This is a genomic window from Actinopolymorpha sp. NPDC004070 (genome assembly GCF_040610475.1).
Lineage (GTDB): Bacteria > Actinomycetota > Actinomycetes > Propionibacteriales > Actinopolymorphaceae > Actinopolymorpha.
Genome location: NZ_JBEXMJ010000002.1, coordinates 1 through 114888, shown reverse-complemented (window position 1 = coordinate 114888; position 114888 = coordinate 1). Strand labels below are relative to the sequence as shown.

Below are 114888 nucleotides of genomic sequence, written 5' to 3'. Positions count from 1 at the left end.
CGCATCTTGTTCTCGCGCAGGAGGGGGTGGCTCAACTGCAGCGGGAAGTCGTCGGCGACCCCCGATTCCGGCGAGGTGTCTCCCCAGAGCAGGAGCTCGCCGTCGGCGGTGTTCTGCGCGTAGTAGGTCAGGTGCGGATAGCGCTCCCAGGCGTGACGCGCGATGCCCGCGACGTCGCCGACCGTGATGGCGTCGGGCGAGAGGTTGACCGCGATCCGTGAACCCGGGTCGACCTCGGTGGCCCGGATCTCGGGGAACGTGTCGCCGTACATGAACATCGACGGGCAGCCGATGATGTCCACGTCGGCGAAGCCGAGCCCCTTCAGGTACCGCGCGGTCAGCTCACCGCGTACCCCGATGGAGGCGGAGCGGTCCAGAACCGCCGAGACGAACCGCCGTACGGACTCGTTCATCGGGGTGAGCGAGTCGGTCTCGTAGTCCTCCCCGACCTGGGCCCCGACGCCCACCACGACCACCGGGATGGTGAGTTGTTCGATGAGCCTGGTCAGCCGGTCGAGCGAGGTGTGGAAGGTCGGACGGAAGGCGTTGGCGAGGGGGACGACGAAGACGTCGTAGCGCTCGTTGATCTGCTCGGCCCGCTCGGGGGAAATGTCGGTACGGATGCCGTTGGACGTCACCGTGGTGTCCGGCAGCGACAGCATCTTGTGAACCGAATCGCTGAACAACAGATTGCCGGTGTTCGTGCCGATCAGGTCCTGGTGCAGGAACTCGGCCGGGGTGGCGACGCGATGGGGGCTCTTGCCCGAGCGGATGAGGATCTGCTTCACGACGGTTCCTGGGGCGTGAGGTGGACAGTGCGTGTCCGGCCGACGACGGTCTGGATCACGGCTTTCGCCGAGTGGCCTATGGTGCCGTCTCCGCGACGACAGGTCCAGAAGCCCGCTCACCCGGGTAGGAGGCAGCCAGGACACCGTGACCCAGACCGGGTCAGACCGAGGCAGGGGAGTATGGGCAGCAGCTTTCTGCGAACAGCCGCGATCACCGCGGTTCCCGCCCTTGGCCGGCTCGTTCGGCACCGGGACGTGTTGCTCGGGCAGAACCAGCGGCTGCGTACGGACATCGACCGGCTGCGTACGGACATCGACCGGCTGCAGCTGCAGCTGGACGCGCTTCGGGGAGGCTCCGCTGCCGCGGAGAGTCCGGACGACCGGGCCGAGCTGCGGTACCTCTTCGTCGTGACGTACGGGCGTTCGGGGTCGACCCTGCTCATGTCCCTGCTCGACGGAACCCCCGGGTACTGCATCCGCGGGGAGAACGGCGGGGGCCTGCACCGGCTGTTCGAGTACCACTCCGCCGCCCTGGACGCCCGCGTGCGGTGGGCCGGCGACGAACCGCTCACGCCACAAAACCCGTGGTACGGCATCGACGAGTACCCTCCCGCGCTCGCCGTCGCGCGGATGCGCCAGCTGGTGACGGAGACATTGCTCCGCCCGGAGCCGGGGACCCGCGTGGCGGGCTTCAAGGAGATTCGCTGGTGGCAGTCCCCTCCGGACGACTACCTCGCGTTCGTCGAGACGCTCTTCCCGGGCGCGCGGTTCATCCTGAACACCAGGAACCTCGCCGACGTCGCGCGCAGCAGGTGGAACAACCACACGCCGAACGCCCTGGCCGATCTGGCCATGCTCGAGGGGCGCCTGCGCGAGGCGGTGGACAAGCGTGCCGAGCGCGGCTACCACGTTCACTTCGACGACTACGTCAAGGACCCGTCGGCGCTGCGGGGGCTGTTCGACTGGCTGGGTGAGGGGTACAACGAGGAGCGGGTGGCGCGCACGCTCGCCGTTCGGCACTCCTTCTGACGGTTCTGACGGCAGGGAGGCTCGGCATGGCAGACGATTCGGGAACGTCGCGACGGAAGTTCCTCACGCTGGCCGCGGGAACGGCCCTCGCCTCGGGTGCGACGCCGGTGGTGGCGGCGCTCGCCGGGACGCCCACGTCCTCCACCTCACTCGCCGACCGCGGTGGGCCGACGGTGGTCAACCCCTACAGCCGTTGGGCGAACGGCCCCTGCCCCCGGCCCAATCCGGGGTACTTCCCGATCGGGGTGTGGCTGCAGGAACCGTCACTGGCTCCGCAGTACCAACAAGCGGGCATCAACCTCTACGTCGGGCTGTGGCAGGGGCCGACCGAGGAGCAGCTGACGACGCTCGCACAACACGGCATGTCGGTGCTCGCCGACCAGAACGACGTCGCCCTGCGCCGTGGCGGCCGGCCCCCGGTCGTCGGCTGGACCCAGATGGACGAGCCGGACAACGCGCAGCCGCTGCCGGGCGGAGGCTACGGTCCGCCGGTCGACCCGGCGGTGATCGTGGCGAGGTACCGCCAGATGGTGAGCGCGGACCGCACTCGGCCGGTGTTCCTCAACCTCGGCCGCGGGGTGGCCGACGACGACTGGATCGGCCGTGGCCCGGACGCGTCCCTCGACGACTATCCGAAGTACGTCAGGGGCGCCGACATCGTGAGCTTCGACGTCTATCCGGTCGCCGACGGTCTCCCGCTGTACCTGGTGGCGAAGGGCGTCGACCGGCTGCGGACGTGGGCCGGCCGGCGCAAGATCGTCTGGAACTTCGTCGAGACCACCAACATCTCCGGAAACAACCAGGTCACCCCGCACCAGTTCCGTGCCGAGGTCTGGATGTCACTGATCCACGGCTCCCGCGGGATCCTCTACTTCGTCCACCGGTTCGCGCCGGAGTTCGACGCGGCGAGGTTGCTGCACGACCCGGTGATGCTGGCGGCGGTGACGAGGGAGAACGCACTGATCCACCGGTTGGCCCCGGTGCTCAACCGGCCGTCGGTGGCCGGGGCCGTCGCGGTGACCAGCTCGAACTCCGCGGTGCCGATCGACACGATGGTGAAGCGGCAGGCCGGGGTGACGTACGTGTTCGCCGTGGCCATGCGGCCCGCGTCCACCGTGGGCCGCTTCGTCCTCAGCGGCTCGGCGGCCGGCGCCTCCCGGGTCGAGGTCGTCGACGAGGACCGTACGCTCGCGGTGTCGCAGGGACGGTTCAGCGACTCCTTCGACGGTTACGGCGTCCATATCTATCGGATCGTGAACCCGCGCTGAGCCCGACCGGGGCTGAGCTTCATGTTGGCCTCCCGTGCCCGCGGGCTGGGCACCGTCTGGACCACCGCGCAGGGCGCACTCGAACGCCGCGTGAGACGTAAACCCGAGGCGCCGCCCACGAGCCGGTCGCGGTGGGCACCGAGACACCTGCCGTCGGCGGACCGTATGGTCTGCATCCGTGGGTGGAGCCCTCCCGGTCAGCAGGGGAGCCTTCCGCCGGACACGGAACGTGGCAACCGGTCGACGCTGCGGTGACAATGCCGCGCGGGTCAGGTTGACTCGACGGTAACTCGCCGGATCTGAAAGCCTGTGCCGTGGTGGCGGGGGTCTGTCGGGGGTCGGCGCCGTGAAGCGCAGGTGGAGTGTGGGAGGCCGGTCGGTGTTCAGGCGGATCGCAGTGGTGAACCGCGGCGAGGCCGCGATGCGGCTGATCAACGCCGTACGCGAGCTCAACGCGGAGGGCGGCGAGCCGATCGAGACGGTCGCTCTCTACACCGACGTCGAGCGCACGGCGACGTTCGTACGACAGGCCGACCTCGCCTACTCACTGGGCCCGGCGTCCGCCCGGCCCTACGTCGACCACGCGGTCCTCGAACGCGCCCTCCGGGACACCGGGGCCGACGCCGCCTGGGTCGGCTGGGGCTTCGTCGCGGAGGATCCGGCGTTCGCCGAACTCTGCGAACGCCTCGGCGTCACCTTCATCGGCCCGACGCCGGAGGCGATGCGCAGGCTCGGCGACAAGATCGCCTCCAAGCTGGTGGCAGAGGAGGTCGGCGTCCCGGTCTCGCGGTGGAGCGGCGGTCCGGTCGAGACGCTGGACGCCGCACTCGACGCGGCGGACCGGATCGGCTACCCGCTGATGCTGAAGGCGGCAGCGGGCGGCGGCGGCCGGGGCATCCGGGTGATCATGTCCGCCGAGGACCTCAAGCAGGCGTACGACCGGACCCGTGACGAGGCCGAGCGGTCGTTCGGTAGCGGCGTGGTCTACCTCGAGCAGCTGGTGACCGGCGCGCGGCACGTCGAGGTGCAGGTGATCGCCGACGGCCAGGGCGCCGCCTGGGCTCTCGGGGTACGCGACTGCTCGGTGCAGCGCCGCAACCAGAAGGTGATCGAGGAGTCCGCCTCACCGGTGCTGTCCGCGGAGCAGGCCGACCAGATCAAGGGCGCGGCCGAGCGGCTCGCGCTCGCGGTCGGCTACCGTGGCGCCGGGACGGTCGAGTTCCTCTACCGCCCGCAGGACGATCTGCTGTCGTTCCTCGAGGTCAACACCCGCCTGCAGGTCGAGCACCCGGTCACCGAACTGACCACCGGCATGGACCTGGTGAAGGCCCAGGTCCGGATCGCCGCCGGCGGCCGGCTGGAAGGCGAGCGGCCGGTCGAGTCCGGGCACGCGATCGAGGCCCGGCTGAACGCCGAGGACCCCGACCGTGACTTCGCCCCATCGCCGGGCCGGATCGCGCTGCTGGACCTGCCGGCCGGGCCCGGCGTACGCGTGGACACCGGTGTCAGCGCCGGCGACACCATCCCGGCCGAGTTCGACTCGATGATCGCCAAGATCATCGCCTACGGCCGCGACCGGGACGAGGCGCTGGCCCGGCTGCGCCGCGCGGTGGGCGCGACCACGGTGATCATCGAGGGCGGCGTCAGCAACAAGGGCTTCATCCTCGCGCTGCTCGACCAGCCCGAGGTGATCGACGGCAGCGCGGACACCGCCTGGATCGACCGCGTACGCGGGCAGGGCCGGCTGGTCTCGCACCGCCACTCCGGCGTCGGGCTGGTCGCGGCCGCGATCGAGGGGTACGAGGAGGCCAAGCAGGTCGAGCTCCGGCGGCTGCTGGAGACCGCGCACGGCGGCCGTCCGCAGGTGCAGCACGAGGTCGGCCGGGCGATCGACCTGGAGCTGCGCGGCGTCGCCTACCGCGTCACCGTCGCGCAGATCGGCCCGCACAGGTTCCGGGTCGGCGTCGGCAACGGCGACGAGCAGCACGTCGTCTACGGCGAGCTGGAGCGGTCCGGCACCTACGGCGCCCGACTGACCGTGGACGGGCGGACGTTCCGGCTGGTCACCGCCACCCACGGTCCGGTGCACACGGTCGAGGTCAACGGCGTCACCCACCGGGTGAGCCGGGGCGAGGGCGGGGTGCTGCGCTCGCCGGCGCCGGCCCTGGTCGTCGCGACGCCGGTGGCGGTGGGCGCCGAGGTCGAGGCGGGCGCCCCGGTACTGGTGCTGGAGAGCATGAAGATGGAGACGGTGCTCTACGCGCCGTTCCGGGCGACCGTGCGGGAGCTGCTGGTCTCCGCCGGGAGCCAGGTCGAGACGAGTGCGCCGCTGCTCCGGCTGGAGCCGGTCGCCGACGCCGCGTCGGCGGGGGCCGAGAGTGCGCCGGCGGGCCTGCCGGGCGCCGCGGTGCCGGCCGTCGACCTGGACCTGCCCACCGAGACCGTACGCAAGTCCGCCGAGGAACGCGCCGAGCGCGGCCTGGCCGACCTGCGCAGCATGCTGCTCGGCTACGACGTGGACGCCCGGGACGAGGGCCAGATGCTGGCCGGTTACCTGACCGCCCGGGCTGAGCTCGCGGCGGCCGGGCAGGCGCCGATGTCGGCAGAGATCGAGCTGCTGCAGGTGTTCGCCGACTTCGCCGAGCTGAGCCGCAACCGGCCGGTGGGCGAGGAGGTCAGCACCGAACACCGGGTACACAGCCCGCGCGAGCACTTCCACACGTACCTCCAGAGTCTCGACCCCGAGCGCGGCGGCCTGCCGGAGGAGTTCCGCGCCCGGCTGGCCCGCGTACTCGGGCACTACGGCGTCACCGACCTGGAGCGCAGCCCCGAGCTGGACGAGGCGGTGTTCCGCATCTTCCTCGCCCAGCAGCGGTCGAGGCTGGACGTCCTGCTGGTCACCGCGCTGCTGCAGGCGTGGAGCACCGAGCCGCTGCCGGCGGCGCCGCTGGACGGCCGCGTGCACGACGTACTGGAGCGGCTCGTGCTCGCCACCCAGCTACGTTTCCCGGTCGTCGGCGACCTGGCCCGCAGCGTCCGCTTCCGCTGGTTCGACCAGCCGCTGGTGGACGAGGCGCGGGCGGAGGTGGTGGCCGGGGTGGGCGCCGCGGTCGACTCGCTCGCGGCCAATCCGGACGCGCCCGACCGGCAGCAGCGGATCGAGGCGCTGGCGGCCATCCCCGAGCAGATCGTCGGGTTCCTCACCCGGCGGCTCGAGCACGGCTGGGCCGAGTGGGAGCCGATGCTCGAGGTGCTGATCCGCCGGCACTACCGCGAGTACGAGCTGCACGGCCTGAGTGAGCTGGCCGTCGACGGGAGACCGTTCGCGACCGCCGACTACTCGCTGGACGACCGGCCCACCCACCTGGTCAGCACGGTCGGCACGGTGGCCGAGCTCGCCGACTCCGACGGTGCTCTGGCCCGGGCACTCACCGCCCAGGTCGTCGCCCGGCCAGCTGGGCACGAGGCGGTGGTCGACCTCTACCTGTACGGGCCGGACACGCCGGAGGTGCCGCAGGAGTCGGCGGACGCGTTGCGCGAACTGGTCGCCGCGCTGCCCCTGGGCCGTGGCGTACGCCGGATCACCCTCGCCGTCGCCCGTGGCGGCGACAAGGCGGTGGAGTACTTCACCTATCGTCCGGTTGGCGCCTCCGTCGTCGAGGACGACAACGTACGCGGCGTCCACCCCATGGTGGGCCGGCGGCTGAACCTCTGGCGGCTGCGTGACTTCCGGATAAACCGCCTGGAAGCGCCCGAGGGTGTGCTGCTCTACCACTGCGTGGCGCGGGACAACGACGCCGACCAGCGGCTGGTCGCGCTGGCCCAGGTGCGGCAGTTCGCCGTCGTACGCGACGAGGACGGGCAGGTGACGTCCCTGCCGCACGTGGAGCGGGCCATCTCGAACTGCCTGGAGGCGATCCGCCGGGCCCGCAGCGCACGCGGCACGGCCGGCGCCCGCCTGGACATGAACCACGTCTGGGTGCACATCTGGCCGGTCGTCGACGTACAGGTCGAGGAACTGACGGCGCTGCAGCGCAACATCGCGCCGCTGACCGTCGGTGCGGGCATCGAGGAGGTGCTCGCCCAGGGCCGGGTCGCACGGCCGGACGGCACGGTCGCCCCGGTGACGGCACGCTTCTTCTACCAGCCGGGGTCCGGGGTGGTCACGTCCGTGGAGGAGCGGACCACCGAACGCCTCAAGCCGCTCGACGACTACGCCCAGAAGGTCCTGCGTTCGCGCCGCCGCAACACCGTCTACCCGTACGAGCTGACCGACATGGTGGCCGGGCCCGGCGGGACGGGAGTGGAGTACGACCTGGACGACTCCGGCATCCTCATGCCGGTGGACCGGCCGCGCGGCCTGAACAAGGCGGCGATCATCGTCGGGGTGATCAGCACGCCGACTGCGCGCTGCCCGGAAGGCATCACCCGGGTGGTGCTCAGCGGCGACCCGACCAAGGCGCTCGGTGCCCTGGCCGAGGCCGAGTGCGCGCGGATCATCGCAGCACTCGACCTGGCCGAGCGGATGCGCATACCGGTCGAGTGGTACGCACTGTCGGCCGGCGCGCGCATCTCGATGGACTCCGGCACCGAGAACATGGACTGGATCGCCGCGGCGCTCAAGCGGATCGTCGAGTTCACCCAGGCCGGCGGCGAGATCAACGTCGTCGTGGCCGGCATCAACGTCGGGGCGCAGCCGTACTGGAACGCCGAGGCGACGATGCTGATGCACACCAAGGGCATCCTGGTGATGACGCCGGACAGCGCGATGGTGCTCACCGGCAAGCAGTCGCTGGACTTCTCCGGCGGTGTGTCCGCGGAGGACAACTACGGCATCGGTGGCTACGACCGGGTGATGGGCCCGAACGGCCAGGCGCAGTACTGGGCGCCGGACCTCAAGAGCGCCCGCGACGTGCTGATGTCGCACTACGACCACACCTACGTCGTGCCGGGTGAGTCCGGGCCGCGGCGGTCGGACACGACGGACCCGGTGGACCGCGACGTCACGACGTATCCGCACGACGCGCCGGGCAGCGACTTCCGTACGGTCGGCGACATCTTCTCGCCGGAGACGAACCCCGGCCGTAAGAAGCCGTTCGACATCCGTACGGTGATGCGCGCGGTGGCCGACCTGGACCACCCGGTGCTCGAGCGCTGGGCCGGGATGGCCGACGCCGACACCGCCGTGGTGCAGGACGCACGGCTCGGCGGCTACCCGGTCTGCCTGCTCGGGATCGAGTCGAAGTCCGTTCCCCGGCGGGGATTCCCGCCCACCGACGGCCCGGACACCTACACCTCCGGCACGCTGTTCCCGCGTTCGTCGAAGAAGGTGGCGCGGGCGATCAACGCGGCCAGCGGAAACCGGCCCCTGGTGGTGCTGGCGAACCTGTCCGGGTTCGACGGGTCGCCGGACTCGATGCGCAACCTGCAGCTGGAGTACGGCGCGGAGATCGGCCGCGCGGTCGTCAACTTCGACGGACCGATCGTGTTCGCGGTGATCTCGCGGTATCACGGCGGGGCGTTCGTGGTGTTCTCCAAGGCGCTGAACCCGAACCTCACCGTGCTGGCGGTGGAGGGCTCCTTCGCGTCGGTGCTCGGTGGCGCGCCCGCGGCCGCGGTGGTGTTCGCGGCGGAGGTCGACGCTCGTACGGCGGCCGACCCCAGGGTGTCGGAGCTGACGGCGCGAGTGTCCGCCGCGGTTGGTGCCGAACGCGCCGCGCTGGCGACGGAGCTTGCGGAGGTACGCACCGCGGTGCGGGCCGAGAAGCTGGGCGAGGTCGCGGCCGGATTCGACCGGGTCCACAGCATCCAGCGAGCCGTCGAGGTCGGTTCGGTGGACAGGGTGATCGGTGCGGCCGAACTCCGCCCCCGGCTGATCGAGGCCATCGAACGCGGCCTCGGCGTCTCGGGCTGACCCGCCCGAAATTCTTCCGCGGAAGAATTTCGGACGACCTCAGGTGCTGGCTGTCTGGCCGCGGTTGGCGATGACGCCGCCGATGTCCTGGTGGTTCAGGTAGACGACGACGCTCCAGCCGTCGTCTGTGCGGCGAAGCAGGTAGGTGGCGTGCAGCGTGAGCGGTTCGGCGTTCTCGTCGGCGAAGTCCACGTCCCAATGCGTCTCCACGAGGGCGTGGAGTTCGTCGAGCGGGCGGGCGTCGAGATCGCGGAGGCGGGTGCCGGTCGCCCCGACCGAGCCGAACATCTGGGCGCGCCGGGGAAGCACGGCTCGCAGCTGGTCGCGGGTCACGACGGCGGCCCTGGCCGGGTCGAGACTGAGGAACTGTTCGTGGAAGACGTCGGCACCGCTGGTGTCGAACCGCTCGAAGAACTGTCGAAACTCCTCTTCCAGGGCAGGCATTGTCACTGATCCTCCGCGTGAACGAGTCTGGGTGCGCTGGCTGCCGTACGATAACAGCCGCGACAGTAACTGTCACGACAATTAACAGGAGCATCATGCCCAGCCCCGCGGTCCAGGCCACGAGCCTCATCGTCCGGCTCGCCCGCGAACTGCGGACCGCGCTGGACCAGCGCTTCGCCCCATTCGGCCTGACGTCGCAACAGGCCGGCCTCCTCGTCCACGTCTTCACCGGGCAGTCCAGTCCACGCCGGCTGGCCGACCTGCTCGGTACGGACACCGCCGGCATCACCCGGTTGGTCGACCGCTTGGCTGCGAAGGAACTCGTCCGGCGTGCGCCCGACCCGGCCGACCGCCGCGCCGTGGTCGTCGAGCTCACCGCCGCCGGGCGTTCGCTGATCCCCGAGCTGCCACCGGTCTTCGAGGCTGTCGCCGCCGACCTGACCCGAGGCGTCGACCCGGGCGACGCGGCCGCCCTCCTCCAGACAATGCTCGGGAATCTCAAGCCGGCCGAGAACACCGACTGAATCCCGGCGGTCCTGGTGGATGTTCGGGGATGTCGATCCGGGTGCTCGTCGTTCGAAGAAGGGGCAGAACGCCAATGAGTTCGGACCGCGTGCGCGGTCAGACTGGGCGTACACCCTCGCTACGGCCTCATGATCAAGGAGTAGTTCGATGCGGAAGCTCACCGCTGGTCTGTTCATTTCGCTGGACGGGGTCATCGACAACCCGCAGGACTGGCATTTCCCGTACTTCAACGACGAGATGGGTGCCGCTGTCGACGCCCAGCTCGGCGCCGCCGACACGCTTCTGCTCGGCCGGGTGACCTACGACAGCTTCGCGGGTGCGTGGCCGGACCGCGAGACGGCCGGCGGGGAGGATGCTCCGTTCGCCAAGAAGCTGGGTGACGCCCGCAAGATCGTCGTCTCCCGGCAGGACCTCGAGTTCACCTGGCGTAACTCCGAGGTGCTGAAGGGCGATCTGGTCGAGGCCGTGACCGCTCTGAAGAACGAGCCGGGAGACCAGATCGGGATGAGCGGTTCGGTGTCGGTCGTACGCCAACTGCTGGCTGCCGGGCTCGTCGACGAACTGCACCTGCTGGTCCACCCGATCGCGGTGCGCAAGGGGGCGCGGCTGTTCGAGGACGCGGACACCTCGATCCCGCTGCGGCTGCTGTCGTCGAAGGCGTTCAGCACGGGCGTACTCCACCTCGTCTACACCACCGACGAGTCCGCTCCCGACGGGACGTACGAGGAAGCGAAGGCGCACCTGCCCCAGGAGGACAGCTGACCAGAACGCAGGTCCACGCGGACGTGACCGGCCGGGACGCACGGGTTCCCGGCCGGTCACTGCGTGTGCTCCGCAGCGCGGTCCAGGCCGAAAGTCCTCAATCGCCAGGCCAATACTTGATTGATTCAAGAAAATCCGCCAGACTCGGTGGCGTGCCAACCTCCGCAGACTTCGAGCGCATGCTCCGCGACGCCGCCCTCCGGGTGACGCGCCCGCGGGTGGCGGTGCTGTCCGCGGTGCACGACCTTCCCCACGCCGACACCGACTCGATCATCGGTGCCGTACGCAGCAATCTCGGCGTCGTCTCCCACCAGGCCGTCTACGACGTACTCCACGCGCTCACCGCGGCGGGTCTGGTGCGCCGCATCCAGCCGCTCGGCTCGGTGGCGAGGTACGAGGCCCGGGTCGGCGACAACCACCATCACGTGGTCTGCCGCTCGTGCGGTGCCATCGCCGACGTCGACTGCGCGGTGGGCGAGACGCCCTGCCTGACGGCGGCCGACGACTCGGGTTTCGAAATCGACGAGGCCGAGGTCATCTACTGGGGCAGATGTCCTGACTGTGTGGCGAGCAGCGACCAGCAAGCAGCCAGCACCAAGTAACAGCGAGACGGGAGAAGGACAGACGTGTCTGACCATGCCAGCGAGAGCGAGAACCCAGCAATCCCCTCCCCGACTCCGAAGACGGACCGGCCGAGGACGATCCAGGACTGGTGGCCCGACGCACTGGACCTGAAGGTCCTCGCGCCGAACTCCGACCGGACCAACCCGATGGGCCCGGACTTCGACTACGCGGAGGAGTTCAAGAAGCTCGACCTCGACGAGCTCAAGCGCGACGTCGTCGAGGTGATGACGACCTCGCAGGACTGGTGGCCCGCGGACTACGGCCACTACGGCCCGCTGTTCATCCGGATGAGCTGGCACTCCGCCGGCACCTACCGCATCGCCGACGGTCGGGGTGGTGGTGGCGCCGGTGCACAGCGGTTCGCTCCCCTCAACAGTTGGCCCGACAACGCCAGCCTGGACAAGGCTCGCCGGCTGCTGTGGCCGGTGAAGCAGAAGTACGGCCGCAAGATCTCCTGGGCCGACCTGCTGGTCTTCGCGGGCAACTGCGCCCTGGAGTCGATGGGCTTCAAGACGTTCGGCTTCGGCTTCGGACGCGAGGACATCTACGCGCCCGAGGAGATCTTCTGGGGTCCTGAGGACACCTGGCTGGGCGACGAGCGCTACAGCGGCGACCGGGAGCTGTCCGGTCCGCTGGGTGCGGTGCAGATGGGCCTGATCTACGTCAACCCGGAGGGCCCGAACGGAAATCCCGACCCGATCGCAGCCGCCCGGGACATCCGCGAGACGTTCGCCCGGATGGCGATGAACGACGAGGAGACCGTCGCGCTGATCGCCGGCGGCCACTCGTTCGGCAAGACCCACGGCGCGGGCCCCGCGGACAGCGTCGGCCCCGAGCCGGAGGCGGCGCCCATCGAGCAGCAGGGCCTGGGGTGGAAGAGCACCTACGGCACCGGCAAGGGCGGGGACGCGATCACCAGCGGTCTCGAGGTGGTCTGGACCAGCACGCCCACCAAGTGGAGCATGGGGTTCTTCAAGAACCTCTTCGAGTTCGAGTGGGAGCTTTCGCAGAGCCCGGCCGGTGCGAACCAGTGGGTCGCGAAGGACTCCGAGGCGACGATCCCGGACCCGCACGACCCCACCAAGAAGCGTCGCCCGACGATGCTGACGACGGACCTGGCCCTGCGGTTCGACCCGGTGTACGAGCGGATCTCCCGCCGGTTCCTGGAGAACCCGGAGGAGTTCGCGCTGGCGTTCGCCAAGGCCTGGTACAAGCTGCTGCACCGTGACATGGGCCCGGTCTCGCGGTACCTCGGGCCGTGGGTCGCCGAGCCGCAGCTGTGGCAGGACCCGGTGCCCGCGGTCGACCACGAGCTGGTCGACGCCGACGACATCGCCGCCCTCAAGGCCAAGCTCCTCGACTCCGGCCTGTCCACCTCCCAGCTGGTCTCCACCGCGTGGTCGGCGGCGGCGAGCTTCCGTGGCACGGACAAGCGTGGTGGCGCCAACGGCGGCCGGCTTCGTCTCGCGCCGCAGAAGGACTGGGAGGTCAACAGTCCCGCCGAGCTGTCCAAGGTGTTGCTGGTTCTCGAACAGCTCCAGCAGGATTTCAACAGCTCGCAGTCGGGCGGGAAGAAGATCTCGCTGGCCGACCTGATCGTCCTGGGCGGTTGCGCGGCCGTGGAGCAGGCGGCGAAGAACGCCGGCCACGACATCACGGTGCCGTTCGCACCCGGCCGTACGGACGCCTCGCAGGAGGAGACCGACGTGGAGTCGTTCTCCGTACTGGAGCCGAAGGCCGACGGGTTCCGCAACTACCTGCGTGAGGGCGAGAAGCTGTCGCCGGAGACGCTGCTGCTCGAGCGGGCGTACATGCTGAACCTCACCCCGCCGGAGATGGCCGTCCTGGTCGGTGGCATGCGGGCACTGAACGCCAACCACGGGCAGTCCCGGCACGGCGTTCTCACCGACCAGCCAGGTGTGCTGACGAACGACTTCTTCGCCAACCTGCTCACCATGGCCAACGAGTGGAAGCCGTCGGAGTCCACGGAGAACGTCTACGAGGGCAGGGACCGCGCCACCGGTGAGGTCAGGTGGACGGCCACCGCCGTCGACCTGATCTTCGGTGCCAACGCCCAGCTGCGTGGCATCTCCGAGGTCTACGCGGCCGACGACGCGAAGGAGAAGTTCGCTCGCGACTTCGTGGCGGCCTGGGACAAGGTCATGAACCTCGACCGGTTCGAGCTGCGCTGATCGCGAGGTAGGCATCGCTTCGGCAGTACGGCATTGCAGAGGTCCAGGTCGGCCGGATCATCGGCCGACCTGGACCTTTGTTCTGGGCTCTTCAGCGCGCTCCGATCCCGTCGTCTCCTGCGGCCCACACTGCTCGGGCGGCGGGGACGCTGCTGGCGACGAGGAGTCCGATGGCCACCGCGCCGACCGCGACCGAATTGCCGGGGAGAACGAACATCGCCATCGTCAGCGGGCTGCTGGCGACCATCGCCCAGGCCGCCCAGGCAGGAACGATCCTGGCCCGCCGGAGCGCGATCCCCAGCAGCACGTACGCCGCCAGGTGGCCGACGATGTAGACGATCAGGAACGCGTTCATCGACGGCCCGTACGCGAACGCGTCGTACAACCCTCCGTACGAAGGACCGCCGGGCATCCGGGCCATGGCGACCGCGGACGCGTCCAGGGCGGTCAGGGCGGCGAGCGGAATCCAGCCGACCACCCCCGCGAACCCGCCGATGGTGGACAGCCACGGCGCACGGGCCCAGGAGAGCCGGGCAAGGCCGACGACGCTCACCGGAAGCAGGAAGCTGGCAAGGAAGAACGCGATCAGGTGCGCGGTGTTGGTGGCCGGGTTGGCGGCTGCGTTGGCCGCGACGGTCTGCGCGCCGTCGGTGTGCATTGCCGGGGGCGAGAGCAGACCGCCGAGCCAGAAGCACAGTGGACCTCCCACGACCGACACCGCAGCGAGCCGGTTGAGCAGTTGCTCCGGGCGGGAGGACGTTGCGGTAGCGGTGATGGCGACGGACACGAACGGACCTCCCGGGAGGCTGACTTCGACGCGCCACATCCTACGAACGCCTGACGACAGGTTCAGGCCGGTGCGGGTCGAGGGGTGGACGCGTGTGGTGACAGTTTCAGCCACCGCGGCAAAGCCTTGCGTGCGCTCGGATCTCCGCGTACGTCGAGATCGCCGGACCGCAGCGCCGCGGTCCAGGTGAGGTCGCCGCGCCACACCTGCGTGAGGGTACGCAGCCTGGTCTCCACGGAGACGAGTACGTCGAAGCCGGGGTCGTGGTCGCAGACGTCCACGCCGTCGGTGGTGATGACCAGCCACCAGTCCCGGGGCGCGTCGGTGACGTCGGGGAAGCTGAACTTCAGCACCGTCCGCGAGTCCGGAACCGCCTCGTAGGCGAGGTTGCGGTGTACGTCCCACATCAGCAGGTGCGGATCGAGGTCGGCGTCACCGAGTTCGGGGATCCAGCGGATCCCCCACCGGCCGAGCGCGTCGATGACGGGTTCGAGCTCCCTGCCCGCCGGGGTCAGCTCGTAGGTGATCCGGTTGCCGGCCTGCCGGCGTTCGACGACGCCGGCCCGGACCAGGGTGTTCAGCCGCTTGGACAGCAGCGCCGGAGACATTCGGGGCACGCCGCGCCGCAACGCGTTGAAGTGCCGGCTGCCGGCCACGAGTTCACGGACGACCAGCAGCGTCCAGCGTTCGTCCAGCAGCTCCATCGCCTTGGCGACCGGGCAGAACTGCCCGTAGCTGGTCGGCATGGCCGTACTCCTTCCGCCGGGCCGATGCCGTCGAGGGTAGGCGTTCGGGGGCCGCCCTCGGGAGCGCAATGCCGGTACAGAAGTTGTACTGCCCCGGTACAGATCGAGTACTGGGGACGGGACGGCGACGGACCGGACGATCGTGTCGACGGCGTACCGACGTACGAAAGGCACGATCATGAGCATCCAGACCGTCCAGACGACCCCTCAGCCCACTCTCGCCGAGCAGGTACCGGTGCTGTTGTCCAGGATCGCCGGATATGTCGCGCACCGCACGGTGGTGATCGGCCTGCGGGCCGGACTGCTGCGCGGCGTTGCCGACAGGCCCGGCATCAGCGCGGACGGGCTCGCCGGCCACCTGGGCCTCGACCCGTTCTACGTCTCGGTGTGGTGCCGGAGCGCGTTCGCGGCCGGGATCCTCGCCCGCCGCGGCGACGGCAACGACGGCGACGGCGACGGATTCGTGCTCGAACCCCACCTGGAGACCCTGCTCCTCGACACCTCCTCATCCGCGTACATCGGCGACGTGTTCCTCGTCTGCGCGGCGCCGGAGATGTTCGACAGGTTCGAGGAGAACCTCGCCAGCGGCCGGCGGATGTGGTGGGACGACACGACGCCCGACTGGATCAGCGGGGTCGCCGGTGCCGGCACGCCGTTCTACACCCGGCTGATACCGGCGGGGCTGGCGCACGTACCCGGCTTGGCCGACCGGCTCGCCGAAGGCTGCCGCATCGTCGACACGGCGTGCGGGTCGGGCGTGGGCCTGGTCCGGCTGGCGACCACGTACCCGAACTGCACGATCGTCGGCGTCGACGGCGACCGGCACTCCGTCGAGGTCGCGCGCGAGCGGATCCGCGCAGTGGGCGTGGAGGACCGCGTCCGCTTGGTGTGCACTCCGCTGGAGGACATGGCACTGGAGGAGCCGGCCGGGCTGGTGGTCAACAACATTTCCATGCACGAGTGCCGGGACGCCGACCTGGTCACTCGCAACGTCGCTGCGGCGCTCGAGCCCGGCGGCTGGTTCGTGATCTCGGACTTCCCGTTCCCCGACTCCGACGCCGGGCTGCGGACGCCTCCCGGTCAGGTGATGTGCGGCATCCAGTTCTTCGAGGCGCAGATCGACGACCAGCTCGTACCCCGGTCGACGTACGACGATCTCCTTGCCCGGCACGGATTCACCGACGTCGGTTCGGTGCAGCTGACGCCGATGCACGCGCTCACCTACGGGCAGGTACCCCCGGCTGGTTCCGGCGGGTGAGCTGTCGCGCGGCTCCGGCCAGGACCTGGTAGGACGTCCACACGTTGGCGGGTGTCGCGTCCTGGTCGGCGGCCACGTCGTAGTGCTCGCCGTTGTCCGGCGCGAACTCCGTCGGCGGGTCGTTCTCCGCCTCGGGAAAGGCCCGGGTCGGCGCCGGCGTGACGCGTCCGACGAGCCGCCAGTACAACCAGCCCGCGCAGGACTCGTCCGCGGCGATCGCCTCCACCCACGAGCGCAGCGCCTCGGGCTGGTCCTCGTGCAGCGCGCTGTAGGAGAACTCCTGCAGGACAACGGGTTTTCCGGCCTGGCGCGCCGTCTCACCGTGGCGGTGGATCAGGTCGACGACCTGGGCGGGGGTGATGCCGTGGTAGTCGGGATAGGTGTGCCAGGTGCCGAAGTCGATGGTCGGAATCGCGAGCTCGCGGCCGGGATCGACGAAGCTGGACCGGTCGTAGAAGCCCTCGCCGCCCACGCACACCAGGTGGTTGGCGTCGATCGACTTCACGTACGCCGACATCTGCGAGATCCAGTCCTCCGACAGCGGCCGGCCCTCGGAGGTGGTTCGGGTGTTGTCGGCCTCCGGCTCGTTCATCAGGTCCCAGGCGAAGATCGCCGGCTCGTCCTTGTAGGCCCGGCCGGTCAGGGTGTTGCGCCGGTTGAGCACGTGCGCGACCCAGTCCCGGTAGAAGGACCGCGTCCGCTCGTCGGCGAAGAAGAACGAGTACCTGCGCGGGTCGTTCGACACGTTGTAGTCGGGCAGGAACCACCTGCAGACCTGCTGGATCCCGCCGGCCCACTGCCAGAAGTCGATCAGCGCGACGTCGAGCTTCAGGCCCAGCTGCTCGGCCTTCCAGATCACGTAGTCCCAGCGGCCGAGGCCGTTCACCGCGCTGTCGTTGAACGCCCAGGTGGCCCGAGCCGCGTCCCACGACAGCAGGTAGGTGCCGTGCATGCCCATGTTGGAGGCGTCGGCGGTGCTCTGCCAGTTCCACGTGGACGGCACCGACCCGTCGGGGGACCCGATGACCGAGTGCAGGATCGTCCGTACGACACTCGCACCGGACCGCTTGGCGGTCTCCAGTACGTCGTCCACCTCGGCCCGGGTGCCCCAGCCGAGGTAGTGGTTGTTGAAGCCGGCGACGGTGAAAGGCCTGCCCCGGTAGGTGAAACCGGTTCCGTCCGTGCCGACGAACGGGCTCCGCTGGGCGGCGTACGCCGGTGGCGCGCTGCCCAGCAGTCCGGCTGCGGGGACGGCGGCGGAGGCTTTCAACAGGGTGCGTCGGCGTGGCAGGAAGCCCGACGGGTCACGGTGCGCTGAAGACACAGTCCCACACCGTCCGGTCCGTGCGCGGGTCCCGTCAAGAGCCGGGGCCGTACGTCGGCCGAAGGCGGCCGATCCGCACCGGCCGCGCCGAGGTCGCTCGACAACCGGCCGATCGTTCCGGTAGGTGGTGCGACATGAGAACGAGCAGCGACGCGGCGACCGACGACTCGACTGCCGACCTTGCCGAGCTGGCCCGCCGGCTTCGGGACGGGACGACCACGTCGGTGAAGCTCACGGCGGCAGCCCTGGAACGCGTCGAGGCCGCCAACCCGCGCCTGAACGCCGTCGTCACCCTCCTGACCGACAGCGCCGTGCGGGACGCCGAGGCCGCCGACACCGAACTGCGGGCCGGCCACTGGCGGGGTCCGCTGCACGGGATCCCGTTCGGTGTGAAGGACATCTTCGACACCGCCGGGATCCGGACCACGGTCGGCTCGGCGTTCTTCCGCGACCGGGTGCCGGACGAGGATGCCGAGGTCGTACGCCGGATCCGCGACGCCGGCGCGGTGGTGATCGGGAAGTTGCACACCCACGAGTTCGCGTTCGGGCCCACCGGGGACGCCTCCTGCTTCGGACCCGTACGCAACCCGCACGACCCCGAGCGGATGGCCGGCGGGTCCAGCGGCGGCTCGGCCGTCGCGGTGGCCACCGGTATGTGTACCGCCGCGCTCGGCAGCGACTCCGGTGGCTCGGTCCGCATCCCCGCGGCGCTGTGCGGCGTGGTGGGCATGAAGCCGACGTTCGGCCGGATCAGCCGGCACGGGGCGTTCCCCCTGTCGTGGACCCTGGACCACATCGGCCCGCTCACCCGGACCGTCGCCGACAACGCCCGCGTGCTCGCGGTGCTGTGCGGGTACGACGACCTGGACACCGGCTCCATCCGGCGCGAGGCCGAGGACTTCACCCGCGAACTGGACCTCGGCGTCCGCGGACTCACCATCGGCGTCCCCGACGGCTACTACTTCGACCACCTAGAGCCCGACGTCGACGCCCGGGTCCGGGACGCGATCGGCACGCTCGCCGACCTCGGCGCCACCGTCCGTCCGGTCGGCGTCCCCGGCCTCGGCGACCTCGCCGCGCTCCGGGACGCGCACCGGGCCGTCATCAGCGTCGAGGCGTACACGGTGCACCGGGAGCGGCTGGAAGCCGCCGACTTCCAGGAGCTGTTCGACCCGACCGTGCGGCAGCGGCTGGTCGACGGGAGCACGATCACCGGCTGGGAGTACGCCGAGGCGCTGCGGCTGCTGGGCGAGTCCCGGCGCACCTTCACCCGGCTCCTCGACGGCGTGGACGCGCTCGCCACGCCGAGCGTCGCCGTCACCGCCCCGCCGCTGGGCCAGGTCGACACCGACGTGGCGGGCATCGAGGAGACGGTGCGCTGGGCGCTCACCCGGCTCGCCGTACCGACGAACGTGACCGGAACCCCCAGCCTGTCCGTACCCTGCGGCCTCTCCCGCGTCGGCCTGCCGGTCGGCCTGCAGATCAGCGGCCCGGCGTGGAGCGAGGCCCGCCTCTACCGGATCGGCCGTGCCGTGGAGACCGCGTTCGACCGGTGACGCACCACGCGGGACAACCGCGACCGCCGTCGTGAAGCCGTCAGGATCGCGCGGCGGTGAGGTCATCGATGAGCAGCTCCAGCGCCGACTCCTCCTGGACACCCACACCGAGAGCGGTCATCGCCGGGGTGAGTTCGGGGTCCCACCGGGCGGTCACCGCGACCCCGCCGAGGGGAAGGAGCGGGGTTCCGCGGGCGCGAGCCGCCGCGACGTGTTCCTCGTAGTCGGTGGCCCCCATCCGCCACGGTCGTGCGTCGTACCGGGCTATCACCCGGTTGGCGATGGCGATGCCGGCCCAGTCGAAGTCCCCTCGGTACGCCAGGCGAGCTCCTGCGGCGACCAGCGCGTCGAGCAGGTGGAGGACCACGGTGCGGGGATTTCCGGATGTGCACACCACCGGAGTGGTGCAACCCGCTTGCGCTGCCGCCTCGAGAACCCGGGGGTTCTCGCAGACGAAGACCTCGGTGTGTGGCGCCAGGCGCCAGGAGATCCTGCGCAGGTCGGAGATGGTGAGGTGGGCTTCCACGCGGGCCTCGGAACGTTCGCGGAGCATGCGGGCCGGCCATTTGTCGCCGGCGGGCCGGAGCCCGTAGGTGAGCGCCGTGGAGGAGACCGCGTCCACGGACACCCCCGCCGACTCCCAGAGATCGCGCCGGCCCTGGCTGTCGGCGGGGACGGTGGTGCTCGCTGCGCGAGCCAGACCGCGCAGAACGATCCGGCTGAGTACCGTGCCGTCGTCGAGCCCGTGGGTGGTTCCCGTGACGCGTTCGGCGAGCTCACCGCGCGACAGTCGTTCTCCGCGAACGACGACCCGGGCAAGAACGTCGACGGCGTGGCCGATCGACCGGGCCGCCTCGGCCGGGCCCAGGCGGCCGACCAGTCCGGAGCGCCTGACCTCGGCCAGCCAGTCCGCGGACCAGGCCGCCTGCCCGAGACCGGACGACTCGAGGGCCGCGTCCGCAGCCCTCCAGGTCTCCTCGTACGCCGCGCGTCTGTCCCGTCGAGCCGCGGGACGGTCGACCGGTGGGCCGCGCAGAACCGACACCGCATCCACCAACCCGCAGCCGGCTGCGCTTTGCTCCAGACGCGCATCAAGGTCTGCCAGCGGCACGGTGAGGGACACAGCGGTCGCCGGGTACGTCCGTCCGGTCAGCAGGCTGATGGCGTCCCGCTCGCCGTCGGTCGGTGCGACGAGGCGGACGCGACCGCGAACGGAAACGCCGTTGTGCTGGAGCCGGTGGTGGACGAGATCCCAGAACCGGGAAAGTTCTGGCCGGTCGAGCCAGGCGCGGGTCTCCGGTGTCATACGCTGACCAGCCGCTTGCTCTTGCCGTCCCAGGTGAAGTGGACGGTGGCGACGCCGCGTTGCTGTGGGTCGCGCAGGCATTCGTAGATGTGCAGGCTGGGCACCGTGGGAAAGCAGCCCCACAACCGTTCGCTGGTGATCACGAAGTCGAGGTCGAGCGCGACCAGAAGGCCGAGGAGCCGGCCGTGAGTCGGCTCGTCGACCTTGGCGAACGCGTCGTCGAGCAGGATCAGCCGCGGAGCGGTCGGAGCCGACCGGCCGACCGAGGCGAAGTGCGCGGCGGCCGCCGCGAACAGGACGAGATAGGAGACCACGCGCTGCTCGCCCTGGCTCAGTGCGGTCCGGTGACTCAGCCGTCTCCTGACCGACGGGTTGGCCGAGTCGGTGACCATCACCGTGAACACGAACCAGGTGCGGTAGTCCAGTGCGACGCGCAGATGACGTGCGTAGCCGGCACCAGGGTCTGCCTGCCGTGCCTCCTCGATCCGTTGGCGTAGCACCTCGCGCAACTGCGCGGACTGGTCACGGGTGCGCATCGCCGAAACGTTGTCGAGAAGTCCGACCGCCGCTGCCAGGTCGGCGCCGGCCTCCTTCGGAAGCTCCCACTGCAGTCGTGCACCGATGCCGTGCGAGGATCGGACGTCTTCCAGCGTGTCGTTCATCTGCCGGACGAGACTGCGCGCCGACAACAGCTGCTGGGTCAGGTGATCGCCGAGCTCGCCGAGCAGGTAGCGCTCGAAGACCTCCTGCTCGCGGGTCGACAGCCGCTGTCTGGCGTCACTTGCGGCAGCGCGGATGCGTTCACCCACGACCGCGACGTCGTGCGCGCCCGCGTCGTCGTGCAGCGCGAAGCGCTTGATCCCGTCGACCTCGCTCACTTCGGCGTCATAGCCGCCGGACAACCCTTCCCGCATGCGGTCGCCGGCGCCGAGGATCGCGGTGTCGCCGACGTCGCGGCCCGTCGGCCCGAGCCTCGACTCGATCTCGGCGGCCAGAGCCGTGAGGGCCCGGATCCTGGCTCGGACATCCTCGTCCTGGCTCCTGTCGTAGGACGAGACGACCTCGGTGAGGTCGCCCAGATCGGCGGCCGCGGGGAGTCCTGGCATCCCGAGCGGGCGGCGGAGCTGGCCGCTCCCGGCGACCACCCGCGACTCCAGCGCGGCGCGGTCGGCCAGCGCGGTGTCGCGCGCGGCGCCGGCCAGGATCCGCTCGTCGTGCAGACGGTCGCGCGTGCCCACCGCCTCCGGAAGCGCCGTGAGCGCTGTGGTGAGTCGTTGCTCGGCAGCGTTCTCCTGCGCCAGGATCTCGGCCTCGTCCGCTCCGACGGCAGCCTCCAGTGCGTGGAGTTCGCCGACGGCCTCGTCCATTGTCGAGCGGGCGGTGTCGTACTCGGACTCGGCGGTCTCTCGCCGTGCACGTGCGTCCTGCCACGTGGTGCGGCTGAGGGCGTGCGCGTCCAGAGTGTCCAGGATTCGACTGGTCGTGCGTTCGAAGCGCTGGAGGTCGTTCAGGACCTGCTCCACGTCGGCGACGATCCGGGTCACACCGTCCAGGTCGAACGGGAGTCCCTCGGCGGTGGCCTTTGTCTGTACTCTGGCGCGCAGCTGAACCGCCCCGGCCCAGGCCTGTTCGGCGGCGCGGGTGGCAGCGGCCAGCACGCCTCTACGGCGGGTCGTCTCCTCGACCGCGCTTTCGTAGGTGGACCACGCGCCCGTCAGGTCACGGCCCGGAGGGACGGCCTCGAGGACACGGCGGAGCCGGTCTCGGTCCTGCTCGACCTCCGCCCGGGTGCCGCGGTGTGCGGCCAGTGCCGCCTCGAGGGTGCCGACCTGGCTGCGCAGCTCGGCGATTCGGCGTTCTCTGGTGGCGGCGCGGACGCTGGCACCGATGTACTCCGAGCGGTTCTTGGTGTGCGCTCCGCCCAGCGCACCCAGCCGCCACCGTCCGTCGACGGAGATCCAGCTGTGCGCGTCCGACGGGCCGAAACCCACGGCTTCCAGCACGCGGGTGAGTACGGCTTCGCTCACGCCGTGGCCCGGGACCGGTCGTAGAACGCTGGTCAGATCAGCGCCCCCGGCCGGGAGGTCCGTGCGGACGACGACGTCGTTGGTGTCCGGGGCGAGCACGCGGCCGTCGGCGGCCACCCAGGCGCTGAGCAGACCGCTCGCCTCCAGTGCGGCCTCGATGCCCGCCTGGTCCCTCTCCGGCACCGTGCTGTCGTGGTCCACGAGGAGAAAAAGCGGAGCGCCTGTGGCCGGGTCGCGCTCCGCCGTCGAGTAGCGGGAGCGCGGCGGCTCCGGGTCTTCGGTGCGTTCCCAGTGCCGTAACTCCTCGCGCGCACTCGCCAGGGAGTTCCCGATCTCGCGTTCGAGGGACAACAGTTCGTCGCGGCGTTCCTCGTGGGCTCGCAGGACGGGCTCGGAGCTTGTCCGGGCGGCGACCGCGATCGTCTCGGGTGTTGCCGGCGGTAGTGCGCGGTCCTCGACCGGCAGGTCGGAGTCGTCAGGCGTGCCGACCAACCTGGTGACGGGTTCGGGGTCGGGCAGCCCGCGTGCCCAGGCTCGGACAGCATCGGCGTAGGCACCGGAGACCTCGAGGAGCTCGTTCTGGCGTGCCTGCCGGCGTTCATCGGCGGCGACGACCTCGGCCTCCATCCGCCCGGCCTGCTCGCGGAGCCCGTCGGCTTTTCGCTCGGCCGCTGTCACCTGGTCGAGGTCGCCTCGAAGTTCCCGCGCGGCGCGACGACGGGCCTTCGCCACCGTCGTGGCCTCGCCGAGCCCATGTCGCCACTCCTCGAGCTGGCCCGGGAGCAGGCCCACGGCACGGACCGTCGAGCGGCTCACCTCCAGCAGGCGGCCCGTCTCGTCGGTGAGGACTCCCGTCACCGCGGGTGCGAGGACTGTCGTACCGGCGGCCGGGGATTCCGGCACCAGCGCCTCGTCGAGGCCGCTGCTTCGCACCAGCCCGCGGAGATGTCGTACGTCGCCGCGCAGGTCTGTCAGCCCACGACCGATGTCGTCGGTCTCCTGACCGAGTCGCTGGACGGCGCTCTCCTCCGCCGTCCTGGCGATCGCGGACGCGTTCCACGCCGCGCGGACGGCCTGACGATGTGCTGTGACGCGTTCGCGGCGTTCGCGAAGGTCGGTGAGCGCCTGGTAGGCCGCGCTGTCGCGGAGGGCTCGCAGCTGTGCTTCGGCATCCCGCCGCGCGCGGTCGAGATCCTCCACCGCCTTCGCCGCGGCCGTCTCCTGCTCGGTCAGAGACGCCAGCCGGCGTTCGGCCGCTCCGGTCTCGCGGCGAGCTTCTCTCAGCTCGGCGAGAGACTTCTGGACCAGGCCGGTGCGGTGACGAAGCACGCCACGGAGGTAACCGCGATAGCTGGCCAGGAAGGTGGTCAACGCGGCGTCTGTGCGTTCCAGTCGTCCGAGCTCGTCGCGGACCGCATCCAGGTCGTCGAAGTTGTGGGCCACCCGGTCGAGGAGGTCGTCGTCGAGCGGTGGCAGCGCGTCGCGCAGGACGTTGACGAGTTCACCCGACTCGATCCGGTCACCGATCGTGGGCCGCCGCAGACCGTAGAGAAGGTGCACCAGGTTGCGGTAGCGGGCCAGGTCGGTGAGCCCGAAGAGTTCCCGGGCCACTCGCGCACGGTATTCTCCGGCGCGCTCGTAGCAGTTCTCGGGTCCGACGAGCTCGCGCAGTTGGTCGACCGAGGGGCGCCGGCTCGGATCTCGCAGATGGAGTCCTTCGACCACGCGGGTGGTGACGAAGTAAGTTGCCTTCGCCTCGTTGGTCGAGGTGGACGCCTTGATCGCGGCGCCCAGGGTGAGCGTCTCGGACTCGCCGTCCTCGACCCGTGCGAACTCCAGCCATACGAACCCGAGGCGGTTCGTGCCACCGCTCCAGCCGCCGAGCATCAACCACCTGAGCGTCGTCTTTCCGCCGCCTGCGGCGTCCAACCGCCGGGTGTCACCGTCGAGCAGGAACGGCAACAGAATCTCCAGCGCCTTGGACTTGCCCGCGCCGTTCTTCCCGCGCAGCAGCAGCCGTCCGTCGCCGAAGCGGAACTCCTCGTCGTACTGCCAGACCTGGTGGATCCCGGCACGGCTGAGCCGGAAGCGATGCGGGTCGGCCGGCTGGTCGGGCTGGGCGGCGTGGGTCACAGGTGCACCTTCGGGGCGTAGCGGGCGGCCGCGGCGGACAACAGCCAACCATTCTCCCGCCGGTCGACGAGGCGAAAAGCCTGCAGTCGTTCCAGGACGCTCTCCCGTAGCTGGCCGCGGTCCTCGAGCAGGTCCTTGGCGAACGCCCGGCCGTGCCGCTCGACGAGTTCGGCGATCAGGCCGTCGACCAGGCTGTCGGGGATCGGCACCGAGATGGTCGGCTCGTCCGGCCGGAGTTCGGTCACCAGCCGTTCGAGGAGGAGCAGGGCGAGCCACGAGAGCGTGCCGGTGGCCGGGAAGGACAGGTCGGTGAGCTCCTCCTCGGGGTCGAAGAGGCCGACGCCCTCCGCCCGGATCTCGGCGTCCAGGCCGAGGGCCTCCTCGAGGACCCGCTGCTCGCGGCGCTGGTTGCGCCGTAGCCAGTCACGCTCCTCGTCGCTGAGGTCGTCGAGGTAGACGACCGGCGTCTCGACCAGCCGGCGTCGCACGCTGTGCCGCGGACCCAGGTCGGATCCGGCCGACCGGTCGATGAGCTCCTCCCAGCCACCGGCCGAGCCGATCGGCCCGCTGACCGTACGCCGGGCGATCTCCCGGTCGATGGTGAGCAGCGCCTCCGCGCGCTCGTCACCGACGTATGCCTCCACCGACCCGTCGTCCTCGGTGAGGATCTGCCAGTTGTTCAGCTGCCGGAGTGCGGCTACCAGCGCGCGCTTCTCCGTCCCGCGGTTGGGATCGCCGAGGTCGATTCCTGCCTCTGCCGCCGCCACGCGGATGCGGGCGAGGAGTTCGGAGAACAGCAGTTGCTCGGGTGCGGTGGTGAGCACCGAGAGAGTGAGCGCGAGGTAGGCGTAGGTGCGAGGCGTGAACGGTGCGCCGGACGACCGGGTGAGCCGCCGCCCGCTTCCACGCCCGAGACCTGCCTTGTGAAGACGGGCGAAGTTCGACTCCACCACCAGGCGATAGCCCAGCAACTGCTGGAACTGCGACGCGAGTTCGACCGCGTGCCGCCTGATCAGCCGAAACTCCTCCGGGTGGCTCCGCCCGGTCACCAGCGGACTGCGCAGCAAGGTCCGCGCCGCGTGGCGGCGCTCGTCGGCCGCTCGCGAGGCAAGATCGGTCATCCCGCCTCCAACCGCTGGGAAGGGCTGTCCACGACGAGAGTGAGGTCGTCGAGTATCAGGTCGCCGTCGAAACCCCGGACCACCGTGGCCGTCCCCGGTGAGCGGCGCAGCCGCACCCGCACCTCCAGGTCGGCGTCGGCCGAGGCCGCGATGTCGAAGGTGGGCGGAGCCGTGGCGAGGCAGCGGGCCAACAGGTCGAGGAGTAGGCGGGTGGCACTCCCCGACAGTCGTACGTCGGACCACCGTCCGCCCGCGCCGCGCAACTCGGCAGCCGCGGCGTGCCGGCGCTCCGCCTCCGCTTGGGCTTCCTGGCGGAGCCAGTCCCGCTGGGCGGTGTAGTCCTCGGCGGCGGCCGTGCGACCACGCGGTGCGCGTGAACCGCGCTCACGCAGGGCCAGCGGCACGGGCACCGTCGGCCCCGACCACCAGCTTGTCGTCGCGGGTACGTCGAGGTCGTGGTCCGGAGCGATGCCGAGGTGGCGGGCGCCGTAGATGCCGAACGCGGCGACGTAGAGGTCGTGCGCGGTGGCGTCGTCGGCGGTGTCGAACCACCGCGCGAGCTTGAGTAGGTCCTTGCGACGGGAGAGTTCGCCTGTGGATGTACGGATCAGGCGTTTGGCGTTGGCCAGCAGCGCCTGCAGCGCACGCATCGTGGCCTCCCGCAACTGGTCGACCTGACTCCCCTCGCCGTCGTCGAAGAACCACGCGCGCAGGCCTTCCCAGTCGGCAAGCTCCCTGCCCCGGCTGCGCTGGACCTCCACCCCGACGCGGGACAGGCCCTGCAGCCCCTGATCGAAGTCGTCGACCCGTTTGAGGACGTCGGGAAGGTGTGGCGCCAGGAGGTCCAGGCTGCGGCGGATCTGGGGCGCGTAATGTGCGACGTCCTCCGTGATCGTCTCGGCATAGTCGAGCAGCAGCTCCTTGAAGCCCGCGAACTCGACCGAGTCGAGGTCGTACCGGAAGATCACCTGGCCGAGGTAGGCGTAGAAGTCGCGTACGGAGTCGGCGAACTCGCCGAACTGCGTGAAGACCGCCGATATCCGTTCCAACGCATCCCGCGGGTCGAGCTGGGGGTGATTCTCGGTCTCGGTCGCCAAGCCGGCCAGCCCGCGAGCCACGAGGGCGAGCAACTCGCGGCTGACCTCGCGTACGGCGTCGGCGGCGGCGAGGATCTCCTCCGCCTGCCGCTGGACGTGCTCGCCCAGTGGTGAGAGCTGGAACCGGGAGCGCACCCGGTGGTAGTCGCGGATGCTGGACGCCTTGACCGGGCGGGAGCTGGGGAGAAGGTTGCCCCACTCCTTGAGTTGCTCCAGCCGGGCGGCGACGTTGTCGACCGAGCCGTTCGGCGTACCCGGTTGCTCGGACCTGCCGAGGCGCTCGGCGACCTCGTGGGCGGAAAGGTCCGCGAGCAGGGTGGAGGTGAAGATGCGCATGATCTGGAAGTACGACGCGCGGCTGGCGGGATCGGAGACCGTGAGGTAGCTGTACGCCGTGAACCGCTCGAGGTCGGTCGGCGTCGCCGCCCGAGTGTCTTCGGATTCCACGGTTCAACACCGTACGCGGTATCACCGACACGACGTCGCGGCCCGGTTGACCCGGGGTGCCCGGGGTGACACTGTCCCCATGGCGACCCCCTCGGCGACCATCCAGCCGGACCCGTCGTACCAGCATCCTGCGTTCGAGGGCTGGGGCACCAGCCTGGTCTGGTTCGCCAACGCCACCGGAGACTACCCCGACCAGCTCCGGGAGACGCTGGTCCGGCTGGTCTTCGGGGAGGACGGGCTCCGCCTCAACATCGCCCGCTACAACATCGGCGGCGGCAACGCTCCGGACGTCCGCGACTACCTCCGCTCCGGTGGCGCCGTGCCGGGCTGGTGGCAGGCGCGGGAAGGCACCACCCGCAGGGACGTCGGCTGGTGGTCGGCGGACGACCCGGCCGACTGGAACGCCGACGCCGACCGCACGCAGCGCTGGTGGGTGGACCGGATCAGGCCGTACGTCACGAGGTGGGAGACGTTCAGCAACTCACCGCCGTGGTTCATGACCCGGTCCGGCTACGTCTCCGGCGGGTTCCTCCCGTGGACCGACCAGCTGAAGTCCACGAGTGTCCGGGACTTCGCGAGGTACGTCGTCGGAGTCACCGAACGCCTGGAGGCCGCGCACGGCATCCGCGTGGACAGCATCGACCCGTTCAACGAGCCGAACACCAACCACTGGGTCACGGTTCTCGGCTTCGGCCGCCGGCCGGTCGGCGGCCGCCAGGAGGGCGCCCACATCGGCCCCGAGCTCCAGCAGCGAGTCGTCCGCGCCCTTGCCGAAGCTTTGGAGGACTCGGCCACCGACGCCCGGATCGCGGCGATGGACGAGACCAACCCGTCGCTCTTCGTACGCAACTGGACGAGCTATCCCGCCGACGTGAAGGCGGCCGTGGGCAGGCTGAACGTGCACACCTACGCCACCGCCCGGCGCACCGCGGTCCGCGACCTGGCCAAGTCCGACGGCAAGCCGCTGTGGATGTCGGAGGTCGAGGGCGACTGGGGCCACGGCCAGGACTTCGAGGACATCGAGCCCGGACTGGGCCTGGCCCAGCACATCACCGACGACCTGCGGGAGCTCGAGCCCTCGGCGTGGGTGTTCTGGCAGCCGATCGAGGACTACGACAACATGACGCCCGGCGGCCAGGGAGACCTCGGCGGCAACTGGGGCGAGATCCAGGTGCCGTTCGACTGCACCGCGCGGGACACGCCGGAGACCTGTCCGGTGCGTACCAACCAGAAGTTCAACACCGCCCGCAACTTCACCCACCACATCCGGCCGGGCGACCACCTGGTGAAGGTCGACGACGCCAACACGGTCGCGGCGATCCGCCCCGGTGCGCGGACGGTCACCCTCGTCCACACCAACCCGACCCCGGACCCTCGCGACCTGCGCGTCGACCTGTCGAAGTTCGACCACGTCGGTCCGGGCGGCGCGGTCACCGCGATCGTCACCGACAGGTCCGGAGCACTACGGGAGCACCCGCCGGTCCCGGTCGACGGGGCGGAGGCGAGCATACGGGTGCCGCCGCGGTCGGTCACCACAATGGTGGTGACCGACGTGGCGGGGATCGCCGAGGACGCGGCCACCTTCCGGGACGGGCACACGTACCGGTTCGTCGGCGTGCAGAGCGGCAGGTCGCTGGCCGCCGATCCGTCCGAGCCGTCCGGGCGGAACGCCCTGGTCGTCCGGACCACCGACGCGGCGAACGCCGGCCAGTTGTGGACCGTGGCCCGGCTGACCGGCGGCTGGACCAACCGCGAACACCACCACCTGCGCGCGCACGACGGCCGTCAGGTGGCGGTGCGGTCCGGGGCGCTCGTCCTCGAGCCGGCGCAGGCGTCACCGGACGAGGCGGCGCGGTGGTATCTCTCCACGACCGGCGACGGCACCTACACGATGGCGAACGTCGCCGGGCCGGGCAACCTCGAGGTCACCGGGCAGGCGACGGCCGACGGCTCGGTCGTCGGAGTCTGGCAGCCCAACGCCGGACCCAACCAGCGGTGGCGGGTGATCGACGAGACCGTTCCGGACGGATAGCGCGCTCCCGGGTATGCTGATGGCCCGGTTGAGGATCCAGCCGATCTGCAGGCATTCAATGCCCAGACGGAGGCTGGACCGCGCATGGCTCGCTCAACCGAAACACCCACGACCAGTGTCGTGCGGCTCCTGAAGGTCGCCTTCGAGGAGCTGTGGGCCGAAACCCCGCCGGCCGACGGAACGCCATACCCTCAGGCCGTCGCCGAGGTCGCCGTACGCCAGATCCCCGGCGCCAGGTGGGTCAGCATCACCCGCGCGAGCGAGGACCGGTTCTGGACCGAGGTGGCCACGCACGAGACGGCCCGCCGGGCCGACGAGGTGCAGTACGCCTTCGCGTCGGGTCCGTGCGTGGACGCCATCCGCGACGACGCGACGCACCGGCTCGCCGACGTCCGTCACGTCGACACCGCGCAGCAGTGGGCCGACTTCGCCCAGCGCGCCGGAACCGATCTCGGCGTCGGCAGTGTGGCCAGCTGCTCCATGGTCGTCCTGTCCGTCGAAGAGGACCACGCGCCCGCCAGCCTGAACGTCTACTCCGACCAGCCGAAGGCGTTCGACGACGAGGCGGTGCTGTACGTCGAGACGCTGGCGAGGTACGGGGAGTTCCTGGCGCTGGTCACCGACGACCGCTACCGGATCCACCACCTCCGGCAGGCACTGGCCACCAACCGGGAGATCGGCATCGCCATCGGCATGTTGATGGCCAGGCACCGGGTCAACCGGGAGCAGGCGTTCAGTCTCCTGCGGATCGCGAGCCAGCACAGCAACCGCAAGTTGCGGGACATCGCCGCCCACGTCGCCGAGACCGGCGGACTTCCCTGACGGGTGGCGCCGGCACCCGCGAGTGCCGGTGCCGGTCACGGGACCGCCGGTAGCGGCCAGCGGGGAGGATTCCCTTCCGCCACATCGTGAATACGGTCGGTGCATGGCTGATGCGAACGAGTGGAACCTCACCGCGGAGCAGGTCGCCCGCTACCACGAGCAGGGGTTCCTCGCCCTGGAGTCGTTCATCTCCGCCGACGAGGTGGCGCGGATGCGGGCCATCTACGACCGGCTGTTCGCCGACCGGGCGGGGCGAACGGCCGGTGACCAGTTCGACCTCGCCGGGGCGGACGAGGACGACGGTGAGGCACGGCTGCCGCAGATCCTGAAGCCGTCGCAGTACGCACCGGAGCTTCTGCGCAGCGAGACCGTCGCGCGGGTGCGCACCGTGCTCACCGCACTCCTCGGGCCGACCGCCACGATGGGCGGCGACCACGCCATCAACAAGCCGCCGCGCCATGGTGCGGAGACGCCGTGGCACCAGGACGAGGCGTACTGGGATCCGGCGTACACCTATCGCTCGCTCAGCATCTGGATCCCCTTGCAGGAAGCCACTGTCGACAACGGCTGCATGCAGTTCATTCCGGGCTCCCACCGTGGTGAGGTGCTGCCGCACCGCCAGATCGGCGGCGACTCACGCGTGCACGGCCTGGAAGTGGTGCCCGGAACGATCGACGTGTCGGCCGCCGTCGCCTGCCCCCTTCCACCCGGCGGCGCGACGATCCACACCAACCGGACCGTGCACTACGCCTCGGCAAACCACTCCGACGACCACCGGCGCGCATACATCGTCGGGGGCGGCGCGCCGCGGGAGCCGGTGGCGGTGCCGCGGGAGTACCCATGGCGCGCCGGGCAGCAGACGACCGCCCGGGCGCAACGTGCCCGGAGCGCGACGCGGACGGAGGGCTGACGATGGGGAGTCTGACCCGGCGGCGGCTGCTGGAACTCGTCGGCCTCGGGGCCGTGGGTACGGCGGCAGCGGCCACGACGACGGCCTGCGCCGCCGAGGGCGGCGGGAAGGGCGGTGACGGGAAGTCCGGGAAGGCGCGGGAGTTCCACGGTGCCTGGCCCTACCAGGTCCCGCCGAAGGGCCACTTCAACCTGATGTCGGGCGTCACCGACTCGATCGGGCTGGGCATGTACCTCGACCTGATCTTCCTTCCGGGCGGGATGTGGTACTGGAAGGAACAGAAGTGGGAACCCCTGCTGGGCAAGAAGTGGGGCTTCGACGAGAAGACCAGCACCTTCTCGTACACGATCAAGGACGGGCTCACCTGGAGCGACGGCTCGCCGATCACCGGCCAGGACGTGCTGACGACGTTCCTGTGCCGGCGGGTGATGCGCCAGACCGAGTGGCAGTTCGTGAACAAGGCGGAGATCGGCGACGACGAGCACACCGTGGTGTTCACCATGACCAACCCGTCGACGGTGATCGAGCGATACGTCGTGCGGGCGGCGGTGTTCCCGCACGCGATGTACGGAGGTTTCGCCAAGCGGGCAACGGAACTCTTCGACTCCGGTGGCAGCCTGGACGACGCGGACGGCAAGAAGCTGAACGAGGATCTGCAGGCGTACCGCCCGAAGAATCCCGACAAGGACGTGCTCACCAGCGGACCCTTCCGCTACGACTTCGGCAGCATCACCAACGCCCAGCTCACCCTGCGCAAGAACGACAAGGGATGGGGTGCGGACCGGATCAGGTTCGACACCATCACGGTGTTCAACGGTGAGACGACCGACGTGACGCCGGTGGTGCTGGCGAAGAACGTCGACTACGCGACGCACGGCTTCCCGACCGCCACCGAGAAGGAACTGACCAGCAAGGGATTCCGCATCATCCGGCCGCCGACCTACGCCGGGGGCGGGTTGTTCCTCAACCTGGACAAGCTTCCGGAGTTCAGGGACGTCCGGGCCCGGCAGGGACTCGCACACGCGATCGACCGCCGGCTCGCCGCCGAGGTGGGCGGTGACTCCTACAAGCCCGTCCAGCTGATGGCCGGGTTCTCCGACATCCTGGTGCCCCAGTGGCTGTCGGACGCTGACCAGGCGCGGCTGAACCACTACGAGCACGACCAGGACAAGGCGGCGTCGATCCTGACCGCCGCGGGGTGGACGAGGCGCAACGGCCGGTGGTTCACGCCGCAGGGAAAGCCGGCCACCTACGAGATCAACTATCCGGCGGAGTACTTCGACTACGTGGCCGCGGCGCAGAGCATCACCCGGCAGCTCAAGAAGTTCGGGATCCAGCTCAACATGCGGGGTGTGACGTTCACCCAGCAGCCGATCGACCTGGACAAGGGGCGGTTCGAGTTCGCCATGCAGGGCTGGGGGGCGTCGAGTGCGCCGCACCCGCACTTCTCCTTCGTGGCGGCGTTCTTCACCCACAACATCCCGATCGCCGCCAACCAGGGCGGCAAGGGAATCGCGTTCCCGCTGACGCAGAACACCAAGGCGTTCGGGAAGGTCGACCTGGAGAAGGTCGTCAACGAGGCCGGCGCCGGACTGGACGAGCAGAAGCAGCGACGAAACGTCGCGATCGCGGCCCGTGCGTTCAACGAGCTGCTCCCGATCATCCCGATCGAGGAACGCTACGGCAACAACCCTGCTCTGCAAGGCGCACGCGTCAAGGAGTGGCCACCGGACAGCGATCCGATCATGCTGAACGCGCCGTACGCCGACAACTTCACCACGCTGTTGATGTTCAAGGGCAAGCTCCAGCCCGCCTGAGCGTTCGGGCCTCTCTCTCATTCTGCACCCGCTCGCGCTCGGAACGGCCACACCAACTCGGCGTACGCGAAGAGGGTGGGGAAGCCGGGGCGTGAAGTGCAGCGCGCAGCAGAAGGGTGTCGCCTGAGCCATTCGCTGATAGGAGGCGGGTGCTCGCACGGGGGAGCACCCGCCCTCCAGACCTCACTGCGGCTGCGGCGACTCCTTCGGAGTTCGGTCAGGGGGTCCAGGGAGGCCCGAGCGGGGGAATGCCCTCGTAGGCCGGGTCGAGGACCTCGGTGATCGGCGGTGTTGCTGCGCCGGGGAACGGGAGGAGGTCGCGGTAGGCGGGCTCCAGGCCCGCCGTCCTCGCGATGCGGTCTGCCGCACGGGGAATCGCGCCGCGGATCATCACCACGTTGTCGGCCACCACGTTGTCGGTCCCGTTGTTCCAGACCGCATCCTCCCGGTCCACGTAGTTGCCCACGGCCCGGTTGTTGCGGATGGACTCGGTCCAGATCTTCAGCCACCACTTCGGTGTGCTGCACAGAACGTTGTTCTCGACCGTGAACCCCTCGCTCGCCTCGTCCAGGTAGACGAGTGTGTCGTCGTAGTGGTTGATCAGCTGGTGGTGGATGTAGTTGTCGCGGATCTGCGAACCCGGCTGCAGGGACAACGTGTAGATGCCGCCGCCGTCGATCAGGTTGCGGGTGAAGTGGTGGACGTGGTTGGCGTTGATCCGGTTGTCTCGCGCGATCGTCGGATCGTGTGACCAGCCCCACCCGACCGAGATCGCGGTGTACGGGACATCCGCAACGACGTTGTGCTCGATGGTGGTGGCGGCGGCGTAGCCGACGAAAATCCCGATGCAGCCGTGGTACTCGCTCGCAATGTCTGTCACGTAGTTGTTCGCGACAAGATTGTCCGACACGATCAGCCGGGTGTCGGCCGGGTCCTTGTGCACGTCCTCGATTCCGCTCACCTGGACCGCGTTGCCCGAGACGTCGGTGAAGACGTTCCCGACCACGGTGTTGCCCTGGCTTCCGCTCTCCAACTCGATTCCGGAACCGCCGAGATGCTCGAAGCGGCAACGGTGCACACGTACGCCCCGCGCATGGGACATCGTCACCTGCGCGGGCAGCTTGTCCAGCCCGCCCGACGCGTTGAAGTGGTAGCCGCCCTGAAGTGCCGCAAAACCCAGGCTAGTGTTCGGATCGAGCCAGGTGCCGTGCCGGAAGTGCAGACCGTGCAAGGTCAGGTTGCGGACCGGGGCGTCCGCCGTGCCACGGATGTCGACCAGCGTCTGCAACACGCCCAGAACGGCCTCGGTCGTCCGCAGGTCCTCACCGGGCCTCGGCTTGTAGTAGACGAAGCCGTCCGATCGGTCGAGGTACCACTCACCTTCGCTGTCGAGTAGTTCGTAGGCGTTCTCGATCCAGTTGGGGACGGTGACGTTGCCCCAGGGAAGCTGGTTCTCGTACGCGTACTTCCAGGCGGGGTTCTGCATCTGCAGGCGTACGCCGTCGTCGGTAGGGGTGGCGGAGTCGACATGGATCCGGAACGACTTCCAGCGTCGCAGCGACACGATCTCGACGTCTCGCAGGTTGCGCCAAGACGCGAAGTCGAACTCGCTGCCGCTGTAGACGTAGCCGGTCTGTGTGACCTCGAACCCCTGCGGTGTCGAGCCACTTCGCGCCCTTACTGCTCGCCGGCCCGCAACCCACAGTTGACGGGCGTAGACGTCCTTCCCGGCGTGTGCCCGCCAGATCCCGCGGTCGGCGTCGTGAAGGCGCCAGTCCCGCAGGCGGCGACCGCCGCTGACCACCGGGCTTTCGCCGTCGACCGCACGGTACTCGACGCGGGCGTCGCCACTGCCACCGTCTGCGGCAGTGAACACGAGGGTGTCCGTGAGTTCGTACGTACCACCGCGCACGTGCACCGTGACGTCGCGCGCGCGGCCGCGGCTGCCCTGCCCTTCCTGCCGGGCTTCCCGCACTGCCTCTCGCACCGCCTGCTGTGCCCGCAGGAACGTCCGGAACGGGTGCCTGCGGGTGCCAGCCGCCGTGTCGTTCCCGTCCGGTGCGAGCCAGAACGATCTGTCGCGGCCCTCGGGCGTCGCCGCGTACGCCTGCGCCGGAGTACCCGCACCGACTCCTGCGGCGCCGAGGGCGAGCGTGCCGCCGAGCACGGATCGGCGGGACAGACGACGAGACTTGTCACCGTGGTACGAGTGCTTGCTGGGCATGGTTTCCCTTCCGCGCCGAGGCGCTGTACCGGGGGCCAGGGTGACCCCGGGGACTCCTTACTGCTTGACCGCTCCGCCGAAGATCCCGGCGATCATCGAGCGTTGTGAGAACAGGAAGATCACCGCGATCGGCGCGACGGTGACGACACCGGCGAGGGCGATCTCCGGCCCGTAGATCGGTAGTTCGGAAGCGAACGCCGGGTGCACTCCCGGCGCGCTCTGGATGAGTGCCGCGAGGCCGACGGGGAGGTTGTACTTGTGGTCGTCGGTGAGCATCACGAACGGCAGGAAGTAGTTGTTCCAGTTGGCGACGAACGCGAAGAAGGCCACCAGGCTCACCACCGGACGGGCCAGCGGCAGCGCGATCGACCAGAACAGCTGCCACTCCGAGCAGCCGTCCACTCGTCCGGCGTCCAGGAGCGCGGGCGGCAGGCTGGTGGCGTAGTAGATGTAGGTCAGGTAGACCCCGAACGGGAAGAACGCCATCGGCAGGATCACCGCCCACATGGTGTCGAGCAACCGGACACTGCTGACCTCGATGAAGAGCGGAAGCACCAGCGTCGAGCCCGGGACGATCATCACCACCAGCGTGGTGAGCAGCAGCGCGTACCGGCCGCGAAACCGGGTGCTGGCCAGCGCGTAGCCGGCGGGGACGCAGGCGACCAGGGTGAGGAGCAGACCGCCGACGGAGTAGACGACGGAGTTCCAGACCCATGACAGCAGTTCGCTGTCGTTGTAGGAGAGCAGGTGGTGCCAGGCCGTCGACAGGTTGTGGAAGGAACCGAACGCGATCGGGAAGCCGGTCAGGAGGTCGTCGTTCGTGCGCGTGGCGGCGAGCAGCAGCCAGATCAGCGGAACGCCGAAGAAGACGACGAACGCGAGCAGGACCGCGACCCGCACGGTCCGTGCCGCGGTCCGCGCGAAGCCGGCGTCACCGTGCGGCCGTGACGGACCGGTGCGCGGCCCCGCGGCCGTCTCCACCTGAGCAACCATGTGCGGCCCTTCCCGGGTAGGCGTCAACTCACTTCAAAGAACTTCGTCCGGAAGATCAGCAGGTAGGCACCGAGCAGCCCGACCACGAGCAGGAGCATCGAGATCGCCGCCGCCGCGCCGAAGTTGCCGATGTTGAACGCGAAGTCGTACGCCAGCAGGTTCGGTGACCACGTGGGGCTCACCACACCTGGACCCGCTGCCTGGCCGATCAGCTGTGGCTCGACGAACAGCTGGGTCCCGCCGGCGAAGCTCAGCACGAGCATGTACACCACGTACTTCTGGATCAGCGGCAGCTTGACGTGCCATGCGAGCTGCCAGGCGTTGCAGCCGTCGATCGTGGCCGCCTCCACCAGGTCGCGGTCGATGTTCTGCAACGCGCCGTACATGATGACGATCCAGCCACCGGCTCCGATGGAGAACGCCATCAGCGCGATGGAGAACGCGAGCGCCCGGCCGTCGACCGCCTCGCGGAGGGTGCCCACCCCGAACATCCGCAGGGCGGGACCGAACGGGCTGACCGTCGGGTCCAGTACGAACAGCCACAACACCACGGCGGCGGAGCCGGTGACTGCTCCCGGAAGGAAGTAGACGAGTCGCGCCAACGTGGACAGGCGCCCCGGACGCTGGTGCAGGAGAAGGGCAAGGCCGAGTACGACCACCGTCATGAACGGCAGCCAGATGAGGAGGTACAGACCGACATTGCCGAACGCGGGGGCGAACCTGAAGTCGCGCACGGCCACCAGGTAGTTGTGCAGGCCGTTGAAGTTCAGGCCGGGGGCGAACGTGTCGTCGAAGCTGATCAGGATCGAGTACAACGCCGGCAGAACGCCGAAGAGGACCAGCAGCAGGACGTACGGTGCCACGAAGAGGTACGGCGCCAGACCGGCCCGGCCGCGCGAACCCCGTCGGCCGGCCGTGCCGTTCGGGGCCTGCTGGGTGGACGCTGCCTCCACGGGCGTGGTCATCGCCGGCTCCTATCTCACGACCGTGTAGCCGTACGCCTGGGCGAGCTGAGTCAGGTGCGACTCGAACTCCCGCAGGCCGGACTCAGCCGGCCGACCGCGGATCACCGGTCCGATCACGTCACTTTCGAACAAGGACGGCGCGTCATAGCGCACGCTGCCGAAGATCGGGTCGATCGAGGCGGCCGCCCGGCGCATCACCGGGTAGGGGTCGGTGGCGAAGAACCTGCCCTCACGAAGGTGTTTCGCCCACGCGTCGGCTGCCGGCATGTAGGCGGGGAACGTCGGTCCGCTGCCCTGGTAGGCGGTGGCGGTGCTCATCCAGGTCGCCAAGTCCACCGCGGCCCTGACGTTCGTCGTGTGCCGGGACACCATCCACGCCGCGCCACCGTGCGCCCCCGTACGGATCTCGCGTTCGGAGGACCACCGCAGCGGCATCGCCGCGGCGAGCTGACCGGGTGGTGTCTTGTAGACCTCGCGGAAGACGTACTCGGCGTACCACGAGGCCGCCGGCATCATCAGAACCTTGTTGGTGGTTCCGTATTTCTGCACGAAGACCGCGTCCAGCGGGTTGACAGTGGTGACCACCTTGGCCCTGATCAGTGGGTCGAAGAGCCGCGGGACCCTGGTGCACTCGGGTTTGGCAAGGTTGATGCGGACCTTGTCCCGGCCGACGATCTGGGCCACCGGGCACTCGCTCGGCCAGAAGTACATGTTCAGTGCCTGGGCGTCGCCGAACGCGCCGATGACGTACCCCGGGTGCTCCTTCGCCACCCGCAGCCCGAGCCGTTGGTACTCCTCCCAGGTGGTCGGCACGTCGTAACCGAACTTTCGCATCAGCGTCGCGTTGTACCACAACACGCCCTGCGCGAGGTCGTTACGAAGGCAGAGCAGCCGGCCGTCCACCATGCAGGAGGCGAGAGAGCCGGGAAAGAAGTTGTCCAGGACCTTCTTCGGCACGTACTTGCGCAGGTCGAGCGGAAAGTCGTGCACGCTGTCGGCTGTGCGGGCGACGATGTTCGGTTCGGCGAAGACGACGTCCGGCCAGCCGGCGTCGGCCGCGTAGTTGTCCAGCAGCACCTTCGTCGGCAGTGCCGCGCGGTCGGCGAACACCTGGATCCGCAGACGTACCCCGGGGTGCAGTTTCTGGTATTGCTGCACGCCCGCGAGCCGGGTGGAGTCGACCACCACGACCAGCGGCTCGGTGCCCGCGGCCGCACCGCCACCACAGGCAGCAAGAAGCAGGGACGTCGCAGCGAGGGCGAACACCACCCAGTACCGCCTTCGAGCGATTGGGTTGTGCATGGCGATGGCGCCTAGCATGCGCAGATCCTTCCGGACCGTGCCGTGTGCCATGGGATGCCGGCGAGACCAGAGTCAGTCCTGACGGCCGGGGTGACCAGATCAACAGCCGCTTGTGGTCAGGTAACGCCCGGCTGGGGCCTTCCGGTTGTCGGCCTAGGGTGGACGTTTCACACCTGGGCAGGAGGGACATTGCCGAGCCGATCATCGAGCCCTTGACGATCGAGATTCCCCAACCCGCCCGGTCGACTCACCGGCAGGCCTGGCCGGATGGATCGGGGAGAAGCTGTGGCTGTGGGCCGACCAGAAGAGCGGCGGCGTCCTCGGCCCGGCTGTACTGGGAGAGCATCGACGAGGTGGCTCCGTGGTTCACCTCCGCCAGGGCCCTGCGTCGCACGTCCGGACCGGGCCGGCGGTCCCGGCCAGGCACAATCCGGTTGCCTGCCGCACCCGGCTCCCGACAGAGTGGCCGGATGGCTCTCACGATTCAGTGCGTCGTCGTCGACGCGGCGGACCCCGGCCGGCTGGCAGCGTTCTGGGAGGCCGCCCTCGGCTGGCGGCGTACCCACGACTCACCTGGCGAGGTCGCGCTGGAACCTCCGGCCGGCTCGATCTGCGACGCAGTGGCGCCGGATCTGCTGTTCGTGCGGGTGCCGGACGTCAGGGCGGGCAAGAACAGGTTGCACCTCGATCTGCGCCCGGAGGACCAGGCCGCCGAGGTGACGCGGCTGGAGTCGCTGGGCGCATCCCGTGCTGACGTCGGCCAGACGGCGGACGCCTCGTGGGTGGTGATGACCGACCCGGAGGGTAACGAGTTCTGCGTCCTGCGGCCGTTCACCGCCGAACAGAACGCCGAGCTCGCCCGCATCCGCGCTGCCCGCAATCCCGCCGACAACTAGGGCCGCAACGACGGGCGAGGTCACTCCCCGCGCAGCGCGGCCTGGGCGAGGATCCGGTCGGCGACGTCCATCGTCTTCACGGCGTCCCGGAACGGCGAGGTCGTCAGCTCCCTTCCGGCCAGCAGCGAGTCGACGAACTCGCGGTTCTTCTGCCGGAACCCACCGAACACGTGGAGTTCGTCGCCGCCGGCCACCTCGCGGGCGTCGTGTACGTCCGGCTCGGTCCGGTTGTCGGCGTACAACTGCGCGCTGGTCTCCGGATCGGCGTCGCAGGCGATGCCCGGAGCATGCATCTGGACGCGGAACACCCGGCGGCCGCTGGCCCAGTTGCACAGCAGGACGCCGGTCGCGCCGGTGCTGAAGTGCAGGGTGGCGGTGAACCAGTTGATGTCGGGTACGCCGATCCGCCTGCAACGACTTTCGGTTCCCTCGACCTCCCCGCCGCAGATCCAGCGCAACGTGTCGATGACGTGTACGCCGTCGTCGAGCATGTGGTCGCGCGGTGACCAGAACGGTCGCGGGTCGCACTTGTAGAACTCGCACACCGCGTGCACGATCGGGCCGCGTTCGAGGCAGGCTTCGCGCATCTTCGCCAGCAACGGGCTGCTGCGCCGCTGGAAGCTCACCTGGGTGATCGCGCCGTTGTCCTCGGCGAGGGTGGCCAGCATCTGCGCCTGGTGGCGGCCGAGCCCGAGCGGCTTCTCCACGTAGAGGTTGAGCCCCTGTTGCAGGCACCACACCCAGACGTCGTACATCAGGTGCGGCTGGCCGACCGCGTACACCCCGTCGGGCGCGGTCTTCTCCACCATCTGCCGGTAGTCGGTGTAACGCCCCTCGATCCCGTAGCGGTCCGCGACACTGTCCAGCCGCTCGCGGTCGAGATCGCAGGCCCCGACGATGTGCACGTCTGGGAACGATGCCAGAGAAGGCAGGTGCACTCGCTGGGTCATGGCGCCGAGTCCGATCAGCGCCACCTTCGCGTCACTCATGATCGCTCCTCCTCGCGGTCGACTGCCGAACGACGAGTTCGGGTGTCGCCGTGGTGTGGTCGGGCGGACCGGAACGCTCACCTTCCAGCCGGCCGATCAGTTGGGTGGTGGCCGTGCGCATCATCTGCGGCAGCGGCTGGCGCACCGTGGTGAGTGGCGGCGTCGCGACCTCGGCGAGGACCGGCAGGTCGTCGAAGCCCACCACGGACAGATCGTCGGGAACGCGGAGGCCGAGGTCGCGGGCTCCGGCGTACGCACCGAGGGCGTACATGTCGTTGATGGTGAACAACGCGGTGGGCCGGTCCGGCCTGCTCAGCAGTTGGTGCGCGCCGGTCCGGCCGAGTTCGGCGCTCTCCGCATCCCCGAAGGTGCCGCCCGCCGTGCCCTGCCACACCAGGTCGTCGTCGGGCGTGATTCCGGCGTCGAGGAGTGCCTGCCGGTAACCGGCCAGGCGCTCGCGCCGGCTGACCGTCCGGATCGGCCCGGACAGCAAGCCGATCCGGCGGTGCCCGAGGCCGGTGAGGTGGGAGATCGCCAGCCGAGCCGCGAGCACGTTGTCGATCTCCACGCTGCCGACCACGAGGGGGCTGACGCCGGCCGGTGACCGGTCGAACGCCACCACCTGCAGCCCGCGGCCCTGGAGGTGGCCGAGATGGTCGAACGACAACGGCGAGGAACCGAAGATCAGTCCACGTACACCGGAGTCGAGCAACGTCTCCGCGAACCGCACCTCGCGTTCGGTGTCGCGTTCGGCGTTGCACAACAGCACCTGGTAGCCGCGCTCGCGGGCGGCCTGCTCGACCCGCAGCGCCACGAATCCCCAGAAGGGATTGGCCACGGACGGGACGATCAGCCCGATCGTGCGCACCTGTCCGGTGCGAAGCTGCCGCGCCAGTTGGTTCGGTGCATACCCGAGCTCGCGGACGGCCCGGCGAACCCGCTCGGTTGTGTCCGGCCGGGTCCGGCCCGCGCGGCCGTTGAGCACGTTGGAGACGGTGCTCGGTGAGACACCCGCGTGTTTCGCGACGTCTCGCAGGCTCACCTTGGCGGCGTCCATGGCCGTGGAGTCTAACGATTTAGTACGTCCGCCCTCGACGCTCGTTCCGCCTACGGCCTCGGCCTGTTCCGGTCAGCGCTCCTGGTGAACGGTTGCTCCGGCCGCACGCGAATGTAACGTTGCACCAATCCGCCATCCCGCTCGGTGTTCGTCCCGACAAGGTTCCGGGAGACGACATGGCAAGGGGTCAGCACAGCAGTCGGTCCGCTACGCAACCGTCCCGGCGGCGGGTACTGGAGTTGGGTGCCGTCTCCGTCATCACAGCCGCTTCGGGCACCGGCTGCAGCCTGTTGTCGACCAGCCCGCAGGGTAAGAAGGACGCGGGCAAGGCGGCGCAGGCCAAGGGGCCCGAGGCTCCGATGCTCGCTCGCCAGGTGAAGTCCGGAAAGCTGCCGCCGGTCAAGCGGCGCCTGCCGAAGAAGCCGCTCGTGGTCAGGCCCGCCGAGCGCATCGGACGGTACGGCGGCACCTGGCACGCGGCCATGCTGGGGGCGGACACGGCGTGGCTGGACCGTACGGTCGGCTACGACCCGTTGTTGCGATGGCGGCCCGGCGCCCGGACCTTCGACCGGGAGCAGGTCGTGCCCGGGGTGGCCGAGTCGTTCGAGGTGAACGCCGACGCGTCCGAGTACACCTTCCGCCTTCGGGAGGGCATGCGCTGGTCCGACGGGCAGCCGTTCACCGCCGACGACATCGTCTTCGCCTACGAGGATGTGCTGCGAAACAAGAAGATCTCACCCGTGCTCGCCGCCGCCTACCTCGCCGGTGGTCAGCCGGCCCGGATCTCCAAGACCGACACCTACGGCTTCACGGTGACCTTCGCCAAGCCGAACGCGCTGTTCGCCCAGCGGATGGCGACCAAGGCGTACGGCCTGGATCTGGTGAAGCATCCGCGGCACTACCTGTCGAAGTTCCACGAGAAGTACTCCAAGGACGCCGAACGCCTTGCCAAGCAGGAGAAGTTCACCGACTGGGTGGCGTTGTTCGGTGCGAAGCGGGACCGGTGGGCCAACCCCGAGCTGCCGACGCTGAACGCATGGGTCCTCACCAAGGCGGTGGGTACGGGAGACCGGGTGGTGGCCACCCGCAATCCCTACTACTGGAAGGTCGATCCGGACGGAAGCCAGCTGCCCTACCTCGACGAGTTCGTCAACGTCGTCGTCTCCGACCCCGAGGTGATGCTGCTCAAGACCACCAACGGCGAGTTCGACTTCCAGGAACGCACCGTCACGTCGTTGCGCAACAAGCCGGTGCTCGCCCGCAGCCGGGACAAGGGCCACTACCGCTTCCTGGACATGGTCAACGCGAACATGAACACCGCGATCATCTCGTTGAACCTGTGTCACAAGGATCCGGTCAAGCGCGAGATCTTCCGCAACCGCGACTTCCGGGTCGGGCTCTCCCATGCGATCAACCGCAAGGAGATCATCGTCGCGGCGTACCAGCGTCAAGGCACACCTGCGCAGCCGGCGCCGCGGCCGGAGTCGGCCTTCTACGACAGGGAACTTGCCACGCAGTACACCGAGTACGACGTCGCTCTCGCCAACCGGCACCTTGACCGCGCGGGCTATCGCAAACGTGACGGGAGCGGTGTCCGGCTCGGCCCGGACGGCACACCGATCAGGTTCGTGGTCGAGATCGCCAGCCAGGACTACGGTTTCGGCTGGGCCAACGTGATGGACCTGGTCCGCGGCTACTGGCGCGCGGTGGGCGTCGACATGAGTGTCCGTGCCGAGGACGGCGGTTTGTTCTACGAACGCAAGGACGCCAACACCTTCGACGCCGTGGTGTGGCAGGGCGACGTCGGCGGCATGGACCCGCGGCTCGAGCCCCGCTACTACATGCCGTACCGCGACGAGTCGAACTTCGCCCTCCCGTGGGCGGAGTGGTACCAGACCCGGGGCGCCGGCGGGGAGGAACCACCTCCGGCGGTCCGTCGCCAGCTGAGCCTCTATGACCAGATGACCGCCACCGCCGACGCTGACGAGCAGAACCGGTTGCTGCACGAGATCGTGACGATGGCCCGGGAGCAGTTCTACGCGATCGGGATCTGCTTGCCGCCGAAGGGATACAGCATCGTCCGCAACGACTTCCACAACGTACCGACCATGATGATCGAGTCCGACTACCCCGAGCCCGGGCCGACGAACCCCGAGCAGTACTTCACGACCCGACAGTAGACGAAGAGCCGCCGCCGCCTGGAGGAGACCATCTGATGCGCACCGTGTTGTTCACCAAGCTGTTCGGATCCCGTGGGCTGGACGAGATCGGACCGACCGTGGCCGATCTCGGCTTCGACGGCGTCGACCTGCTCATCCGGCCGGGCTTCTCGGTGACCCCGGACGAGGCGGACCTGCTGCCGCGCGCCGTGTCCGACCTGCGGGCGCTGGGCCTCGACGTGCCGATGGCGACGACCGACCTCACCGATCCGGCGAACTTCCCCACCGCGAAGGTGTTCGGAGCCTGCGCGGAGGCGGGCGTCGGCCTGATCCGGCTCGGGTACTGGAACTACAACGGTTCCCGTCCGTACGACGGCATCCGCGACCAGGCGCGCCGTGACCTCGACGAACTCGAACGCCTCGCCGCGTCGTACGGCGTCGGCCTGGCGATCCAGCTGCACGGCGGCACGATCCACTCCTCCGGTGCACTCACCCGGGTGCTGCTGGAGGGCCGGGACCCCGCGGCGGTCAGTGCCTACCCGGACCCGGGCAACCAGGTGGTGCAGGACGGCCGGGAGGACTGGCGGCTGACGTTCGACCTGCTGCGGCCCTGGCTCAGTTGTGTCGGGGTGAAGAACGGCGGCTGGTTCGCGGGCACCACGCAGGAGAGCGGCGGCCGCGCCTGGCAGTCGGACTGGCTCGGTCTGGCCGACGGCATGGTGCCGTGGCCGGACATCCTGGACCACCTGCGCACGACGGGATTCGACGGGCTGCTGTCGTTCCACAGCCACTACGAACTCCCGTACGAGCAGGTACTCGACCAGACCCGCGTCGACCTACGGTTCGTCCGGAGATGTCTGGACCGGGCCGCCGAATCGAGCTGACCCCCTCTTCTCCGGCGGGGTGCGACTGACAGTTGACGCAACCGGATGGTTGCCATACGGTTGCAACCGTACGGTTGCTACTGACTGGAGGTCGCACATGAGCTTTCCCGATCGCATCGAGCGCACCGTCGAGGTCGCTCACCCGCCGGCCAAGGTGTGGGCGGCGCTTACCACCGCCGAGGGCCTGAGTGCCTGGTTCGGCCAGCAGGCGACGATCGACCTGCGTCCGGGCGGATCGGCGCAGATGGCGTGGGACACCGGCGACAAGGCCGAGATCCGGGTCGAACGCGTGGAGGAGCCCTCGGTGTTCGGCTTCACCTGGCCGATCTCCGGACTGCCCGGGGACGACCCGCGCCGCACGTACGTCGAGTTCACCCTCGAACCGGTCGGGACCGGCACCCGGCTCACCGTGGTCGAGAGCGGCTTCGCCCAACTGCCCGACGACGCCCACGACACGGCGTACAAGGGCAACATCGGGGGCTGGGCGCACGAGCTGGGCGAACTCGTCGACTACCTCGATGCGGCCTGAACCCGCCGACATCGAGGCCACCGCCGAGCAGGTGTTCGTCGCCCTGGCCGACCCGACCCGGCGCGCCATCCTGGCGGAGCTGGCCTCGGGAGGACCGGCCACGGCGACGGACCTGGCCGACCGGTTGCCGATCACCCGGCAGGCGATCGCCAAACACCTTGCCCTGTTGACCGACGCGGGTCTGGTGACCGCCGAGGCAGGCGAGCGTCGCCGGGTGCGGTACCGCCTGCACTCGGCGCCGATGCAGGTGGCGCAGCAGTTCCTGGCCGCGATGGCGCGCGACTGGGACAGCCCGCTCGGCGCGCTGAAGGACCACCTCGACCGTGGAGCCGGCGGCGACGAGGTGAGCTAGGTCAACTGACACCGAACAGGCCCCAGGCCGCTGCCGTACGCCATCGTGCGGCAGCGGCCTTATTCCGTTGAGGGATCCACGCTCAGCCCCATAGGGTCCACGGCGTGACATGCCCCGAGCTGTGAGACCGCCAGGTCTCACCGACTTCTCGACGCCCTCGTTCTGAGGGTGTGTTCTCGCGTCCGACCGTGCGCCGAACAGGCCGGTCGGACAGCCAGTCGTGGTGCGGCCGGCGGACTCCGCCACCGTCGACCGGGTCCGTGCTCTCCGAAGGTGCGCGACCCCACACTCACCGGGGCTGGCTCACGTGCTTCCCGTCATCTGGCATGTCCGAGAAACGGCACTTCCCATCGTTCGGCGCCGCTGTCCACACTGCCGCGCCGACGCGCACACCCCCACCGGGACCTTTCGGGTCAACGCGAACGGCAAACTGCTCGACGTGTGGATCCTCGCGACCTGCCGGTCGTGCGGTCGTACCGCCAAGCTGGTAGTCCACGAGAGGGTCCGCGTCACCACGCTTGATCGGCGGCGGCTCGACGGCTATCACCGCAACGACGTGGACCTGGTGGCCGCCGTGCTGGCCGAGCCCGGCACGGCGCGCCGCAACAACTACCGGCTGGACTGGGACGGTGCGTGGGAGTTGGTCGGTGAGCCGCCGACCTCGACGTGCCGAGTGACTGTGAGTCCGGGACGACATGCCGAGGTGTCACCGCTCGACGTTCTTGCTGCCGGGCTTGGGCTTTCGCGAAGCCGGATCACCAGGTTGGTCAAGGTTGGTGGCATTGTCTGCTCGGCCGACCTGCGCCGCCCGACAGCGAGCCCCTTCACGGTGGAGGTCGCGGCCGAGGTCGTGGCCGAGGTCGTGGACGCCCTGGCCGCAGAACAGGATGATCAGTTCTCGCCGACGACCTGACGGTCGGGAGAGGAGAAGGAGATGACGAACACCGCGGTGTCCGGGCCGACGTTGCGGGCGTTGTGGAGGACACCCTGCGGGATGCTGATGGTGTCGCCGGCACTCATCCGTACGGTCTCGTCGTCGAAGCTGTGCTCGATCGTGCCCCGCAGGACGTGCAGAACCTCGTCGCAGTTGGGGTGGTAGTGCCTCGGATTGTGCTGCCCCGGCTCGATGTAGCACCGCCCCACCGTCATCCTGGTGGAGTTGCCGAGCCGGCCCGACACCATCCAGACGAGGCGCCCCCAGGGCGTCTGCTCGATCTCGTGGTCGGTGACGTTGGCGAGGGCGGTGGCGACGTCAGGCATCAGGTTGCTCCGTTCTCGTTCGGCAGTGGCAGTGGCAGTGGCGGTTGCAGTGGCGACTCGTGGGGAAGGTCGACGAAGGTTCCGGCTGGCACGGTCTGGTAGGCCTCGAAGAGCCGCATGATCGCGAGTGAGTCGTCGAGCGTGCCCTTGGTGGGTGGGGTTCCGGACAGGACGCTGTCGCAGAAGTGCAGGATCTCCGGGACGTAGCCGAGATAGAAGAGATTCTTGTTGTAGAGCTGTCCCAGGGAGAACTCCGGCTCCCAGTGCAGCGGTGCGTGGTCCTCGTCGACGACGTAGGAAGATGAGCGGCCGTAGCCGAGCCGTGCGCCGCGGCGGTAGTAGGTGAGCCGGACGCTGTTGTCCACGACGACGTTGGCGTCCTGTCCGACCACCTCGACGCGCTCGAGCGGGCTGGTCGCGGCGCTGCCGGCGGCCAGGTGCAGCGTCCCGATCGCGCCGGAGGCGAAGCGCAGCGAGGCCGTACTGGCACCGGAGGCCGGCTCCCACTGGTAGCCGAAGCCACGCACCTGCCCCATCAGGTGGTGCAGTACCGCGCCGGGGTGGTAGATGTGGTCGAGGAACCCTCGCATCGCCACCAGGTCGCGGCGTTTCTCGTACGCCGGAAGGTTCTGCGGGTAGCGGACGCTGACCGAGCTCACCTCACCGAAGTCGGGTGAGGAGATGATGTCCTTCGTGCGTTCCATCGCGGGGGTGAAGATCTTCTTCAGTCCCGTCATCACGAACCGGCCCGCCGCCGCGGACTCCTTCTGCAGGTGGTGGATCTCGGCGACCGACGCGGCGGTCGGCTTCTCCATCCAGACGTGTGCGCCGGCTCGCAGGCAGTCCACGGCGAGGTCGGTCGCCTGCACCCGGCCGTCCTCGGTGTACGACGTCACGACGAAGACCGCCGTCGGCCGTTCACGTTCGAGCATCTCCCGGTGGTCGGCGTAGGAACGCGGCGCGCCGAACAGCCGGGCGTATGTCGCTGCTCGTTCACCGTCGAGGTCACACACCGCCCGCAGGTCGACCGGCGCGTACTGGAAGGACGGGTAGACGTTGCGATAGGAGTGGCCGCCCGCACCGATGAAGGCGACCGGGATCCGTTCGTCGTACTCGAACTGATAGGTGATGTGCTCCACCACTCCTACCGTGGCGCACCTCGCGCTCCCACGCCCCGCTCGTAGCCGGATCCGGCCGCCTCGAGTTCGGCGAACCGCCGTCCGCGGTCCCTGCTCGCTCTCGGCGTCAACGGTGCCGACCTGTCCCTCGACTACGGCTTCCCGGCGCGCGTCATGGTCGTGAACGGCCCCGGTGTCCACTACGCCAAGTGGGTGCGGCCGGTGGATGGCCGGCCACGTGAGTGGACCAGGAGTCGGGTTGCCCACCGACGATCCGGTCGGCGTACGTTCGCAACAAGGCAGGCCACGGTGGTGCGGCGGGAACCTCGACGAGGTAGTCCCTCGGCAGCCGCTCGGCCAGCCTCGCCCAGCCGACAGGCTGACGCCGACGGCGACCCGCGGCCAGGTCCGCATGCGTCCCGGCGCGAGGCGCCGAATCATCCACGGCACAAGTGCTACGTGGCGAACTGGTGGATGACCGGGTACGACTGTCCAGGTCAGGTTGACACGACTGGCTGGAGCCACTTGGGCGTTGGCATTCGTGGCTGTAAAGGCCTGGAGGGCCAGAAGGTGGAGGTGGCGGGATGAATAGTGGCGTGAACGCCGAACCCGTGGGTGTCATCGGCGGGTCCGGGAACGACGAGCTTCTCGATCTACATAACGCGAAGCAGCGGCAGATCGCCACGGTGCACGGGACCGTGGAGGTTACCACCGGGACGGTGCGTGGGCGCTCCGTCGTGCACGTGTCCCGGCACGGGCACCGCCACGAGCGGCTGTCCAACCACGTCCAGCACCGGGCGAACATCGCTGCTCTGCTGGAATGTGGTGCGACCTCGGCGATCGGGCTCACCGTCTGCGGCGCGGTTGATCCAGACCTGCGGCCCGGCTCGGTCGTGGTCTTCGACGACCTGCATTTCCCTTCCAACCGCCTGCCCGACGGCACGCTGTGCACGTGGTACGAGTCGGCGGGTCATCCCCGTCGCAGCCACTGGGTGTTCGACCGGCCGTTCAGCGAGGACGTGCGGGGGACTCTGCTGGCTGCGGCGCCCGAGGCCGGTGTCCCGATCGCGACGGCCGGCACGTACGGGCACGTCGACGGGCCGAGGTTCAACACCCGCAGCGAGATCGCGCAGCTTCGAGCCGCGGGCGTGGCGGCTGTGAGCCAGACCGGCGGGCCGGAGACGGTGCTGTCGGGTGAGGTCCGGTTGCCGTACGCCCTGCTCGGCTACGTGACGGACTTCGCCAACGGCGTCGTCACGGAGCCCGAGCCCGTGGAGGCGCTGCTCGGACGGATGGCGCACAGCAAGCAGGTGTTCTCGACCGTACTCGCCTCGGCGCTGCCTGCCGTGAATCGTCCGGAGCCCGCGGGCGTGATCGTCGAGATGGCCTGACGGAGCGCTCAGCCGGCGGTCATCACGTGCTCGTCGCCGAGCTCGCCGTTACGGCGGAATCCCAGCTGGGTGTAGAGCCGTTCGGCGTTCCCGTTGGTCTTGTGCACCCGCAGCTCGACGGGTATTCCCAACTCGTGAGCCTCGTCGAGCAGCGTGGTGATGATCGCGGTGCCGATCCCCTTGTCCTGGAACGCGGGGTGGACCTGGATCCCGCCGATGAAGATCTTCTCGGGGGTACGAACGACACGCAACCGGCCGACGGCATCGTCGCCGACGTAGATCAGGTTCGTCGTGCTGTTCTCCACCCGCCCGAGCACTTCATCCCGGGTGTTCACTCGATATTCGTCGAGCCAGCTCTGCTTCTCCGCGGGTGTCATGTCCGGGTCGTCTTCCACGTACGTGGCGTAGACGATCTGGCTGAGGAGTTCGACGTCTTCGAGCGTCGCGGGTCGCACTGTCGGTCGCGAGGTCCTGGCCGGTTCGGTCGTCATGCCTCAACCTCGACCCAGAGCCGCCGCCCGGTCAAGCCGTTAATCGACCAGGTCGGCCGTCGGGTCGTGCTGAGGTGATCCTCCCGACTGTCTGCCCTCAGAACGGCGGGAGGTCATGCTCGGCCGTCCTTGTACCGGCGGCGGTGGCTGTTGCGGGCTGGGTTGGTGTCGCCGGGTCGGTGAGGGAGGGTGCCCGGCTGCTGTAGCTGCGGCCGAAGGGGTCGGTGAGGGTGTGTTCGCCGGGTCCGGTCTGCTTCAGTTTCCAGTCGCGTTCGGTTTTGGCTTTGTGGTGGCGTGGGCACAGGGGTGCGATGTTGTCCACACCGGTTTCGCCGCCGTCGGCGTGTTCGGTGTTGTGGTCGAGGTGGCAGGTGGCGGCGGGTCTGCGGCAGGTGGTCCATACGCAGCGCTGGTCGCGGGCAGCCACAAGCTCGGCCTGCAGTCCGCGCAGGAATCTGGCCGGTATCGGATGCAAATGCAGTAACCGCCCCGTGACCGGATGAGTGACACCGACGCTGAATCTGGCTTCGGGGTTGGTGAGGTTGTTCGCCACCAGCCGCTCGGCGACCTCGGTGATGACGGGTCCGAACCCGCCGAGCTCCCCGGGCCGGGTGGACAGTCCCATCAGGGTGGTCAGGGGCATGTTCAGCTGGATCTTGGCGCGCGTTCGGATCGGCCCCCAGCTCGGCTGCGTGGAAGACCACGGTGGTGGCGGTGGTGGTGTCGAGTTGTGCGGTGGCGGGTCGGGTGGATCTGGTGGGCCCGGTGGGTCGGCCGTCTCATCCGGTGGGCGGTTCTGCCGCGGGATCTGACCCGCGGCCGAAGGCCCGGTCGCAGAAGCCGCACTCTCAGCGGTTGTGCTGCTTCCGGCCACGTTCTCCCCGGTCACGTCGCACTCCGTCGCGCTCTGCCCAGCCGAGCCGCGGTCGGCGGCATGGTGAGCTGCGGTGTCATGGACGGAGACGCCGGTCGTCGCGGCGCCGCCGCACACCGTGCAGGTGGTGACCGGCACGGGAGAACAGTCGCCACACTCACACCAACTGTCGTGCAGATCGTGGTCGGGGAACCGGTGAACACCACAGTGGCCGTGCTCACCCTGCTCGTTCTCGCCCTGCCCAGACTGGTCCGGCTCGGCTTCGTCCTGCTCGGGGTCCGCCTGCTCGGGCCCGGTGCGTACCTGCGGCGTCTCGTTCTCCGCAGCGCACTGCCCAGACTCGCCCTGCCCGGCTTCGTCCTGCCCGGCTTCGCCCTGCCCAGACTGGTCCGGCTCGGCTTCGCCTTGCTCGGCTTCGTCCTGCTCAGACTGGTCGCGTGCCGCTTGGCAGTGCTCAGAGTCTGCTTCCGCTGCGTCCTTCGTGGTCTTGGGCTTGGTCTGGCTTTGCCCGGTGTGGTTGTCAGTGACTGTAGGGGCGGAGCAGTCAACGATGTCGGCAGCGCCGGTGAGCAGGGAGTAGGCCACGTCGGCACGCAACTGGCTGAGCTTGCGGGGGTCGCCGGTGGACTTCACCGCGCGGGCGATGGCGTCGATGTAGCCGTACGCCTCCGCCGCTTGATCGGCGGACAGTCCGCGGATGGCGAGGTCGGCGACGCCGTCGACGGCGGGCCAGATCGCGACGTTGCGCCCGGTGCGGGCTTCCCGGTGTCGTTTGGCGGCTGCTTCGGGGTCGGCCTTGACCACCTCCGCCTCCACCTTCGCCCGCAGCAGTCCGCCCCGCAGCTCGAGCACCTTGGGGAAGAGGGCGTCCTCGATCACACCCCACAGGTCGGGTTTGGCGTCGGTGATCCGGTCGATGATGATGCGGACCTCGTTGAGCTCCAACCGGCCGCCCGCCAACGCCTCAGCCACCCGTGGGAGCCGGGACAGCGTGGCGGCCATCCCCACGTACTGAGCCGCCCGGTAACCGGTCCACCCCAGCAACGGCTCCAGCACCACCGACGTCATCGGGTCCGGGGTGTCACTGCGCTCGGCCGGCTCATCACGCAGACCAGGCTCGGCGTAGGTCAGTTCGTTCACCCCCGTCAGGCTGGCCGACTCCGCCCAGCAAACCATCCGCCGCGTCCCCTTGACGTACTCCTCCAACTCCCACCCGTTACACGCCGCCAGGTCCACCGCGGCGATCGCGGCCGCCAATTCCGGACCACCCGGCAAATCCGCGAAACCGGCAGGCAGCACCCGACGACCACCCGGGTCCCCACCCAGGTGGCCGTCGCCGAAGCCCACACCGCCATCGCTCACGCGTTCGATTCTACCCGACAAGACCGGCCACTGCTCGCCGGAAACCCCTTGTCCACAAGGAAAGTGGCGACAACGTCCGTGGTGAGTGGTGAGTGGTGAGTGGTGTGCGGCCAGCAGAGAACGTCGAGCACGCGCCGACCTGAGTCACAGTGTCGTAGAAGCGGGCACTACGTGGATTCACGGACGACGAGGTGAGGCTGGACGACGACCTGTCGGCGATCGCTGCCGGCGGCACCACCTTCCGCGCCGTCGAGCGCCTCCAGCAGCTTCGGGAAACAGCTCGCCCATTCCGCCGCGGACCCCAGCCTGGGCCTGCTGTCGGAGACCAAGATGAAGAAGGTCACCGCGCTCACCAACCTGAACACGTCGTACGAGAACGACATCGTCTCCGGGCGCAAGCCGCTCAGTGCGCTGAAGGAGTGGCGCCAGCGGTGGAAGTCCGGTGGCGGTGAGAAGATGCGCAAGGAGTACGAGGACTCCTACCAGCGCGGCAAGGGAGACGAGGGAAAGTAGTGATGGCCGAGCTCCGTACCGAGCAGGTGACGATGCCGGTGGCGGCGGTCGGTGCACCGAACCCGCTGCCGCCACTGCGGGCCACGCGGGACGTGCACGCCGAGATCGACACCTCCGGCGTGGACGAGGAGATGGCACGCAACCTGCGCTACGGCCGGGTGCCCACCGTCCTGCCCTACCTGCTCCAGGACGGCTACACCCGCGACCGGGTGGAGGCACCGGTGAAGGTTGCCGTACTGGAGAACGACGTCCTGCGGGCGACGTTCCTGCTCGACCACGGCGGCCGGCTCGCGTCGCTGGTCCACCGGCCGTCGGGCCGGGAGCTGCTGCACCGCAACCGGATGTTGCAGCCTGCCAACCTCGCCTTGCGCAACGCGTGGTTCGCGGGCGGGGTGGAGTGGAACCTCGGCACCACCGGCCACACCGCGCTCACCTGCTCCCCGCTGCACACCGTCCGGCTCACCACGCCGACGGGGCAGCCGGTGCTGCGGATGTACGAGTTCGAGCGGATGCGCGAACTCGTCTACGTGCTCGACTTCTGGCTTCCGGACGACTCGCCCGTGCTGATGGTGCACGTCCGGGTGGTCAACCACGACCCGGTGGAGAAGCCGGCGTACTGGTGGTCCAACATCGCCGTTCCCGAGGCCGAGGACGTCCGGGTGGTGGCTCCTGCCGACAGCGCGTACCACTTCGGCTACGGTCGCCGGCTGGAGCCGGTCGGAATCCCGGTCGTGGACGGGACGGACGTGACCTATCCCGCCCGTGCCCGGCATGCGGCCGACTACTTCTTCGACGCCCGCGCCGCCCGCCGCCCGTTCATCGCGGCACTGGACGCCGAGGGGCGCGGGCTGGCGCACACCTCGACCCATCGGCTGATGGGCCGGAAGCTGTTCGTCTGGGGGCGCGGACCGGGCGGGCGCCGGTGGCAGGAGTTCCTGTCCGGCCCGGACTCGGCGTACTGCGAGATCCAGGCCGGTCTGGCCCGCACCCAGGCCGAGCACCTGCCGATGCCGGGCAACACCTCGTGGTCGTGGGTCGAGGCGTACGGGATGGCGGAGGCCGACCCGGCCGCCGTGCACGGTGCGGACTGGGCCGGCGCGCGGTCGGCCACCGAGGCGGCGGTGGACGCGCTCGTGCCGGCCGCTGTTCTGGAGGACGCGCTGCGGGACGCGGACGCGTGGGCCGATCACGCTCCCTCGGAGGTACTGCACGTCGGCTCGGGCTGGGGAGCGCTCGAACAACGCCGCCGGGCCGTGCTCGGCGCACCCTTGATGCCGGCGGTGGGTACGCCGTTCGACGAGGCCACCCTGGGGGACGAGCAGGGCCCGTGGATGCGCTTGCTCGCCGACGGCCACCTCACCGAGGCGGGGTCGAGCGCGCCGGCCTCCTATGTCGTGGGGCCCTCGTGGCTGCCGTTACTGGAAGCGGCGGCGGACAGTCCGACGGCCTGGCTGCACCGCGGCGTGGCTCGCTGGCACGACGGATCGCGGAAGGAAGCCAGGGCGGCCTGGGAGCGCGCGGGTGAGACGCCGTGGGCGTTGCGTAACCTCGCGGTCGCCGACGCGGTGGACGGGGACGCCGCCGCCTCGGCCGACCGGATGGTGGCCGCGTACCGGCTGGCACCGGACCTGCGGGCGCTCGCGCTGGAGACCGTACGGGCACTGCGGTCCGCGGACCGTCCCGCCGACGCGCTCGCGATCCTCGGTGAGTACTCAGCGAGAACCCCGCTGGACGCGCGGCTCCGGCTGGAGCAGGCATGGGCCGCGCTGGAAGCCGGCGACCTGGACCTGGTGGAGCGGCTGCTGGAGGAGGACCTCGCACCGGCGGACCTACGAGAAGGCGAGCTGTCCCTCGGGCAGCTGTGGTTCGCCTACCAGGACGCGCGTGCCGAACGCCGGCTCGGGCGGGCGCTGACCGACGCCGACCGGGACGCGGTCCGTCGTGAATATCCGGTGCCCGCCAGATACGACTTCGCGATGTCCGACTGAGTGCATGCGTGATTCTTCCGCGGAAGGATCCTCGGGTGGTCTCGGGCCGAGCCTCAGTGCGCGGGGGAAACGGCTGCCGCGTCGACCTCGGCCAGCAGTTCGGCCCTCCGCAGGTCGGTGGTGAAGGCGGCCTCGATCGCGTTGCGGGTCAGCCCGAGCAGGTGGTCGCGGGTGAGGCCGAGTGACGCCGCGGCGGCGTACTCCGCGCCGATCGTCGTACCCACCTGCACCGGATCGTCGGTCGCCAGCGTGACCTTCACTCCAGCGTCGACCAACCGGACCAGCGGGTGCTCGGCCGGCGACGGGACCACGCCGAAGAGCACGTTGCAGGACAGCGCGCACTCCAGGGTGATGTCTCGCGCGATCAGAAGCTCGATGAGTGCTGGGTACTCGACGGCGTAGATGCCGTGTCCGATCCGGGTCAGCCCGGGAGTGGCGGCCGCAGCGGCGATGTTGGCGGTGGAGAGTTCGCCGGCGTGCGCGGTGATGCCGAGGCCGGCGTCGGCGAACCGTCCGGCCAGCCGATGCGCGAGCGTCCAGTCCGCCTCGGAGCGGTACGGAAAGCACATCAGGTCCACACCCGCGAGGCCCTCACCGGCGAGGCGTACGCAGGCGTCGGCCTTCGCGGCCAGCTCGGAAGGTGATTCCGAACCCGGCATCACGATCGCCAGGGGCTCGGCTCGCAGAGCCGGAAAGTCGACCTGGACCTGCCGTTCGGCCCGACGGAAGAGATCCATGAACCCGTCTCGGAGTACGACGTCACCACCGCAGCGCACCTCGATGTAGCTGCCCCCCGCGCACGCGTGCTCAGACATCACGTCGGCGATCCGGGCGACGAAGAGTTCGTCGTCCGCGTCGACCTCCAGCGGGACCGGGCGCATGGTGCCGACCCGGGCGAGCCGGTCCGGCCCGGGCGGGAACTCAGCCACCAGCCGCTGCCGCCACGCGGCCCAGTCGTACGGCGGCCTGCCCTCGCGGCGCGCGAGAACGCGGTCGAGGTGCGGTGTGGGTTCCTGGTGCACGTGCAGGTCGGCCATCGGAAGGGCGGCTGCGGAGTGATCCGGAGGAGGCGTCATGCCCGAACGCTAGGAGCGATCGGAGGCGGGTTCCACCTGTAGAACAAGCGTGTCCACGCCTTGCAGGGCAGGTCTCTCGACCCATCAGGGACGGGCGTGACACCACCTACCCGGACCACTGGTCGCATGCGACAGATCGCCTTCCGTCGTTCACCCTCGTGTCGGTCGAGAACCTCGATAAGGGCTTGCCGTACGCCGGACCGGCTGTCAGGGTGGCCGGTGTCTCTCCCGCCGGATACGCCGAACCCGACCACCGCGACCAGCCGGCACCCACTCGTGCGCGCGACCGGGCTGGTGAAGGAGTTCCGCCGGGCGAAGCGCGGTGAGGGCCGCCTCGGCGCACTCCGCGCGTACGTCCGCGGCGACCACGAGGTGATCCGGGCCGTCGACGACGTGTCGTTCGACATCCGAAGCGGTGAGCTGGTCGGCTATCTCGGGCCGAACGGCGCTGGCAAGTCGACCACGATCAAGATGCTCACCGGCATCCTCACCCCCACAGCCGGCACGGTGTCCGTCGCGGGCCGCGACCCCTCTCGCGAGCGGAGGGCGAACGCGCTCAACATCGGCGTGGTGTTCGGCCAGCGCAGCCAGCTGTGGTGGGACCTGCCGTTACGGGAGTCGTTCCGCGCGATCCGCGACCTCTACGGCGTACCCAGGCGGGAGGGCGACCGGCGCCAGCACGAACTCGTCGAGCTGCTCGACATGGGCGAGTTCCTCGACGCACCCGTTCGTCAACTGTCGTTGGGACAACGCATGCGCGGGGACCTCGCCGCGGCCATGCTCTACCAGCCGCGGCTGCTCTTCCTGGACGAGCCGACCGTCGGGCTTGACGTCGTGGCCAAGGAACGCATCCGGGAGTTCGTCGCCGAGGTGAACGCCGAACACGGCACGACGGTCGTCCTCACCACCCACGACCTCGAGGACGTGGAACGCCTGTGCCGGCGGATCGTCCTCATCGACCACGGGCGGGTGCTCTACGACGGCGCGCTCACCGAGTTGATGGCGCGCTACGGCCCCTACCGCGACCTGGTTGTGACGCTGGCGGAGCCCAGCGACATCAGGGTCGACGGCGCGGAGCAGGTGTCCCGGGAGGGGCCGGTGGTGACCCTGCGGTTCCGTTCGGACCAGGTGAAGGCACCGGAGATCATCGCGGCGGTCACCGCCGCGCACGCGGTCGTCGACCTGTCCGTCGTCGAGCCGCGGCTGGAGGCGGTCATCAGCCGGATCTACACCCAGCGCGCCCTGCCGCAGAGCGTCGCATGAGCAGGAAGCCCTCGCCGAGAAGGCTGCCTGTGCTGAGACCGGTGCTGAGTCAGGTACGGATCGGCATGCTCACACCGTGGGCCTACCGCACGTCGATCCTGCTCGGCTACCCGGCCATCGCGGTCCAGATCGCGCTCTACAGCGTGGTGTGGCGCGCGATCTACGCCGGTCACGACGGTGAGGTCGCCGGGGCGGACGTGCGGACCGCGGTCGGGTACGCCGTACTGGGGCTCACGATCGCGGGCGTCCTGAACACCTCGCCGTACCACTCGATCGCCTCCAGGGTGAGCGACGGCCTGATCGGGGTGGACCTGACCAGGCCGATCGGACTGCTGACCCAGAACCTCGCTTTCCAGACAGGCGCCGTCGTCGCCTCCATGCCGACGGTCGCGGTGGGCCTCGGCACCGGCCTGGTCGTGGGTGGGCTCGCTCCGCCGAAGAGCGTGGCGGCGGCAGGATGGTTCGTGGTGAGCCTGCTGCTCGCGTTCGCCGTCTCGCAGCTGACCACGATGCTGATGGCGCTCACGTCGTTCTGGACGATAGAGGTGGGCGGGATCACCATGACGTTCTTCGTGGTGCGCACCTTCATGTCGGGCGCGATCCTGCCGCTGTGGTTCATGCCGGACTGGCTGCGGGCGGTCGCCGTGGCGTTGCCGTTCCAGGCCTCGACGTACACACCGCTCGCGATCTACTTCGGCCGCCCGCCCGGCGGCCTCCCGGCGGCGCTTGGCGTTCAGACGGTCTGGATCGTCGTGCTCGGCGGGCTCTGCGCGTGGGTGTGGTCGCGTGCGCGGCACCGGGTGGTGGTGCAGGGTGGCTGATCTGACGCCGCCGTCGACGCTGCGGCAGTTCGCCGTCCTGCTCCGCATCGGACTGGCGTCGGCGGTGCAGTACCGCGCCAACTTCGTGCTGACCTCGGTCGGAGCGATCTTCTACGAGGCGGTGTCACTGGCGTTCGTCGGCGTGATCGTGCACGCGTTCGGCAGCATCGGTGGGTGGAGCTTCGTCGAGGTTGCCTTTGTCTACGGCATCCGTTCCACCGGGCACGCCCTGCACGGCCTGCTGTCCGGGCAGTTGTGGATGACAGCGGGCGTGGTGCGGCGAGGCGAGTTCGACCGTTATCTGCTGCGGCCGGTCGACCCGCTGGTCCAGTTGCTGACCCGGCGCTTCCAGATCACCGCGGTCGGGGACGTCGTGTTCGGGCTCGTGGTCTTGTCGGTCACGGCAGTGGCCGCGCCGGTGGATTGGTCGGTGGGCTGGGTGGCCTACCTCGTCGTGGCCGTGGTGGGCAGCGCGTTCGTGGAGTCGGCGGTGATGCTGGCGCTGGCCTCGTCGACGTTCCGGCTGCTGGACGCCTCCCCGCTGCTGAGCGTGGCCGACCGGGTGTTCGTGACGTTCGGGCCGTATCCGCTGAGTGTGCTGCCGCGGGCGGTCGGTTACCTGCTGACCTTCGTGCTGCCGTTGGCATACGCCGCCTTCTTCCCGGCCGCGCTCTTGTTGGGTCGTACGAAAGACCTGTTCGTGCCGACCTGGCTGGCGCTCGCGTCGCCGGCGGTGGGCCTGCTGCTGTACGCCGGCGCGGTCCGGCTCTTCCACCGGCAGGTACGCCACTACGCGAGCCCCGGCCACTGACGCGAGCCCGCGCCTGTCCGTCAGCCGACGCGGTGAACGGGTTCGCGTACAGCGGCGAAAGTCTGCGGGAACTGCGGCCCGACGTCGCAGGTTCCCTCGACCACCGGACTGGCGCCGAGGTTCCAGAAGTCGCTTCCGATCGCGGGCATGGCCGGAGCCGGTCCGTCCGCGCGCCTGCCGAGGGCGAGCAGCTTCATCTCCCGTGCATGGGCGGCCATGGTGGCGTCGTCGGGGAAGTGGTCGAGGTCCTCGGGGCCCCACGGGTTGTGGTTGTAGCAGGAGCTCCAGGCCGCGAGGAACCACGGTTTGCCCAGGTTCTCGCAGTACGAGGAGACGTTGGGAACACTCACGTCCCGGTCGGCGGTGGAGTTGACCTCGACCCCGCAGGCGGCATTGTTCGGGTCGGCCATGATGGTCTGCCAGTCGATGCCGCTGTTGGAGTAGTTGAGGTAGGAGAAGCCGCCGGAGCTGGCGAGGATGTTCGGTGCCAGCTCGTGCCACTGGGCGAGGGTGCGCGCGAAGAATGCGGTCATCTGCTCGGTCGTACCCGCGGTGGGGACACCGAAGTTCGGTGCGTCGATCTCGCCGTAGAGCTGGACCATCGCGATGGTCGGGTCGTTCTTGTACGCCACGCCGGTGACGGTGTTGACGCGGTTGGCGACGAAGCTCAGGTACGGCTTCCAGTCCACGGTGGTCGGGGTGGTCCCGCCGGCCGCCAGCGACTGGCCGTACTCCGCGAAGTGCAGGATCACGTGTAGGCCGGCAGCTCGGGCGGTAGCGATCACCTTGTCCACCCGGGTCCAGGTCGCCTCCGACATCGTGTCGGAAAGGTCGTGGTAGCGGGTATCGAACTCGACCAGTTCGAGCACGTTGAGCTGTGCGCGCCGGGCCAGGGTGACCTCCGCGCGAGGATCGTCGTAGTGGCTGTACGCCGTGGCGCCGCGCACATGGAAGGGACGGCCATGCAGGAGACCGAACCCGGACGGCCACGACGACACAGGGACGCGGTCCACGGTGAAAACGCTTGCCCCGCGGAAGGACCAGGGGGCACGATCGGGCAATGCCCGGCTACGAACCACTTTCGCTCGAATCCGTGTGCAACGCAGGCGTCGAGATCCTCGGCGCGCAGCAGCAGGATCCCCCGCTCGGCAAGTTGACCTTGCGCGGCCTGCCGTTCCTCGTCGGTTCCGAAACTCCCGCGAGGGACCGCTGCTTCGTGGCGCCCTCCGAACCGGTGTCGATCGACATCGGTAAGGCAGCCCGCCACGTCGTCGTCGCGCACCGTCTGCTGGAGCCCGGTGGCCCGGCCGGGCACGGCGTCGGCGGTCACGTCGCGGACTATGTCTTCCACCTGACCGGTGGGCGCACCGTCGAGGTGCCGATCCGGGAACGCTTCGAGATCCAGATCATCGGCCACGCCTGGGGTCGCGACCCCTTCCTCGCGGTCAGCGACACCCAGGACAGCAACGCGGCCCGGTTCGAAGGCCGCTGGGGCATGGCCGGCTTCCGGATGACCGAGCACAACAAGGGCTGGGCCAAGACGTTCTACCTGTGGCAGTGGGAGAACCCCGAGCCGGACACCGTGATCGAACGCCTGGAGATCATTCCTCGTGGCCTCCCGTTCCTCGTCGGCGGCGTCACCCTCGGGCACCTCGACGAGCATCCGTTCGTCCGTACGCCGGGACGGCCGGTCCGGCTGGTGGTCACCGACGAGGACGTCGCCGGGCGCGACGGCGTGCTCGACCTCGACGTCGACCGGGGCGTGGCGACCTACCCGCAACCGATCCCGACGGGCAACGACCGGGCGGGCTACGGCGCGGGCGACTGGCCGCCCGCGACCAGCCCCGCGCACGCCTCCGTCACCGCCCTCCCGTCGGCGACCCTCGTCGTCGGCAGCAAGGGTGAGGAACTCGGCCGGGTGCGATGGGGCGACGTCGAACGCGACGGGCAGGCCGCGAACGATCGGGTCCGCGTCGAGCTCGTCGACCCCGGCCGCAACTGGGTGCACGTGAAGGTGCTCGACGACGCGACCGGACGACCGGTGCCGTGCCGCGTGCACTTCCGTTCCCCCGAAGGCGTTCCGTACCAGCCGCACGGTCACCACAACCACGTCAACCAGAACATCGGCAGCTGGCACCTCGACGTGGGCGGTGACGTCGCCCTCGGCCAGCGCACGTACGCCTACGTCGACGGCACCTGCCAGGGCTGGCTTCCGCGCGGCGAGGTGGTCGTGGACGTCGCCCGCGGATTCGAGTACGAACCACTGCGGGAGACGGTGCGGATCGAGAAGGGCCAGCGGGAGCTGACCCTGCGGATCCGGCGTACGTCCGACCTGGCGGCGGAAGGCTGGTGGTCAGGCGACTCCCACGTGCACTTCCTGTCGACCGCCGGTGCGCAGCTGGAGCAGCAGGGTGAGGACCTGCGCGTGGTCAACCTCCTGCAGGCCCAGTGGGGCGCGCTGTTCACCAACACCGAGGACTTCACCGGCCGGGTGATCGGCGCGGACGGCAGGGGTGGCGGTGACTATCTCACCTACGTCGGCCAGGAGAACCGCCAGCACGCGCTGGGCCACATGCTGCTCTGGGGGCTGAAGGAACCCGTCATGCCGTGGTCGAGTGACGGCCCGGACGAGGCGGAGCTGGGCGGCGCCCTGGACGCGACGCTGAGCGACTGGGCCGACCGGGCCCACGCCCAGGGCGGCACCGTCGTCGCCGCGCACTTCCCCAACCCGAACGGCGAGCCGGCCGTGCTGGTCACCACCGGGCGGGCGGACGCGGTGGAGATGCTCGCCCACGGCGACGACGCCCTGCTGGAGTACTACCGGTACCTCAACTCCGGTTACCGGATGCCGCTCGTCGGTGGCACGGACAAGATGTCAAGCTCGGTGCCGGTGGGGCTGTACCGCACCTACGCCCGGCTCGACCCGGACGAGGAGTTCACCTACGAGGGCTGGTGCCGTGCGGTACGCCGGGGCCGGACGTTCCTGTCCGGCGGCCCGCTGCTCCGCTTCTCCGTCGACGGCAGGCAGGCCGGTGACACGGTGGAGCTGACCGGGCCGGGCACCGTGACCGTCGAGGCCGGCGTGACCAGCATCTTCCCGTTGCACGGCCTGGAGCTCGTCTGCAACGGCGAGGTGGTGGCGTCGGCCGCCGGGCGCGGCGAACGCGCACTCGACCTCACCGAGGAGGTCCGCGTCGACGGCCACTCCTGGCTGGCGCTGCGGGCTCTCGGCAGCGACCACCACCTGGACGAGTGGGGCCGGCGAGTGTTCGCGCACACCTCGCCGGTGTTCGTCGCGTGCGGCGGGCCGTGGGGCATGGCCGACCCGGACGGGCTGCACTACATCCGTACGGTCGTGGAGGGTGCGCGTGACTACGTACGCCACACCGCGATCCGGCGTCCGGACGACCTCACCACCCACCACCACGGTGAGGCCGACCACCTCGCGTGGCTCGAACGCCCCTTCGCCGAGGCGCTGGCGGCCCTGGACCGCCGCGACCGCGAGCGCCTTGGCTAGGGGCGCGCCGGCGGTCCGCTCAGCCCACCGGCCGGGCCCGGTCGAGCGGCGCGGGAGTGATCGTGCGGTGTGCACGGAGGTACGCGACGAAGCCCTCGTGGTCGCGGTCGTTACGAACAGGATCGGTGAAGCCCTCGAAGACCTTGTAGCCGTCGCCCCCGATGAGCGTGTAGGCCAGTGCCGCGACCCGGTAGTCGCGGTCCAGGTCCAGCCGCCGGCCGCTGATGTGCACCCCGGCGGGGTCGACGCGCTGCCCGACCGGCCTGGAGGTGTCGAAGGAGTAGAACACGTTGCGGGACACCGCGAACGGTGCGAACTTCACCGTGCCGTCGGCCTGCTCGACCCACTGCGCCTCCAGCGCGGCGTGCACCATGGTGCCGGGCATGGTCACTGTCAACACCGGGTTGCCGTAGCCGAACGCACCCCAGGCCTCGCCGAAGAGGATCGTGCCGTCCTCGTCCGCGGCGTTGGAACCCTTCGCGTACAGCAGGTCTCCGGTCAGCGCGACCGAACCCGAGACCGGCTTGGTGGCGATCAGGGCGAGGTCGGCTCGGCCGGACCGGCTCTGCTGCGCGTCCCAGTAGGCGAAGTCGGCGGCCAGGTTGCCCATCGTGGACTCGCCGTTGGCGTTGGGGACGCGGGTGAAGTCGCCGGTCGTCCTGGCCAGCGGGGTGGCCCAGCGCTTTGCTCCCTGCGCGGTCCAGTAGTCGGCGATGTCCTGCAGTTCCTCGTCCAGCGGCACGTCGCGGGTGTTGGCGTGGTTGGTCGAGGTGGTGAGCTCGCGGATGACCGCGCCGGTGTCGGGATCCAGCTTGAGGGTGATCTCGTTGATCAGCGACCCGTGGTTGCCGGCTTCCACCACCGGACGCGGAACGCCGTTCGGGTCGGGGACCATCATGTTGAACCGGCAGTGCCAGTGTCCGGTGACGATGGCGGCGATGTCGGGTGAGGCCTTGGCCGCGAGCTGGAACACCGGACCGGACGGGTTGCTGCCGGCGTTGTAGTCGTTGCCGGCGACGCCGCCGTCGTGGATGTTGATGACGATCGCGTTGACACCGCGGGCCTTGAGCTCGGCGGCGAGCTTGTTCGCCTGGTCGAGGTCGGACAGCGACCGAAGCCCAGGCTGGTACGACGTCGACCCGACCTCGGTGCCCACCAGGGTGAGGTGGATGAACGCGATCGGCAGTTTGCGGCCGTTGCCGGCGTCGACCCATTCGATGTTGTACGGCGGAAGGATCGTCTTCCCGGAATCCGCCCACACCATGTTCGCCGTGTAGAACCTGAAGTTCGCGCCCTGGAACCGCTGCCCGGTGGAGTCGACGAAGTTGTCGTCCCGGCCGGACACGGGGTACGGCTCGCCGTTCATCATGTGGTCGACCAGGAAGCTGACGCTCTGGTCGAGTTCGTGGTTGCCGACGGTGCTGAAGTCCAGGCCCATCGCGTTGAGCGCCTCGATGGTGGGCTCGTTGGCGTGCGCGTCGACCTCGAACGGCCAGCCGCAGAAGTTGTCTCCGGAGGAGAAGAAGAGGGAGTTCTTCCGTCCCTCTCGCAGCCGCTTCAGGTGCGTGGCCATGTAACCCACGCCGCCGACGGTCACCTTCACCCCACCGGCGCCGGTGATGACGCTGCCCTGGCTGGGAGTCGTGGGCTGCAGGTAGCCGTGCAGGTCGGTGATGTTCAGCAGTTGGACGTCGACGTACTCGGACGCGTCCTCGGCCGCGGCCGGCGTGGCGTAGGAGATGTCACCGACGGCGGTCGCGGTGGCGATCGCACCGGCGGCGGTGAGAAAGGTGCGACGTGGAATCCGTCTGACCACTGGGGAGCCTTCTTCCTGGGCTGCACCGGCCTTCCGGGCGGCGCCGGAGATCATTTTTGCCTGGCTCCGACATTATTGGTAGCGGATGAACGCCGGTCAACGCACCGGCGACACCTTCGGGCCCCGGTCAGAGGCTGCGAGCGGCCAGAACCGGAAGCGCGCCGCGGGCCGAGCCCACCAGTCGTTCGTCCACCGCGTCCAGAGCGAGGCAGATGGCACCCAGTGCCACGCAGTCCGCGCCCAACGTGGACGCGCGCACCTCCGGACCCTGCGGGAACAACCGGGTCAGCTCCTCGGTGAGCGGGCCCAGGAGCACGTCGGCCGCCTGAGAGAACGCCCCGCCCAGCACCACCACCTGCGGGTCCACGACACCGACCGCGGTGGCGGCCGCGAGCGCCATCTCCCGTGCGTACTTGCGAACCGCGGTCAGTGCCGACCGGCGTCCCTCCCGCGCCGCGGCGAAGGCGTGCTCCGCGCGGTCGGCGACCGGCACGTCCGGTGGCACGGCCCGGCAGTGGTGGAGGTGGTCGATCGCCGGTTCCCAGCGCAGCATGGGCAGGGTCGACAGGTCCGCGGCCGCACCGTGGAAGCCGCGCCGCAACGTCCCGTCGATGACCAGGGCAAGGCCGGTACGCCGGCCGGCGTGCAGCAGCACCAGGTCCGGCACGTCCGTCGCCACACCCCGCCGGTGCTCGGCGAGCGCCGCCAACTGGCTGTCGTTGTCCACCACGACGAGCCGCGCGGACCGACGAAAGTGCGCGGCCAGGTCGACTCCCGCCCAGTCCGGGATGGCGTTGACCCGGACGACTCGTCCCTGCCGGTCGACCAGTCCGGTGGTGCCCGTACCCACTGCCCAGATCCGGGAGGCCGCGACGTCCACACCGCGCACGCAGTCGGCGATCGCACGGTCGGCGGCGGCGAGCCGGGCGTCCCTGCGGGTGTCCGGGCTCACCCGGCGGTGGGCCGTCGCCAGCACCTGACCACCGAGGTCGGCCAGCACCGCCCGGATCGAGTACGCCCCGATGTCCAGGCCCACGACGTACCCCGCCTCGGCACGGAAACGGTAGCTGCGGGCCGGCCGCCCGCGCCCGCGTACCGCCGGTCGCTCCTCGGCCAGCCACCGCCGGTCCACCAGGCTGGCAAGCACGTCCTCCACCGCGGTGCGTCCGAGGCCGCTGCGTTCGACGATCTGGGCGACCCGCAGCTCGCCCGCGTCGCGGACCGCGGCCAGCACCGCACGCTCGTTGAGCTGCCGCAGCCGGGACAGGTCACCCCCGTCGGCCGACTGCCCTCGCGCTGCTGCCATGGTCCGCGAAGCGTAACGCCACCTCCGGCGGGAGTACGCACGACAGGCGCGCGGAGGACGTCGACCCGCACGGCCGATGCCGTGCCGGGTCCGCGTACCGTTCGAGCGTCGAGCCGGATCGATCGGGAGGGCCACCATGTGGGTGAGATCTCTGGGAGAGGAAGGCGCCGAACTCCGTCCCCTCGAACCCTGGCAGGCGGAGGAATTCCTGGCCCACATGGACCGGGGACGCGCGCTCGTCGGGGAGTACATCGGGCTGGCCGACGCCGTCGCCGACCTCGAATCCAGCCGTGCGCTTCTCCAGTCGTACGCCGACAAGGCCGCCGCCGACACCGGACGGATCTACGGCATCTGGTGTGACGGCACCCTCGTCGGCGGAGTGCTCTTCCGGACGATGGACGTCGCCCAGGGGAACGCGGAGGTGGGCTGCTGGCTGGAGCCGTCGGCCGTGGGCCGGGGACTGGTGACCCAGGCAGCCCGGGCGATCATCGACTGGGCAATTGAGGAGCGGGGCATCCACCGGGTGGAGTGGCGGGCGGCGACGGCGAACACCGCCAGCATCGCCGTGGCCAGTCGGCTCGGGATGACCAGGGAGGGCGTGCTCCGGGAGAGCACTCCGCACCGGGGCACGCGCTACGACATCGAGATCTGGTCCGTGCTCGCCCCGGAGTGGCGCGCCGCGCGGCGGTGAGCCGGGTCAGCCGGCCGGATGTGCGGCGGGTGCAGCCGGAGCGGACTCCGTGGGCCGGGTCCGACGTGGTTCGCCGGCCCGCAGGCGTAGGACCGCCACCGTGAGCACCGCCACGGCGAAGACGCCCATCACGACGTGACTGGCCAGCTGGACCGACGGCGGGGTGGGCACGAACGGCCTGGTCTCGAACCCGTGCCAGGCGTACGTCAGCAGCGCCCCACCCGCCAGCGCGAGCTGGTGCATCGGCGTCCAGCCCGGACGGCGGGACCAGGTGGCGACCAGGACGACGGTGGCGACGTAGGCGACGAGGACGACCGCGGCGAACACCCACGGCTGGATCGCCGGCCGGCCGTGGTACCACCCGGTGACGAACGCGGACGCGAGGACCAGCGATCCCAGGCCCAGCAGCAAAGGCGGCGGAACCAGTCCGCCGGCCGTTCGCGCCACCACGCCGGCCGACCGCGCCCGCTCGGTCCGGCGGCCGAGGAGCACCGCCGCTCCGGCCAGCGCGACCACCACGAGGGCACTCACCACGAGTTGGGCGGGTGACGCGGCGAACCCGCCCGGCTTGCGCGATCCCAGGACGTTCAGGGCGACGCCGACCGCACAGACGATCGCGGTGACCGCGACGCCGATCCGGCCGAGCCACGGGGTGTCGTGGCGTTCGCGGACGATCGACTCCGTCAGCACGATCGGCACGGACAGGCTCCACACGACGTGCAGGGCAAGGACGAACAGCGTGTACGGCAGGCCGATGCCGAGTGCCGGGACGTAACCGCGGTCGAGCAGGTGTAAGTGCATGCCGCCGTAGTCGTGGTCGAACAGCGACTGGGTGACGATCGCCTCCTCCAGGACGCTGTATGCCAGTGCGAGGGTGAGCATGCTCGGCCAGCCCCACCCGAGGCGGCGGCAGACCTCGCGGATCAGCAGCGAGGCACCGCCGTACATCGGGGCGAGGACGACGAGCGCGAACAGCGCGGTGACGGGAAGGTCGCCTAGCAGGTACTCCGCGATGAGCGGCGAGAGGAAGAACAGCCCGATCGCGGGCAGGATGCGACGCATGAGGGTCCTCCATGAGGGCGGGGGGAGTACGCGGCACCGGCCAGGTCGGCATCGGCGCCGAGGTGTGCGGAATCGCTTGCCGGGTTCGGGAGCGAACGGGAACGGGAGCGAACAGGAGCGAGCGGCCTACGGGACGGGCAGGCCCGCCGCGAGCTGACGGATGGCGTCTTGGAGGTGCGGTGCGATCGGTCCGGGCGCGTCGGAGTTCAGCCAGTGCAGGGTGGCGGCCCGCAGCGCCGCACTGACCGCGGCGGCCACCAGCCGCGGGTACAGGTCACGGTCGACGTCGGTGTTCGTGCGCGCCGCGATCGCGGCGGCGAGTTCGGTCTCCACCGCGGCGCCGACCCGGGCCAGCTCGCCGCGCACCGCGGGTTCGGTGAGCATCAGGCGGATGCCGGCGAGCCATTCCTCGTCGGGGCCGCCTCGCGCGTTGCCGTCCTGGCCCAGGGTGAACCGCGGCAGCACGGCGAGCTCGAGTGCCTTCCACAACGGCTCCGACGCGGGCCGGGCACGGAGCTCCACCGCGATCTGCCGGGCGCGGTCGAGGTGCCGGGTGGCGACGGCCTCGGCCTTGCCGGAGAAGTAGTTGTTGAACGTACGCGGGGACACGCCGACCTCGGCGGCGATGTCCTCCACGCGGACGTTGTCGAACCCGCGCTCGACGGCGAGGCGGATGGCGGCCCAGCTCAGCGCGATGCGGGTCTCCTGCTTCTTGCGTTCCCGCAACCCGGCGCGGGCACCGTCCTGGGTCGTCATGCGGACCAGCATGGCTGATTATTGCGTGGTCCGCAAGATTGCGGGGCGCGAAAATTTCCGTTCCTGTGCCGGTGCCCGGGCTCGGGCCCGCAGGCCGTTGCCAGGTGTTCGTCCTTGCACGGGTCCCGGCCGTCGGGTGAAGCCGCCGGGAGAAAGTCCGATGCCGCTGGTCGGTGCGCGCCTCTAGGGTGTGGCGCCATGACGCTCTCCACCGACGCATGCCTGACCGCCATCGCCGAACACTCCCGAGGCTTCGCCGCCGCCGTCCGCGACAACCTGGACGCCCGGGTCGAGCACTGCCCCGACTGGGACGTCGCCGACCTCGTGGAGCACCTGACCGAGGTGCACTGGTTCTGGCGGACGATCGCCGCCGAGCGGCTGGCCGCGCCGCCGGAGGAGGCCAGGCGGCCGGCCCGCGCGGACCGGTCCGAGCTGGTCGCCGTGTTCGAGCGGGGCGCCGCCGAGTTGGTCGACGTGCTCGGCGGGGCCGACCAGGACGCACCGGTGTGGACCTGGTTCCCGGGCCGCCGGGACATCGGGTTCGTCACCCGCCACCAGGTACAGGAGGCGGTGGTCCACCACTGGGACGCCGCGAACGCGGCCGGCACCGCCTGGACGGTGCGTCCGGAGGTGGCGGCCGACGCGGTCGAGGAGTTCCTCACCTGTTCTCTGGCCGACGCCGACGACGTCGCCCGGTTGGGCCGAACGCTCTCCGGCCCGCTCGTGCTCACCGCCACCGACGTCGACAGGTCGTGGACGGTGTCCCAGGCCGATCCAACCGCGGCGCTGACCTGGTCTCCCGGCGCCGATGGCCCGGCCGCCGTGTCCGGCACGGTCGCCGACCTGCTGCTGTGGATCTACGGCCGGGTGGCGCTGCCCACCGACCAGTCCGAACGGGTAGCCGAGTTCCGTGCACTGAGTTCCACCGACTAGGGCAGCCCCTCAGCGCGTGCCCGAGCGCACGCCAGACCGCACAACAAAACGCACGGCAAGCGCTACGTATGGTGAATTTCTCGCGGGCACACTGCGCCGGGAGCGTTTTCGGCTGCCCCCGGTCGTGCGAATTGAATCCGAAATGGATAACCTGTTCCCACCCAGTGAGCGGACTCGTGACCGAGCCCTTTGGGCCAAGGAGCAGGACCGATGAGTGACACGCCGATGTATGACCGTTTGGTGGACGAACGCCTCGGACGCGCGCCGCACGAGTTCGAGGGATATCACACCTGGGACGATTCCGAAGAGGCGCGTGCGGCATTCGACCGGGGTGCTGCGGAGGCGCGGCGGGCGCAGCGCAAGATGCAGGAGTCGACTACGACTTTCGCCCGCCATGCAAGGGATTCCCGCGGCGTTCGCTCCGGCGCGGGCGGGTGAGTCCAGGGGTCTGTTTCTCTGATCGGGCGCCACTGCTGGAAGGCGTCGACCGCGGTACCGTCAAATTGTGTGATTGTGTGCGCGAAAGTGAGGCGTAGATGAGTCAGTTGCTGGTCGTGTTTCTTTTCGGGGGTTTGTTCGCCGGGGCGCTCGCACATTTCCTGCGCGGTGGCAGCGCTCGTATTGCGCGAATAGCGGCAGTGGTCCTGTTCGGGCTCGGCCTGCTCTTCGCGCTGATCCCTCAGTTGCGTCTCGGTTGATCCTTCGCGATATTCCGGCTCAGTTCTTCCGGTCCACCGCCGTCTCCTTCGGCGACAGGTCCGCGACGGGCGAGGGAGTCGCGCCGGCCGTGGGTGGCGCGGGGACCCGCAGGTTCTCGACGAGTGTCTCGACCAGGCCCGGCCGGTCGAGGTTCGGGACGACCCGGTGCAGTGTCGACAGCACCAGCGCCATTGCCAGACAGGCCGCCCCGGCGACACCGGTCGCGCCGGCGAGGTACGCCCCGACGAGTTGACCCGGGTCGAGGTCCACCGGCGGAGTCATCCCGCCGCGGTCGGTGTACCCGACGGCGAGGACGGCGGCCACCAGGAGCGCCCCGCCCACCAGGGCGAGTCCCGCCACGGTGCGGTGGTGAGGATCGGATGGTTCGCGAACGGGTTCGTGGCGTTGGCCCAGGACGAGAAGGTAGCCCGCCGCGGCGGCCCAGATCCCGACGACAAGCAGCGCGGCCAGCGCGTCGCTCGGCCGGTGCCATCCGGCAGACAACGTCGCGATCCCGGTGAGTGAGGTGTAGACCGCGCCGAGGATGGCGGCCAGGCCCCGCAGCCGGGGCGGAAGGACCAGGACGGCGGCGACCGCGATGGAGGCCGCGACCGTCACGTGCCCGCTCGGCATGCTGTTGGGTGCGCCGATGTCGGTGCCGGCGATGCCGATGTCGGGCCGGCCGATCACGTAGTCCTTGAGCACCTGACTGGTGAGGTTTGCGCCCGCGACGAGCACGGTCGCGACCAGCGCCAACCGGATCCTGCCGCGGACCAGCGCGACGAACGCGACGGCGGCGGTCGCCACCACCAGGGACGCCAGCGACACCGCGTCGAGGACGACGGTGACGAGCCCGTCTGCCTGGGCCCGGCCCATGCCGCTCGCCCGGAGAACGCTCGCGTCCAGCACCTGGCCGTGCGGCGTGCGGATGAACACCCACCAGACGAGCACGAGCACCGCCGCTTGTGCGAGCACGAGAACGACCAGCCAGCCGGCGACCAGGCTCTTCAGGAGGCGCTGCATCGGGTCAGCCTTCCGGTCGGGTCCGTGGAGGTGCCGAGCCCGGACGAGCCCGGTGGTACGGGGGAAACCAACAGACGCGCGACGGGCTCGGCACTGTTGCGATAACGCACGAGCAGCGGTGTGGTCACGCGCGTGGTGTGGCCGCTATCGGTCATCGGGCGGCGAGGTCACCGGCCGCCCGGGCCGGTTGCGGTCGCGGCACCCCCTCGTCCACCGGCTCGTTGGCAGGCTGGCGTACGCATGGATCGTCGACGTAGGCACGGCGGGCCCCTCCGAAGGCCCGGCGGTGAGGGGGCGGGATGAACGACCGGCCGGTGTACTCCGCCGCGGTGATCGGTTGCGGGTCCGGCGGGATGCTCAGCGTCCGCGCGCTCGCCGCCTCGGACCGGTTCCGGCTGGTGGCCGCGTGCGACCTGCGACGCGACGTACGGGACAAGCTTGCCGCGGACCACCCCGGGATCCGCACCTACGCCGACTACCGCGAGCTGCTCGCCGACGCGTCCGCGGCCGCCGGGACCGACGACGCGGTCGACGTCGTGTGCGTGTCGACGTACGCCCCCACCCACGAGGAGATCGCACTGGCCGCGCTGGCGACCCGTCCGCGCGGCCTGCTGGTGGAGAAGCCGCTCGGTGACACGGCCGCCGCCGGCCGGCGCATCGTGGACGCGGTGAGCGGGAGCGGGACGCCGCTCGCCGTTCCGCACGGACTGGTCGCCCGGCCGACCTCGCTGGAGATCCTGGACCGGGTACGGGCCGGGGACATCGGCGAGGTCCGGCTGGTGGAGATCGAGTGTGCCGGCTGGGACATCATCAACGCCGGGATCCACTGGTTCCAGTACGCCGTCAACCTGCTCGGCGACGACCCGTTCGGCGGAGTGCTCGCGACCTGCGACACCTCCAGCCGGACCTTCCGCGACGGCATGCGGGTGGAGACTGAGGCGGTGACGTACGCGTGGACGCGGGGCGGCGCCCGGGTCGTCCTGCACAGTGGCGACTACGTTGCGCAGAGCCGGCCCGGCAAGGACACGTTGTTCCGCGTCGTCGGCACCGACGGGCTGGTGGAGTTCTGGGGCTGGGAGAACGGCTACCGGATCGTCACGGGGTCCGGTCCCGCCGACGTCGGCCCGATCCCCGACGCCGACCGGTCGCCGCACCAGGTGCACCTGGAGGACCTGGCCCGCCAGATCGACGAGGGCGCGCCGGGCCACAGTCCGGACTACACCGTCGCGGACACCTCGCTGCGGGCGCTGGAGCTGTGTGAGGCGGCGTACCTCTCGCACCGCCACCGGTGTGTGGTCACGTTCCCGCTGTCGGAGTTCGTGCCACCCGAGGCGTCGGACTGGGACCCCGGTACGCCGTACCCCGGTGAGGGCGGCGGTCGCGACGGCCGCCAACTGGAGGCACGATGACCGCCATGACTTCCATGAACACTTCGAGGACCACCTTCGGCGTGGTCGGCAGCGGCTGGCGGACGGAGTTCTACCTCCGGATCGCCGCCGCGCTGCCGGACCGGTTCGGCGTCGCCGGAGTCGTCGCCCGCAGGGCCGAACGCGCGAAGGAGATCCGGGAACGCTTCGGCGTGCCGACGTTCGACACGGTGGACGCGCTGCTGGAGGACGGAAGTCCGGACTTCGTGGTCACGTCGGTGTCGTGGGCGGCGAACCCCGGCCTCGTGGTGGAGCTGGCCAGGCGCGGCGTGCCGGTGCTGAGCGAGACGCCGCCGGCGCCCGACCTGGACGGGATGCGGGCCCTGTGGGACGAGGTTGGCGAGTCCGCGGTCGTGGAGGTCGCCGAGCAGTATCCGTTCCTTCCGGAGTACGCCGGGCGGGTGGCCGTGTGCCGTTCGGGCCTGCTCGGCAAGGTGACCTCGGCCCACCTGTCGGCCACCCAGACCTACCACTCGATCGCGGTGCTGCGTACGTTGCTGGACGTCGGTTTCGCCGACGCCGAGGTGGCCGGAACCGCCTTCACCAATCGGCTCCAGCGTGGTCCGGACCGCGACGGCTGGCCCGACCGCGACGAACTCGTGGACGCCGGCCAGGTGATCGCGACGCTGGACTTCGGCGACCGGCTCGGCGTCTACGACTTCACCGACGGGCAGTGGTTCCACCCGCTCATCGGCAACCGGATCGTCGTACGCGGTGAACGCGGCGAGGTGATCGACGACCGGCTGACCTACCTGCCGCAGGACGACCCGGCCGCGCCGGTGCAGACGTCGTTCACGCGCCAGCAGACCGGGCTGGGCGGGGACCTGGAGGGCTTCCACCTGCGTGCGTTGTACGCGGGGGATCGTCGCGTGTACGCCAACCCGTACGCACCGGCGCGGCTGCCCGACGAGGAGATCGCGATCGCCACCTGCCTGACACGGATGGCCGAGCGTGTCGCCGGCGACGGGCAGCCGGCGGGCGGCTACTCGCTGGCCGACGCGTGCCAGGACCACTACCTCGGCCTGACCGTCTCCGAGGCCGTGGCGACGGGAACGCGGATCCGCACCACCCGTCAGCCCTGGGCACGCGACTGACCGGGTGCGGCCAGGCGATGGTGGTTCGTTGACGGCGTCGCGGGACGGCTCCTAGCCTCCGGCCAACGTGCAATCGATTTCTGGCCGCTGTAGCGGGAACGGGAGCCGGGCTATGCGACGCAGGACACTCCTCACCACAGCAGCGCTGGCGGGTCCACTGGCGGCGGTCGCCGGCCCGCAGGTGGCCAGCGCCGAGAGCCCCGACAGCGGTCACGGCCAGCCGGCTCCGAAGTCCGTCGGCGCCGCCGCCACACCGATGCTGGCTCCCGGCCCGAGCGTCCCCGGACCGACGCTCGCTGATCTGGTCGCCAAGCTGACCGGCCCCGACTCGATCAACCACACCGACACCCGGTACCAGGTGATGGGGACCGACCTCGGCGCGATGTGGGACAACGGTTCGGGTCAGGTGCTGATGGCGTTCGGCGACACCTTCGGCGCGGGCACGGTCGGCGGCGGGCAGTTCGGCGAGGACTGGCGTTCCAACGTCCTGGCCCGCTCGTCCGACCACGACCTGTCCGACGGGATGACGTTCGACGACATGGTGGTGGACCGCCCCGGGCACGCGAAGGAGTTGCTCGCGTCGAAGAAGGTGGACAACGACGAGATCACCGTCATCCCCAACTCCGGTGTCAGCGTCGGCAAGCGGCAGTTCCTGCACTACTTCTCCCAGAACCACTGGGGCCCGTGGAACACCAACTACGGCGGCATCGCGTACTCCGACGACAACGGGCAGAACTGGACCAAGAGCAACGTCCGCTGGCAGAACTCCGCTCCCCTGTGGGGACGCGGTTTCCAGTTGGGTTCGCTGGTACGCCACGACGGCTTCGTCTACCTCTTCGGCACCGGCAGTGGCCGGCTGTACGACATCCACCTGGCCCGCGTGCCGGAGACGAGGGTGCTGGACCTGAGCGCCTGGCGGTACTGGAACGCGCGCGGCTGGACCGCTCGGGAGGCCGACGCCGTTCCCGTGGTGGCGGCGCCGTCGGGTGAGATGTCCGTCCTGTACAACGCGTATCTCGGCCGCTGGCTGATGATGTACCTCGACGAGTACCGCGCCGCGATCGTGATGCGCGAGGCGCCGGACATCACCGGCCCGTGGAGCGGTGCGCGGGTGGTCGTCCGCGGTGGCGAGGGCGGTGAGTACCCCGCGCTGTACGCGCCGTTCATGCACCCGTGGTCGGCTGCCTCCGGTGACCAGGACCTCTACTTCGCGATGTCGCAGTGGGGCCCGTACAACGTCTTCCTCATGCGCACCCGGCTCGACCGGGCCGTGGACACCGCCAACCTGCTCAGCGACCCGGGCTTCGAGGAGCAGCCGGACCGGCAGGTGCGGGTGCCGTGGTTCGTCTGCGGCCAGGGCGGCATCGACCGAGACGGGTCCCAGTCGTACGCCGGGAAGAACAACGGGTACGTGCGTGCGGCGCAGGGCTGGAACGCCCTCACCCAGGCGGTCGTGGTGCGGCCGAACCGCCGCCACCGGCTCACCGCGTGGGTGCGGTCCTCCGCACGTGACGTGCCGGACGGGGCGCTGGGCGTGCGGGCACGGACCGGGGAGATCGCCCGGACGTCGTTCGGCCACCTGGCCGACTACACGAAGGTGAGCGTGGACTTCGACCCCGGCGACAACGCCGACATCGAGGTCTTCGCCGGCTTCTGGGGAGCGGGTGCGGACGCCTGGGTGCAGGTCGACCAGATGTCGCTGGTCGCGCTGTAGGAGGAGATCGTGCCCCGTCTCACCTCCGGCGGGATGGTCGTGCTGGACAACGTCTTCCGGGGCGGGCGGACGTTCGACCCGGCGTTTCGAGACGAGGCCGTTACGGCTATCCGCCGGGTGAACGAGCTGGTCCGCGACGACGAGCGGGTCGAGGCGGTGATGTTGCCCGTACGGGACGGGGTGACGCTCGCCCGCAAACGCTGACCGGAGATATATAAGCGCTGTTATAGTTCCGGGCATGGTCCCTCCACCGGCCGCGAACGACCGCGCCCGAAAGCCTGCCCAGCCACCATCTGGCCGGCAGCACCCCGACCCCACCGACGTGAGCCACTGGCGGCCGCTGCATCTGCTGCTGGCCGCGATGGACGACGAGATCGCCGCGCTGTACGCCGAGCGCGGCGTGACCGGGATCCGGCCGCGCTTCACCAGGCCGCTGATCCGGCTCGGCCGTGAGGGCCCGATGACCATCCGGGCGCTCTCCGACGCGCTCGGCGTCAGCCACTCGGCGATGAGCCAGACGGTGGCCGCGCTGCGCCGGGAGGGGTTCGTCCGCAGTACGCCCGGCACCGACGCCCGCACCCGCGAGGTCGCGGTCACGCCGCGCGCTCGTGAGGTGCTGCCGTTCCTGGAGGCGGAGTGGCGGGCCACCGAGCAGGCGGTCGCCGACCTCGAGGCCGAGATTCCGTACTCGCTGAGCCAGGTGGTCCGCGACCTGGAGGCCGCGCTCGGCGAGCGGTCGTTCAGGGACCGGATCGCCGCGCACCTGGACGACGGGGACGGCGCGCCGTGAGCTTCGTCGACGGTTTCCTCGACACCCGGCCGCTGCGGTCCAGTCCGGCGTTCCGCCGCCTGTGGGTGGGCACCACGCTGTCCCGGCTCGGCGGGCAGCTGACCATGGTGGCGGTTCTCTACCAGGTGTGGGAGCTGACCGGCAGTCCGGCGGCCGTCGGGCTGCTCGGCCTCGTCCAGGCCGTGCCGATGGTGGTGTTCGGGCTGGTCGGCGGGTCGCTGGCGGACGCGGTCGACCGTCGCCGCCTCGTCCTGGTCACGACCGCCGGGCAGCTGATGGTCGCCGGGCTGCTGGCGGTGCAGGCGTTCACCGGACTGCGTTCGTACGCCGTCCTGCTGGTCCTCGTGGCGGCGCAGAGCGCGGGTGGTGCGCTGGGCGCGCCGGCGTGGCGTACTTTCGTCCCGCGGTTGCTGCCCACCGAACAAGTGACCGCAGGTGTGGCGTTGTTCCATGTCAGCTTCCAGCTCGCCATGCTCGGCGGGCCGGTGCTGGGCGGCCTGGTCATCGCGCACGCCGGGGTGGGCGTCTGTTACCTGGTGGACGCGGTCACCTTCCTCGCCGCGCTGTACGGCGTGCGTGGGTTGCCGGCGATGCGACCGGTGGGCACGACCGCTCGCCCCGGCATCCGTACCGTCTGGGAGGGCTGGCGGTTTGTCGCGAGCAGGCCGGCGTTGGGTGGCGCGTTCCTCACCGACGTCTTCGCCACCGTGCTGGCCATGCCGGTCGCGTTGTTCCCGGTGGTCAACGCCGAGCGGTTCGGTGGCCGGCCCGAGACGCTGGGGCTGTTCTTCACCGCGATCGCGGTGGGCGGGGTGTGTGCCGGAGCGGTGTCGGGGCGCGTCACGCGGTCCGGCCGGCCGGGCGTGGTGATGCTGGTGACCGCGGCAGTGTGGGGTGTGGGCCTTGCGGGGTTCGGGCTCGCGCCGTATCTCTGGCCTGGGCTCGGCTGCCTGGCGGTGGCCGGTGCGGCGGACACGTTCTCGGTGATCTCGCGTGGATCGATCGTGCAGCTGGCGACACCCGACTCCCACCGAGGCCGGGTCAGTGCCGTCGAGCACGTCATCGGAGTCTCCGGGCCGGACGTCGGCAACTTCCGTGCAGGTCTGGTGGGCGACCTGACCTCGGCGACGTTCGCCCTCGTGGCGGGCGGGTTGATGTGCATGGCCGGAGTGGCCGGGGTCGCCGCCACGAACCGGAGCCTGCGGAGATTCTCCTCGACGACCGAGGTGCCCGAGAACTCCGAGGAGGGGTTGCGCGCGGCGGTGTGACTCCGCCATGCTGCTCCAAAACTACTTCGATCTCGAACTTGTTCGGTCTGGCTGGTCCGTGGTCGTGGCGAACGGAGCCCCGTATGGCAAGGCGATTTACGCTGTGGGTGACAGCGGCCGTGGTGGTGGTAGTGGGATTCGGCGCCGCGGCACCGGCCCAGGCGGCCACACGGCACGCCCCGCCGAGGCTGCCGGACACCTACGTCGTTTCCGAGGAGCCCGGCGTGGTGCCGGAGGGCGTCGCCGTGCACCGGGACGGCCGTATGTACGTGAGCTCGGACGCCACCGGCGCGCTGTTCGCGGGCGACGTGCGTGTACCGGCCATGCACCCGTTCGCCGTCGGCGCGGTCGACCGGCCGAGCTCGCGCGGTGTGCACACCGACCGGGCGGGGCGGGTGTGGTCGGTCGGCGCCGGCACCCTGACCGTGCACGCGCGCAACGGCCGGCTGCTGGCCACACGCCGCGCGCCCGACGGCCCCCTCGGAGCGGCCGACCTGAACGACCTGGCCCTCACCCGGGACGCGGTGTACGTCACCGACTGGGCCAACCCGATCGTCTACCGCGCGCAGATCCGGCACGGCCGGCCCGGACCCCTGCAACCCTGGGTTGACATCCGTTCGGCGTTCCCGCAGTTCCCGGCGCAGTACTGGCTGCTGAACGGCATCGTGGCGGACGCGGCCGGCGACACGGTGCTGGTGGCCTCGAACGGCACCGAGGCCGTGTGGCGCATCGACGTCGCCACCCGCACGGTCGATCAACTCGACCTGGGCGGGCACAGCTTCGGCGCCGACGGCATGGTGCTGGCGGGACGCCGGCTGTACGCGGTGCTCAACTACGGCGCCCCGAACGGCGTGTACGTCGCCGACCTCGATCCCGAGCTGCGGTCGGGGGCTGTCACCCACCAGATCCTCACCGACGCCGACGGCCAGGCATTCGACCTGCCCACCACCCTGGCCCGCTACCGGTGCCGGCTGTATGTGGTGAACAGCCAGGGCGACCACCGCCCGGGGCAGCCGCCCTACACGGTGAGCGCGGTCGCCGACCCTGCCTGCGGTGAGTGAGCGCCGGCCGAGGCGGCCGCGCGTGCTGGACCAGCGCGGCGGCAACGTCGTCCTCGACCTGTTCGTCCTCCACCAGCATGTGGGCGGCCTGCTGACGGCCGCGCTGGAGCCGACCGGCGTCACCCCCGCGCAGTACGCGGTCTACAGCCAGCTCGGGCAACGCGACCAGACGCCGAGCGAGCTCGGCCGCACCCTCGGGCTGCCGTTGCCCACGGTGTCCGGCTATCTCGCGGCGATGGAACGCCGTGGCGACATCACCCGCACCCGCAGCGACCGTGACGGGCGTTCCCACCTCGTCGCGCTGACCGAGGTCGGCCGGGCGCGGCTGGAGGAGGCCCGGCCGAGGATGCGGCAGGTGGTCGCGGCGCTGAACGCCGAGCTCGGCGGCCGGGACGCGGCCGAGGGAGTACGCGATGTGCTCGCCGGGCTGGACGACGCGATCCGGGCCATCGTCACGCCTTAGGGTCGGCGCAGTCGATCACCAGTTGCGGACCCTGGTCAGCGCAGGACGCTGGAGATGCCGCCCCACAGGTGGGCGCGGAACGTCTCGTCCTCGTACGCCACGGGCAGGTGCCCGAGCGAGGTGTACCACGCCTTCGCCAGGCCCACCTGCGTCCGCCAGCAGATCGGGTGGTCGGGGCCCATGCCGGAGGAGCCCACGTCGTAGTCGTCCTCGTTCACCGTGGCCAGGATCTCGACGCTGCCCCGCGGGTTGGTGTCGAAGGCGTACCACTCCTCGTGCCAGGACCATGGCGTCGGCAACGGCTTGGTGGAGAGGTCGTCGGTGCGTTCGACCTGGATGCGCGCGGTCTGCAGCTCCCGTGGGTGGGAGGTGAAGCGGGCGCCGACCAACCGGCCGTAGAGCGGCCAGTCGCGCTCGGCGTCGGAGGCCACGTGGATCCCCGCGAAACCTCCGCCGTCCGCGGTGAACTCCTCGTACGCCTGCCGCTGGGCGGCGTCGAGCAGGCCGGTCCCGGATGTCTGCAGCCATACCACCGCCGCGTACCCACTCAGGTTGGCGGACGTGAAAACGTCACCGGACTCGGTGTGGTCGAGGTCGACCGACGCCTCCGCGGCGAGGTCGCGCAGCGCGGCGACCCCCGCCTCGATGGACTCGTGCCGATATCCGGCCGTACGCGAGAACACCAACAGCCTGGTCATGTCGCGACCTTACGGTCTGCGCGGCACCACCCGCCTCGTCGGCGTCACACTTCGGAACCTCGGTGGCCGGGTTGGCCAGCGGCGTGCCGCGTCCGTGCCCAGGGGCTGTTCTAGGCGAAGCCGCCGTTGCTCATCAGGAGCTGGCCGTTGATCCACTGCCCGCGCGGTGAACACAGGAAGTCGACGAGGTTCGCGGTGTCCTGTGGTGTGCCGAGGCGGCCGATCGGCGTCTGTCGGATGCCGCTCGCCCGGAGCTCGTCGCTCATCCAGCCGGTGTCCACCGGGCCGGGGTTGACGACGTTGGCGCTGACCCCGAGCTTGGCGAACTCGTGGGCCGCGGCCAGCGTGATCCGGTCCAGCGCCCCCTTGCTCGCGCCGTAGGGCAGGTTGCCGACGGTGTGGTCGCTGGTCAGGCTGACGATCCGGCCGGTGCCGTGCGCGCCGGTGAAGCGCCGGCCGTACTCGCGGATCAGCAGCCAGGTGGCGCGCGCGTTGACCGCGAAGTGCCGGTCGAAGCTCTCGACAGTGGTGTCGAGCAACCCGGAGTCGACCGACTCGCAGTGACACATCACCAGGGCGGTGACGCCGCCGAGCCGGAGCTCGGCCTCGTCGAAGATCCTGGCGGGTGCGTCCGGGTCGGACAGGTCGGCCTCGATGGCCACCGTGGCCGCACCGCGCCCGGCGAGCTCGTCGGTGATCGCCTGCGTCGCGCCGGCCTCGACGCCCCAGGACATGCGCTGGTCGTAGGGGGTCCAGTACGTGAACGCGACGTGCCAGCCCGATTCGGCAAGTTGGCGGGCGATGCCCGCGCCGATGCCGACGGTCCGCCCGACGCCGGTGACCAGTGCCACCGGACGGTCGGGGGCGGGCGCGTGAGGTGCCGCGGACGGCTGGGGCGTTCCTTCGCTGTGGCTCATCGCGCAGGATTGTGCTGGACCGGCCGACGGCGGGGCAACCGTGTTTCCGCCGCCGGCGGCGGGCCGGACAGCCGACAGCCTCGGCAATGTGCGCCCGGCTCAGCTCCCGGCGATGTTGACCATCCACGGGGTGCCGAACCGGTCGGTGCACATGCCGAACTCGTCGCCCCACATCTGCTTCTCCAGCGGGACGGCCACCTGCCCTCCGTCGGACAGCTGCTGCCAGTATCCGCGCAGGGCGTCGGTGTCGTCTCCGCTCAGGCTCACCGTGATGTTGTTGCCCGGCCGGTGCTCCTCACCCGGCGGGTTGTCCGCGCCCATGAGGGTGAAGCCGTCGTCGGTCTCCAACATCGCGTGCATGATCTTGTCGGCGCCCGGCATGTCCGGCGAACCGAACTCACCGAAGGTGTTCATGGCGAGGTCGCCACCGAAGACGCGCTGGTAGAACTCCATCGCTTCCCGGGCGTTGCCGGGGAAACTGACGTAGGGGTTGAGTCGAGAGGCCACGGGATCCTCCTTGATGCCGGCCTTCGTCGGTCTGTCCTGCGGGACCCACAGGGTCTGTCCTGCGGACCCTAGCGGCCGCCACCCCCAACGACGGTGAACCCGCGAAGCCGTCGCCGCGGCCGTCACCCAGCGTAGTGGTCCAGCCGGGCCAGGAGCCCGGCAAGCGTGGCGTGGTCGAGGGGACCTGGGGCTGGGGCCGTCGTGCTGGCACTGTAACCCCGCCCGCCCGCCGGGGTAGGTTCGGCGGATGCGATCCGAGGAGGTCACCGCGGCCGCCGCAGGCACCTGGAAGCTCGGCGACGTCACCGTCAACCGGATGGGCTTCGGCTCGATGCGGATCACCGCGAACCCCGACCGCGACCTTGCCGTCACCGTGTTGCGCCGGGCGGTCGAACTCGGCGTGAACCACTTCGACACCGCCGCGTTCTACGTGTCACCGGGCGGCACGCTCGGCGTCGGTACCGGACCGGCGAGGTACGCCACGGAGCTGATCCGGGCCGCGCTCTCGCCATACTCCGACGACCTCGTGGTGGCCACCAAGGTGGGACCCGGCATCGACCCGGAGACCGGCTTCTACCAGGCGACCACCCCTGCCCAGCTGCGCGCGCAGGTGGAGGAGAACCTCCGCCGGCTCGGCCACGACCACCTTGACCTGGTGAACCTCCGCATCCTGAAGAAGGCCGGCCACGACTCGGTCGCGGAGCGGTTCGGCGCGCTGGCACGGATGCGTGACGAGGGACTGATCCGGCATCTCGGCCTGTCGAACGTACGTCAGGACCACGTTGACGAGGCCCAGGCCATCGCGCCCGTGGTGTGCGTGCAGAACGCTTACGGACTGGACTTCAAGCGGGAGGAGGACGACTTCGTCCGTACCTGCGAGGCGCGCGGAATCGCCTACGTGCCGTTCTTCGCCATCGCAGGTACCGAACGCGAGGCCGGCGCGGCCTCGGATCACGGCGCGGCGGTGCAGGCCGTCGCCCGGGCGCACGGGGTGACGCCGCATCAGGTACGCCTGGCCTGGACGCTGCATCAGGGTCCGCACGTGCTGGCGATCCCGGGCACCGGCGACCCGAAGCACCTGGCTGACAACGTGGCCGCCGGCGCGCTGCGGTTCACCGCCGACGAGCTCGCCAGCCTGGGCTGATTCTGGGCTCACCTACGAGCCGTCGGCTACCTGGGTCGGCGCGTCGAGCATGCCGTCCGGGTGGACATCGAGGTCGCCCCACCCGACGGCGACCAGCCGGCCTCGGTAAAGCCGTGCCGTCACGGTTTCGGTGGTGGCGAGCGGATGCGTCAGTGCCCAGCGCGGCGTGACGTTGGCGAGGACGGCCGGTAGCGCGCAGCGGTACAAGCCGCCATGCCCGACCAGGACCGTCGTACCCGCCTGACCCGCCACCTCGTCGACCAGCGACCGGAACCGCGCCCGGATCTCGTGCAGGTTCTCGCCGCCACCCACCCGGCGGGTCCCTTCGTCGCGCACCAGCCAGGCTTCCAGCACCTCGTCGTACTCACGCCAGTGCGCCGGATCGCCGCCTCCCTCGTAGGAGCCGACGTCGAACTCACGGAGGGCGTCGGAGACGGCGACGGGCGCGCCGAGTTCGTCGCCCAGGACGTGCGCCGTCTGCACGGCCCGCAGCAACGGACTCGTGCAGATGCGGCCGACCGTTGCCCGGCCTCCCAGTCGCTGCGCGAGGGCGACGGCCTGTTCGTGGCCGCGGTCGGTGAGCGGATGGCTCGGCTCGCGATTGGCGAACACCTGCAGGAGATTCGCGTGGCTCTCCCCGTGGCGGGCGAAGATCAGCTGATTCATCGATTCATACTGCACACATGCCGCCGACTGCACACATGCCACCGATCCAGACGCCGCCGACGGAGAGCGCCCTGATCGTGCCGGTGCCCGAGGCGGACCCGATCGTGGGTCACCTTCGGTCGCGACTGGACCCGTCCGCGGCGTGGGGCGTCCCCGCGCACGTGACGGTCCTCTACCCTTTCGTGCCACCGGACCGCATCGACGTCGCGGTGCTGGCAACGGCGGCTGGGGCGATCCGCACGGTCGCGCGCTTCGAGGCTCGGTTCGCCCGGGTCGCGTGGTTCGGGGACCAGGTGGTGTGGCTGGCACCTGAGCCGGCCCGGGCGTTCAGCGAGTTGATCACCGCGGTGTGCGAACGCTTCCCGGACTGTCCGCCGTACGGCGGTGTGCACGCCGAGGTGATGCCCCACCTGACCATCGGTGATGGTGCCCCGGTGGCCGAACTCCGCACGGCAGAAGAGCTCGTGCGTGGCCACCTCCCGATCAGAACGGAGGTGGCCACGGCGCACGTCGTCTGCGGATCGTCGGAGCCGGGGTCGTGGCACACCGTCGCCGAGCTTTATCTCGGCCCTGGCTGAGGGCCGAGCCGGGACGACCTCCGGTCAGGTCAGCTTGCGGTAGTCGTCGGGCGACCAGCCGAGCATCGCCTCGATCCGGACCATCCCCGACTGCTCCAGCAGGGTGACCGGGTTGGCGCCGTCGGACCGGTAGAGCCCGGTGTCGGCGTCGCGGAACCGTGCGTACGACTGGTCGGCGTACCACTTCATCGCCTCCCGGTACGCCGGGTTCGGGCGAAGCGTGGACAGCTGAAGCAGGTTGGCGAAGAAGATCGCGTGGAACCGCGCCGGCTGGGTGAAATAGCGCTCGTTCTCGGCGTAGAACGCGAGCGCCTTCGTGGCGGTGTCCTCGGCCTGGTCGAGATAGGCGCGGCGCCCGGTCGCGCGGTAGAGCAGCGCGCCGGCACCGATCATGACGCCCTGGTTGTAGGACCACTGCGTCTTCTCGATGTTGCCGGCGAGGTCGACGTGGTCCCAGTACAGGCCGTTCGGGGCCAGCATGTAGGTCCGCGTCCAGTCGTACATCCTGGTGGACCACTCGAGGTAGCGCGGCTGCCTGGTGGCGAGGTACAGGTGGAGACCGACCTCGGCGCCGGGAGCGTTGGAGACGGTGTTGCGGTCCTGGCTCCAGGGCGCCTGGGTCCAGAAGACTCCGCCGGGGCACGGATGCGTGGGGTCGTCGTCCCAGCCGAACACCACCAGGTCGAAGATCTGCTTCGCCCGGCGCAGCGACGGCGGGTGCCCGCCCGGCGTCATCAGGTGGCGTTGCAGGTCGGCCAGGCCGATCCACTCGTTGTCGTCGTAGAACTTGTCCCCGCCCTGGCCGAGCGGCGGGCGCAGGTAGGAGTCGTAGCCGGGCGGGTCGGTCTGGTCGTTCCAGTACTTCTCCACCGCGGTGAACCGGTCCGCGACGTCCGGTGCGTACCGGCGGCTCATCCCCGGCAGCCCGGCCAGATCCAGCGTGGCGACCATTGCCTGGGAGAACGGCCAGACGTAGGAGTACGGGTTACCGCCGGAGTGCGGGTACTCCTCCAGGTAGAGCGACGTCGTCGGGTCGTAGAAGTACTTCTGCAGCGCGGCGTAGGTGTCCCGCGCGCGGAGGGCGTAGCGGAGCAGGTCGCGGGTGGGGACCGTGTCGGCGTACGCAGGGGTGGACACCGCGCCGACCGCCGCGGTCGTGGCCGCGGCCACTCCGCCGAGCAGGACGGCCCGTCGCGACGGGGCGCTGAAGTGCTGGGTCACGGGAAACCTCCGAGTCGATGTGCCGCCTGGCACGGGACTCAACGTGCACTGGATATACCAACAAGTCAACGGCTGCTTTCGTCCGTATGCGGTCATCGCCGCATCGTCGCCGATCCCCTTACCTGGTGGAGGATTGACCCCGACGGGGCGTCGGCTCGGGTTGGTATGTCGGTGGCCCACAAATGGTATGCGGCAGAGGTCTGGAGACTGTGGTGCCCGAGCACTTCCTGTACGAACGCCTCTACGACTTCGTGCTGGAGGAGATCTCGGAGAGCCGGCTGCGTCCCGGCGACCGCGTGCCGTCGGAATCGGAGTTGGCCGAACGGTTCGGCGTCAGCCGCATCACCTCCAAGCGGGCACTGCGGATGCTCGCCGACGCCGGCGTGGTCGACCGGCGGCGCGGAAAGGGGTCGTTCGTCGCCGCCGACGCGCGACGCCTCGGAGCCGTAAGGGAGTCGGAGCGTCGGGCGGCGCCCGCGGCGCCGGCCGTTCGTGAGCGCGCCGGGGGTACGGGATGCCTGGCGCTCGTGCTGCCCGACGCGTCCGAGACGTACGGCCTGGACCTGATGTGTGCCATCGAGGAGCGCGCCGCCGAGCACGGCTACCACCTCGTCGTACGGCGAACCCGCGACAGCCAGCGGGTCGAGGAGGAGGCGATCCGCGCGCTCGCCGGCGGGACCGTGGACGGAATGATCGTCTTCCCCGTGCACGGGGAGTTCTACAATGCGACTCTCGTCCGGCTGGTCCTGGACGGCTCCCCGCTGGTGCTGGTGGACCGCTACCTTCCCGGCATCCCGGCGTGCGCGGTGTGCACCGACAACGCGGCGGCGTCGCGGGTGCTGACGGAGTACGTGCTGGACCGGGGACACACCGAGGTCGCGTTCGTCTCACCGCCGGTCGAGAACACCACCAGCATCGAGGAACGCATCCAGGGTTACCGATCCGCGTTGCACGAGCGTGGCGTCCCGGCCGCCGCCGAGCGGTGCTTCACCGGACTGCAGAGCACCCTGCCCGAGCCCGGCTCGGACAGTGAGGCGGGCGCCGACCGGGCCGCGATCCGCGCGTTCCTCGACCGTGAACCCGCGGTGACGGGGTTCGTCGTCTGTGAGTACAACCTTGCGGTCCTGGTGCGGGAGGTGCTGACGGAGGTGGGGCGCTGGGATCCGGCCCGCTGTCTGGTCGCCTGCTTCGACTCGCCCTGGTCGCGCGCGGCCGCGGCGTCGTTCCCCCACATCAGGCAGGGCCAGCAGGAGATGGGGCGGCGAGCGGTGGACCTGCTCGTCGCGCAACTGAACGGCGAGGACGTTCCCCGCATGTCCGCGGTGCCGTTCGAACTCGTCGCTCCGTAACCGGACAGGGCCGAATCTGTACACATGCCTTGAAGTCCCCGGTGCGAGCCCTGACTATTGCGGCACCGCTGGCACGGGTGATCACTGCCGTGCAGGCGAAGTATCAAGCGGAGTTCGAGTTCGCAGGGTTCGTCACCAACGTTTCCGGGGGAGAGAACCGATGCACGAGCGCACCAACCACCCTGACCGGCGGACCTTGCTGAAGGCGATGGGAGCGGGCGCGATCGCCGCCACCGCGCCGATTGCCGGCGGAGCCGTCCCGGCCGCGGCCGCCTCCGCCACCGGCGCGACACCGGTGAGCCGGACGGCGTCGGGGGCGGCCGGTACGGCACCGGCGATCACACCTGAAGAACTCGCCCACCTGCCACTGGTCGGGGGCCGGGAGTTCCCGATCGGCCTGTGGTGGCCACCGCCGCCGCTGCAGACCACGCTCGCGCGCTACCAGGAGATCAAGAACGCGGGCTTCACCTACACCCACAGCAACAACTACCTGTGGGCCGACGCGTACATCCAGAAGTACGTGCTCGGCATTGCCGACCAGGTGGGACTCTCGGTCGTCGTCGACGACGCGACCGTGCGCTGGATGCGCGACGATTTCCGCATCTCCACCGAGGGCGGTGACTTCACGCTCACCCCGGACGAGGCGAAGACCAAGCTGAAGCAGGTGCTGGACACCTACCGTCCGCGCAGCTTCTGGGAGGTCAAGGACGGCCGGCTGCTGCAGAACGGCGGTACGGGCAGCGGCAGTGCCGGTCTGTCCCGCGACGGCGCGGACTGGAGGGACTACACATTCGCGTTCGACGTGGCGCCCCGGCAGACCGGTGGCGGCGGTAAGTATGCCCAGGCAGGCTGGGCATTCCGCGCCAAGGACCCGGCGAACGCCTACGTGTGGCTGTTGTCCAACTCCGGCTACACCACACCCGCAGCACCCGGCTACCTGGTCAAGGTGCTGTTCGTGAACGGCAGCCCTGCCTGGGTTCGCCCCGTACCGCTCACGACGGCGGTCACCGACGGCACGTGGTACCACGTCGAGACGAAGGTGGCCGGCGACACCATCACCACCTCGGTCAACGGCACGGTGGTCGACACCACGACCGACGTGACGTACGCCCGCGGCCGGGTCGGCTTCCGTGAGGCCGGCCCGGAGTCGGCACTGTTCGACAACGTGAAGGTCACCGCGGCCGACGGCAAGGTGTTGTTGACAGACGACTTCTCCGGCAACCTCGAAGCCTGGAACGCGCCGAACGCCGGCGGCTCCCCGGCGTTCGCCGGGCTCGACATCTACGACGAACCCTCACCGGACAAGTTCGAGACGCTCGCCCACCTGGTACGGATCTGCAGGGAGCTCGACCCGAACGCCCTGCCGTACATCAATCTGCTGCCCACCAACGACCAGAACTACGTGCGGCAGTTCGTCGATGTCGTCAAGCCGGTCTTGCTTTCCTTCGACCGCTACCCGCTGATGGCCGACGGCACCGACGACCCGGGCTACTTCCTCAACTGGAAGATCGTCCGCGAGGAGGGCCTGCGAGCCGGGCTGCCGACATGGATATTCATCCAGACCGGCGCGTACGGCAACCGCCGTCAGCCCACCGCGGCGGAGCTGCTGTGGCAGGTCAACGTCAGCCTCGCCTACGGCGCGAAGGGCATCCAGTACTTCACCTACTGGACTCCCGACCCGGCGCGCGGGGAGGGGTTCCAGCCCGCGCTGATCACCGTCGACGGCAAGCGCACCGACCGCTACGACGCGGCGAAGAACATCAACCTGTACTGGCTCGCCCCGGTCGGGCGGGAGCTCAAGCCGCTGGTGTCGGAGTCGGTGACCCACGCCCACGACGACCCGCTGCCGGCCGGTGCGACGGCGTGGACACCGGACGAGGTGGTGAAGTCGGTGCAGGGCGACGCGGTCGTTCTGGGTAGGTTCATCGACCCCGAGCGGGCCGGCACCCGCTGGCTGCTGATCGCCAACCGCTCGCACTCCGAGCGGAGCGTGACCCAAGTCGAGCTCGACCCGGCGACGGTCGGAAAGGTCGCGAGGTTCGACCCCAGGATCGGCTCGTACGTCGACCAGGACCGGCTGCGGCTGACCGCCAACCTGGACCCGGGCGCGGCCGTTCTCTACCGGCTCCAGGAGGCCTGACCACCCTCTGAGAGGTGAAGAGCAGCCCGCGCGGCCGGGGGCCGCTGATCTCCCGGTGCGACGTTCCAGGCTCGACACGGCACCGGGCTGCGGTTCGACAAGTGGCCGACAGTCACGTTGGGGGCGAAGATCAAGTTCGCCGACTGACCGTCGAGCGCACTCAGGCTTGGTGGAAGGGGAGCCAGCCGGTGCGTTCGTGCCAGTGCAGGCCGGCGCGCAGGTGGGTGACGTAGGCACGCTGGAGGGTCGAATCCTGCGGAAGGTCGTCGAGCAGGTCGGCGGTGACCTCCGGACCTGCTGCGGAGCGTTCGAACACGTAGCCGAGCACCGCGTGGTCGGCGTCGCCCTCGTCGGTCTCGTGCAGGAACGGCAGCAGCCGGAACCGTCGCTGGAAGCGCACGACGTTGGCGGTCGGCGGGAGGTACTCACCCAGCTGTGGGTCGAGCAACCAGGACCGGCAGGTGAAGAACGCCACCGGCTCCTTGGGGAAGTAGCGCCCGAAGAAGTCCCGGGCCTGCGCCATCGACCGGTCGCACTCGTCGGCGTCCAGCCGCCCGGTCGCGGGCACATGCACCGCGACGGCGTACCCACAGGCGCCGTTCCCGAACGACACCGCACCGCGGTTGAAGTCCAGCCGCCCGAACGAGAACTGCGCCCCGCGCAGGTGGACCTGCGGAGTCCACACGCTGAACAGGCTCATGCCGCTGTGCCCGGTGAAGCTCCGATGCGCCCGCATGCCCTGCCCGACACCCAGGCTCGCCCAGGTCACGTCCTCGGGGACGCCCCGCTCGGCGTGGTAGGCGAGCACCTTCGGCAGCGCGGCGAGATACAGCCAGACGTACAGGTGCGCGCCGACCGGTCCGGTGCTCGCAGGCAGTGCCGGCCACCCGGGCAGGCCCTCGATGGGCAGGCACTCGCCGAGGACGGACACCTGGTGCCGGTACATCAGATCGAGCACCCACCACAGCGCCTTGTGCTGCTCGGGGTCGGGGCGGGCCGCCAGCGTGTCCGCCCGGTCGCGCGGGTCGGCGCCGAGTCTGGTGAGCAGCCGGTCGGCGGTCTCGTCGTCGGGCAGCACCGGGCCGTCCTCACGAGCCCGTGAGCCCACGAACCTGCGTTCGGACAGCCACTGCACTGCTTCCGGGGAGAGGTCGAGTGCGTCGCGCACGGTCGCGAGGTCCGGGCTGATGTCCGGCGTCGACGTCACGTGTCCTCCTTTGGTCCGGGGTGGGCGGCAGCCGGCGGCGATTCGAGGCGGTGCGCCCGGCGTGCCGGACACGCTACCGTGCCGGGGAGACCTGCGAAGTTCTCGGCGTACGCCGGAACGCACCGCGGCCCGCCCCTCGGGCAGTGAGGGAGAAACCCTTGCCGGACAAGGCGAAAGTGCTTCTCGACCCGCACTTCCGGACGATGGCGGAGATCTTCTCCGCCGCCGACCGGGAGCGCCTTTACGACACCGCCGAGGTGGTGTGGGGACGTGACGACCCGATGCCTCCCGAGGAGGCCCGTGAGGCGCTGGCCGGGGCGACCGCGGTGGTGTGCTCGGAGTGGCGTTACGGACCGCTGCCCGACGACACCCCCGACCTGCGCGCGGTGATCAGCGTCTCCGGCGCGTTCCCGAACAAGCTGGACTACCAGGCCTGCCGGGAGCGGGGGATCCGTGTGCTGTCGGCGGCACCGGCGTTCGGGCGGCAGGTGGCAGAAATGGCGCTCGGGCTCGCGCTCGCGTCGTGCCGGGAGATCGCCGCCGGAGACGCGGCGATGCGGGCCGGTGAGGAGCGGTGGCTGCACGCCGGCAACGCGTCCACGTTCATGCTGTACGACCAGCCGGTCGGGTTCATCGGGTACGGCGCGCTCGCGCGGAACCTTCAGCCGTTGCTGGCGCCGTTCGGCGTACGGATCAGTGCGTACGACCCGTGGCTGGGCGACGGGTTCCTGCGCCGCCAGGGCGTGCAGCCGGTGTCGTTGCCGGAGTTGCTGGAGGCGTCGCGGTTCGTCTTCGTGCTGGCCGCGCCGAGCAGTGAGAACCAGGCGCTGTTGTCGCGGGAGTTGCTCGAACGCGTTCGGCGCGACGCCGTGGTGGTGCTGGTCAGCCGGGCCCACGTGGTCGACTTCGACGCGCTGACCGAGTTCGTGCTGGCCGGCCGGTTCCGCGCGGCGATCGACGTGTTCCCCGACGAGCCGCTCGCGCCCGACCACCCGATCCGTGGTGCCGGCGGTGCGGTGCTCTCCGCGCACCGCGCCGGGTCGGTCCGCGAGGGCATGTGGGACATCGGGCAGATGGTGGTCGACGACCTGGAGGCGATCGTCGCCGGCCTGCCGCCACGCCGGCTGCAGGCGGCCGAGCCCGAGCTCGTCGGCCGGGTGGTCAGGCCCTGAGCGCAGGTCAGGGCCGGAAGCGGTAGCCCCGGCCGGGTTCGGTGAGCAGGTGACGTGGCGCGGCCGGCTCGCGTTCGAGCTTGCGCCGCAGCTGCGCCATGTAGACGCGCAGGTAGTTGGTCTCGGTGGCGTACTCCGGACCCCAGACCTCCTGCAGCAGCTGGCGCTGGCCGATCAGCCGGTCGGGTGCACGCACCAGCGTCTCCAGCAGATGCCACTCGGTGGGGGTGAGGCGTACCTCCTGACCTTCGCGGGTCACCCGCTTGGCGGCCAGGTCCACGGTGAACGCCTCGGTCGTCACCACGGGCTCGCCGTCCGGTCCGGGCTGTCCCCGGCGGACGGCGGCCCGCAGCCGGGCCAGCAACTCGTCCATGCCGAACGGCTTCGTCACGTAGTCGTCTGCGCCCGCGTCCAGGGCGGTGACCTTCTCGGTCGACGACTGCCGCGCGGACAGGACGAGGATCGGCACCTGCGTCCAGCCACGCAGGCCGCGGATCACGTCGACGCCGTCCATGTCCGGCAGGCCGAGATCGAGGACGACCAGCTGCGGGTGGTGCCGGGCGGCGACGTCCAGCGCGGCCCGCCCCTCGGCCACCACGTCCACGTCGTAGTCCCGGGCCCGCAGGTTGATCGCGAGCGCACGGGCCAGCTGCGGGTCGTCCTCCACGACCAGCAGCCGAACGCGGGAGTCGGTCACGGTGCCGTCCTGTCGGTCCTGTCGATGGTGGCGTTTCGATCCGGGTCGTACGCCTGGGCTGCGGGCAGCGTCAGCACCATCGTGAGCCCTCCGGCCGGGGTGTCCTCCGCGTACAGCGTGCCACCGTTGGCCTCGGCGAACCCGCGGGCCACAGCGAGGCCCAGCCCCACACCGGTGCCGGCAGGTGCGTCACCGAGCCGCTGGAAGGGTTCGAAGATGTGATCCTTCGCCTCGTCCGGTACGCCGGGACCCCGGTCGGCGACCCGGATCTCCACCTGGTCGCGCAGGGCGCTGGCCGTCAACAGGACCGGCTCGCCGGGCGGGTTGTGGCGTACGGCGTTCTCGACGATGTTGGCGACCGCGCGTTCGACCAGCCCCGTGTCCACCCGTACGACCGGAAGGTCCTCCGGCAAGGCCACCTTGACAGACCGCGGTGGTACGCCGATCAGCGCGGCCGGGACCACCTCGTCCAGGCTCACGTCACGCAGCATCGGGCGGACCGCCTCGGCCTGGATCCGGCTCATGTCGAGCAGGTTCGCGACCAGCCTGTCCAGCCGGTCCGCGGACTCCTCGATGCCGGCGAGGAGTTCGGCCTGGTCCTCCTCCGACAGTTCCACGTCGGTCTGGCGCAGGCTGCTCACCGCGGCCTTCACCGCGGCCAGCGGCGTACGCAGGTCGTGGGAGACCGCGGCGAGCAGCGCGGTCCGGATCCGGTTGCCCTCGGCGAGCTTGCCGGCCCGGCCGGCCTGTTCGGCCAGCCGCCGGCGCTCCAGGACGACGGCGAGGTACTCCGCGAACGCCTCCAGCACCCGGCGGTCCGACGCCGGCAGCACCCGCCCGGTCAGGGCCAGCACCAGCGAGTCGGTCACCGCCGCGTCCGCGTCCGCCTGCGCCGGGTTGCGGGCAGGCTCGGCGCCCGCACTGGCGACGCTGCCGAGCACCTTCCACCCGTCGTCGGCGGACCCGCGCTCGAGCAACGTGGCCGAGGCCATCCCGAACGTCTCCCGCGCCTGCCCCAGCAGGGACTCCAGGGCGTCCGAGCCCCGCAACGCGTTACCGGCAATGGTGGACAGCGTCGCCGCCTCGGCGCTGGCTCGGGCCGCCTGACTGGCCCGCCGCGCGGCCAGGTCGACGACGACCGCGACCGCGACCGCGATGACCACGAAGATCACCAGCGCGACGACGTTCTGGCTTTTGGCGATGGTGAGGGTGTGCAGCGGCGGGGTGAAGAAGTAGTTCAGCAGCAACGACCCCATCACCGCCGCGACTGCCGCCGGTGCGATCCCGCCGACGAGGGCGTTCGCCACCGCGAGGGCGAGGAACAACAGCACCTGGACGGTGAGCGTGGCCGAGTCCCGGGTAGCCGCCAGCAGCAGGGTCAGCACCGGCGGGCCGACCAGCGCCAGGATCCAGCTGCCGACGATGCGCCGCCTGCTCAGTGGCGTACGCGGCGTCTGCAACCGGCCCTTGCCGATCTGCTCGTGGGTGACCAGGTGCACGTCGATGTCACCCGACCTCGGGGTCAGCAACGTCGCCACGTCCGGCCGGAACAGGTGCTGGAAGCGGTTGCGGCGGCTGCTGCCCAGCACGAGCTGGGTGGCGTTGACGCCGGAGGCGAAGTCGAGCAGCGCGGTGGGCACGTCGTCACCGACCACCTGGTGGTAGGTGCCGCCCAGGCTCTCCGCGAGAGTACGCAGCCGGCCGAGGGTCTGTGGTGAGGCCGCGGCGAGGCCGTCGCCGCTGGCCACGTGGACGGCGAGCAACTCACCCCCGGCACCACGGGCCGCGATCCGCGCCGCCCGCCGGAGCACCGTCTCCCCCTCGGGCCCGCCGGTGAGCGCGACGACGACGCGTTCCCGGGCCGGCCAGGCCGCGGTGATGTCGTGCTCGGCGCGGTAGCGGGACAGGCCCTCGTCCACCCGGTCGGCCAGCCACAGCAGCGCGAGCTCGCGCAGCGCGGTGAGGTTGCCGGCGCGGAAGTAGTTGGCCAGTGTCGCGTCGATCTTCTCCGGCGGGTAGACGTTGCCGTGCGCGAGCCGGCGGCGAAGCGCCTCCGGCGCCATGTCCCGCAGCTCTATCTGGTCCGCGCGCCGGACCACCTCGTCCGGGATCGTCTCCCGCTGCTTCACCCCGGTGATGGCCTCGACCACGTCGTTGAGGGACTCCAGGTGCTGGATGTTGACCGTGGTGATCACGTCGATGCCCGCGTCCAGCAGTTCCTCGACGTCCTGCCAGCGCTTGGTGTTGCGGGAGCCGGGGACGTTGGTGTGCGCGATCTCGTCCACCAGCACCTGTTCGGGCCGGCGGCGGATGATCGCGTCCACGTCCATCTCCTCGAACGTGCGGCCGCGGTAGTCGATCCGGCGCCGCGGCACCACCTCCAGCCCGGCGACCAGCTGCTCGGTCAGGATCCGGCCGTGGCACTCGACGTAGCCGACCACGACGTCGGTGCCACGGTCGGCACGCCGGTGCCCCTCGCCGAGCATGGCGTAGGTCTTGCCCACCCCGGGCGCCGCGCCGAGGTAGACCCGGAACTTCCCGCGCGCCATCGGCTACCGCGTTCGTGCCTGCTGGTCGTGCTGGACGAGCGCGCGCAAGGCGAGATTGACGCCGACGACGTTGACGCCGGGCTCACCGAGGAACCCCAGCGAGGGCCGGTCGGTGTGCTCCTCGACCAGCTTCGTGACCTGGCCGGGCGTGAGCCGGTTGGCGCGGGCCACCCGGTCCAGCTGGACCCGTGCGTACGCCGGGGAGATGTGCGGGTCGAGGCCGCTGCCGCTGGCGGTCACCGCGTCCGGCGGCACCGCCGAGGGTGCGACGCCGTTCTCCTTCGCCACCTGGGCCTTCCGTTCACGGACCAGCTTCACCAGCTCGGGATTGGTGGGGCCGAGGTTGGAGCCGTAGCTGTTCAACGCGTCGTACGGCGTGTCGCCGGTGGCCGACGGGCGGGAGTGGAACCAGCGCGGCCCGGTGAACTCCTGCCCGATCAACCGGGAGCCGACGACTTGGCCGTCACGATGGATGAGCGAGCCGGCCGCCTGGTCGCGGAAGCCGACCTGTCCGACTCCCCACACGGCCAGCGGGTAGAGCACGCCGGTGATCACGGTCAGGACGAGCAGCGCCCGAAGTGCCGGGCCCAACTGACGGATGGTTGCGTCCACGGGGGTCACCGAATCCCTGGTATGAGCGAGATGAGCATGTCGAGCGCCTTGATCCCGATGAACGGCACCACGATTCCGCCGAGGCCGTAGACCCACAGGTTACGACGCAACATGGCCGACGCGGAGGTGGGCCGATACCGCACGCCCCGCAGTGCCAGCGGGATCAGGACCACGATGATCAACGCGTTGAAGATCACCGCCGACAGGATCGCGGACTCCGGGGTGGACAGGCCCATGATGTTGAGCAGTCCCAGCCCCGGGTAGACCGCGGCGAACATCGCCGGGATGATCGCGAAGTACTTCGCCACGTCGTTGGCGATGGAGAACGTCGTCAGCGCACCCCGGGTGATCAGCAACTGCTTGCCGATCTCGACGATCTCGATGAGCTTGGTCGGGTTGGAGTCGAGGTCGACCATGTTGCCGGCCTCCTTGGCGGCCGGCGTACCCGTGTTCATCGCCACCCCGACGTCCGCGGCCGCCAGCGCGGGCGCGTCGTTGGTGCCGTCGCCGGTCATGGCGACGAGCTTGCCGCCCTCCTGTTCGCGGCGGATCAGCGCCATCTTGTCCTCGGGCGTGGCCTCGGCGAGGAAGTCGTCGACGCCCGCCTCGGCGGCGATCGCCTCGGCGGTCAGCGGGTTGTCTCCGGTGATCATCACCGTACGGATCCCCATGGCCCGCAGGTCCTCGAAGCGTTCCCGCAAGCCCGCCTTGACGACATCCTTGAGGTGGACGACACCGAGGACGCGAACGGTGGGGCCACCGTCGCCGGTCGCAGTGCGGCGTTCGGCGACCAGGAGCGGCGTGCCACCGTGCAGGGAGATCTCGTCCACCGCCGCCGCGGTGTCGGATGGGATCGTGCCGCCCTCCAGCTGCACCCACCGCAGTACGGCACTGGCCGCACCCTTGCGGATCTGGTGACCGTCGGGCTGGTCGACGCCGGACATCCGGGTCCCGGCCGTGAACGGCAGCACCGTTGCACCACTGAGTTCGCGGCCTCGCAGGCCGAACTTCTCCTTGGCCAGCACGACCACCGACCTGCCCTCGGGCGTCTCGTCGGCGAGGCTGGCGAGCTGGGCGGCGTTCGCGAGCTCGTTCCGCCCGGCGTCGCCGACCGGCACGAAGTCCACGGCCTGGCGGGCGCCCAGGGTGATGGTGCCGGTCTTGTCCAGCAGCAGCGTCGACACGTCGCCCGCGGCCTCGACCGCTCGCCCGGACATCGCCAGGACGTTGCGCTGGACCAGGCGGTCCATGCCGGCGATGCCGATCGCGCTGAGCAGCGCACCGATCGTGGTGGGGATCAGGCAGACCAGCAGGGCCACCAGCACCAGGATCGACTGCTGCTGCCCGGCGTACCCCGCCATCGGCTGCAGCGTCACGACCGCGAGCAGGAAGATGATCGTCAGGCTGGCAAGGAGGATCGTCAGCGCCACCTCGTTCGGCGTCTTCTGCCGGTCCGCCCCCTCGACCAGGCAGATCATCCGGTCGATGAAGGTCTCGCCCGGCTCACTGGTGATCCGGACGACGATGCGGTCCGACAACACCCTGGTGCCGCCGATGACCGCGCTGCGGTCGCCGCCGGACTCGCGGATCACCGGCGCGGACTCCCCGGTGATCGCCGACTCGTCCACGCTGGCGATGCCGTCGACCACCTCGCCGTCGCCGGGGATCACGTCGCCGGCCTCGCACACCACCAGGTCGCCGACGTGCAGGGACGTGCCGGGTACCTGTTCCTCGGTCGTGTGATCGGGTCGGAGCCTGCGGGCAAGGGTTTCCGTACGAGCTCGGCGCAACGTGTCCGCCTGCGCCTTGCCGCGTCCCTCGGCGACGGCCTCGGCGAGGTTGGCGAACAGCACCGTGAGCCACAGCCAGCCGACGATCAGCCAGCCGAACAGGCTGGGGTCGAAGATCGTCAGCACGGTGCTCAGCGCGGCGCCCACCTCGACGACGAACATCACCGGCGACCTGGCCATCGTGCGCGGGTCCAGCTTGGCGAACGCCTGCGGCAGTGACTTCGGCAACTGGGCGGGGTCGAACGCGCCACCGGCGATGCGCTGGTGCCCGCCCGGACGGGCGTCAAGTCCAGGTTGCCCCTGCGTCGCCCCCATGTCGTGGGTCCCGTCGGGTTCGTGGGTCTGGTGGGTTCGGTGGGTGGACGTACTCATGACAGGCCTTCCGCAAGGGGGCCGAGGGCCAGGGCGGGAAAGAACGTCAGGCCGGTGACGATCAGGGTGACGCCGGTGAGCATGCCGACGAACAGCGGCGAGTTCGTCCGCGGCGTTCCGGCTGTCTCCGGTGCCGGCTTCTGCCGGGCCAGCGAGCCCGCCAGTGCCAGCACGAACACGATCGGGACGAACCGCCCGAACAGCATGCACAACCCGAGCGCGACGTCGTAGAACGGAGTACCCGCGGTGAGCCCGGCGAACGCCGAACCGTTGTTGTTGGACGCGGAGGCGAAGGCGTACAACACCTCCGACAGTCCGTGTGCGCCCGGGTTCAGGATGGACGAGTGGCCCGTTGGCAACGCCAGCGCGAGCCCGGTGCCGATCAGCAACAGCAGAGGCACGGTGAGGATGTAGAGCGCGACGAGCTTCATCTCCCGGGCGCGGATCTTCTTGCCCAGGTACTCCGGCGTACGCCCGACCATCAGCCCGGCCACGAACACCGCGACCACCGCCAGGACGAGCAGACCATAGAGCCCGGAGCCGACCCCGCCGGGTGCGACCTCGCCGAGCAGCATGCCCAGGATCGCCACCCCGCCACCGAGCGCGGTGAAGGAGTCGTGCATGGAGTTGACCGAGCCGGTCGACGTCAGCGTCGTCGACACCGCGAACACCGGCGAGGACGAGACGCCGAACCTGGTCTCCTTGCCCTCCATCGCACCGCCCGCGAGCTGCAGCGCCGCACCCGGGTGGGCGAACTCGGCCGCGTAGCAGGCGATCGTGAAGCCGAGCCAGATCAGGCCCATCACCGCGACGATCGTGTAACCCTGCCTGAGGTTTCCGACCATCCGGCCGAACGTCGCCGGCAGCGAGAACGGAATCACCGTGAGCAGGAAGATGATCAGCAGGTTGGTGAAACCGGTGGGGTTCTCGAAGGGGTGCGCGGAGTTGGCGTTGAAGGGGCCGCCACCGTTGGTGCCGAGGTCCTTGATCGCTTCCTGGGACGCGATCGCGCCGCCCGGCAGGTGCTGGGTCGAGCCGGCCAGTGTGTGCACCGTCGTGGGGTCGCTGAGGTTCTGGATGACGCCGCCGGCGAGCAGGACGATGGCGGCGACGGAAGCGATCGGGAGCAGGATGCGCAGGGTTCCGCGGACGAGGTCGACCCAGAAGTTGCCGAGGTCACCCGTACTCCGGCGGACGAACCCGCGGATCAGCGCGACGGCCACCGCCATGCCGACCGCCGCGGACGCGAAGTTTTGCACGGTGAGGCCGGCCATCTGGGTGAGGTAGCTCATCGTGGACTCACCGGAGTACCACTGCCAGTTGGTGTTGGTGACGAACGAGATCGCGGTGTTGAACGCACCCTCCGGCGGCACCGGCTTCATGCCCACCGACAGCGGGAGCCAGCTCTGCAGCCGCTGCATGGCGTACAGGAACAGTACGGACACGAAGGAGAACGCCAGCACGCTCGCGGCGTACCCCGTCCATCGCTGGTCGCTGTCGGGGTCGATCCGCAGTGCGCGGTAGACGAGCCGTTCGGCCTTCAGGTGGCGGTCGCTCTGGTAGACCCGCGCCATGTAGTCGCCCAGCGGGCGGTGAACGACGGCGTACGCGGCGACCAGTGTCGCCACGAGGAGTACGGCGGTGAGTCCCGGGGGCATCTAGAACTTCTCCGGTTTCACGAGGGCGAGCAGGAGATAGACGATCAACGCGACCGCGACAACGAGGCCGCCCAGGTTCGCGACGTTCACAGCTTCGCCGCTCCCTTGAGAACCCCGACGACGGCGCAGAACGCGCTGATCGTCACGGCGACGAACAACAGGTCACTCACGAGGTGCCCTTCTCTGCCGATCTTGCGGTGGTGTTCGGACTGGCTCGATCTGGCTCGATCTGGCTCGGTCCGTTTCGATCCCACCCAAGCGGACCGATGTCCTCCGTCGACCGCGCCTTAACGGCGTCCATACGGGGTTGCGCGCGATCTTGACGCGTTCTTGACGGCCTGGCCCCGTCCGCGGTCTTGGACCCCTCGGCGCACTCGGCCCACTCAGCCGACGTGGACGTGCGGGCGCCGGGCCGGGTCGGGCTCCGCCTCACGCAGAACCTCGCGGGTGACCGGCGCGACCTCGCCCACCCCGAAGAGAAAGAACCTCGCCAGGTTGGTGAGCGGATTGCCCTCGGTCCATTCGAAGTGGATGTGCGGGCGGCTCCCGGTGCGGTCGCGGACGTCGAGCAGCAGGGCGGCCAGGGCGTTGGGCACCGTGGAACTCTCCATCCGCAGCACGCGGTACTTCCCGTGCAGCACCTGGCCGTGCACGTTCAGACTGGACTCGAACTCCGACGGGTCACGGACGATGACCTCGGCGAAGATGATGTCGTCCTCGACGGGGATGTCGCCGTCCGCGCGCATCTGGCGGATCTTCTCGCGGTACTCCGCGACGTCACCCTCGCCGGGTTCGTTCGCAACCAGCCGCACCCGGCGGCGGGCGCAGTCACGGACGAACCGCTCCGCGGTCTCATCGAGGGTGACCTCGGTGACCCGCAGTTCGAAGGCACGGTAGGACCGGGAGAGCAGTGAGATCACGAAGATGGCGGCGATGAAACAGGCGCCGATCTTGACCCCGTCCGGGCGTTCGACGACGTTCGCCAGGGTCGTGTAGACGAACACCGCGGAGATCACGCCGAACGCCACGGTCCAGTGGTGCTCGCGTGCCCGCCGGGCGGCGATGGTCACCGCGAAGGCGGCCGAGGTGATCAGGACGAGGACGCCCGTCGCGTACGCACCACCCTGGGCGTCGACGTCGGCCTGGAAGATCCAGGTGATGAGGAACGCCACACCTGTCAGCACCAGCACCATCGGACGGACGGACTGTGCCCAGTGCGGTGCCATGCCGTACCTCGGCAGATAACGCGGCAGGAGGTTCAGCAGGCCGGCCATCGCCGACGCCCCGGCGAACCACAGGATCGCGATCGTGGACAGGTCGTACACACTGCCGAAGCCACTGCCGAGATACTCGTGGGCCAGGTAGGCGAGCGCCCGGCCGTAGGCTGGCTGGCCGGGCTGGAACGCCCTGGCCGGGATGAGCAGCGTGGCCACGACGCTGCTGGTGATCAGGAAGACGCTCATGATCAGCGCCGCGGTGGTGAGGAGTCGGCGCGCCCCCCTGATTCGTCCGGTCGGTCGCTCTTCGGTGTCGGTGGGGTCGCCCTTGATGTGCGGCATCACGGCCACGCCGGTCTCGAACCCCGACAGGCCGAGCGCCAGTCTGGGAAACACCAGCAGCGCAAGGGCGATCATGACGAACACGTCGCCGTGCTGCGTGGTCAGCGCACGGGTCCAGTCGGTGACGACCTGAGGAGAGGTCGCCACGTGCCACAGCCCGACGGTGACGACCACGGCGTTCAGCGTCAGGTAGACCGCGACCAGCGCGACCGCCACCCCGATCGCCTCCTTGAACCCCTTCAGGAAGACCGCGCCGAGAACGGCAAGGAAGACCAGGGTGATGCCGACCTGATGGTGGTTGAACGCCGCGGGAACGTGCGGGTTCTCGATCAGGTGCTCGGTGGCGTCCGCGGCGGACAGCGACATGGTGATCACGAAGTCGGTCGCGGCGAACCCCAGCAGACCCAGGACGAACAGCTTTCCCTTCCAGAACGGCAACAGGTGTTCGAGCATCGCGATCGACCCCATGCCGTGCGGGCTCTCCTTCGCCACCCGGCGGTAGACCGGCAGCGCGCCGAAGAGAGTCACCAGCACCAGCACGACCGTGGCCAGCGGGGAGAGCAGTCCGGCGGCCAGCACAGCGATGCCGGGTTGGTAGCCGAGCGTGGAAAAGTAGTCCAGCCCGGTCAGGCACATCACCTTCCACCAGGGACTGCAGGGATGGGAGTGATCCGGTTCGCTGAACGCCGCCAGCCGCCGGGATCGGCGCGGCATCCCCTCCAGCAGCCACTGGCGCAAACGGTGCGAAACCGGCCGGGGACCGGAATTACTTGGTTCGGCCACGGCGTACTCCTGTCTCGCCGCCGTCGAGCGGACGTCGAGGAGGGGCTCACTCTCACCCTAGGAGAGGCCGGGACCCGGCGAGACGCGATCGCGTCATCCCACGGTCAACAGGCGCGCATCCGGCCGAGCCGCGCGAACCGGACGCGACGGCACCTTCGAGGCGCGCTCCCCAGGCGATGCCGGTGACCGCGCCGGACGCCCCGTCAGTCGGCGGTCGTGGTCAGGACCAGGCGGCCGAAGTCCCCGAACAGCCCGCCCACCTGGACGTAGTAGGTCGTTCCGGCGGTCGTCGCCAGGTCGACCCGGGCCTGCAGCGTGGTGCGCGGGTATGGGAAGGCGGGGTCGTCCTCGTCGTTGCACGCGATGGGTTCGGGCCCGTCGGCGGTGGCGGTGTAGACGGTGAGCACGGTGTCGAAGTCGCTGCCCGCGGTGTCGAGGTGAAGGGTTCCGCCGGTGCCCTGAACGGCGTACCACAGGGTGCGGGAAACCGGTCCGCCCGCGCACGGCATGTCCGCCTCGGCCTCCTCGACGGCGCCGCGGGTCCAGTCGCGGACCGTCATACCCGGCCTCACGGTGGCCGCCGTCGCGAGGGTGTCGTTGCTCGGCGCGGGCCCGCCGGGCTTGGGCCCCTTCGACGCGCTGATGTGCTCGCGGGTGACGATCTCCATGTGCTGGCAGGTGGCGTCGACCGGACCCCACGGAAGATCCGCCTGTGCGGTCACCGAATACGGCGTGGCCTTCTGCACCACGCGTGCCTTGGACGTCCGCAGAACGCTGCTGGTGGTCTCGCCACTGGGGCGCGCGGTCACCGAGACGGGTACCTGCGCGATCACCTCCGCGGTCTCGGAGTCGCGCAGCGGAAGCGTCGCCACGAACTGGTCCTCCGGCTCGACCGGGCCGAACAGGTTGTACTGGCGTCCGTCGTGTTCGACTTCCACGGAGAGGAAATATTCACCCTCGGCGGGGCCGAACAGCCCGACCACCGCGTTGCCCTCACACCGCGCCGTCTCGACCAGGCGCCGTTCGAACCGGACGGTGGCCGCCGGCGAGTTCGCGCGGTAGGTACTCAGTGTGGACGAGCCGGTGCAGTCGAGGGATTTGACGGTGTAGCGGGGCAGGTCGAGTGTGGGCCTCACCGACAAGGTGGAGGCGACGATGTGCGCCTTCACGTGCTGGTTGCCGTTGTCGTGGCGCCCGTCGGTCTCGACCTGTGAGGTGACTGTCGTCGTGGCCGTCAACGCGCCGGTCCCGACGAGTTCGCGGTCGGCGTTGTAGACGTCCAGTGGGTACGAGGGGGAGCCGTCGTTCCAGTTGCCGGTGCCGAACGCCTCCATCACCGGGGCGTCGTCCGGGCCGACCGACACGTACGCGAAGTCGCCGAAGTCGGAGGAGGCGCCGGCGGAGACGTAGACCGCCTCACCGGTGGAGGTGACACCGGTGCACTGCAGCGACGCGTGGAACGACGTCTGCGTGGTGGGTGGTGCCGCGGCCGCGGAGGAGGCGGCGATCCCTCCGGCGACCATGGCGAACGCGGCGACGCCTGCGACTCGTCCGAACGTCTTCATCCGTTCCCCCCGGCTACGGAACTCGCGACCCCACCGGGCGACGCCTGCTGCCGTCCGGTGGCGAAGATCGTAAAGGCAGGGGGCGGGTGTGTGTAATGGTTTCGTAAAACCCGATCAGAGCACGTACGTGCCGATCACCTGCGGTCTCGACCGAGAACGCCTGGATCCTGCTGTAAGGAAGAGACGTGAAGTCTCGCTTCGCGCCACCATAGCGGCACCGATCAGGTGCCGAAGTCAGAGAGCGAACGACAGGACAGTCACCGAGTGGGGCGGGAAGTCGTACTCACCGGAGGGCACGTCCACTCGCCCGCGGTCACGAACGCTCACGCTGTCGGGGGCGATGAGACTGTTGCCGGCCAGCACATCGTCGACGTCGGCGCCGAGGTCACGGACGTGCGCGCTGGGTGGGAGCGTCTCGGCCCTGCCGTCCAGGACGATCCGTGCCCGGATCGGGTTCGACCGGTGTCGGTTGATCACCGCGATGCGCAGGAAACGGCGGTCCTCGGTGAGTGTCGCGCTCACGTCGAGGTACGCGACCACGGCGGGACGGGTGGTGTGCCGGCCGCCGCGCTCGCGTTCGTCGCCCTGGCGTAGCGCCGCGGACCGGGACGGGCCGTCGACCTGGCTCGCGAGCGCCCGGTTGCCCAGCGAGTTCTGGTACAGGTCCCAGACGTGGTAGGACGCCGACCTGACCGCGCCGCCGGGCCGGGCGACGACGAGGCCGTTGGCGTTGACCAGGTTGACCGTGTTCGCCATCGTCGGCGGTACGGGCAGATCCGTGCCTCGGTGCAGCGCGTGGAACACCCCGGCGTAGAACAACGCGTCCGCGAGCGTACGGGGGCTCCAGCGGTTGACCCGGAGGTTGGTCGGTGACTCGTCCGGAGTCGCGACGTCGCGGGGTACGAACCCACCCTCGTCGGAGGGGGACGGCTCCGGCCAGGACGCGGGCTCCAGGTGCCGGATGTTCCACTCGTCCAGCGCCAGTGCCAACGGCCGGTTGACACCTGCCTTCGCGGCTAGGCCGGCGACGAGGTGGGAGTAGTCCTGGATGCGTTGTTCGAAGTACGCCGGCTGGGCCACCACCGCGTCGTAGTCGTCGTCGCCGGACGCCGACGAGAACAGATGCGTGCTCGCGCCGTACAGGTGCAGCGAGATGTAGTCGACCAGGTTTCCCGCCTGCTCCAGCAGCGGACGGGTCCACTCTTCCTGCTCCCATGGGATCCCGACAGCCACCAGCCTGATGTCGGGATCGACGAGACGCATGAAGCGTGCGTGGTCGCGGGCCGCCCCGGCGTACTCGCTCGCCGAGCGATGGCCGTACTGCCACGGCCCGTAGACCTCGTTGCCGATCCCCCAGTAACGGACGCCGTACGGTTCACGCCGGCCGTTCTCGGCCCGTCGGCGGGTGTAGGCGGTGTCGGCCCGGCTGTTGGTGTATTCGACCCAGCGCACGGCCTCGTCGACGTCGCGGCAGCTGTGCACGAGGTAGGGCTCGGTGCCGACCTCGGCGCACCAGGCCAGGAACTCGTCGGTGCCGAACCGGTTGGTCTCCAGTCCGCCCCAGGCCAGCTCCAGGCGCCGGGGTCTCGAGTCGCGTGACCCGATACCGTCCTCCCAGTGGTACGGCGAGGCGAAGTTGCCGCCCGGCCAGCGAACGATCGGCAGGCCGAGCTCCCGGCACAGCGTCAACACGTCCTTGCGCAGACCGCTCCGCACACCGGGGCCGTCGTAGGACAGGGGTGATCCCTCGTCGAAGACGCCGCCCTCGATGTTGCCGAAGAACGACGACTCGAGGAAGTGGCCGTAGATCTGCGGGTCGATGCGGCCGACTTCGCGGCTGCGGTCGATCAGAATGGTCGCCGACGGATGTGTCACGAGTGCCCTCCCTGGCCGGTCGTACGACATGGGACTATCCCGTTGGATGGGTGAGGTCGCCCGCCTAACGGGCAGGACGCACCTCCGCGCAATCGACGGTGAGGGCGTCAAGCGCTGCTTGCGACGTGGAGTCGGCCGCCCGGTAGAAGATGAGCCGCTGACTCGGATCCTGCAGCGGCGTCAGTACCTGGTACTCGACGGCCAACACCCTCGCGGATCACGTGCTCCCGGTCGACGTAGAACTCCCTGCATGCCCGGATGCGGAGTGCAGATCCACAGCATGTTGCGGTGTTCGGGTGGCAGCGCGCCGAAGTCCACCACGAGGTTGGAGTGCGCAGGAACGCCGCCAGCTCGGCTGTGGTGTCGATCGTCGTGGCCACCTCCGCGATCTTAGTGCCGCCCGCCCGCGAACGCGAAGGTGGGAAAGCCAGTCCCGGAGGACCTTTCCCTTACCCGGCCACCCACGCCTGGCCGAAGGCGTACGCGATGGAGTTCGTACGACGCACGGCGGAGGCGTTCGTCGGCGAGTTCGCGGGCGGGCGGCGCGACGAGCTCGTCATCGCCACGAAGTACGCCCTGAGCACCCGGCCGGGCGACCCGAACTTCGGCTGCACATCTGGGACGGCACTACGCCGGTGGAGGCCCCTGGACGCTGCTCAACCCTGCGGTCACCGCACCGATCGCCGGCGTACGGACGGTGGCGCAACTGGAGGACAACCTCGGCGCGCTGGACGTGCGGTTCATCCCCGAGCAGGTGGCCCGCCCGGAGGCCGCGAGCGCGGTCGAGCTCGGCTTCCCGCACGACTTCCTGGCCCGGCCGATGACGCGGAACGTGGTGTTCGGCGACGTCCGGCTGGCCGCGCGCCGGTGATCAGCGCCGAGGCCGCCAGTTCTCACAAGTGGTAAGGTATATTACCAGTTATGAGAACGTCTCAGCTGCTTCCGTTGTTGCGCTCGCAGGCTCAGGGCAGCCTGCTGGCGCAGCTGTACCTTCACCCGGAGACGGAGTACAGCCTGACCGATCTCGCCCGAGCGCTCCGGGTGAGCGTGAAGACGATTCACCACGAAGCGGACAGGCTGTCCGAAGCGGGTTTGATCAAGTCCCGGCGGCGGGGGAATCTCCGTTTGGTCTCGGCTGACACCAGTCATCGGCTGGTTGCCCCACTCACCGACCTCCTGGTGGCGACCTACGGGCCGCTGCCCGTGATGTCGGATCTTCTCAGCCCCATCGCCGGCGTGGAGCAGGCGTTCATCTACGGCTCCTGGGCCGCGCGGCACACGGGCGAAGCAGGACCCGTGCCGGCAGACCTCGACGTGTTGGTGGTCGGTGACGCCGACCTCGACGAACTCGACGACGCCGCTCGGCAAGCACGGCAGCAGCTTCGGTTCGAGGTCAACGTCCATCGAGTCGGACGCGCCGAGTGGGAGTCGCCTACCGACGATCCCTTTCTTGCTCACTTACGATCTCGTCCTTTGGTCGAAGTCGAGTTGACTCCTCCAGGAGGAGGGGTTGGCTCCGCCTCGCGGCACAGTGCCTGAGGCGTCAACGGGGAGGTCGAGTGAAGCCGCCGCAACCGGGTCGAGTACCCGGACGAGGGAGTCCCCCTGGTCACCCATCAGGAGATCGCGGAGACAATCCCGAAGGTCAAGGCGGTCATCGACGCTGCCAGGAAGGTGATGGAAGCCATGCCGGTGTGGAGTTGAGAACTCCGGGCGGTCAGGCGTAGCCGGTCTGGCGGCGGGCCTCCTCGATGATCCGGATCTGCCGCCGGACGCTCTCCGGTGTGACGAACAGGTCCGCGCCCGCACGCAGGGTCGCCTCCAGCCGGTCGTAGTAGCGCAACGCGGCCGACCTGGTGCCGCGGCCCAGCGTGCGGACCTCCTCCTGCCAGTCGATCGTTTCGCCGCTGCCGTATCTGCGACCCGCCGCCGGCCCCTCGTCCAGGTGTGGCGCGTCGGCCACGGCGGCGTCGAACCACCGGATCGTGAACGTCTGCCCGTCGCCGACGAGTGCACCCGTGGTGCCGGTGATCTGCCAGGCAGGCTGGGGAATCGTCATGCACAGGCTGGACTCCACCTCGGCCAGCGGGAGGTTCGGCCCCCGCAAGGTCAGCTTGACATGATCCTCGGCGTCGCCCCGGCCGACGGTGTGCCGCAGGTCCGCGAACACCTCGGCCGGTTCCTCCTCCAGCAGCAGCAGAACCTGGTCGAGTACGTGTGGCGTGGTGTTGGACAGCTCGCCGCCGCCGAACTTGCGCAGCGTCTGCCAGTCCGCGCGCCGTTGGAAGCGGTGCACCGTGCGCCGGAGCAGGACCAAGTTCCCCAGCAGGCCCGAGTCCAGCACCTTCCGTACGAAGTCGAAGTCGACGTCCAGCCGTCGCGGCAGATAGCAGGTGAGCACGCGGTCGGCCCGGTCGGCGGCGGCGATCAGGTCGTCCATCTCCGCGACCGACGCGGCCATCGGCTTCTCCACGACGACGTGGCTGCCCGCCTCCAGGGCGGCGACGGTGAGCGGGACGTGCGTGTGGGACGGCGAGGCGACGACCACGACGTCCAGGCCGTCGGTGCCGATGACGCCCTCCGGCTCGGCATGGGCCGCGCAGGCGAAACGCTCCTCCGCTTCCTGGCGCCGCTCCGCGGCCGGGTCGGCGACCGCGGCCACCTCGAATCCCGCATGGTCGGCGATGGCGTCGGCGTGGATGTTCCAGCCGCTCCTGCCCAGCCCGATGATTCCGACCCGAAGCGGTGCGTCCGCCATGCCAGCTCCTCCGTGGTGCCTGTCGCGTTCGACTCCTACGGCCGATGCATCCCGGCCGTCGCAGGTCAGCCTGCCGTCCCGGGCGGACGCGGTCCAAGTCGACGGCCTGTGACGGCCAGTGATCCGGCCCGGCCGCCGGGTCAGGGACGTAGGTCACAGCCGTTTGAGTTGTGCACAATTGAATTGCCCAATACCGTGGGCCGGGTGAACGAGCTGGAACTGCGCCACCAGGTGTGCTTCGCGCTCTACGCGGCGTCTCGCGCCGTCACCGACGTCTACCGGCCGATCCTCGACGAGCTGGGCCTGACCTACCCGCAGTACCTCGTGATGCTGGTGCTCTGGGAGCAGGACCCGGCCGCCCCGACGGTCAAGGACCTGGGGGCTGCCCTGGAGCTGGACTCCGGGACGCTCTCGCCGCTGCTCAAGCGGCTGGCCACGGCGGGGCTGGTCACCCGGAGCCGGTCGGCCCGGGACGAGCGGGTGGTCGAGGTGGCGCTCACCGCAGCCGGCCGGGCCCTGCGGGACCGGGTCGGCGAGGTACCCCGGCAGGTCGCCGCGGCGACCGGGCTGACCGAGGACGAGCTGGTGACGCTCCGGCACACGCTGACCAGGATCACCGCCGCTGTCCACGAACAGCAGTCCGTCCATCGACAGAAGGAGAACTGACGACATGCAGGTCCTCTACACAGCCCAGGCACTTGCCACGGGCGAGGGACGCGACGGACACGTCACCACCTCAGACGGCACGATCGACCTCGACCTCGCCGTACCGAAGGAGATGGGCGGGGCCGGCGGAGCCGCCAACCCCGAACAGCTCTTCGCGGCCGGGTACGCGGCCTGCTTCCACTCGGCGCTGCGGGCCGTGGCCCGCAAGGCCAAGGCCGACGTCACCAACTCCACCGTGCAGGCGCAGGTCGGCATCGGCGCCACCGGTACGGGCGGGTACGGGCTGACCGTCACACTCTCCGTCGAGCTGCCCGAGACCGACGCGGCCACCGCTGCGCAGCTGGTCGAGCAGGCCCACCAGGTCTGCCCGTACTCCGCGGCGACCAGGGGCAACGTCGACGTCACGCTCACCGTGGGGGAGACCCGATGACCCAGGGACGGGAGATCCACCTGGCCGGCCGCCCGACCGGCTGGCCGACGCCGGAGAACTTCACGTTGGTGGAGGCGCCGGTGCCCGAGCCCGGTGAGGGGCAGGTGCTGGTCCGCAACGTGCTCATGTCGGTCGACCCCTACATGCGTGGCCGGATGAACGACGTCAAGTCCTACGTCCCGCCGTTCCAGGTCGGCGCGCCGCTGGACGGCGGCGCGATCGGCGAGGTGATCACCTCGAACGCCGACGGCCTGAAGCCCGGTGACCTGGTGCTGCACGGGCTGGGCTGGCGGGAGTACGCCGTGGTCGACGCTGCGGCCGCCCGCCCGGTCGACCCGGACCTCGCGCCGCTGTCGACGTACCTCGGAGTGCTCGGCATGCCCGGCCTCACGGCGTACGCGGGACTGACGGAGGTCGCGGCGTTCCGTCCCGGCGAGACCGTCTTCGTCTCGGCGGCGGCCGGCGCGGTGGGCAACCTGGTCGGCCAGATCGCCAAGCTCAAGGGCGCCGCCCGGGTGGTGGGCAGCGCCGGCTCGGCGGCCAAGGTGCGGCGGCTGGAGGAGGTCGGCTTCGACGCCGGCTTCGACTACCACGACGGGCCGGTGGCCGAGTCGCTGCGGGCGGCCGCTCCGGACGGCATCGACGTCTACTTCGACAACGTGGGCGGTGACCATCTGGAGGCGGCGCTCGGCGCGCTGCGCACCCACGGCCGGGTCGCGGTCTGCGGAATGATCAGCCAGTACAACAGCACCGAACCCCCGGCCGCGCCGCGCAACCTGGCGTTGCTGATCGCCAAGCGACTGACCGTCCGCGGCTTCCTGGTCGCCGACCACGCCGACCTGCGCGACAGGTTCGTCGAGGAGATGGCGGGCTGGTTGCGCGAGGGCCGGATCCGATACGACGAGACGTTCGCCGACGGGATCGAGAACGCCCCGGACGCCTTTCTCGGCGTGCTGCGCGGCGACAACCTCGGCAAGATGCTGGTCCGGCTCGGCTGACCCTCGGCGCGCACGTAGCCTGGCCGGATGGCAGCGGAGAAGCGGTTCGACCGGGTCGCGCTGGTGGTGAACTCCGGGTCACGCAGCGGAGCCGCGACGTACGAGGAGGCCCGTCGGCGGCTGGGTGATCTCGGCGTACCGCTCGGCGAGTGCTACCCGGTCGCCGACGGCACCCGGCTACCCGAGGTCGTCGCCGAGGTCGCCGACCACCACGATCTGGTGGTGGTCGGCGGCGGGGACGGCACCTTGAGTACGGCCGTCGACCACCTCGCGCCCCGCGGGACCGCCCTCGGCGTCCTTCCGCTGGGCACGGCGAACGACTTCGCGCGGACGCTCCGGATCCCGTTCGACCTCGCCGGCGCCTGCGAGACGATCGCGCACGGCAAGGTGGTCGACGTCGACCTCGGCCGGATCGGTGACAACTACTTCGTCAACGTCGCCTCGATCGGGCTGTCCGTCGGCGTCACCCAGGCGCTCACCTCGAGGATGAAGCGCCGGCTGGGGCCGTTGGCGTACCCGCTCGCGGCGGCACGTGCCTACCGTGCCCATCGGCCGTTCCGAGCTCGCCTCTCCTTCCCGGACGGCGACCACGCGCCGATGGACCTCGACGACCTGCTCCAGGTGGCGGTCGGCAACGGCCGGCACTACGGCGGCGGCAACGTCGTCTCACCCAGCGCGGGAATCGACGACGACACACTGGACGTGTACGCCATCCCCAGGGGAAGTCTGCGCGACCATCTCAGCATCGCCCGGCTGCTGCGGAGCGGACACTTCGTCCGGCACCGGAACGTCGTGCACGTGACCACCCGCCGGCTGAACCTGCACGCGGAGCCGGAGCAGGCGGTGAACGTCGACGGCGAGGTGGTGGCGTCCACTCCGCAGGAGTTCGCCGTGCAACGGAACGCGCTGGTCGTGCTCGTGCCCCAGGAGTCCGACGCCGCCCGGCTGGACACGCACCACCGCTGAGGGACGCCGGCGCCGCCGGACCTACTGGACGCAGAAGACGTTGCCTTCCGGGTCGGTCATGACCACGTGGTCGGTCCCCGGCTCCGACACCACCCGCAGCACCTTCGCGCCGCGCTCCTGCAGCCGGGCCACCTCGTCGTCGCGGCGCCCGGGCTCGGCGTGCACGTCGAGGTGGAGTTTGTTCTTGCCCGGCGTCGGGTCGGCCACCGCCTGGAACAGCAGCCGCCGGCCGAGGCCGACCCCGGTCGACTCGTCCACCGGGTCGTCGGGGTGGCGTACGGCGGCGGCGTGCAACCACGCCTTGCGGCCCGCCACCTCGGTGTACTGCGCGTCGGTGACGACGCCCGCGCCGAGCAGCCGGTCGATCAGTGCGGAGTGGTCCTCCACCTCGTAGCCGAGGGCGAATCCCCAGAAGTCGGCAAGTCGCAGCGGCTCCGTGCAGTCGACGACGAGCTTCCAATGCAGTGCCATGAGTCCTCCCGTTCAGGTGCGACACCACTTATAGTGGTTACATGCCCGAGATCGCAACCGGCCTGCCCATGCACTCCCGGGACGGCGCCCGTTGGATCTTCGACCCCGGCGCCCTGTGTCTGGAGTTCCTGGTCACCGGTGGGCCCGGCCGGCTGGCGAGGTGGGAGACGCTCGACCGGCCGGACGGTCTGCGCACCTGGCTCGCCGACTGCCGTCTCCACCTCGACCCCGCCCAGGTGCACGTCACCGCCGAGGCGCTGGCCTCCGCCCGCCGGGTGCGTGACGCGCTGTGGCGCCTCGTCCGCGACGCGGCTCATGGGACGACTCACGAGGCGGACGACGACGTGGAGCTGATGCCGACCCCCGCGGACCTGACCCAGGTCAACGCCGCCGCCGCTCGCCCGCCCCTCGCGCCGCGGATCGCCGCCGACGGGACGCACGAATGGACGCTCCCGACGGACGCCGAGCAGGTGGTGTCGACCGTTGCCCGGGACGCGATCGACCTGCTGACCGGCCCGTACGCCGGCCGGATCCGGGAGTGCGACGGGGACAACTGCCGGCTGGTCTTCGTGGACACCTCGCGACCGGGCCGCCGGCGGTGGTGCTCGATGGAACGCTGCGGAAACCGGCACAAGCTACGGGCGCACCGCGCCCGCCGCGATCCGAAGGAGTCTTCGCCGTCCTGACCGGGTGGTCCGGGTGATCGGCGCGGAGTGAGTCCTGGGCATGTCGCCCCCTGCCCCGGGTAGGAGCGCCGTACGCAAGCGATGCCGGTGCGCGGGAAGCAGGTGACGAGATGACCAGGCATGCCAGCGTGTGGTTCGCCGGACCGGAGGGGCCGACCTATCCTGCCCTGGACACCGACCTCGACGTCGATGTCGCGGTGGTCGGCGGCGGGCTGGTCGGCCTCACCACCGCCCTGCTCGCCCAGCGCGCGGGACTGCAGACCGTCGTACTCGAAGCGCGTCGGCTCGCGTCCGCGTCCTCCGGCCACACCACCGCCAAGGTCACCACGCAGCACGGCCTGATCTACGCCGAGCTCGCCAGGCGGCACGGCTGGACCGCCGCCGGTCAGTACGCCGCGGCCAACTCGGCCGGCATGGAGCTGGTGACCGACCTGGTGGAGCGGTCCGGTATCGACTGCCAGCTGACCCGGGCTCCGTCCTATGCGTACACGACGGACGAGAGCCGCGTCGGTGAGCTCGAGGCCGAGGTCGCCGCGGCCACGAAACTCGGTCTCCCGGCCGCCATGTCCGACACCGCCGAGCACCCCTTCGACGTCGCGGCCGCCGTGCGCTTCGACGACCAGCTGCACTTCCACCCCGTCCGCTACCTGCGTGCCGTGGCGGCTGCCGCGACCGAGGCGGGCGCAGGGATCCACGAGGGCACCCGCGTCACCGACGTGTCCGAGGGGCGCGACCACACGGTCACGGTGACCACGTCCTCCGGTGTGGTCCGGGCCCGGCACGTGGTGATGGCGACGCTGTTGCCGCTGGGAATGATCGGCGGCTACTTCGCGCGTACCCGCCCGCAACGCTCCTACGGCCTGGCCGCGCGGCTGCGTGGCCCCGCGCCGACCGTGATGGCGTTGTCGGTGGACCAGCCCACCCGGTCGACCCGGCCGTGGCTGGACCCCGGCCCGAACGGCCTCATCGTCGTCGGCAACGGCCACGAGACCGGGGCGGCGGACGTCGACACCGAAGAACAGGTCCGCGACCTGGTGGAGTGGACGCGGAAGACGTTCGACGTGGAGGACGTGGAGTACACCTGGTCCGCGCAGGACTTCACCACCCCCGACCACATTCCCTACGTCGGAGCCGCAGCCGGGCACCAGTCGGTGTGGGTCGCGACCGGGTTCGGCAAGTGGGGCCTGAGCAACGGGTCCGCCGCGGCGATGATGCTGGTCGACGCGATGTCCGGCCGCTCCAACCCGTGGGCGTCGGCGTTCGACGCCCGCCGGATCGGTGACGTACGCGGAGTCATGAAGATGGTCACCGACAACCTGCACGTCGGCAAGGAGTTCGTCGGCGGCTACATCGGTACGCCCGAGTCGCGGACGCTCGACCAGGTGCTCCCGGGCACCGGCGGGCTGATCCGGGTGGGCGGGCAGGCGATGGGCGTCTACCGCGACCCGGCCGGCAACCTGCACGGCGTGCGCCCGACCTGCTCGCACATGGGCTGCCGGCTGCACTGGAACGCCGCGGAGACCAGCTGGGACTGCAACTGCCACGGCTCCCGGTTCGATCCCGACGGTGCCGTCCTCACCGGACCGGCGACCAGCCCGCTCCAGCCCCGTGACCCGGAGGCCACGGCGAACGCCCACAACGACCAGGACGCGGACGCGGACACCGAGGGCCAGGGCTAGCCGCGCCAGGGCCGGCGCTCGGGCCGAGGACTTCCGGGCTACTCCCCGGACACGGCCATCTCGCCGAGCTCGGACCAGTCGTCCCCGGGCGCCTTGACGTTGACGATGCGCGGCGTCTGGGCGAGATGGGGCGGCAGCGTCCGGCGCGCCTCCTGGAAGTGCTCCGACTGCACGTGCGCCGCGCCCGCGTCGTCGTCACGGAACGCCTCGACCAGGACGTACTCCGTCGGGTCGTCCAGGCTGCGGGACCAGTCGAACCACAGGCAGCCGGGCTCGCTGCGCGTGGCCTGGGTGAAGTCGGCGACGATCGCGGGCCACCGGTCGGCGTCCTCGGGCCGCACGCGGAACCTCGCGGTGATGAAGATCATGGGTCGCCTCCCCGTGTTCGGTTTCTCCGTCACGCCACACCGTACTGGCCGGGGAGGATGCCGGTGAGAAACAGTGCGCGATCCTGGTCGGGGCTGTCCGAGTGGCCGCGGCGGCTTCGACGTCCTGGGTGAGCGGCGCCGAACCCCGGCGCCACGCCGAGAGGGAGTGACCGTGAAGTACATGATCCTGACGTACGCCTCACAGCAGGACTACGACGGCATGGCGGGCAAGGGCGGGGACAAGCCGACCTGGTCGGAGGAGGACTTCGCCGCGATGGGCGCGTTCATGGAGAAGTTCAACGCCGACCTCGCCGAGTCCGGTGAGCTGGTCGAGACGCGTGGCCTGGACGCGCCGGTGCACACCCGGCGGCTGGGGTCGAAGGACGGCCGGCCGGTGGTGACCGACGGGCCGTACGCCGAGACCCAGGAGGTGCTCGCCGGCTACTGGATCGTCGAGTGCGACAGCTTCGACCGGGCCACCGAGCTGGCCGCCCGGCTGGCCGACTGCCCCGGGCCCGAGCACGTCCGGGCCACCGCCTACGCCGACGTCCGGCCGCTGGTGGAGTCCCGGTCGGACCTGGAGGCGTGAGCCGTGACCGAGGTCGAGGACCTGCTGCGCACGCTGGCGCCGCGGGTCCTCGGCGCGGTCGTACGTAGGTACGGCCACTTCGACACCGCCGAGGACGCCACCCAGGAGGCGCTGCTGGCGGCCGCCACCCGGTGGCCCGTCGAGGGAGTACCGGACGACCCGCGTGCCTGGCTGGTCACCGTCGCCGCCCGCCGGCTCACCGATTTGCTCCGGAACGAGCAGGCCCGGCGCCGGCGCGAGGACGCCGTCGCCTCCTGGGTGCTGCCCGACCAGTGGCCGGCGCCGCCCGCCGACCGTGCTGCGTCCGACACCGACGACTCCTTGATCCTGCTGTTCATGTGCTGCCATCCCGCGCTGTCCGCGGAGGCGCAGATCGCGTTGACGCTGCGTGCGGTGGGCGGGCTGACCACGGCCGAGGTGGCCCGGGCCTTCCTCGTCTCCGAACAGACCATGGCCCGCCGGATCGGCCGGGCCAAGCACCGGATCCGCGACAGCGGTGTGGCGTTCGGCATCCCGGCCGGAGCCGCGCGCGAGGAGGGGCTGGCCGCCGTGCTGCACGTGCTCTACCTGATCTTCAAGGAGGGGTACGCGAGTACGTCCGGACCCAACCTGCACCGCGTGGAGCTCGCCACCGAGGCGATCCGGCTGGCCAGGATGGTGCACCGGCTGCTGCCCGGCGACGGCGAGGTGGCCGGACTGCTCGCGTTGATGCTGCTCACCGACGCACGGCGGGCCGCCCGGGTCGGGCCGAACGGCGAGCTCGTCCCGATGGACGAACAGGACCGCGGCCGGTGGAACGCCGAGCAGATCGCCGAGGGCGTACGCCTGGTCACCGCCGCCCTGCCGCGCGGCCACACCGGCCCCTACCAACTGCAGGCCGCGATCGCCGCGCTGCACGACGAGGCGCCCAGTGCGGAGGAGACCGACTGGCCGCAGATCGCCGCGTTGTACGGCCTGCTGGGCAAGATCTCCGACAACCCGGTGGTCGCGCTCAACCACGCCGTCGCGGTGGCCATGGTGGAGGGGCCGCGGGCCGGTCTTGCGATGGTCGGTGCCCTCGATTCCGACGAGCGGCTGGCGCAGGACCATCGGCTGCACGCGGTCCGGGGACACCTGCTGGAACGCGACGGCGATCCGGCCGGCGCCCGGGAGGCCTACCTCGCCGCCGCGGACCGTACCTCCAGCCTTCCCCAGCAGCGCTACCTGCGCGCCCGCGCCGCCCGTCTCGCCGACGTCGAGGCGTGACCTGCGCCGTGCTGTCGGCGGCGTCGCCTACGCTGCGGTCATGACGTCGGAGGAGACGCGCGAGGGTGTGTCGCTCACCAACCTCGACCAGTCCCTGTTCGAAGGTGCCGGGGCGACGAAGCGCGACCTCGTCGACTACCTCGACGCGATCGGCGACCGGATCATCGCCGAACTGGCGGGCCGGCCGCTGTCGGTGATGCGGGTGCTGCGCGGCCAGGCGCCGTTCATGCAGAAGAACCTCCCGAAATACACCCCGTCGTGGGTACGCAGCGTCTCGGTGTGGGCGGAGGCGTCGAAGCGGGAGATCCGGTACGCCCTGTGCGACGACCGCCGCACGCTGCTGTGGTTCGCCAACCAGCGCGCGATCGAATACCACCCCACCTTGTCCCGGGCCGACAACGTCACCCATCCCACCGCCCTCATCCTCGACATCGACCCGCCGGAGGGTGACGACCTGGCCGCGGGGTTCGCGCTGGCCGTGGCGGCGGCGAAGCTGGTCCGGCAGGCGCTGGCCGACGCCGGGCTGGCCGGCGCGGTGAAGACCAGCGGCGCCAAGGGACTGCACGTGGTCGTCCCCCTCGCGCCGGGGCAGGACGTGTGGGACGTCGCGGCGGCGACCCGGGCGCTGGCGGTGCGGGCCGAGCGGCTCGACCCGTCCGTGGCGACCACCGCGTTCATCCGTGAGGACCGGGCCGGAAAGGTGTTCCTCGACTCCACCCGCGCCGGCGGGGCCACCGTCGTCGCGGCGTACAGCCCACGGATCCGGCCCGGACTTCCGGTGTCCTACCCCGTCGGCTGGGACGCGCTCGACGACACGGCGCCCGGTGACTTCACCGTCCACACCGTGCCCGGGCTGGTCGGCGCCGGCGACCCGTGGGCCGAGCAGTTGCCGGCGCCGCAGACGCTGCCCGCCGACCTGGTGGCCGAAGGACACACGATCCCGGTGGCCCGGGTTCAGGCGATGCACGAAGGCAAGCGCCGCGCCCGCGCCCGGCGCGAGGAGTCCGGCCATGATCCGCAGGACAGACCCTAATGGGGTTCGACCGGCGTTTCGCGCCCAAGGCTAGGGCTGTTGGGCGTGAGGCTGGTCGCCGAGCCGCCGTCGG

100 protein-coding genes (1 of these 100 only partly in view) are annotated in these 114888 nt (G+C 70.2%); 55 read left to right on the top strand and 45 right to left on the bottom strand.

What is annotated here, in order from left to right:
- Window positions 1-788: the 5' portion of a polysaccharide pyruvyl transferase family protein gene (locus ABZV93_RS04130; RefSeq protein WP_354930051.1), read on the bottom strand. 685 nt of this gene lie to the left of the window's left edge; the window shows 788 of its 1473 coding nt (coding positions 1-788); it begins with the start codon at window positions 786-788; its stop codon lies beyond the left edge, outside the window.
- A gap of 180 nt (window positions 789-968) precedes the next feature.
- Between ABZV93_RS04130 and ABZV93_RS04125 the strand changes: the two genes are divergently transcribed.
- The 3 genes from ABZV93_RS04125 to ABZV93_RS04115 all read left to right on the top strand — a co-directional run bounded on the left by ABZV93_RS04125 (window position 969) and on the right by ABZV93_RS04115 (window position 8999).
- Window positions 969-1817, top strand: coding sequence for a sulfotransferase (locus ABZV93_RS04125; RefSeq protein WP_354930049.1), 849 nt, complete (start codon window positions 969-971; stop codon window positions 1815-1817).
- A gap of 26 nt (window positions 1818-1843) precedes the next feature.
- Entirely contained in the window at window positions 1844-3085 is a 1242-nt protein-coding gene (locus tag ABZV93_RS04120; protein ID WP_354930046.1) for a hypothetical protein, read from the top strand.
- A 346-nt stretch (window positions 3086-3431) separates the two neighbouring features.
- Window positions 3432-8999: a carboxyl transferase domain-containing protein gene (locus ABZV93_RS04115; protein WP_354930043.1), complete on the top strand. Its 5568-nt coding sequence runs from the start codon at window positions 3432-3434 to the stop codon at window positions 8997-8999.
- A gap of 39 nt (window positions 9000-9038) precedes the next feature.
- On the opposite strand, the gene ABZV93_RS04110 is transcribed toward ABZV93_RS04115, so the two are convergent.
- Window positions 9039-9443 (bottom strand): nuclear transport factor 2 family protein, encoded by a 405-nt coding sequence (locus ABZV93_RS04110; RefSeq protein ID WP_354930040.1) that lies wholly within the window; start codon window positions 9441-9443, stop codon window positions 9039-9041.
- 95 nt (window positions 9444-9538) lie between these two features.
- On the opposite strand from ABZV93_RS04110, the gene ABZV93_RS04105 reads away from it, so the two are divergent.
- The 4 genes from ABZV93_RS04105 (at window position 9539) to katG (ending at window position 13546) form a co-directional block, all read left to right on the top strand.
- Window positions 9539-9967 carry a MarR family winged helix-turn-helix transcriptional regulator gene (locus ABZV93_RS04105; protein WP_354930037.1) on the top strand — a complete coding sequence of 143 codons (429 nt, stop codon included), beginning with the start codon at window positions 9539-9541 and terminating at the stop codon, window positions 9965-9967.
- A gap of 148 nt (window positions 9968-10115) precedes the next feature.
- Window positions 10116-10730, top strand: coding sequence for a dihydrofolate reductase family protein (locus tag ABZV93_RS04100; RefSeq protein WP_354930034.1), 615 nt, complete (start codon window positions 10116-10118; stop codon window positions 10728-10730).
- Window positions 10731-10909: 179 nt separating this feature from the next.
- Window positions 10910-11332: a Fur family transcriptional regulator gene (locus tag ABZV93_RS04095; RefSeq protein WP_354931346.1), complete on the top strand. Its 423-nt coding sequence runs from the start codon at window positions 10910-10912 to the stop codon at window positions 11330-11332.
- Window positions 11333-11356: 24 nt separating this feature from the next.
- Window positions 11357-13546, top strand: coding sequence for a catalase/peroxidase HPI (gene katG / locus ABZV93_RS04090; RefSeq protein ID WP_354930031.1), 2190 nt, complete (start codon window positions 11357-11359; stop codon window positions 13544-13546).
- Between the two features lie 91 nt (window positions 13547-13637).
- Here the strand turns inward: katG and ABZV93_RS04085 are convergent, their stop codons facing one another.
- On the bottom strand, window positions 13638-14333 hold the full coding sequence (locus ABZV93_RS04085; RefSeq protein WP_354930028.1) for a hypothetical protein: 696 nt from the start codon (window positions 14331-14333) through the stop codon (window positions 13638-13640).
- 62 nt (window positions 14334-14395) lie between these two features.
- A complete protein-coding gene (locus ABZV93_RS04080) occupies window positions 14396-15079 on the bottom strand; it encodes a winged helix-turn-helix transcriptional regulator (RefSeq protein ID WP_354930025.1) in 684 nt (227 codons plus the stop codon).
- Window positions 15080-15257: 178 nt separating this feature from the next.
- On the opposite strand from ABZV93_RS04080, the gene ABZV93_RS04075 reads away from it, so the two are divergent.
- Complete coding sequence (locus ABZV93_RS04075) at window positions 15258-16337, top strand: class I SAM-dependent methyltransferase (RefSeq protein WP_354930022.1); 1080 nt, start codon at window positions 15258-15260, stop codon at window positions 16335-16337.
- Here ABZV93_RS04075 and ABZV93_RS04070 read toward each other — a convergent pair.
- A complete protein-coding gene (locus ABZV93_RS04070; RefSeq protein WP_354930019.1) occupies window positions 16297-17661 on the bottom strand; it encodes a cellulase family glycosylhydrolase in 1365 nt (454 codons plus the stop codon). The two genes, ABZV93_RS04075 and ABZV93_RS04070, sit on opposite strands and share 41 nt — an antisense overlap.
- Before the next feature lie 134 nt (window positions 17662-17795).
- Here ABZV93_RS04070 and ABZV93_RS04065 point away from each other — a divergent pair, with 134 nt between their 5' ends.
- Window positions 17796-19217 (top strand): amidase, encoded by a 1422-nt coding sequence (locus tag ABZV93_RS04065; protein ID WP_354930016.1) that lies wholly within the window; start codon window positions 17796-17798, stop codon window positions 19215-19217.
- 40 nt (window positions 19218-19257) lie between these two features.
- Here the strand turns inward: ABZV93_RS04065 and ABZV93_RS04060 are convergent, their stop codons facing one another.
- From ABZV93_RS04060 to ABZV93_RS04045, 4 genes are read right to left on the bottom strand one after another with little or no spacing between them, the layout of a single operon-like run.
- Window positions 19258-20523 carry a TIGR02679 family protein gene (locus tag ABZV93_RS04060; protein WP_354930013.1) on the bottom strand — a complete coding sequence of 422 codons (1266 nt, stop codon included), beginning with the start codon at window positions 20521-20523 and terminating at the stop codon, window positions 19258-19260.
- Window positions 20520-24683 carry a TIGR02680 family protein gene (locus ABZV93_RS04055; protein ID WP_354930009.1) on the bottom strand — a complete coding sequence of 1388 codons (4164 nt, stop codon included), beginning with the start codon at window positions 24681-24683 and terminating at the stop codon, window positions 20520-20522. Before ABZV93_RS04055 ends, ABZV93_RS04060 begins: the two co-directional genes overlap by 4 nt.
- On the bottom strand, window positions 24680-25804 hold the full coding sequence (locus ABZV93_RS04050; protein WP_354930006.1) for a TIGR02678 family protein: 1125 nt from the start codon (window positions 25802-25804) through the stop codon (window positions 24680-24682). Before ABZV93_RS04050 ends, ABZV93_RS04055 begins: the two co-directional genes overlap by 4 nt.
- Window positions 25801-27348 (bottom strand): TIGR02677 family protein, encoded by a 1548-nt coding sequence (locus tag ABZV93_RS04045; protein WP_354930003.1) that lies wholly within the window; start codon window positions 27346-27348, stop codon window positions 25801-25803. The genes ABZV93_RS04050 and ABZV93_RS04045 overlap by 4 nt, the downstream gene beginning before the upstream one ends.
- Window positions 27349-27427: 79 nt before the next feature.
- Between ABZV93_RS04045 and ABZV93_RS04040 the strand changes: the two genes are divergently transcribed.
- From ABZV93_RS04040 to ABZV93_RS04025, 4 genes are all read left to right on the top strand, one after another.
- Complete coding sequence (locus tag ABZV93_RS04040) at window positions 27428-29380, top strand: glycoside hydrolase (protein ID WP_354930000.1); 1953 nt, start codon at window positions 27428-27430, stop codon at window positions 29378-29380.
- A 120-nt stretch (window positions 29381-29500) separates the two neighbouring features.
- Window positions 29501-30202: an ANTAR domain-containing protein gene (locus tag ABZV93_RS04035; protein WP_354929997.1), complete on the top strand. Its 702-nt coding sequence runs from the start codon at window positions 29501-29503 to the stop codon at window positions 30200-30202.
- A gap of 103 nt (window positions 30203-30305) precedes the next feature.
- Window positions 30306-31112, top strand: coding sequence for a phytanoyl-CoA dioxygenase family protein (locus ABZV93_RS04030; RefSeq protein ID WP_354929994.1), 807 nt, complete (start codon window positions 30306-30308; stop codon window positions 31110-31112).
- 2 nt (window positions 31113-31114) lie between these two features.
- Window positions 31115-32929, top strand: a complete 1815-nt coding sequence (locus ABZV93_RS04025) for an ABC transporter substrate-binding protein (protein WP_354929991.1) — start codon at window positions 31115-31117, stop codon at window positions 32927-32929.
- Between the two features lie 217 nt (window positions 32930-33146).
- Here the strand turns inward: ABZV93_RS04025 and ABZV93_RS04020 are convergent, their stop codons facing one another.
- Genes ABZV93_RS04020 through ABZV93_RS04005 form a run of 4 tightly spaced genes read right to left on the bottom strand, consistent with a single transcriptional unit; the run spans window position 33147 to window position 38431 of the window.
- Window positions 33147-35153 (bottom strand): right-handed parallel beta-helix repeat-containing protein, encoded by a 2007-nt coding sequence (locus ABZV93_RS04020; RefSeq protein ID WP_354929988.1) that lies wholly within the window; start codon window positions 35151-35153, stop codon window positions 33147-33149.
- A gap of 57 nt (window positions 35154-35210) precedes the next feature.
- Window positions 35211-36134 (bottom strand): carbohydrate ABC transporter permease, encoded by a 924-nt coding sequence (locus tag ABZV93_RS04015; protein WP_354929985.1) that lies wholly within the window; start codon window positions 36132-36134, stop codon window positions 35211-35213.
- Window positions 36135-36169: 35 nt separating this feature from the next.
- A complete protein-coding gene (locus ABZV93_RS04010) occupies window positions 36170-37111 on the bottom strand; it encodes a sugar ABC transporter permease (protein ID WP_354929982.1) in 942 nt (313 codons plus the stop codon).
- A 9-nt stretch (window positions 37112-37120) separates the two neighbouring features.
- Window positions 37121-38431: an extracellular solute-binding protein gene (locus tag ABZV93_RS04005; protein ID WP_354929979.1), complete on the bottom strand. Its 1311-nt coding sequence runs from the start codon at window positions 38429-38431 to the stop codon at window positions 37121-37123.
- Window positions 38432-38883: 452 nt separating this feature from the next.
- Between ABZV93_RS04005 and ABZV93_RS04000 the strand changes: the two genes are divergently transcribed.
- Window positions 38884-39309, top strand: coding sequence for a VOC family protein (locus ABZV93_RS04000; RefSeq protein ID WP_354929976.1), 426 nt, complete (start codon window positions 38884-38886; stop codon window positions 39307-39309).
- Window positions 39310-39329: 20 nt separating this feature from the next.
- Here ABZV93_RS04000 and ABZV93_RS03995 read toward each other — a convergent pair whose 3' ends face one another.
- A complete protein-coding gene (locus ABZV93_RS03995) occupies window positions 39330-40298 on the bottom strand; it encodes a Gfo/Idh/MocA family oxidoreductase (protein WP_354929973.1) in 969 nt (322 codons plus the stop codon).
- The gene (locus tag ABZV93_RS03990) at window positions 40291-41355 is read right to left on the bottom strand and encodes a LacI family DNA-binding transcriptional regulator (RefSeq protein WP_354929970.1); all 1065 of its coding nucleotides are present in this window, start codon (window positions 41353-41355) and stop codon (window positions 40291-40293) included. Before ABZV93_RS03990 ends, ABZV93_RS03995 begins: the two co-directional genes overlap by 8 nt.
- A gap of 239 nt (window positions 41356-41594) precedes the next feature.
- Between ABZV93_RS03990 and ABZV93_RS03985 the strand changes: the two genes are divergently transcribed.
- From ABZV93_RS03985 to ABZV93_RS03965, 5 genes are all read left to right on the top strand, one after another.
- Window positions 41595-43535 (top strand): ABC transporter substrate-binding protein, encoded by a 1941-nt coding sequence (locus tag ABZV93_RS03985; RefSeq protein WP_354929967.1) that lies wholly within the window; start codon window positions 41595-41597, stop codon window positions 43533-43535.
- A 35-nt stretch (window positions 43536-43570) separates the two neighbouring features.
- Window positions 43571-44398: a sugar phosphate isomerase/epimerase gene (locus ABZV93_RS03980; protein ID WP_354929964.1), complete on the top strand. Its 828-nt coding sequence runs from the start codon at window positions 43571-43573 to the stop codon at window positions 44396-44398.
- Between the two features lie 97 nt (window positions 44399-44495).
- Window positions 44496-44927, top strand: a complete 432-nt coding sequence (locus ABZV93_RS03975; protein WP_354929961.1) for an SRPBCC domain-containing protein — start codon at window positions 44496-44498, stop codon at window positions 44925-44927.
- Entirely contained in the window at window positions 44917-45279 is a 363-nt protein-coding gene (locus ABZV93_RS03970) for a metalloregulator ArsR/SmtB family transcription factor (protein ID WP_354929958.1), read from the top strand. Before ABZV93_RS03975 ends, ABZV93_RS03970 begins: the two co-directional genes overlap by 11 nt.
- Window positions 45280-45586: 307 nt before the next feature.
- On the top strand, window positions 45587-46192 hold the full coding sequence (locus ABZV93_RS03965; protein WP_354929955.1) for a DUF1062 domain-containing protein: 606 nt from the start codon (window positions 45587-45589) through the stop codon (window positions 46190-46192).
- Here ABZV93_RS03965 and ABZV93_RS03960 read toward each other — a convergent pair.
- Window positions 46171-46539 (bottom strand): cupin domain-containing protein, encoded by a 369-nt coding sequence (locus tag ABZV93_RS03960; RefSeq protein WP_354929952.1) that lies wholly within the window; start codon window positions 46537-46539, stop codon window positions 46171-46173. The genes ABZV93_RS03965 and ABZV93_RS03960 overlap by 22 nt on opposite strands.
- On the bottom strand, window positions 46539-47678 hold the full coding sequence (locus ABZV93_RS03955; protein ID WP_354929949.1) for a Gfo/Idh/MocA family oxidoreductase: 1140 nt from the start codon (window positions 47676-47678) through the stop codon (window positions 46539-46541). The genes ABZV93_RS03960 and ABZV93_RS03955 overlap by 1 nt, the downstream gene beginning before the upstream one ends.
- A gap of 90 nt (window positions 47679-47768) precedes the next feature.
- Between ABZV93_RS03955 and ABZV93_RS03950 the strand changes: the two genes are divergently transcribed.
- Both ABZV93_RS03950 and ABZV93_RS03945 read left to right on the top strand, forming a co-directional pair.
- Window positions 47769-48245 carry a molybdopterin-dependent oxidoreductase gene (locus tag ABZV93_RS03950; protein WP_354931343.1) on the top strand — a complete coding sequence of 159 codons (477 nt, stop codon included), beginning with the start codon at window positions 47769-47771 and terminating at the stop codon, window positions 48243-48245.
- A complete protein-coding gene (locus tag ABZV93_RS03945; RefSeq protein ID WP_354929946.1) occupies window positions 48242-49048 on the top strand; it encodes an MTAP family purine nucleoside phosphorylase in 807 nt (268 codons plus the stop codon). Before ABZV93_RS03950 ends, ABZV93_RS03945 begins: the two co-directional genes overlap by 4 nt.
- A gap of 8 nt (window positions 49049-49056) precedes the next feature.
- On the opposite strand, the gene ABZV93_RS03940 is transcribed toward ABZV93_RS03945, so the two are convergent.
- Together ABZV93_RS03940 and ABZV93_RS03935 are read right to left on the bottom strand one after the other, a co-directional pair.
- Window positions 49057-49539, bottom strand: coding sequence for a GNAT family N-acetyltransferase (locus ABZV93_RS03940; RefSeq protein WP_354929943.1), 483 nt, complete (start codon window positions 49537-49539; stop codon window positions 49057-49059).
- Window positions 49540-49636: 97 nt separating this feature from the next.
- Window positions 49637-51775, bottom strand: coding sequence for a DUF222 domain-containing protein (locus tag ABZV93_RS03935; RefSeq protein ID WP_354929941.1), 2139 nt, complete (start codon window positions 51773-51775; stop codon window positions 49637-49639).
- Window positions 51776-52105: 330 nt separating this feature from the next.
- Here ABZV93_RS03935 and ABZV93_RS03930 point away from each other — a divergent pair, with 330 nt between their 5' ends.
- Window positions 52106-52288: a hypothetical protein gene (locus ABZV93_RS03930; RefSeq protein WP_354929938.1), complete on the top strand. Its 183-nt coding sequence runs from the start codon at window positions 52106-52108 to the stop codon at window positions 52286-52288.
- Between the two features lie 2 nt (window positions 52289-52290).
- On the top strand, window positions 52291-54276 hold the full coding sequence (locus tag ABZV93_RS03925) for a DUF5107 domain-containing protein (protein ID WP_354929935.1): 1986 nt from the start codon (window positions 52291-52293) through the stop codon (window positions 54274-54276).
- A 53-nt stretch (window positions 54277-54329) separates the two neighbouring features.
- On the opposite strand, the gene ABZV93_RS03920 is transcribed toward ABZV93_RS03925, so the two are convergent.
- Entirely contained in the window at window positions 54330-55352 is a 1023-nt protein-coding gene (locus ABZV93_RS03920) for a hypothetical protein (protein ID WP_354929932.1), read from the bottom strand.
- Window positions 55353-55571: 219 nt separating this feature from the next.
- On the opposite strand from ABZV93_RS03920, the gene ABZV93_RS03915 reads away from it, so the two are divergent.
- Genes ABZV93_RS03915 through ABZV93_RS03905 form a run of 3 tightly spaced genes read left to right on the top strand, consistent with a single transcriptional unit; the run spans window position 55572 to window position 58247 of the window.
- The gene (locus ABZV93_RS03915) at window positions 55572-56615 is read left to right on the top strand and encodes an ATP-binding cassette domain-containing protein (protein ID WP_354929929.1); all 1044 of its coding nucleotides are present in this window, start codon (window positions 55572-55574) and stop codon (window positions 56613-56615) included.
- A 41-nt stretch (window positions 56616-56656) separates the two neighbouring features.
- The gene (locus ABZV93_RS03910; RefSeq protein WP_354929927.1) at window positions 56657-57436 is read left to right on the top strand and encodes an ABC-2 family transporter protein; all 780 of its coding nucleotides are present in this window, start codon (window positions 56657-56659) and stop codon (window positions 57434-57436) included.
- The gene (locus ABZV93_RS03905; protein ID WP_354929924.1) at window positions 57429-58247 is read left to right on the top strand and encodes an ABC-2 family transporter protein; all 819 of its coding nucleotides are present in this window, start codon (window positions 57429-57431) and stop codon (window positions 58245-58247) included. Before ABZV93_RS03910 ends, ABZV93_RS03905 begins: the two co-directional genes overlap by 8 nt.
- Before the next feature lie 20 nt (window positions 58248-58267).
- On the opposite strand, the gene ABZV93_RS03900 is transcribed toward ABZV93_RS03905, so the two are convergent.
- A complete protein-coding gene (locus tag ABZV93_RS03900) occupies window positions 58268-59260 on the bottom strand; it encodes a hypothetical protein (protein ID WP_354929921.1) in 993 nt (330 codons plus the stop codon).
- A gap of 80 nt (window positions 59261-59340) precedes the next feature.
- On the opposite strand from ABZV93_RS03900, the gene ABZV93_RS03895 reads away from it, so the two are divergent.
- Window positions 59341-61764, top strand: a complete 2424-nt coding sequence (locus ABZV93_RS03895) for a CehA/McbA family metallohydrolase (protein WP_354929918.1) — start codon at window positions 59341-59343, stop codon at window positions 61762-61764.
- A 19-nt stretch (window positions 61765-61783) separates the two neighbouring features.
- On the opposite strand, the gene ABZV93_RS03890 is transcribed toward ABZV93_RS03895, so the two are convergent.
- Both ABZV93_RS03890 and ABZV93_RS03885 read right to left on the bottom strand, forming a co-directional pair.
- Complete coding sequence (locus tag ABZV93_RS03890; RefSeq protein WP_354929915.1) at window positions 61784-63580, bottom strand: bifunctional metallophosphatase/5'-nucleotidase; 1797 nt, start codon at window positions 63578-63580, stop codon at window positions 61784-61786.
- Window positions 63581-63707: 127 nt separating this feature from the next.
- Window positions 63708-64886 (bottom strand): ROK family protein, encoded by a 1179-nt coding sequence (locus tag ABZV93_RS03885; RefSeq protein WP_354929912.1) that lies wholly within the window; start codon window positions 64884-64886, stop codon window positions 63708-63710.
- Window positions 64887-65022: 136 nt separating this feature from the next.
- Here ABZV93_RS03885 and ABZV93_RS03880 point away from each other — a divergent pair, with 136 nt between their 5' ends.
- A complete protein-coding gene (locus ABZV93_RS03880; protein WP_354929909.1) occupies window positions 65023-65577 on the top strand; it encodes a GNAT family protein in 555 nt (184 codons plus the stop codon).
- Window positions 65578-65583: 6 nt separating this feature from the next.
- Here ABZV93_RS03880 and ABZV93_RS03875 read toward each other — a convergent pair whose 3' ends face one another.
- Together ABZV93_RS03875 and ABZV93_RS03870 are read right to left on the bottom strand one after the other, a co-directional pair.
- Window positions 65584-66639, bottom strand: coding sequence for a hypothetical protein (locus ABZV93_RS03875; protein ID WP_354929906.1), 1056 nt, complete (start codon window positions 66637-66639; stop codon window positions 65584-65586).
- 126 nt (window positions 66640-66765) lie between these two features.
- Entirely contained in the window at window positions 66766-67395 is a 630-nt protein-coding gene (locus ABZV93_RS03870; RefSeq protein ID WP_354929903.1) for a TetR family transcriptional regulator, read from the bottom strand.
- A gap of 198 nt (window positions 67396-67593) precedes the next feature.
- Here ABZV93_RS03870 and ABZV93_RS03865 point away from each other — a divergent pair, with 198 nt between their 5' ends.
- The 3 genes from ABZV93_RS03865 to ABZV93_RS03855 all read left to right on the top strand — a co-directional run bounded on the left by ABZV93_RS03865 (window position 67594) and on the right by ABZV93_RS03855 (window position 69026).
- Window positions 67594-68328, top strand: a complete 735-nt coding sequence (locus tag ABZV93_RS03865; protein ID WP_354929900.1) for a maleylpyruvate isomerase family mycothiol-dependent enzyme — start codon at window positions 67594-67596, stop codon at window positions 68326-68328.
- 210 nt (window positions 68329-68538) lie between these two features.
- Window positions 68539-68766, top strand: a complete 228-nt coding sequence (locus tag ABZV93_RS03860; RefSeq protein ID WP_354929897.1) for a hypothetical protein — start codon at window positions 68539-68541, stop codon at window positions 68764-68766.
- A gap of 98 nt (window positions 68767-68864) precedes the next feature.
- Window positions 68865-69026: a hypothetical protein gene (locus ABZV93_RS03855; protein ID WP_354929894.1), complete on the top strand. Its 162-nt coding sequence runs from the start codon at window positions 68865-68867 to the stop codon at window positions 69024-69026.
- Between the two features lie 19 nt (window positions 69027-69045).
- Here ABZV93_RS03855 and ABZV93_RS03850 read toward each other — a convergent pair whose 3' ends face one another.
- The gene (locus ABZV93_RS03850; protein WP_354929891.1) at window positions 69046-70050 is read right to left on the bottom strand and encodes a phosphatase PAP2 family protein; all 1005 of its coding nucleotides are present in this window, start codon (window positions 70048-70050) and stop codon (window positions 69046-69048) included.
- A gap of 299 nt (window positions 70051-70349) precedes the next feature.
- Here ABZV93_RS03850 and ABZV93_RS03845 point away from each other — a divergent pair, with 299 nt between their 5' ends.
- The 8 genes from ABZV93_RS03845 to ABZV93_RS03810 all read left to right on the top strand — a co-directional run bounded on the left by ABZV93_RS03845 (window position 70350) and on the right by ABZV93_RS03810 (window position 77867).
- Window positions 70350-71459, top strand: a complete 1110-nt coding sequence (locus ABZV93_RS03845; protein ID WP_354929888.1) for a Gfo/Idh/MocA family oxidoreductase — start codon at window positions 70350-70352, stop codon at window positions 71457-71459.
- A 14-nt stretch (window positions 71460-71473) separates the two neighbouring features.
- Window positions 71474-72571 carry a Gfo/Idh/MocA family oxidoreductase gene (locus ABZV93_RS03840; RefSeq protein ID WP_354929885.1) on the top strand — a complete coding sequence of 366 codons (1098 nt, stop codon included), beginning with the start codon at window positions 71474-71476 and terminating at the stop codon, window positions 72569-72571.
- A gap of 112 nt (window positions 72572-72683) precedes the next feature.
- A complete protein-coding gene (locus tag ABZV93_RS03835; protein WP_354929882.1) occupies window positions 72684-74285 on the top strand; it encodes a DUF4185 domain-containing protein in 1602 nt (533 codons plus the stop codon).
- Window positions 74286-74294: 9 nt separating this feature from the next.
- Window positions 74295-74489 (top strand): hypothetical protein, encoded by a 195-nt coding sequence (locus ABZV93_RS03830; RefSeq protein ID WP_354929879.1) that lies wholly within the window; start codon window positions 74295-74297, stop codon window positions 74487-74489.
- 34 nt (window positions 74490-74523) lie between these two features.
- The gene (locus tag ABZV93_RS03825; RefSeq protein ID WP_354929876.1) at window positions 74524-75075 is read left to right on the top strand and encodes a MarR family transcriptional regulator; all 552 of its coding nucleotides are present in this window, start codon (window positions 74524-74526) and stop codon (window positions 75073-75075) included.
- Window positions 75072-76343, top strand: coding sequence for an MFS transporter (locus ABZV93_RS03820; RefSeq protein WP_354929873.1), 1272 nt, complete (start codon window positions 75072-75074; stop codon window positions 76341-76343). Before ABZV93_RS03825 ends, ABZV93_RS03820 begins: the two co-directional genes overlap by 4 nt.
- Before the next feature lie 83 nt (window positions 76344-76426).
- Window positions 76427-77404 carry a hypothetical protein gene (locus ABZV93_RS03815; RefSeq protein ID WP_354929870.1) on the top strand — a complete coding sequence of 326 codons (978 nt, stop codon included), beginning with the start codon at window positions 76427-76429 and terminating at the stop codon, window positions 77402-77404.
- Window positions 77397-77867 (top strand): MarR family transcriptional regulator, encoded by a 471-nt coding sequence (locus tag ABZV93_RS03810; protein WP_354929867.1) that lies wholly within the window; start codon window positions 77397-77399, stop codon window positions 77865-77867. Before ABZV93_RS03815 ends, ABZV93_RS03810 begins: the two co-directional genes overlap by 8 nt.
- Window positions 77868-77902: 35 nt before the next feature.
- Here ABZV93_RS03810 and ABZV93_RS03805 read toward each other — a convergent pair whose 3' ends face one another.
- From ABZV93_RS03805 to ABZV93_RS03795, 3 genes are all read right to left on the bottom strand, one after another.
- Window positions 77903-78565 carry a ThuA domain-containing protein gene (locus tag ABZV93_RS03805; protein ID WP_354929864.1) on the bottom strand — a complete coding sequence of 221 codons (663 nt, stop codon included), beginning with the start codon at window positions 78563-78565 and terminating at the stop codon, window positions 77903-77905.
- Window positions 78566-78675: 110 nt separating this feature from the next.
- Window positions 78676-79482, bottom strand: coding sequence for an SDR family oxidoreductase (locus tag ABZV93_RS03800; protein ID WP_354929861.1), 807 nt, complete (start codon window positions 79480-79482; stop codon window positions 78676-78678).
- A gap of 99 nt (window positions 79483-79581) precedes the next feature.
- Window positions 79582-79989: a VOC family protein gene (locus tag ABZV93_RS03795; RefSeq protein WP_354929858.1), complete on the bottom strand. Its 408-nt coding sequence runs from the start codon at window positions 79987-79989 to the stop codon at window positions 79582-79584.
- 247 nt (window positions 79990-80236) lie between these two features.
- Between ABZV93_RS03795 and ABZV93_RS03790 the strand changes: the two genes are divergently transcribed.
- Complete coding sequence (locus tag ABZV93_RS03790; protein ID WP_354929855.1) at window positions 80237-81133, top strand: aldo/keto reductase; 897 nt, start codon at window positions 80237-80239, stop codon at window positions 81131-81133.
- A 12-nt stretch (window positions 81134-81145) separates the two neighbouring features.
- On the opposite strand, the gene ABZV93_RS03785 is transcribed toward ABZV93_RS03790, so the two are convergent.
- Window positions 81146-81799: a histidine phosphatase family protein gene (locus tag ABZV93_RS03785; RefSeq protein WP_354929852.1), complete on the bottom strand. Its 654-nt coding sequence runs from the start codon at window positions 81797-81799 to the stop codon at window positions 81146-81148.
- 17 nt (window positions 81800-81816) lie between these two features.
- Between ABZV93_RS03785 and ABZV93_RS03780 the strand changes: the two genes are divergently transcribed.
- Window positions 81817-82377 (top strand): 2'-5' RNA ligase family protein, encoded by a 561-nt coding sequence (locus ABZV93_RS03780; RefSeq protein WP_354929849.1) that lies wholly within the window; start codon window positions 81817-81819, stop codon window positions 82375-82377.
- 24 nt (window positions 82378-82401) lie between these two features.
- Here ABZV93_RS03780 and ABZV93_RS03775 read toward each other — a convergent pair whose 3' ends face one another.
- Window positions 82402-83598 (bottom strand): glycoside hydrolase family 76 protein, encoded by a 1197-nt coding sequence (locus ABZV93_RS03775; RefSeq protein WP_354929846.1) that lies wholly within the window; start codon window positions 83596-83598, stop codon window positions 82402-82404.
- 212 nt (window positions 83599-83810) lie between these two features.
- Here ABZV93_RS03775 and ABZV93_RS03770 point away from each other — a divergent pair, with 212 nt between their 5' ends.
- Both ABZV93_RS03770 and ABZV93_RS03765 read left to right on the top strand, forming a co-directional pair.
- The gene (locus tag ABZV93_RS03770) at window positions 83811-84947 is read left to right on the top strand and encodes a GntR family transcriptional regulator (RefSeq protein ID WP_354929843.1); all 1137 of its coding nucleotides are present in this window, start codon (window positions 83811-83813) and stop codon (window positions 84945-84947) included.
- Between the two features lie 160 nt (window positions 84948-85107).
- The gene (locus ABZV93_RS03765) at window positions 85108-87087 is read left to right on the top strand and encodes a family 16 glycoside hydrolase (RefSeq protein ID WP_354929840.1); all 1980 of its coding nucleotides are present in this window, start codon (window positions 85108-85110) and stop codon (window positions 87085-87087) included.
- 160 nt (window positions 87088-87247) lie between these two features.
- Here the strand turns inward: ABZV93_RS03765 and ABZV93_RS03760 are convergent, their stop codons facing one another.
- Window positions 87248-88294 carry an acyltransferase domain-containing protein gene (locus tag ABZV93_RS03760; protein ID WP_354929837.1) on the bottom strand — a complete coding sequence of 349 codons (1047 nt, stop codon included), beginning with the start codon at window positions 88292-88294 and terminating at the stop codon, window positions 87248-87250.
- A 158-nt stretch (window positions 88295-88452) separates the two neighbouring features.
- On the opposite strand from ABZV93_RS03760, the gene ABZV93_RS03755 reads away from it, so the two are divergent.
- Window positions 88453-89466, top strand: coding sequence for an NAD(P)-dependent oxidoreductase (locus ABZV93_RS03755; RefSeq protein ID WP_354929834.1), 1014 nt, complete (start codon window positions 88453-88455; stop codon window positions 89464-89466).
- A 7-nt stretch (window positions 89467-89473) separates the two neighbouring features.
- On the opposite strand, the gene ABZV93_RS03750 is transcribed toward ABZV93_RS03755, so the two are convergent.
- The 10 genes from ABZV93_RS03750 to ABZV93_RS03705 all read right to left on the bottom strand — a co-directional run bounded on the left by ABZV93_RS03750 (window position 89474) and on the right by ABZV93_RS03705 (window position 103540).
- A complete protein-coding gene (locus ABZV93_RS03750) occupies window positions 89474-90163 on the bottom strand; it encodes a response regulator (protein WP_354929831.1) in 690 nt (229 codons plus the stop codon).
- On the bottom strand, window positions 90160-92712 hold the full coding sequence (locus tag ABZV93_RS03745; protein WP_354929829.1) for a sensor histidine kinase KdpD: 2553 nt from the start codon (window positions 92710-92712) through the stop codon (window positions 90160-90162). Before ABZV93_RS03745 ends, ABZV93_RS03750 begins: the two co-directional genes overlap by 4 nt.
- Window positions 92713-92715: 3 nt before the next feature.
- A complete protein-coding gene (gene kdpC, locus ABZV93_RS03740; RefSeq protein ID WP_354929827.1) occupies window positions 92716-93324 on the bottom strand; it encodes a K(+)-transporting ATPase subunit C in 609 nt (202 codons plus the stop codon).
- 5 nt (window positions 93325-93329) lie between these two features.
- Entirely contained in the window at window positions 93330-95429 is a 2100-nt protein-coding gene (gene kdpB, locus ABZV93_RS03735) for a potassium-transporting ATPase subunit KdpB (protein WP_354931340.1), read from the bottom strand.
- Between the two features lie 53 nt (window positions 95430-95482).
- A complete protein-coding gene (gene kdpA / locus ABZV93_RS03730) occupies window positions 95483-97144 on the bottom strand; it encodes a potassium-transporting ATPase subunit KdpA (protein WP_354929824.1) in 1662 nt (553 codons plus the stop codon).
- Window positions 97145-97234 (bottom strand): K(+)-transporting ATPase subunit F, encoded by a 90-nt coding sequence (kdpF, locus tag ABZV93_RS03725; RefSeq protein WP_354929821.1) that lies wholly within the window; start codon window positions 97232-97234, stop codon window positions 97145-97147.
- A gap of 293 nt (window positions 97235-97527) precedes the next feature.
- A complete protein-coding gene (locus ABZV93_RS03720; protein ID WP_354929818.1) occupies window positions 97528-99486 on the bottom strand; it encodes an amino acid transporter in 1959 nt (652 codons plus the stop codon).
- A 203-nt stretch (window positions 99487-99689) separates the two neighbouring features.
- On the bottom strand, window positions 99690-101051 hold the full coding sequence (locus tag ABZV93_RS03715; RefSeq protein WP_354929815.1) for a hypothetical protein: 1362 nt from the start codon (window positions 101049-101051) through the stop codon (window positions 99690-99692).
- Between the two features lie 234 nt (window positions 101052-101285).
- Window positions 101286-102926: an alpha-L-arabinofuranosidase C-terminal domain-containing protein gene (locus ABZV93_RS03710; RefSeq protein WP_354929812.1), complete on the bottom strand. Its 1641-nt coding sequence runs from the start codon at window positions 102924-102926 to the stop codon at window positions 101286-101288.
- Between the two features lie 449 nt (window positions 102927-103375).
- Window positions 103376-103540, bottom strand: coding sequence for a hypothetical protein (locus tag ABZV93_RS03705; protein ID WP_354929809.1), 165 nt, complete (start codon window positions 103538-103540; stop codon window positions 103376-103378).
- Between the two features lie 83 nt (window positions 103541-103623).
- Here ABZV93_RS03705 and ABZV93_RS03700 point away from each other — a divergent pair, with 83 nt between their 5' ends.
- Window positions 103624-103797: a hypothetical protein gene (locus tag ABZV93_RS03700; RefSeq protein ID WP_354929806.1), complete on the top strand. Its 174-nt coding sequence runs from the start codon at window positions 103624-103626 to the stop codon at window positions 103795-103797.
- A gap of 50 nt (window positions 103798-103847) precedes the next feature.
- The gene (locus ABZV93_RS03695) at window positions 103848-104465 is read left to right on the top strand and encodes a winged helix-turn-helix domain-containing protein (protein WP_354929803.1); all 618 of its coding nucleotides are present in this window, start codon (window positions 103848-103850) and stop codon (window positions 104463-104465) included.
- Window positions 104466-104643: 178 nt separating this feature from the next.
- On the opposite strand, the gene ABZV93_RS03690 is transcribed toward ABZV93_RS03695, so the two are convergent.
- On the bottom strand, window positions 104644-105684 hold the full coding sequence (locus ABZV93_RS03690) for a Gfo/Idh/MocA family oxidoreductase (protein ID WP_354929800.1): 1041 nt from the start codon (window positions 105682-105684) through the stop codon (window positions 104644-104646).
- Between the two features lie 204 nt (window positions 105685-105888).
- Between ABZV93_RS03690 and ABZV93_RS03685 the strand changes: the two genes are divergently transcribed.
- Genes ABZV93_RS03685 through ABZV93_RS03670 form a run of 4 tightly spaced genes read left to right on the top strand, consistent with a single transcriptional unit; the run spans window position 105889 to window position 108744 of the window.
- On the top strand, window positions 105889-106350 hold the full coding sequence (locus ABZV93_RS03685) for a MarR family transcriptional regulator (protein ID WP_354929797.1): 462 nt from the start codon (window positions 105889-105891) through the stop codon (window positions 106348-106350).
- Between the two features lie 4 nt (window positions 106351-106354).
- Complete coding sequence (locus tag ABZV93_RS03680) at window positions 106355-106780, top strand: organic hydroperoxide resistance protein (RefSeq protein WP_354929794.1); 426 nt, start codon at window positions 106355-106357, stop codon at window positions 106778-106780.
- Window positions 106777-107778, top strand: coding sequence for an NADP-dependent oxidoreductase (locus ABZV93_RS03675; RefSeq protein ID WP_354929791.1), 1002 nt, complete (start codon window positions 106777-106779; stop codon window positions 107776-107778). The genes ABZV93_RS03680 and ABZV93_RS03675 overlap by 4 nt, the downstream gene beginning before the upstream one ends.
- Before the next feature lie 27 nt (window positions 107779-107805).
- Complete coding sequence (locus tag ABZV93_RS03670) at window positions 107806-108744, top strand: lipid kinase (RefSeq protein ID WP_354929788.1); 939 nt, start codon at window positions 107806-107808, stop codon at window positions 108742-108744.
- A gap of 21 nt (window positions 108745-108765) precedes the next feature.
- Here the strand turns inward: ABZV93_RS03670 and ABZV93_RS03665 are convergent, their stop codons facing one another.
- Window positions 108766-109215 (bottom strand): VOC family protein, encoded by a 450-nt coding sequence (locus ABZV93_RS03665; RefSeq protein WP_354929785.1) that lies wholly within the window; start codon window positions 109213-109215, stop codon window positions 108766-108768.
- Window positions 109216-109256: 41 nt separating this feature from the next.
- Here ABZV93_RS03665 and ABZV93_RS03660 point away from each other — a divergent pair, with 41 nt between their 5' ends.
- Complete coding sequence (locus ABZV93_RS03660) at window positions 109257-109901, top strand: CGNR zinc finger domain-containing protein (RefSeq protein WP_354929782.1); 645 nt, start codon at window positions 109257-109259, stop codon at window positions 109899-109901.
- Between the two features lie 110 nt (window positions 109902-110011).
- Window positions 110012-111580: an FAD-dependent oxidoreductase gene (locus ABZV93_RS03655; protein WP_354929779.1), complete on the top strand. Its 1569-nt coding sequence runs from the start codon at window positions 110012-110014 to the stop codon at window positions 111578-111580.
- Between the two features lie 38 nt (window positions 111581-111618).
- Here ABZV93_RS03655 and ABZV93_RS03650 read toward each other — a convergent pair whose 3' ends face one another.
- Window positions 111619-111948: a putative quinol monooxygenase gene (locus tag ABZV93_RS03650; RefSeq protein WP_354929776.1), complete on the bottom strand. Its 330-nt coding sequence runs from the start codon at window positions 111946-111948 to the stop codon at window positions 111619-111621.
- A 181-nt stretch (window positions 111949-112129) separates the two neighbouring features.
- Between ABZV93_RS03650 and ABZV93_RS03645 the strand changes: the two genes are divergently transcribed.
- From ABZV93_RS03645 to ABZV93_RS03635, 3 genes are read left to right on the top strand one after another with little or no spacing between them, the layout of a single operon-like run.
- On the top strand, window positions 112130-112537 hold the full coding sequence (locus tag ABZV93_RS03645) for a YciI family protein (RefSeq protein ID WP_354931337.1): 408 nt from the start codon (window positions 112130-112132) through the stop codon (window positions 112535-112537).
- 3 nt (window positions 112538-112540) lie between these two features.
- Window positions 112541-113782 (top strand): sigma-70 family RNA polymerase sigma factor, encoded by a 1242-nt coding sequence (locus ABZV93_RS03640; RefSeq protein WP_354929773.1) that lies wholly within the window; start codon window positions 112541-112543, stop codon window positions 113780-113782.
- 40 nt (window positions 113783-113822) lie between these two features.
- Window positions 113823-114815: an ATP-dependent DNA ligase gene (locus ABZV93_RS03635; protein WP_354929770.1), complete on the top strand. Its 993-nt coding sequence runs from the start codon at window positions 113823-113825 to the stop codon at window positions 114813-114815.
- Window positions 114816-114888 lie beyond the last annotated feature (73 nt).

Bases quoted from the DNA above. Each gene is read 5' to 3' on its own strand.
- ABZV93_RS04005 (WP_354929979.1), bottom strand. From the start codon at position 38,431: ATGCTAGGCGCCATCGCCATGCACAACCCAATCGCTCGAAGGCGGTAC.
- ABZV93_RS03840 (WP_354929885.1), top strand. From the start codon at position 71,474: ATGAACACTTCGAGGACCACCTTCGGCGTGGTCGGCAGCGGCTGGCGG.
- ABZV93_RS04105 (WP_354930037.1), top strand. From the start codon at position 9,539: ATGCCCAGCCCCGCGGTCCAGGCCACGAGCCTCATCGTCCGGCTCGCC.
- ABZV93_RS03930 (WP_354929938.1), top strand. From the start codon at position 52,106: ATGAAGAAGGTCACCGCGCTCACCAACCTGAACACGTCGTACGAGAAC.
- ABZV93_RS03660 (WP_354929782.1), top strand. From the start codon at position 109,257: ATGCCCGAGATCGCAACCGGCCTGCCCATGCACTCCCGGGACGGCGCC.
- ABZV93_RS03940 (WP_354929943.1), bottom strand. From the start codon at position 49,539: ATGACGACCGAACCGGCCAGGACCTCGCGACCGACAGTGCGACCCGCG.
- ABZV93_RS04030 (WP_354929994.1), top strand. From the start codon at position 30,306: ATGGCTGATGCGAACGAGTGGAACCTCACCGCGGAGCAGGTCGCCCGC.
- ABZV93_RS03745 (WP_354929829.1), bottom strand. From the start codon at position 92,712: ATGGCGCGCGGGAAGTTCCGGGTCTACCTCGGCGCGGCGCCCGGGGTG.
- ABZV93_RS03995 (WP_354929973.1), bottom strand. From the start codon at position 40,298: ATGAGTGACGCGAAGGTGGCGCTGATCGGACTCGGCGCCATGACCCAG.
- ABZV93_RS03970 (WP_354929958.1), top strand. From the start codon at position 44,917: ATGCGGCCTGAACCCGCCGACATCGAGGCCACCGCCGAGCAGGTGTTC.
- ABZV93_RS03690 (WP_354929800.1), bottom strand. From the start codon at position 105,684: ATGGCGGACGCACCGCTTCGGGTCGGAATCATCGGGCTGGGCAGGAGC.
- ABZV93_RS03865 (WP_354929900.1), top strand. From the start codon at position 67,594: ATGACGCTCTCCACCGACGCATGCCTGACCGCCATCGCCGAACACTCC.
- ABZV93_RS04010 (WP_354929982.1), bottom strand. From the start codon at position 37,111: ATGACCACGCCCGTGGAGGCAGCGTCCACCCAGCAGGCCCCGAACGGC.
- ABZV93_RS03925 (WP_354929935.1), top strand. From the start codon at position 52,291: ATGGCCGAGCTCCGTACCGAGCAGGTGACGATGCCGGTGGCGGCGGTC.
- ABZV93_RS04050 (WP_354930006.1), bottom strand. From the start codon at position 25,804: ATGACCGATCTTGCCTCGCGAGCGGCCGACGAGCGCCGCCACGCGGCG.
- ABZV93_RS03790 (WP_354929855.1), top strand. From the start codon at position 80,237: ATGCGATCCGAGGAGGTCACCGCGGCCGCCGCAGGCACCTGGAAGCTC.
- ABZV93_RS03645 (WP_354931337.1), top strand. From the start codon at position 112,130: ATGATCCTGACGTACGCCTCACAGCAGGACTACGACGGCATGGCGGGC.
- ABZV93_RS03945 (WP_354929946.1), top strand. From the start codon at position 48,242: ATGAATAGTGGCGTGAACGCCGAACCCGTGGGTGTCATCGGCGGGTCC.
- ABZV93_RS04065 (WP_354930016.1), top strand. From the start codon at position 17,796: ATGAGAACGAGCAGCGACGCGGCGACCGACGACTCGACTGCCGACCTT.
- kdpA (WP_354929824.1), bottom strand. From the start codon at position 97,144: ATGCCCCCGGGACTCACCGCCGTACTCCTCGTGGCGACACTGGTCGCC.
- ABZV93_RS03680 (WP_354929794.1), top strand. From the start codon at position 106,355: ATGCAGGTCCTCTACACAGCCCAGGCACTTGCCACGGGCGAGGGACGC.
- ABZV93_RS04120 (WP_354930046.1), top strand. From the start codon at position 1,844: ATGGCAGACGATTCGGGAACGTCGCGACGGAAGTTCCTCACGCTGGCC.
- ABZV93_RS03655 (WP_354929779.1), top strand. From the start codon at position 110,012: ATGACCAGGCATGCCAGCGTGTGGTTCGCCGGACCGGAGGGGCCGACC.
- ABZV93_RS03990 (WP_354929970.1), bottom strand. From the start codon at position 41,355: ATGGACGCCGCCAAGGTGAGCCTGCGAGACGTCGCGAAACACGCGGGT.
- ABZV93_RS03845 (WP_354929888.1), top strand. From the start codon at position 70,350: ATGAACGACCGGCCGGTGTACTCCGCCGCGGTGATCGGTTGCGGGTCC.
- ABZV93_RS04080 (WP_354930025.1), bottom strand. From the start codon at position 15,079: ATGCCGACCAGCTACGGGCAGTTCTGCCCGGTCGCCAAGGCGATGGAG.
- ABZV93_RS03975 (WP_354929961.1), top strand. From the start codon at position 44,496: ATGAGCTTTCCCGATCGCATCGAGCGCACCGTCGAGGTCGCTCACCCG.
- ABZV93_RS03875 (WP_354929906.1), bottom strand. From the start codon at position 66,639: ATGCGTCGCATCCTGCCCGCGATCGGGCTGTTCTTCCTCTCGCCGCTC.
- ABZV93_RS04040 (WP_354930000.1), top strand. From the start codon at position 27,428: ATGGCGACCCCCTCGGCGACCATCCAGCCGGACCCGTCGTACCAGCAT.
- ABZV93_RS03800 (WP_354929861.1), bottom strand. From the start codon at position 79,482: ATGAGCCACAGCGAAGGAACGCCCCAGCCGTCCGCGGCACCTCACGCG.
- ABZV93_RS03825 (WP_354929876.1), top strand. From the start codon at position 74,524: ATGGTCCCTCCACCGGCCGCGAACGACCGCGCCCGAAAGCCTGCCCAG.
- ABZV93_RS03880 (WP_354929909.1), top strand. From the start codon at position 65,023: ATGTGGGTGAGATCTCTGGGAGAGGAAGGCGCCGAACTCCGTCCCCTC.
- ABZV93_RS03980 (WP_354929964.1), top strand. From the start codon at position 43,571: ATGCGCACCGTGTTGTTCACCAAGCTGTTCGGATCCCGTGGGCTGGAC.
- ABZV93_RS04075 (WP_354930022.1), top strand. From the start codon at position 15,258: ATGAGCATCCAGACCGTCCAGACGACCCCTCAGCCCACTCTCGCCGAG.
- ABZV93_RS03765 (WP_354929840.1), top strand. From the start codon at position 85,108: ATGCACGAGCGCACCAACCACCCTGACCGGCGGACCTTGCTGAAGGCG.
- ABZV93_RS04100 (WP_354930034.1), top strand. From the start codon at position 10,116: ATGCGGAAGCTCACCGCTGGTCTGTTCATTTCGCTGGACGGGGTCATC.
- ABZV93_RS04125 (WP_354930049.1), top strand. From the start codon at position 969: ATGGGCAGCAGCTTTCTGCGAACAGCCGCGATCACCGCGGTTCCCGCC.
- ABZV93_RS04020 (WP_354929988.1), bottom strand. From the start codon at position 35,153: ATGCCCAGCAAGCACTCGTACCACGGTGACAAGTCTCGTCGTCTGTCC.
- ABZV93_RS03670 (WP_354929788.1), top strand. From the start codon at position 107,806: ATGGCAGCGGAGAAGCGGTTCGACCGGGTCGCGCTGGTGGTGAACTCC.
- ABZV93_RS03780 (WP_354929849.1), top strand. From the start codon at position 81,817: ATGCCGCCGACTGCACACATGCCACCGATCCAGACGCCGCCGACGGAG.
- ABZV93_RS04110 (WP_354930040.1), bottom strand. From the start codon at position 9,443: ATGCCTGCCCTGGAAGAGGAGTTTCGACAGTTCTTCGAGCGGTTCGAC.
- ABZV93_RS03665 (WP_354929785.1), bottom strand. From the start codon at position 109,215: ATGGCACTGCATTGGAAGCTCGTCGTCGACTGCACGGAGCCGCTGCGA.
- ABZV93_RS03960 (WP_354929952.1), bottom strand. From the start codon at position 46,539: ATGCCTGACGTCGCCACCGCCCTCGCCAACGTCACCGACCACGAGATC.
- ABZV93_RS04060 (WP_354930013.1), bottom strand. From the start codon at position 20,523: ATGACACCGGAGACCCGCGCCTGGCTCGACCGGCCAGAACTTTCCCGG.
- ABZV93_RS03855 (WP_354929894.1), top strand. From the start codon at position 68,865: ATGAGTCAGTTGCTGGTCGTGTTTCTTTTCGGGGGTTTGTTCGCCGGG.
- ABZV93_RS03675 (WP_354929791.1), top strand. From the start codon at position 106,777: ATGACCCAGGGACGGGAGATCCACCTGGCCGGCCGCCCGACCGGCTGG.
- ABZV93_RS03835 (WP_354929882.1), top strand. From the start codon at position 72,684: ATGCGACGCAGGACACTCCTCACCACAGCAGCGCTGGCGGGTCCACTG.
- ABZV93_RS03805 (WP_354929864.1), bottom strand. From the start codon at position 78,565: ATGACCAGGCTGTTGGTGTTCTCGCGTACGGCCGGATATCGGCACGAG.
- ABZV93_RS03650 (WP_354929776.1), bottom strand. From the start codon at position 111,948: ATGATCTTCATCACCGCGAGGTTCCGCGTGCGGCCCGAGGACGCCGAC.
- ABZV93_RS03860 (WP_354929897.1), top strand. From the start codon at position 68,539: ATGAGTGACACGCCGATGTATGACCGTTTGGTGGACGAACGCCTCGGA.
- ABZV93_RS03635 (WP_354929770.1), top strand. From the start codon at position 113,823: ATGACGTCGGAGGAGACGCGCGAGGGTGTGTCGCTCACCAACCTCGAC.
- ABZV93_RS04000 (WP_354929976.1), top strand. From the start codon at position 38,884: ATGGCTCTCACGATTCAGTGCGTCGTCGTCGACGCGGCGGACCCCGGC.
- ABZV93_RS04095 (WP_354931346.1), top strand. From the start codon at position 10,910: ATGCTCCGCGACGCCGCCCTCCGGGTGACGCGCCCGCGGGTGGCGGTG.
- ABZV93_RS03920 (WP_354929932.1), bottom strand. From the start codon at position 55,352: ATGACGCCTCCTCCGGATCACTCCGCAGCCGCCCTTCCGATGGCCGAC.
- ABZV93_RS03850 (WP_354929891.1), bottom strand. From the start codon at position 70,050: ATGCAGCGCCTCCTGAAGAGCCTGGTCGCCGGCTGGCTGGTCGTTCTC.
- kdpB (WP_354931340.1), bottom strand. From the start codon at position 95,429: ATGGGGGCGACGCAGGGGCAACCTGGACTTGACGCCCGTCCGGGCGGG.
- ABZV93_RS03885 (WP_354929912.1), bottom strand. From the start codon at position 64,886: ATGGCAGCAGCGCGAGGGCAGTCGGCCGACGGGGGTGACCTGTCCCGG.
- ABZV93_RS03715 (WP_354929815.1), bottom strand. From the start codon at position 101,051: ATGAAGACGTTCGGACGAGTCGCAGGCGTCGCCGCGTTCGCCATGGTC.
- ABZV93_RS03815 (WP_354929870.1), top strand. From the start codon at position 76,427: ATGGCAAGGCGATTTACGCTGTGGGTGACAGCGGCCGTGGTGGTGGTA.
- ABZV93_RS04025 (WP_354929991.1), top strand. From the start codon at position 31,115: ATGGGGAGTCTGACCCGGCGGCGGCTGCTGGAACTCGTCGGCCTCGGG.
- ABZV93_RS03785 (WP_354929852.1), bottom strand. From the start codon at position 81,799: ATGAATCAGCTGATCTTCGCCCGCCACGGGGAGAGCCACGCGAATCTC.
- ABZV93_RS03870 (WP_354929903.1), bottom strand. From the start codon at position 67,395: ATGACGACCCAGGACGGTGCCCGCGCCGGGTTGCGGGAACGCAAGAAG.
- ABZV93_RS03695 (WP_354929803.1), top strand. From the start codon at position 103,848: ATGAGAACGTCTCAGCTGCTTCCGTTGTTGCGCTCGCAGGCTCAGGGC.